104 protein-coding genes and 1 pseudogene (2 of these 105 only partly in view) are annotated in these 111,752 nt (G+C 69.1%); 52 read left to right on the top strand and 53 right to left on the bottom strand.

The window, feature by feature from the left end:
- The 3 genes in view from ACSFBM_RS27690 to hpaR are tightly spaced (each overlapping or abutting the next) and all read right to left on the bottom strand, a layout consistent with a single transcriptional unit that may run on beyond the window.
- Positions 1-93, bottom strand: partial view of a fumarylacetoacetate hydrolase family protein gene (locus tag ACSFBM_RS27690; protein ID WP_435487264.1) — the beginning only. Its footprint begins 690 nt before the window's first position; 93 of the gene's 783 nt are visible here — the first part of the coding sequence; the start codon lies at positions 91-93; the stop codon falls past the left edge of the window.
- Complete coding sequence (locus ACSFBM_RS27685; RefSeq protein WP_435487263.1) at positions 90-734, bottom strand: fumarylacetoacetate hydrolase family protein; 645 nt, start codon at positions 732-734, stop codon at positions 90-92. Before ACSFBM_RS27685 ends, ACSFBM_RS27690 begins: the two co-directional genes overlap by 4 nt.
- A complete protein-coding gene (hpaR, locus tag ACSFBM_RS27680; RefSeq protein WP_435438780.1) occupies positions 731-1,165 on the bottom strand; it encodes a homoprotocatechuate degradation operon regulator HpaR in 435 nt (144 codons plus the stop codon). Before hpaR ends, ACSFBM_RS27685 begins: the two co-directional genes overlap by 4 nt.
- Positions 1,166-1,276: 111 nt before the next feature.
- Here hpaR and radA point away from each other — a divergent pair, with 111 nt between their 5' ends.
- Positions 1,277-2,674 carry a DNA repair protein RadA gene (gene radA, locus ACSFBM_RS27675; RefSeq protein ID WP_435438781.1) on the top strand — a complete coding sequence of 466 codons (1,398 nt, stop codon included), beginning with the start codon at positions 1,277-1,279 and terminating at the stop codon, positions 2,672-2,674.
- 55 nt (positions 2,675-2,729) lie between these two features.
- On the opposite strand, the gene ACSFBM_RS27670 is transcribed toward radA, so the two are convergent.
- Positions 2,730-3,185: a hypothetical protein gene (locus tag ACSFBM_RS27670; protein WP_435438782.1), complete on the bottom strand. Its 456-nt coding sequence runs from the start codon at positions 3,183-3,185 to the stop codon at positions 2,730-2,732.
- A 159-nt stretch (positions 3,186-3,344) separates the two neighbouring features.
- On the opposite strand from ACSFBM_RS27670, the gene ACSFBM_RS27665 reads away from it, so the two are divergent.
- The gene (locus tag ACSFBM_RS27665; protein WP_435487262.1) at positions 3,345-3,779 is read left to right on the top strand and encodes a glycerate kinase; all 435 of its coding nucleotides are present in this window, start codon (positions 3,345-3,347) and stop codon (positions 3,777-3,779) included.
- On the opposite strand, the gene ACSFBM_RS27660 is transcribed toward ACSFBM_RS27665, so the two are convergent.
- Positions 3,780-4,724, bottom strand: coding sequence for a LysR family transcriptional regulator (locus tag ACSFBM_RS27660; protein WP_435438784.1), 945 nt, complete (start codon positions 4,722-4,724; stop codon positions 3,780-3,782).
- A 202-nt stretch (positions 4,725-4,926) separates the two neighbouring features.
- Between ACSFBM_RS27660 and ACSFBM_RS27655 the strand changes: the two genes are divergently transcribed.
- Positions 4,927-6,255 carry an MFS transporter gene (locus ACSFBM_RS27655; RefSeq protein ID WP_435487261.1) on the top strand — a complete coding sequence of 443 codons (1,329 nt, stop codon included), beginning with the start codon at positions 4,927-4,929 and terminating at the stop codon, positions 6,253-6,255.
- Positions 6,256-6,281: 26 nt separating this feature from the next.
- Positions 6,282-7,493, top strand: a complete 1,212-nt coding sequence (locus tag ACSFBM_RS27650) for a M20 aminoacylase family protein (RefSeq protein ID WP_435487260.1) — start codon at positions 6,282-6,284, stop codon at positions 7,491-7,493.
- An 18-nt stretch (positions 7,494-7,511) separates the two neighbouring features.
- On the opposite strand, the gene ACSFBM_RS27645 is transcribed toward ACSFBM_RS27650, so the two are convergent.
- Entirely contained in the window at positions 7,512-8,510 is a 999-nt protein-coding gene (locus ACSFBM_RS27645; RefSeq protein ID WP_435438787.1) for a recombination-associated protein RdgC, read from the bottom strand.
- 132 nt (positions 8,511-8,642) lie between these two features.
- Between ACSFBM_RS27645 and ACSFBM_RS27640 the strand changes: the two genes are divergently transcribed.
- Both ACSFBM_RS27640 and ACSFBM_RS27635 read left to right on the top strand, forming a co-directional pair.
- Positions 8,643-9,593: a branched-chain amino acid transaminase gene (locus ACSFBM_RS27640; protein ID WP_435438788.1), complete on the top strand. Its 951-nt coding sequence runs from the start codon at positions 8,643-8,645 to the stop codon at positions 9,591-9,593.
- Between the two features lie 5 nt (positions 9,594-9,598).
- Positions 9,599-9,808, top strand: coding sequence for a zinc-finger domain-containing protein (locus ACSFBM_RS27635; RefSeq protein ID WP_093127844.1), 210 nt, complete (start codon positions 9,599-9,601; stop codon positions 9,806-9,808).
- Between the two features lie 80 nt (positions 9,809-9,888).
- Here the strand turns inward: ACSFBM_RS27635 and ACSFBM_RS27630 are convergent, their stop codons facing one another.
- The 8 genes from ACSFBM_RS27630 to ACSFBM_RS27595 form a co-directional block, all read right to left on the bottom strand.
- Positions 9,889-10,947, bottom strand: a complete 1,059-nt coding sequence (locus ACSFBM_RS27630) for a hypothetical protein (RefSeq protein ID WP_435487259.1) — start codon at positions 10,945-10,947, stop codon at positions 9,889-9,891.
- On the bottom strand, positions 10,944-12,188 hold the full coding sequence (locus ACSFBM_RS27625; RefSeq protein WP_435487258.1) for an O-antigen ligase family protein: 1,245 nt from the start codon (positions 12,186-12,188) through the stop codon (positions 10,944-10,946). The genes ACSFBM_RS27630 and ACSFBM_RS27625 overlap by 4 nt, the downstream gene beginning before the upstream one ends.
- A 69-nt stretch (positions 12,189-12,257) precedes the next feature.
- Complete coding sequence (locus ACSFBM_RS27620) at positions 12,258-13,457, bottom strand: ATP-binding protein (RefSeq protein ID WP_435487257.1); 1,200 nt, start codon at positions 13,455-13,457, stop codon at positions 12,258-12,260.
- Between the two features lie 113 nt (positions 13,458-13,570).
- On the bottom strand, positions 13,571-14,293 hold the full coding sequence (locus ACSFBM_RS27615) for a response regulator (RefSeq protein ID WP_435438791.1): 723 nt from the start codon (positions 14,291-14,293) through the stop codon (positions 13,571-13,573).
- A gap of 53 nt (positions 14,294-14,346) precedes the next feature.
- On the bottom strand, positions 14,347-15,999 hold the full coding sequence (locus ACSFBM_RS27610; protein WP_435487256.1) for an NAD(P)/FAD-dependent oxidoreductase: 1,653 nt from the start codon (positions 15,997-15,999) through the stop codon (positions 14,347-14,349).
- A 42-nt stretch (positions 16,000-16,041) separates the two neighbouring features.
- The gene (locus ACSFBM_RS27605) at positions 16,042-16,890 is read right to left on the bottom strand and encodes a beta-ketoacyl synthase chain length factor (RefSeq protein ID WP_435487255.1); all 849 of its coding nucleotides are present in this window, start codon (positions 16,888-16,890) and stop codon (positions 16,042-16,044) included.
- A complete protein-coding gene (locus ACSFBM_RS27600) occupies positions 16,887-18,092 on the bottom strand; it encodes a beta-ketoacyl-[acyl-carrier-protein] synthase family protein (RefSeq protein WP_435487254.1) in 1,206 nt (401 codons plus the stop codon). Before ACSFBM_RS27600 ends, ACSFBM_RS27605 begins: the two co-directional genes overlap by 4 nt.
- A gap of 205 nt (positions 18,093-18,297) precedes the next feature.
- The gene (locus ACSFBM_RS27595) at positions 18,298-19,683 is read right to left on the bottom strand and encodes an AmpG family muropeptide MFS transporter (protein WP_435487253.1); all 1,386 of its coding nucleotides are present in this window, start codon (positions 19,681-19,683) and stop codon (positions 18,298-18,300) included.
- Positions 19,684-19,743: 60 nt separating this feature from the next.
- Here ACSFBM_RS27595 and ACSFBM_RS27590 point away from each other — a divergent pair, with 60 nt between their 5' ends.
- From ACSFBM_RS27590 to ACSFBM_RS27515, 16 genes are all read left to right on the top strand, one after another.
- On the top strand, positions 19,744-20,601 hold the full coding sequence (locus tag ACSFBM_RS27590) for a M48 family metallopeptidase (RefSeq protein WP_435487252.1): 858 nt from the start codon (positions 19,744-19,746) through the stop codon (positions 20,599-20,601).
- Between the two features lie 354 nt (positions 20,602-20,955).
- Positions 20,956-22,692 (top strand): allophanate hydrolase, encoded by a 1,737-nt coding sequence (gene atzF / locus ACSFBM_RS27585; protein ID WP_435487251.1) that lies wholly within the window; start codon positions 20,956-20,958, stop codon positions 22,690-22,692.
- A 19-nt stretch (positions 22,693-22,711) separates the two neighbouring features.
- Positions 22,712-23,716: an ABC transporter substrate-binding protein gene (locus tag ACSFBM_RS27580; RefSeq protein ID WP_435438798.1), complete on the top strand. Its 1,005-nt coding sequence runs from the start codon at positions 22,712-22,714 to the stop codon at positions 23,714-23,716.
- A 2-nt stretch (positions 23,717-23,718) separates the two neighbouring features.
- Positions 23,719-24,546: an ABC transporter permease gene (locus tag ACSFBM_RS27575; RefSeq protein WP_435487250.1), complete on the top strand. Its 828-nt coding sequence runs from the start codon at positions 23,719-23,721 to the stop codon at positions 24,544-24,546.
- Entirely contained in the window at positions 24,543-25,376 is an 834-nt protein-coding gene (locus ACSFBM_RS27570; protein WP_435487249.1) for an ABC transporter ATP-binding protein, read from the top strand. The genes ACSFBM_RS27575 and ACSFBM_RS27570 overlap by 4 nt, the downstream gene beginning before the upstream one ends.
- Before the next feature lie 13 nt (positions 25,377-25,389).
- A complete protein-coding gene (locus tag ACSFBM_RS27565; protein ID WP_435487248.1) occupies positions 25,390-25,596 on the top strand; it encodes an AtzG-like protein in 207 nt (68 codons plus the stop codon).
- Positions 25,593-27,068 carry an AtzE family amidohydrolase gene (locus ACSFBM_RS27560; protein WP_435487247.1) on the top strand — a complete coding sequence of 492 codons (1,476 nt, stop codon included), beginning with the start codon at positions 25,593-25,595 and terminating at the stop codon, positions 27,066-27,068. Before ACSFBM_RS27565 ends, ACSFBM_RS27560 begins: the two co-directional genes overlap by 4 nt.
- A complete protein-coding gene (gene hpxZ, locus ACSFBM_RS27555) occupies positions 27,065-27,448 on the top strand; it encodes an oxalurate catabolism protein HpxZ (protein ID WP_435438803.1) in 384 nt (127 codons plus the stop codon). Before ACSFBM_RS27560 ends, hpxZ begins: the two co-directional genes overlap by 4 nt.
- A 67-nt stretch (positions 27,449-27,515) precedes the next feature.
- Entirely contained in the window at positions 27,516-28,634 is a 1,119-nt protein-coding gene (locus tag ACSFBM_RS27550; protein ID WP_435487246.1) for a BMP family ABC transporter substrate-binding protein, read from the top strand.
- 18 nt (positions 28,635-28,652) lie between these two features.
- Positions 28,653-29,726: an ABC transporter permease gene (locus tag ACSFBM_RS27545; RefSeq protein ID WP_435487245.1), complete on the top strand. Its 1,074-nt coding sequence runs from the start codon at positions 28,653-28,655 to the stop codon at positions 29,724-29,726.
- A gap of 61 nt (positions 29,727-29,787) precedes the next feature.
- Positions 29,788-30,711, top strand: a complete 924-nt coding sequence (locus ACSFBM_RS27540) for an ABC transporter permease (RefSeq protein ID WP_093127795.1) — start codon at positions 29,788-29,790, stop codon at positions 30,709-30,711.
- A gap of 5 nt (positions 30,712-30,716) precedes the next feature.
- Positions 30,717-31,709, top strand: coding sequence for a formamidase (locus ACSFBM_RS27535; protein WP_435487244.1), 993 nt, complete (start codon positions 30,717-30,719; stop codon positions 31,707-31,709).
- 7 nt (positions 31,710-31,716) lie between these two features.
- Positions 31,717-32,427 (top strand): biuret amidohydrolase, encoded by a 711-nt coding sequence (gene biuH / locus ACSFBM_RS27530; protein ID WP_435487243.1) that lies wholly within the window; start codon positions 31,717-31,719, stop codon positions 32,425-32,427.
- Positions 32,428-32,820: 393 nt separating this feature from the next.
- Positions 32,821-34,407 (top strand): ABC transporter ATP-binding protein, encoded by a 1,587-nt coding sequence (locus ACSFBM_RS27525; protein ID WP_435487242.1) that lies wholly within the window; start codon positions 32,821-32,823, stop codon positions 34,405-34,407.
- A gap of 283 nt (positions 34,408-34,690) precedes the next feature.
- The gene (locus ACSFBM_RS27520) at positions 34,691-35,362 is read left to right on the top strand and encodes a cysteine hydrolase family protein (RefSeq protein WP_435487241.1); all 672 of its coding nucleotides are present in this window, start codon (positions 34,691-34,693) and stop codon (positions 35,360-35,362) included.
- A gap of 29 nt (positions 35,363-35,391) precedes the next feature.
- Complete coding sequence (locus ACSFBM_RS27515) at positions 35,392-36,138, top strand: GntR family transcriptional regulator (protein ID WP_435487240.1); 747 nt, start codon at positions 35,392-35,394, stop codon at positions 36,136-36,138.
- A 138-nt stretch (positions 36,139-36,276) separates the two neighbouring features.
- Here the strand turns inward: ACSFBM_RS27515 and ACSFBM_RS27510 are convergent, their stop codons facing one another.
- Entirely contained in the window at positions 36,277-37,242 is a 966-nt protein-coding gene (locus ACSFBM_RS27510; RefSeq protein WP_435487239.1) for a Bug family tripartite tricarboxylate transporter substrate binding protein, read from the bottom strand.
- 51 nt (positions 37,243-37,293) lie between these two features.
- Positions 37,294-38,541, bottom strand: a complete 1,248-nt coding sequence (locus ACSFBM_RS27505) for a flavin-dependent oxidoreductase (RefSeq protein WP_435487238.1) — start codon at positions 38,539-38,541, stop codon at positions 37,294-37,296.
- A gap of 111 nt (positions 38,542-38,652) precedes the next feature.
- Between ACSFBM_RS27505 and ACSFBM_RS27500 the strand changes: the two genes are divergently transcribed.
- Positions 38,653-39,558 carry a LysR family transcriptional regulator gene (locus ACSFBM_RS27500; RefSeq protein WP_435487237.1) on the top strand — a complete coding sequence of 302 codons (906 nt, stop codon included), beginning with the start codon at positions 38,653-38,655 and terminating at the stop codon, positions 39,556-39,558.
- Here ACSFBM_RS27500 and ACSFBM_RS27495 read toward each other — a convergent pair whose 3' ends face one another.
- Positions 39,559-40,449: a LysR family transcriptional regulator gene (locus tag ACSFBM_RS27495; RefSeq protein ID WP_435487236.1), complete on the bottom strand. Its 891-nt coding sequence runs from the start codon at positions 40,447-40,449 to the stop codon at positions 39,559-39,561.
- Positions 40,450-40,592: 143 nt separating this feature from the next.
- Between ACSFBM_RS27495 and ACSFBM_RS27490 the strand changes: the two genes are divergently transcribed.
- The 10 genes and pseudogenes from ACSFBM_RS27490 (at position 40,593) to ACSFBM_RS27445 (ending at position 50,611) form a co-directional block, all read left to right on the top strand.
- Positions 40,593-41,399 (top strand): cysteine hydrolase family protein, encoded by an 807-nt coding sequence (locus ACSFBM_RS27490; RefSeq protein WP_435487235.1) that lies wholly within the window; start codon positions 40,593-40,595, stop codon positions 41,397-41,399.
- An 11-nt stretch (positions 41,400-41,410) separates the two neighbouring features.
- Positions 41,411-42,475 (top strand): ABC transporter substrate-binding protein, encoded by a 1,065-nt coding sequence (locus tag ACSFBM_RS27485; protein ID WP_435487234.1) that lies wholly within the window; start codon positions 41,411-41,413, stop codon positions 42,473-42,475.
- A 20-nt stretch (positions 42,476-42,495) separates the two neighbouring features.
- On the top strand, positions 42,496-43,287 hold the full coding sequence (locus tag ACSFBM_RS27480) for an SDR family NAD(P)-dependent oxidoreductase (protein WP_435487233.1): 792 nt from the start codon (positions 42,496-42,498) through the stop codon (positions 43,285-43,287).
- Positions 43,288-43,297: 10 nt separating this feature from the next.
- Positions 43,298-44,767 (top strand): dihydroorotase, encoded by a 1,470-nt coding sequence (locus ACSFBM_RS27475; RefSeq protein WP_435487232.1) that lies wholly within the window; start codon positions 43,298-43,300, stop codon positions 44,765-44,767.
- Complete coding sequence (gene atzD / locus ACSFBM_RS27470) at positions 44,764-45,918, top strand: cyanuric acid amidohydrolase (protein ID WP_435487231.1); 1,155 nt, start codon at positions 44,764-44,766, stop codon at positions 45,916-45,918. The genes ACSFBM_RS27475 and atzD overlap by 4 nt, the downstream gene beginning before the upstream one ends.
- Positions 45,919-45,926: 8 nt before the next feature.
- A pseudogene (locus ACSFBM_RS27465) lies at positions 45,927-46,412 on the top strand (ATP-binding cassette domain-containing protein); the annotation flags it as partial.
- Positions 46,413-46,782: 370 nt separating this feature from the next.
- Positions 46,783-47,559, top strand: coding sequence for an ABC transporter permease (locus ACSFBM_RS27460; RefSeq protein ID WP_435487230.1), 777 nt, complete (start codon positions 46,783-46,785; stop codon positions 47,557-47,559).
- A 5-nt stretch (positions 47,560-47,564) separates the two neighbouring features.
- Positions 47,565-47,978, top strand: coding sequence for a DUF3830 family protein (locus tag ACSFBM_RS27455; RefSeq protein ID WP_435487314.1), 414 nt, complete (start codon positions 47,565-47,567; stop codon positions 47,976-47,978).
- Between the two features lie 20 nt (positions 47,979-47,998).
- Entirely contained in the window at positions 47,999-49,069 is a 1,071-nt protein-coding gene (locus ACSFBM_RS27450; protein ID WP_435487229.1) for an ABC transporter substrate-binding protein, read from the top strand.
- Positions 49,070-49,096: 27 nt separating this feature from the next.
- A complete protein-coding gene (locus ACSFBM_RS27445) occupies positions 49,097-50,611 on the top strand; it encodes an amidohydrolase family protein (protein WP_435487228.1) in 1,515 nt (504 codons plus the stop codon).
- A 9-nt stretch (positions 50,612-50,620) separates the two neighbouring features.
- On the opposite strand, the gene ACSFBM_RS27440 is transcribed toward ACSFBM_RS27445, so the two are convergent.
- Positions 50,621-51,424, bottom strand: a complete 804-nt coding sequence (locus ACSFBM_RS27440; RefSeq protein ID WP_435487227.1) for an exodeoxyribonuclease III — start codon at positions 51,422-51,424, stop codon at positions 50,621-50,623.
- A 12-nt stretch (positions 51,425-51,436) separates the two neighbouring features.
- Between ACSFBM_RS27440 and pyrE the strand changes: the two genes are divergently transcribed.
- The gene (gene pyrE / locus ACSFBM_RS27435) at positions 51,437-52,120 is read left to right on the top strand and encodes an orotate phosphoribosyltransferase (protein ID WP_435438815.1); all 684 of its coding nucleotides are present in this window, start codon (positions 51,437-51,439) and stop codon (positions 52,118-52,120) included.
- Positions 52,121-52,132: 12 nt separating this feature from the next.
- On the top strand, positions 52,133-52,816 hold the full coding sequence (locus ACSFBM_RS27430) for a DUF4124 domain-containing protein (RefSeq protein WP_435487226.1): 684 nt from the start codon (positions 52,133-52,135) through the stop codon (positions 52,814-52,816).
- A gap of 166 nt (positions 52,817-52,982) precedes the next feature.
- Here the strand turns inward: ACSFBM_RS27430 and gatB are convergent, their stop codons facing one another.
- The 3 genes from gatB to gatC are packed head-to-tail and all read right to left on the bottom strand — an operon-like array spanning position 52,983 to position 56,264.
- Positions 52,983-54,473, bottom strand: a complete 1,491-nt coding sequence (gene gatB, locus ACSFBM_RS27425; RefSeq protein ID WP_435438817.1) for an Asp-tRNA(Asn)/Glu-tRNA(Gln) amidotransferase subunit GatB — start codon at positions 54,471-54,473, stop codon at positions 52,983-52,985.
- A gap of 1 nt (position 54,474) precedes the next feature.
- Complete coding sequence (gene gatA / locus ACSFBM_RS27420) at positions 54,475-55,965, bottom strand: Asp-tRNA(Asn)/Glu-tRNA(Gln) amidotransferase subunit GatA (protein WP_435487225.1); 1,491 nt, start codon at positions 55,963-55,965, stop codon at positions 54,475-54,477.
- Positions 55,965-56,264, bottom strand: a complete 300-nt coding sequence (gene gatC / locus ACSFBM_RS27415) for an Asp-tRNA(Asn)/Glu-tRNA(Gln) amidotransferase subunit GatC (RefSeq protein WP_337296593.1) — start codon at positions 56,262-56,264, stop codon at positions 55,965-55,967. The genes gatA and gatC overlap by 1 nt, the downstream gene beginning before the upstream one ends.
- 213 nt (positions 56,265-56,477) lie before the next feature.
- Between gatC and ACSFBM_RS27410 the strand changes: the two genes are divergently transcribed.
- The 4 genes from ACSFBM_RS27410 (at position 56,478) to mrdA (ending at position 61,209) form a co-directional block, all read left to right on the top strand.
- Positions 56,478-57,521: a rod shape-determining protein gene (locus tag ACSFBM_RS27410; protein ID WP_013538761.1), complete on the top strand. Its 1,044-nt coding sequence runs from the start codon at positions 56,478-56,480 to the stop codon at positions 57,519-57,521.
- Between the two features lie 90 nt (positions 57,522-57,611).
- Positions 57,612-58,571: a rod shape-determining protein MreC gene (mreC, locus tag ACSFBM_RS27405; RefSeq protein WP_435438819.1), complete on the top strand. Its 960-nt coding sequence runs from the start codon at positions 57,612-57,614 to the stop codon at positions 58,569-58,571.
- Positions 58,568-59,089 (top strand): rod shape-determining protein MreD, encoded by a 522-nt coding sequence (mreD, locus tag ACSFBM_RS27400; protein WP_435487224.1) that lies wholly within the window; start codon positions 58,568-58,570, stop codon positions 59,087-59,089. The genes mreC and mreD overlap by 4 nt, the downstream gene beginning before the upstream one ends.
- Positions 59,090-59,238: 149 nt before the next feature.
- Positions 59,239-61,209 (top strand): penicillin-binding protein 2, encoded by a 1,971-nt coding sequence (gene mrdA / locus ACSFBM_RS27395; protein WP_435487223.1) that lies wholly within the window; start codon positions 59,239-59,241, stop codon positions 61,207-61,209.
- Positions 61,210-61,425: 216 nt separating this feature from the next.
- Here mrdA and fahA read toward each other — a convergent pair whose 3' ends face one another.
- The 6 genes from fahA to ACSFBM_RS27365 all read right to left on the bottom strand — a co-directional run bounded on the left by fahA (position 61,426) and on the right by ACSFBM_RS27365 (position 67,999).
- Positions 61,426-62,691 (bottom strand): fumarylacetoacetase, encoded by a 1,266-nt coding sequence (fahA, locus tag ACSFBM_RS27390; RefSeq protein ID WP_435487222.1) that lies wholly within the window; start codon positions 62,689-62,691, stop codon positions 61,426-61,428.
- 22 nt (positions 62,692-62,713) lie between these two features.
- Entirely contained in the window at positions 62,714-63,688 is a 975-nt protein-coding gene (locus tag ACSFBM_RS27385; protein WP_435487221.1) for a Bug family tripartite tricarboxylate transporter substrate binding protein, read from the bottom strand.
- A complete protein-coding gene (gene hmgA, locus ACSFBM_RS27380; protein ID WP_435487220.1) occupies positions 63,685-64,995 on the bottom strand; it encodes a homogentisate 1,2-dioxygenase in 1,311 nt (436 codons plus the stop codon). The genes ACSFBM_RS27385 and hmgA overlap by 4 nt, the downstream gene beginning before the upstream one ends.
- A gap of 58 nt (positions 64,996-65,053) precedes the next feature.
- Entirely contained in the window at positions 65,054-65,242 is a 189-nt protein-coding gene (locus ACSFBM_RS27375; protein WP_435438825.1) for a DUF2783 domain-containing protein, read from the bottom strand.
- A 5-nt stretch (positions 65,243-65,247) separates the two neighbouring features.
- Entirely contained in the window at positions 65,248-66,885 is a 1,638-nt protein-coding gene (locus ACSFBM_RS27370) for an FAD-dependent oxidoreductase (protein ID WP_435487219.1), read from the bottom strand.
- 145 nt (positions 66,886-67,030) lie between these two features.
- Positions 67,031-67,999, bottom strand: coding sequence for an MBL fold metallo-hydrolase (locus ACSFBM_RS27365; RefSeq protein ID WP_435438827.1), 969 nt, complete (start codon positions 67,997-67,999; stop codon positions 67,031-67,033).
- 137 nt (positions 68,000-68,136) lie between these two features.
- On the opposite strand from ACSFBM_RS27365, the gene ACSFBM_RS27360 reads away from it, so the two are divergent.
- Together ACSFBM_RS27360 and ACSFBM_RS27355 are read left to right on the top strand one after the other, a co-directional pair.
- The gene (locus ACSFBM_RS27360) at positions 68,137-69,000 is read left to right on the top strand and encodes an IclR family transcriptional regulator (RefSeq protein WP_435487218.1); all 864 of its coding nucleotides are present in this window, start codon (positions 68,137-68,139) and stop codon (positions 68,998-69,000) included.
- Positions 68,997-69,737 carry an SIR2 family NAD-dependent protein deacylase gene (locus ACSFBM_RS27355; RefSeq protein WP_435487217.1) on the top strand — a complete coding sequence of 247 codons (741 nt, stop codon included), beginning with the start codon at positions 68,997-68,999 and terminating at the stop codon, positions 69,735-69,737. The genes ACSFBM_RS27360 and ACSFBM_RS27355 overlap by 4 nt, the downstream gene beginning before the upstream one ends.
- Before the next feature lie 4 nt (positions 69,738-69,741).
- On the opposite strand, the gene ACSFBM_RS27350 is transcribed toward ACSFBM_RS27355, so the two are convergent.
- The 6 genes from ACSFBM_RS27350 to ACSFBM_RS27325 all read right to left on the bottom strand — a co-directional run bounded on the left by ACSFBM_RS27350 (position 69,742) and on the right by ACSFBM_RS27325 (position 74,795).
- A complete protein-coding gene (locus ACSFBM_RS27350) occupies positions 69,742-69,963 on the bottom strand; it encodes a hypothetical protein (RefSeq protein WP_435487216.1) in 222 nt (73 codons plus the stop codon).
- Positions 69,964-69,999: 36 nt separating this feature from the next.
- Positions 70,000-70,662 carry an ABC-type transport auxiliary lipoprotein family protein gene (locus tag ACSFBM_RS27345; RefSeq protein ID WP_435487215.1) on the bottom strand — a complete coding sequence of 221 codons (663 nt, stop codon included), beginning with the start codon at positions 70,660-70,662 and terminating at the stop codon, positions 70,000-70,002.
- Positions 70,663-70,700: 38 nt separating this feature from the next.
- Entirely contained in the window at positions 70,701-71,660 is a 960-nt protein-coding gene (locus ACSFBM_RS27340) for an MlaD family protein (protein WP_435487214.1), read from the bottom strand.
- 16 nt (positions 71,661-71,676) lie between these two features.
- Positions 71,677-72,519, bottom strand: a complete 843-nt coding sequence (locus tag ACSFBM_RS27335) for an ABC transporter ATP-binding protein (protein WP_435487213.1) — start codon at positions 72,517-72,519, stop codon at positions 71,677-71,679.
- A 4-nt stretch (positions 72,520-72,523) separates the two neighbouring features.
- Entirely contained in the window at positions 72,524-73,690 is a 1,167-nt protein-coding gene (locus ACSFBM_RS27330) for an MlaE family ABC transporter permease (protein WP_435487212.1), read from the bottom strand.
- 157 nt (positions 73,691-73,847) lie between these two features.
- On the bottom strand, positions 73,848-74,795 hold the full coding sequence (locus ACSFBM_RS27325) for a LysR family transcriptional regulator (RefSeq protein WP_435487211.1): 948 nt from the start codon (positions 74,793-74,795) through the stop codon (positions 73,848-73,850).
- Positions 74,796-74,902: 107 nt separating this feature from the next.
- Between ACSFBM_RS27325 and ACSFBM_RS27320 the strand changes: the two genes are divergently transcribed.
- The 3 genes from ACSFBM_RS27320 to ACSFBM_RS27310 all read left to right on the top strand — a co-directional run bounded on the left by ACSFBM_RS27320 (position 74,903) and on the right by ACSFBM_RS27310 (position 83,917).
- Complete coding sequence (locus ACSFBM_RS27320) at positions 74,903-76,411, top strand: CoA-acylating methylmalonate-semialdehyde dehydrogenase (protein WP_435487210.1); 1,509 nt, start codon at positions 74,903-74,905, stop codon at positions 76,409-76,411.
- Between the two features lie 158 nt (positions 76,412-76,569).
- Positions 76,570-82,272, top strand: a complete 5,703-nt coding sequence (locus ACSFBM_RS27315; protein ID WP_435487209.1) for an alpha-2-macroglobulin family protein — start codon at positions 76,570-76,572, stop codon at positions 82,270-82,272.
- Between the two features lie 7 nt (positions 82,273-82,279).
- A complete protein-coding gene (locus tag ACSFBM_RS27310; RefSeq protein ID WP_435487208.1) occupies positions 82,280-83,917 on the top strand; it encodes a GMC family oxidoreductase in 1,638 nt (545 codons plus the stop codon).
- A gap of 7 nt (positions 83,918-83,924) precedes the next feature.
- Here the strand turns inward: ACSFBM_RS27310 and tetR are convergent, their stop codons facing one another.
- The gene (tetR, locus tag ACSFBM_RS27305; RefSeq protein WP_435487207.1) at positions 83,925-84,614 is read right to left on the bottom strand and encodes a tetracycline resistance transcriptional repressor TetR; all 690 of its coding nucleotides are present in this window, start codon (positions 84,612-84,614) and stop codon (positions 83,925-83,927) included.
- 84 nt (positions 84,615-84,698) lie between these two features.
- Here tetR and tet point away from each other — a divergent pair, with 84 nt between their 5' ends.
- Complete coding sequence (tet, locus tag ACSFBM_RS27300; RefSeq protein ID WP_435487206.1) at positions 84,699-85,928, top strand: Tet(A)/Tet(B)/Tet(C) family tetracycline efflux MFS transporter; 1,230 nt, start codon at positions 84,699-84,701, stop codon at positions 85,926-85,928.
- Between the two features lie 4 nt (positions 85,929-85,932).
- On the opposite strand, the gene ACSFBM_RS27295 is transcribed toward tet, so the two are convergent.
- The 7 genes from ACSFBM_RS27295 to ACSFBM_RS27265 form a co-directional block, all read right to left on the bottom strand.
- The gene (locus tag ACSFBM_RS27295) at positions 85,933-86,991 is read right to left on the bottom strand and encodes an ABC transporter substrate-binding protein (protein ID WP_435487205.1); all 1,059 of its coding nucleotides are present in this window, start codon (positions 86,989-86,991) and stop codon (positions 85,933-85,935) included.
- Positions 86,992-87,036: 45 nt separating this feature from the next.
- Positions 87,037-88,194 (bottom strand): NAD(P)/FAD-dependent oxidoreductase, encoded by a 1,158-nt coding sequence (locus tag ACSFBM_RS27290; RefSeq protein ID WP_435487204.1) that lies wholly within the window; start codon positions 88,192-88,194, stop codon positions 87,037-87,039.
- Complete coding sequence (locus ACSFBM_RS27285; protein WP_435487203.1) at positions 88,191-89,618, bottom strand: FAD/NAD(P)-dependent oxidoreductase; 1,428 nt, start codon at positions 89,616-89,618, stop codon at positions 88,191-88,193. The genes ACSFBM_RS27290 and ACSFBM_RS27285 overlap by 4 nt, the downstream gene beginning before the upstream one ends.
- Positions 89,615-89,920 (bottom strand): (2Fe-2S)-binding protein, encoded by a 306-nt coding sequence (locus tag ACSFBM_RS27280; RefSeq protein ID WP_435487202.1) that lies wholly within the window; start codon positions 89,918-89,920, stop codon positions 89,615-89,617. The genes ACSFBM_RS27285 and ACSFBM_RS27280 overlap by 4 nt, the downstream gene beginning before the upstream one ends.
- Entirely contained in the window at positions 89,917-90,714 is a 798-nt protein-coding gene (locus ACSFBM_RS27275) for an ABC transporter permease (RefSeq protein WP_435487201.1), read from the bottom strand. Before ACSFBM_RS27275 ends, ACSFBM_RS27280 begins: the two co-directional genes overlap by 4 nt.
- Before the next feature lie 91 nt (positions 90,715-90,805).
- Positions 90,806-91,669 (bottom strand): ABC transporter permease, encoded by an 864-nt coding sequence (locus ACSFBM_RS27270; protein ID WP_435487200.1) that lies wholly within the window; start codon positions 91,667-91,669, stop codon positions 90,806-90,808.
- A complete protein-coding gene (locus ACSFBM_RS27265) occupies positions 91,666-92,736 on the bottom strand; it encodes an ABC transporter ATP-binding protein (protein WP_435487199.1) in 1,071 nt (356 codons plus the stop codon). The genes ACSFBM_RS27270 and ACSFBM_RS27265 overlap by 4 nt, the downstream gene beginning before the upstream one ends.
- 218 nt (positions 92,737-92,954) lie before the next feature.
- Between ACSFBM_RS27265 and ACSFBM_RS27260 the strand changes: the two genes are divergently transcribed.
- Positions 92,955-93,839, top strand: a complete 885-nt coding sequence (locus tag ACSFBM_RS27260; protein ID WP_435438847.1) for an IclR family transcriptional regulator — start codon at positions 92,955-92,957, stop codon at positions 93,837-93,839.
- A gap of 44 nt (positions 93,840-93,883) precedes the next feature.
- On the opposite strand, the gene ACSFBM_RS27255 is transcribed toward ACSFBM_RS27260, so the two are convergent.
- Entirely contained in the window at positions 93,884-94,324 is a 441-nt protein-coding gene (locus ACSFBM_RS27255) for a DUF4174 domain-containing protein (protein WP_435487198.1), read from the bottom strand.
- 2 nt (positions 94,325-94,326) lie between these two features.
- Positions 94,327-94,830: a hypothetical protein gene (locus tag ACSFBM_RS27250; RefSeq protein WP_435487197.1), complete on the bottom strand. Its 504-nt coding sequence runs from the start codon at positions 94,828-94,830 to the stop codon at positions 94,327-94,329.
- Positions 94,831-95,058: 228 nt separating this feature from the next.
- Between ACSFBM_RS27250 and amaB the strand changes: the two genes are divergently transcribed.
- The 4 genes from amaB (at position 95,059) to ACSFBM_RS27230 (ending at position 100,816) form a co-directional block, all read left to right on the top strand.
- The gene (gene amaB, locus ACSFBM_RS27245) at positions 95,059-96,606 is read left to right on the top strand and encodes an L-piperidine-6-carboxylate dehydrogenase (protein WP_435487196.1); all 1,548 of its coding nucleotides are present in this window, start codon (positions 95,059-95,061) and stop codon (positions 96,604-96,606) included.
- A 103-nt stretch (positions 96,607-96,709) separates the two neighbouring features.
- A complete protein-coding gene (locus tag ACSFBM_RS27240) occupies positions 96,710-97,618 on the top strand; it encodes an amino acid ABC transporter substrate-binding protein (protein ID WP_435487195.1) in 909 nt (302 codons plus the stop codon).
- Entirely contained in the window at positions 97,615-98,835 is a 1,221-nt protein-coding gene (locus ACSFBM_RS27235) for a pyridoxal phosphate-dependent aminotransferase (RefSeq protein WP_435487194.1), read from the top strand. The genes ACSFBM_RS27240 and ACSFBM_RS27235 overlap by 4 nt, the downstream gene beginning before the upstream one ends.
- Before the next feature lie 307 nt (positions 98,836-99,142).
- The gene (locus tag ACSFBM_RS27230; RefSeq protein WP_435487193.1) at positions 99,143-100,816 is read left to right on the top strand and encodes a thiamine pyrophosphate-binding protein; all 1,674 of its coding nucleotides are present in this window, start codon (positions 99,143-99,145) and stop codon (positions 100,814-100,816) included.
- Between the two features lie 33 nt (positions 100,817-100,849).
- Here the strand turns inward: ACSFBM_RS27230 and ACSFBM_RS27225 are convergent, their stop codons facing one another.
- Positions 100,850-101,152, bottom strand: coding sequence for a hypothetical protein (locus ACSFBM_RS27225; RefSeq protein WP_435438859.1), 303 nt, complete (start codon positions 101,150-101,152; stop codon positions 100,850-100,852).
- An 18-nt stretch (positions 101,153-101,170) separates the two neighbouring features.
- Entirely contained in the window at positions 101,171-102,406 is a 1,236-nt protein-coding gene (locus tag ACSFBM_RS27220; RefSeq protein ID WP_435487192.1) for an ammonium transporter, read from the bottom strand.
- 417 nt (positions 102,407-102,823) lie between these two features.
- Between ACSFBM_RS27220 and ACSFBM_RS27215 the strand changes: the two genes are divergently transcribed.
- On the top strand, positions 102,824-103,582 hold the full coding sequence (locus tag ACSFBM_RS27215; protein WP_435438861.1) for a TSUP family transporter: 759 nt from the start codon (positions 102,824-102,826) through the stop codon (positions 103,580-103,582).
- An 89-nt stretch (positions 103,583-103,671) separates the two neighbouring features.
- Here the strand turns inward: ACSFBM_RS27215 and ACSFBM_RS27210 are convergent, their stop codons facing one another.
- The 5 genes from ACSFBM_RS27210 to ACSFBM_RS27190 all read right to left on the bottom strand — a co-directional run bounded on the left by ACSFBM_RS27210 (position 103,672) and on the right by ACSFBM_RS27190 (position 107,105).
- A complete protein-coding gene (locus ACSFBM_RS27210; protein ID WP_093127645.1) occupies positions 103,672-105,183 on the bottom strand; it encodes a tripartite tricarboxylate transporter permease in 1,512 nt (503 codons plus the stop codon).
- Positions 105,184-105,195: 12 nt separating this feature from the next.
- Positions 105,196-105,684, bottom strand: a complete 489-nt coding sequence (locus ACSFBM_RS27205; protein WP_435487191.1) for a tripartite tricarboxylate transporter TctB family protein — start codon at positions 105,682-105,684, stop codon at positions 105,196-105,198.
- Positions 105,685-105,889: 205 nt separating this feature from the next.
- Positions 105,890-106,300, bottom strand: coding sequence for an RNA recognition motif domain-containing protein (locus tag ACSFBM_RS27200; RefSeq protein WP_435438863.1), 411 nt, complete (start codon positions 106,298-106,300; stop codon positions 105,890-105,892).
- Between the two features lie 180 nt (positions 106,301-106,480).
- The gene (locus tag ACSFBM_RS27195) at positions 106,481-106,717 is read right to left on the bottom strand and encodes a DUF3820 family protein (protein WP_435446788.1); all 237 of its coding nucleotides are present in this window, start codon (positions 106,715-106,717) and stop codon (positions 106,481-106,483) included.
- Between the two features lie 7 nt (positions 106,718-106,724).
- Entirely contained in the window at positions 106,725-107,105 is a 381-nt protein-coding gene (locus ACSFBM_RS27190; RefSeq protein WP_435438865.1) for a translation initiation factor Sui1, read from the bottom strand.
- A 47-nt stretch (positions 107,106-107,152) separates the two neighbouring features.
- On the opposite strand from ACSFBM_RS27190, the gene ACSFBM_RS27185 reads away from it, so the two are divergent.
- Positions 107,153-108,439, top strand: coding sequence for a DEAD/DEAH box helicase (locus ACSFBM_RS27185; RefSeq protein ID WP_435487190.1), 1,287 nt, complete (start codon positions 107,153-107,155; stop codon positions 108,437-108,439).
- Between the two features lie 12 nt (positions 108,440-108,451).
- Here the strand turns inward: ACSFBM_RS27185 and ACSFBM_RS27180 are convergent, their stop codons facing one another.
- The 3 genes in view from ACSFBM_RS27180 to ACSFBM_RS27170 are tightly spaced (at most 53 nt apart) and all read right to left on the bottom strand, a layout consistent with a single transcriptional unit that may run on beyond the window.
- Positions 108,452-109,855: a dipeptidase gene (locus ACSFBM_RS27180; RefSeq protein WP_435487189.1), complete on the bottom strand. Its 1,404-nt coding sequence runs from the start codon at positions 109,853-109,855 to the stop codon at positions 108,452-108,454.
- A gap of 25 nt (positions 109,856-109,880) precedes the next feature.
- Complete coding sequence (locus tag ACSFBM_RS27175) at positions 109,881-111,563, bottom strand: carboxylesterase/lipase family protein (RefSeq protein ID WP_435487188.1); 1,683 nt, start codon at positions 111,561-111,563, stop codon at positions 109,881-109,883.
- 53 nt (positions 111,564-111,616) lie between these two features.
- A protein-coding gene (locus ACSFBM_RS27170; RefSeq protein ID WP_435487187.1) for a Bug family tripartite tricarboxylate transporter substrate binding protein crosses the window boundary here: on the bottom strand, positions 111,617-111,752 show its final stretch. Its footprint extends 860 nt past the window's final position; the window shows 136 of its 996 coding nt (coding positions 861-996); its start codon lies off the right edge, out of view; the stop codon is at positions 111,617-111,619.

Here is a 111,752-nt window from a genome sequence, read left to right as displayed (position 1 = left end):
GTCCAGGCGCACGGCCGCATCGGCCTGGCCGTCGAATTCGTGGGCGGTGCCGGTGTGTTCGCGGCCTTCGTAGATGACGCGTGCGTGCTTCATGCGGCTTCCTTCACCAGCGTGTGGCTCAAGGTCTCGAACCCCGGCGCGGAAATGTCGATGCGGTCGCCGGCGCGTGCCAGCGGGCGGCCGGGGCCGCAGCCCAGCATCAGCACGTCGCCGTGCGCGAGCGTCATGAACTCGCCGACGTCGGCCAGCAGTTGCCGCGCGGGCCGCACGAGCTGCGAGAAGTCGATGGACTGCTTCAGTTCGCCGTTGATGCGCACCTCGACGCGGAAGGCCGCGGGGTCCGCGACGTCCTGTGCGTCGCGCAGCGCCGGCCCCACGCCCAGAAAGCCGTCGACGCACTTGAACTTCACCGGCGGACGGAAGAAGCTTGCGTGGGGAATCGACAGGTCGTCCAGCAGCACGAAGCCTTCGACGTCGCCCTCGGCGCCGACCACCATGCCGATGCTCGCGCCGACTTCCACCTGGGGCACGGCCGCGGGCACCGTGATGGCGCTGCCATGCGGGCTCCAGGTGTTCGCCGTCTTCACGTAGAGCACGGGCGCCTGGGGCGGGGCCTTGTAGGGCGGCTGCGTCATCTGCGGCGCGAGCGCTTCCACCTCGGCGCGAAAGTTCAGCAGCGTGCCGTACACGGTGCCGGCCGGAAGGTAGTGCGCAGGGTGCGGACTGTGGCTCATGAAGGTTGCTCCAGTGCGATGAGTTCGTCGAGCAGCCCGTACAGCTGCGTGAGCTTGGCCTTGCCCATCGACTGTTCCATCCAGTCGTAGTGCGCCTCGATGCTGCTGCCCAGGCGCTTGACCAGCTTCATGCCGTGCGGCGTGGCCGCGACCACGGTTCGGCGCTGGTCAGCCGGGTCGCGCCCGCGGGTGATGAGGTTGTCGCGCTCCATGCGCGCGAGCACCCCGGTGAGGCTGGGGCCGAGGATGAAGGCCTCGCGCGCCACCCGGCCGGTGTCGACCGCGCCGTGTTCGCCCAGCACGCGCAGCACGCGCCATTGCTGGTCGGACAGCGCGTGCTCGCGCAGGCTGGGCCGGGTGTGGGCCATCACGGCTTCGCGGGCCTGCAGCAGCAGGCGCGGCAAATTGCGGTGCGTGAATGTGGTGCTCAAGGGCTTGTCTCTTTCCGCGTTCTCTCGAAATTACTTAACATGTTAAATGATTGGCCCTTTCTTTCCAAGGCGCCGGGCATCAGGGTTTGTGCGGACACCTAAACTCGTCGCATGGCCAAGGACAAAACACTTTTCGTCTGCAGTGAATGCGGCGGCACCAGCCCCAAATGGCTCGGCAAATGCCCGAGTTGCGGCGCCTGGAACACCCTCGTCGAACAGGTGGCGGGCGCAGGCGCCGGCGGCGGTGCGGCCAACAACCGCTTCGGCACGCAGTTCGCGTCGCTCGCGGGCGCGTCGGAGCTGTCGACCCTTTCGGAAATCGAGGCGACCGACGTCGCGCGCACGCCCACCGGGCTCGACGAACTCGACCGCGTGCTCGGTGGCGGCATCGTGTCGGGCGGCGTGACGCTGATCGGCGGCGACCCGGGCATCGGCAAGTCGACGCTGCTGCTGCAGGCGGTCGACGCGCTGCAGCGCGCGGGGCAGAACGCGCTGTATGTCACGGGCGAGGAAAGCGGCGCGCAGGTGGCGCTGCGCTCCAAGCGGCTGGGCCTCGATCACTCGCAGGTGCAGGTGCTGGCCGAGATCCAGCTCGAGAAGATCATCGCCACGCTCGACGCCACGCGCCCGGCCATCGCGGTGATCGATTCCATCCAGACGGTGTACTCCGACCAGCTCACCTCGGCCCCGGGTTCGGTCGCGCAGGTGCGCGAATGCGCGGCGCACCTCACGCGCTTCGCCAAGACCAGCGGCACGGCCGTGGTGCTGGTGGGCCACGTCACCAAGGAGGGCGCGCTGGCCGGCCCGCGCGTGCTCGAGCACATGGTCGACACGGTGCTGTACTTCGAGGGCGAAACGCATTCGACCTTCCGCCTGGTGCGCGCCATCAAGAACCGCTTCGGCGCGGTCAACGAGATCGGCGTGTTCGCCATGACCGAGCGCGGCCTGAAGGGCGTGACCAACCCGAGCGCCATCTTCCTGAGCCAGCACGCCGAGCCGGTGCCCGGCAGCGTGGTGCTGGTCACGCTCGAAGGCACGCGGCCGATGCTGGTGGAAATCCAGGCCCTGGTCGACAACGGCGGGCCGAGCCCGCGCCGCCTGTCGGTGGGCCTGGACCGTGACCGCCTGGCGATGCTGCTGGCCGTGCTGCACCGCCATGCGGGCGTGGCCTGCATGGACCAGGACGTGTTCGTCAACGCGGTGGGCGGCGTGCGCATCAGCGAGCCTGCGGCCGACCTGGCCGTGATGCTGGCCATCACCTCGAGCCTGCGCGGCAAGCCGCTGCCCAAGGGCTTCATCGCGTTCGGTGAAGTCGGCTTGGCCGGCGAGGTGCGCCCGGCGCCGCGCGGGCAGGAGCGCCTGCGCGAGGCCGCCAAGCTGGGCTTCAGCGTGGCGGTGGTTCCCAAGGCCAACGCGCCCCGAAAGGGCGCGAAGGAAATCGAAGGCCTGACGATCCATGCCGTCGAGCGCATCGAAGAGGCGATGGACGTGGTCCGCCGCCTCGATTGATCGTGACGGGAAAAAAACGGCCCGGCGCGCCTCTGACGCGCCGGGCCTACCCTCCCTACCCCCCGATGTGCATCGTGAACGCCGGTCCGCTGTTGAGCACGCATTGGCCGCTGCCCAACGTGGCCGAGTTCATCGTGTACTGGCAACTCAGGTTGCCGCCGCGGCTGCCGGTGGCATTCGCCACGCCGGTGCCCCGCGAGCCTGCGACCCGGGTTGCCTCTCCCTGAAACTGTTCGCCGCCGATCTGTGCGTTGAAGTGGCCGCGGCCGTTCATGTCGTTGGTCACCGTGCCGGCGACGGCGCCGTAGCGCGCGGCCTCGGCGTTCGACGGGTACAGCCGCGCGTTGAAGGTCTGTGCGATCGGGCCCGGTGCGACGGCGTACGCCTGCGAAGGCGGTGCCGCGGGAGCGGGTTGTCCGAGCGGCACCACGTAGCAGCCGCTGAGTGCGGTGCCCGCGAGCGCGGCGACGAGGGTGAGGCGAACGAAGGTGACGGAACGCGGAATGGTCATACGCTTTTCAGTGGCCCGGGCTGATGCCCGTGAAGCGAAATGTGCCCGCTGGCGCTCCCTGGCCCTGCGCTTTTCGGCCCGGGTACCGCCCGGCGCCCCCGGCGGTAGTCAGCGCCGCTACTCCGGGGTGTCGATTCGCCCTGCGGTCGGGCGGCGACAATGCGCGCCATGAATTTCAAGAAATTTCTGGTGCCCGTGGGCGCCATCCTTCTCCTGGGGCTGGCCTGGCGCAGCGGCGGATGGGGCGGCGTGGCCCTGGCCGCCGGCGCAATCGTGATGTTTCTGCTGCTGCACTTCAACCGCGCGATGCAGGTGCTGAAGCGGGCGGCGGAGCGCCCGGTGGGCTACGTGGGCAGCGCCGTGATGCTCAATGCCAAGCTCAAGCCCGGTGTCACGCTCATGCACGTGGTCGCGATGACGCGCGCCCTGGGCGAGCTGCGTTCGCCCAAGGACGAACAGCCCGAGCTGTACCGCTGGACCGACGGCGGCAATTCGTACGTCGACACCGTGTTCAGCGGCGGCAAGCTGCAGAGCTGGACCATGACGCGGCCCGAAACCGCGCCCGAAGACGAAACCCAAAACCCCACGGCCTGATCAGCCCGCACCCGCCTTGCGTCCGGGCTGCCGCCAGGGCGGGTTCGCCTTGGCGTGGTGCCGCGCCTCTTTCGCGAATTCGGCGCATGCGTGCGTCATCAGGTCGGCCGAGCGGTAGACCAGGAACACGTCGAAGTCCGGCAACGCGTCGGTGATCGGCAATTTCTCCAGCAGGCCGGGCTGCAGCCGCAGCGGCCCCGCGCCGTGGAACACGAAGTCCGACCACATGCTGATCATGTCGGTCTGCGTGGCCAGCTGAAGGCCCAGCAGGTTCGACGCGCTCTGCACCATGCGCCGGGGCATCTCGAGCCCGTGCATCTGCATGGTGCTGACCAGCGGGCTGCCCGCGTCGTCGATCGGGTCGAGCACCAGCCAGTCGGCGTCCAGCAGCGGCTGCAGCTTGCGCACGCGCCGCAGCGGATGGCCCGCGCGCACCGAAAGGTGCATGGCCACCGAGAACAGCGGCTCCCATTGAAAGGCGTTGGTGCCCGGCCCGTTGCAGGTGGAGATCAGGCCCAGGTCGAGCCGCCCTTCGCGCAGGCCTTCGAAGATCTGCTGCGGCCGCAGTTCGAAGCCGCGCATCGCCACGTTGGGAAAGCGCTGGCGGAACGACGCCATCGCGTCGGGCAGCGGGCCGCTCGAGGCCACCGCGGTGAAGCCGATGTTGAGCTGCGCCTCGTCGTGCCCGCGGATCGCCTCGATGTCTTCCAGCGCATGCCGCAGCTCCTGCTCGACCAGGCTCGCGCGCTTGACCAGCGCCACGCCGTAGGCCGTGAGGCTCACGCCGCGCGTGGAGCGCGACATCAGTGTCACGCCGAGTTCGCGCTCCAGCTCCGAGATGGTCTTGGACAGCGCCGGCTGCGTGGTGTGCAGGCTGCGCGAGGCCTCGTGGATGCTGCCGTGCTGGGCCACGGCCAGCAAAACGCGCAACTGTTGCAGCTTCATCGTGGTGCCGTTTTTTCGAAAAAGGGGCGCAAAAACACCGCCTTGGTGGTTCTCCCGATGGCGCCACGGGCCTCTTTCTGTCGGGGATTCCGTTTGGTTATCGGCATGAAAATTTGTGATTCTTCGCTGCTGTGCTTTGCCTGAATACTCCGCCGCAAAGGGTCCTGCCGGTCCCCCGCAAACCTGTTCGTGGAGACATTAAATGAGCGAAGCCACCTTGCCTGCAAGCCCGATCCTGGGTTCTTCTTCCAGCGCCTCCAACGCTGCCGGTGCCGCCAAGGCGAAGGCACCGCAGAGCCAGTTCCGCCTGATCGCGGCCTGCTCGCTCGGCAATGCGCTGGAGATGTACGACTTCACCGTCTACAGCTTCTTCGCGCTGCTGATCGGCAAGCTGTTCTTTCCTTCGGACAGCGCCTACGGCTCGCTGCTGCTGGCCGTGGCCACCTTCGGCATCGGCTTCGTGATGCGTCCGCTGGGCGGCGTGATCATCGGCAACTACGCCGACCGCAAGGGCCGCAAGGCCGCCATGACGCTGACCATAGGACTCATGGTGCTGGGCACGCTGTGCATCGCCTTCGCGCCGACTTACGCATCGGCTGGCGTGTTCGGCTCGCTGATGATCGTGGCGGGTCGGCTGCTGCAGGGCTTCTCGCTCGGCGGCGAAGTGGGCGCGGCCACCTCGATGCTGATGGAGGCCGGCGGCGTGAAGGGCCGGGGCTTTCGCGTGAGCTGGCAGCTGGCGAGCCAGGGCATCTCGGCCTTGCTGGGTGCGCTCACGGGCGCCGCGCTGTACGCCGCCTTGCCGCAGGCTTCGCTGGAGAGTTGGGGCTGGCGCCTGCCGTTCCTGCTCGGCCTCCTGATCGCGCCGGTGGGCTTCTACATTCGCGCCCACCTCGACGAGACCCACGTTGCCGACAGCCATGCGTCCAGTCCCGTGGGCCGGCTCCTGCGCGAACACGGCGGTACGGTGCTCAAGGGCATCCTGGCGACCACGGCGGGCACCGCGACCATGTACCTGGTGGTGTTCTTCATGCCCACCTACATGATCCGCGTGCTGCACATGCCGCCGTCGCTGTCGCTGCTGTCGGGCTGCGTCACCGGTATCACGCTGTTCGTGGTGTCGCTGGTGGCGGGGCGCCTGGCCGACCGGCTGCCCAACCGCCGCCCGCTGGTGATCGGCTCGCTGCTGTTCAGCGTGGTCGCGGTGGTGCCGGTGTTCTGGCTCATCAGCCACTACCCGAGCGTGCCCTTGGTGCTCGCGCTGTCGGCGCTGCTCACCGCGAGCGTGAACATCGGCACCACGCCGATGTTCCTGATGCTGCTGGAGATGCTGCCGGCCGGCGTGCGCGCCAGCGGCATCTCGGTGATCTACAGCGTGGGCGTGACGATCTTCGGCGGCTCCTCGCAGTTCATCGTGACCTGGCTGCTCGCCAAGACCGGCAACCCGCTCTCGCCGGCTTTCTACATGGTGGTCTGCGGCGCGTTGAGCCTGGCCGCGCTGCTGAGCCTGCGCGAGCGCAAGGCGGCCTGACATCCCTTCGAAACGGACCTTTCTTCATGACCCGCGAACTCAGCCCCCAGACCACCAAGCTCCTGTCCCGCCTGCTGCCCCAGGCCGACGTCGACACGCAGGCCTTCGTCGACATCCGCCGGCAGATCCACGCCAACCCCGAACTCGGCTTCGAGGTGAGCGCCACCAGCGAGCTGGTCGCCAACCTGCTGCGCAGCTGGGGCTACGAGGTGCACACGGGCATCGGCAAGACCGGCATCGTGGCGCAGCTGAAGGTGGGCCACGGCACGCGCCGCCTGGGCATCCGCGCCGACATGGACGCGCTGCCCATCGTCGAGGCCACCGGCCTGCCGTACGCGAGCCGCACCCCCGGGCGCATGCACGCCTGCGGGCACGACGGCCACACGGCCATCCTGCTGGCGGCGGCCAAGGCACTGGCGAAGGCGCGCGACTTCGACGGCACGCTGAACCTGATCTTCCAGCCCGATGAAGAGAACCTCTGCGGCGCGCGCGCGATGATCGCCGACGGCCTGTTCGAGCGCTTTCCCTGCGATGCGGTGTACGCGCTGCACAACGCGCCCGGCGTGCCGGTGGGCACCATGCTGGCCGTGACCGGCCCGGTGACGCTGTCGTCCGACGTGGCCGACGTCACGATCAAGGGCGTGGGCGGGCACGGCGCCATGCCGCACCGTGCGCGCGATCCGGTCGCGGCGGCGGCCGCCATCGTGACGGCGCTGCAGACCGTGGTGGCGCGCAACGTGGCGCCTGACGACACGGCGGTGGTGTCCGTCGGCTTCATCCGCGGCGGCGCCACGCACAACGTGATTCCGCAATCGGTGACGCTGGGACTGAACGTGCGCGCGGCGCGGCCCGAGACGCGCGCGCTGGTCGAGCAGCGCATCCGCGAGATCGTGAGCTTCACCGCGCAGGCGCACGGCGTGGAGGCCGAGATCGACTACCGCCAATTGGTGCCGCCGGTGGTCAACACCGCGGCCGAGACGCAGCTGGCCGCGCAGGTCTGCGCCGAGCTGGTGGGCGAGGAGAACGTCGTCACGCAGGTGCCCAAGGGCTTCGCGGGCAGCGAGGACTTCGCCTGGATGCTCGCCGCGCTGCCGGGCTGCTACCTGATGCTGGGCAACGGGGAGGGCGAGTTCGGCGGCTGCATGGTGCACAACCCCGGGTATGACTTCAACGACCGGGTGCTGCCGCTGGGCGCGGCCTGCTGGGTGCGGCTGGCGCAGACCTACCTAGTCGCCTGAACCTTCATCGAAGGCGCGTCAGAACGGCGCGTCTTCTTCTTCCGGCGCATCGGCCGGCGTCGTGGTGGTCGGTGCCGCCGCGGCAGGCTTTGCGTTGTCGTCGGGCAAGGCCGCAGAGAACGCCGCCTCGCCGCCCAGTGCGTCGAGCAGTGCCGGCACCAGCTGGCCCAGTTCGCCCGTGGCAATGGCCACGTCGGCATCGAAGTTGTCTTCCTTCTTGCCGCCCGAGGCGCCGTCGCCCGTGCCTTCGAGGAAGGTGATCTTGCGGATCAGCATGCCGTGCGTGAGCTCGAAGGACACGCGGTCGTCCCAGGTGAGCGCCAGGCGCGTGGGGCGCTTGCCGTCGGTGATGTGCTTTTGCACTTCCTCGATGTCCAGCGGGTGCTTGGCGTAGCGCACCACGGCCTTGGAGTCGTCCGAGGCCTTGAGCTCGCATTCGCGGTCGATGGTGAACCCGGCCGGCGGCTCCTGCGTCAGCAGCCAGTTGGCCATGGCGGCGGCGGGCTCGATCTGCGTGTTCACCAGGGCCACCGCAAAACCGTCGAGCGACTTCACCAGGCTGGTGACCACTTCGTCGGCGCGCGAGGCGTTGCCGCTGTTGATCACCAGGCGGTTCTCGGCCTTGTCGATCCACACCGTCACGCGCGCGCTGCGCGTGAAGGCCATGGGCAGCAGCTCCAGCGTGATGTCTTCCTTGAGGTCCTTCTTTTCCTTCTTGCCGGGCTTGCGGCCGGTGGTGGCCTCGATGTTCGCGCAGCGCTCGTCGAGCTTGCGGCGCACCACGGAGCCGGGCACGGCCTTGCTTTCGATCATGTACTCGACCAGCCACTGGCCGTCGATGGATTCGACCAGCGGGCCGCCGGCCTCGCCGCGGGGCTCGACCCAGCCGGCGGACTTTTCCTGCGAGGGGCCGCAAGGCACGAAGCGCTGCTTGCCGAGCCCTTCTTCCGCCTCGGTCAGTGTCTGGGACCAGGCAGGTTCGATGCGATAGACGATGACGTTCTTGAATACGGACACGGAAACCCTTTTTCCACTGGTTTGCACAACCGACCATTGTCGGGCACCCGGTTCCGGGCGCCGCCGTAAAATCGAAAGCTTTTGCGACTTCCCCCCGGTCGCACCCCATACCGCTTCCAAAGGAATCAGGAAATGAGCTCGATCCCCCCCTCGCTGGACGACCGTGACGGCAAGATCTGGATGGACGGCGAACTCGTGGACTGGCGCGACGCCAAGATCCACGTGCTGAGTCACACGCTGCACTACGGGTGCGGCGCCTTCGAGGGCGTGCGCGCCTACAAGACGGCGGAGGGCACCGCCATCTTCCGCCTGGCCGAGCACACCGAGCGGCTGTTCAACAGCGCCAAGATCCTGCGCATGACGATTCCGTTCTCGCAGGAGCAACTCAACGAAGCGCAAAAGCAGGTGGTGCGCGAGAACAAGCTCGAAAGCTGCTACCTGCGCCCGCTGATCTGGATCGGCTCCGAAAAGCTCGGCGTGAGCCCCAGGGGCAACAAGATCCACGCCATGGTCGCGGCCTGGTCGTGGGGTGCGTACCTCGGCGAAGAAGGCATGCGCCGCGGCATCCGCGTGAAGACGTCGAGCTACACCCGCCACCACGTCAACATCACGATGACGCAGGCCAAGGCAGTGAGCAACTACACCAACTCGATCCTGGCCAACATGGAAGCGCTGGACGACGGCTACGACGAGGCGCTGCTGCTCGACGCGAGCGGCTTCGTGTCCGAAGGCGCGGGCGAGAACATCTTCGTGGTCAAGGGCGGCGTGGTCTACACGCCCGACCTGTCGGCCGGCGCGCTCAACGGCATCACGCGCAACACCATCCTGCACATCTGCAAGGACCTGGGCCTGGAGCTGGTGCAAAAGCGCATCACGCGCGACGAGGTCTACATCGCCGACGAGGCCTTCTTCACCGGCACCGCCGCCGAAGTGACGCCCATCCGCGAGCTCGACCGCATCGAGATCGGCAACCGGGGCGACGGCGGTTCGCGCGGCCCCATCACCGAAAAAATCCAGTCTGCCTTCTTCGACATCGTGAACGGCAAGAACCCCAAGTACGCCCACTGGCTCACGAAAGTCTGAACCCCATGTCTACCAATGCAGTCGTCGAACTCCTGGCCAAGGAGCTCAATCATCAAGGCGGCGTGTTCTGCCCCAGCCCCAAGGCCGACATGAAGCTCTGGAACAACCACCCGAAGGTCTACCTCGACGTGGCGCGCACCGGTGAAGCCAAGTGCCCGTACTGCGGCACGGTGTACCGGCTGAAGGCCGGCGAAACGGTGTCGTCGCGGCACTGACGCCGCCGCGCGCCGGCCTGCCGCTTCGCCGCGGCCGGCCTGGCGCCCGTGGCGCCTCTAGCGGCCCTCTGGCGGCTGAGTCAGGGCGCCAGCACCAGCGGCAGCGTCTTCTGCCCGCTGATCCACTCGCCGCGCAACCCCGTCCCTTCGGGCACCAGGCGCAGGCGGGTGTCCTTGGATTCTTCCAGCGCCAGCACCCCGTCGCGGTACGTGCCGAACACCGAAATCGGCTTGCGATAGCGGTCGTAGAAATAGGTGCCGCCGACCGAGCCGTCGCTGGCCAGCGGCTGCAGCCGCAAGGTGACCGGCAATCGTGCATCGATGCTGCCGCGCAGCACCTGGTCGAACGCCGAAGCCGGCGCGCTCGCCGTGCCTTCTCCCAGCAGCAACGCGCGGCCGTAGGCCGTGAGCCACGGCGCCAGTTGTGCCGGCGTGAAGCGGCTGCTGAAGTCACCGAGGTCGTCGAGCGCGCGCAACGCATGGTTGCTGCAGCGCCCCTGCGTGAACAGCACGCCCTTCGCATCGATCTCCATGCTGCGCAACGGGTCCATCTTCAGCCAGGACGGGTCCTGGCGCGACTGCAGGCATTCGGTGTAGAGCGCCGCCTTGTCCTCGCGGTCCTCTTCCTTGGCGCGCGCCTTGCCGCCCAGCGCGGCGATTTCCTTGCGCAGCCGGGCGACGTTGTCGGCCTGCACCTTGCGCGCCATTTCGGCGAGGCCGGCGGCCGTGAACAGGTCGGCCGGCGCGAGATGGCGTCCGGTCGCCGCGTCGAACGCATGCCCGACGGCGAAGCTTTCGCAGTACGCGCCGCAGCTTTCGCCTTCGATGCGCAGCGACAGCAGGCGGGCGTCGTTGCGCAGCACCTCGTAGCCGAGGTTCGGCAGGGTCTTCCACTGCTGCGCCTCCACGCCGCGCAGACCGTCCGCGGCACGTGCCGGCGCCATCGCCTCGAAAGTCTCGATGAAAAGAAACTGGTTGATGCGATCGGCCGCCTTGGCATCGTCGGCGCGCACCCATGGAAAGCGCTGCGCTTCCTGCCCTGTGCCGTGGACCAGACCCTGCACGACGGCCGGGGCCGCGTGCACGCTGAGAGCGCAGGCCACCAGCAGGGCGGCGAGGATGTGACGTTTGTTGTTCATGGAGTCTTGTTCGTCTGGAGCCGCCGGCGCGGCCACAGGTCGCGCCACGGATCCGGGTCTTGCCTTTCCTGTGCGAGCCGCAGGTAGATCATCGCGATCCACAGCAGCGCCAGGCCGATCTGCGCGTCGCGCAGCGCCGAGTTCACGCTCGACGCGATCAGCGCGATCAGCGTGGCTGCCAGCGCGTAGCGGCCCGCGATGTCGGGCCGTTTCCATGCCTGCCAGACGGCGCCGACCATGATGAACAGCAGGCTCAGCACGGCCGGCAGCCCGCCCTGCGAGCCGACCCACAGGAAGTCGTTGTGCGGCATGTTCGAGTCGGCGAACATCGCCGGCCCGCGCTTGTGCCACTGCTCGGTCCAGCCGCCGATGCCCCAGCCGGTGAGCGGCCGGTCGGCGATCATGCGGCCGGTGTCGCGGTACATGTAGTAGCGGATGACCCAGCTGCCCTTGAAGACGGCGCCGGCCTGCGCTTCCTCGAGTTCCTGCACGCCGGTCTCGACCTTGTGCTGGAGCTGCGGCAACTGGTAGAGCCCGGCCCCCAGCACCACGGTGCCCAGCACCAGCGCGCCCACCAGCATCTTCAGGTGATTGCGCCACTGGTGGATGCACACCATCGGCACCACCAGCAGCAGCGCAAGCACCGAGGTGCGCGAGGTGAGCGGCAGCGCCACCACCAGGCCCAGCCCGAGCATCAGCACGAAGGCCGGCACGGCCCGCAGCGGCCTGTGCGCGGCGATCTGCGCAATGCCCCACACGGCGGCCGTGGACGCCACCACGCTGAACAGCAGCGCATTGCTGATCGACTTGTTGCCCACCTCCATGACCACCGCGCGCAGCGGCGACCAGAGCGGAAAGCCGATGACGTAATAGGCCACGATCAGCAGAACGCCCAGCGCCGCCGCCAGCAGGAAGCCGCGCAGCGCCCAGATTGCCTCCTCGCGCGTGAGCGCCATCGCCATCAATACCGTGAGGCCGATGCGCAACCCGTGGAACAGGTTGGAGGGGGTTTCGGGGTAGTGCGGCCTAACGGCCAGCACCACGAGGGTCCAGGCCAGGTAGGCCATCACCGGCCACCACAGCGGGTTGGCACGCAGCCGCGCGATGCGCTCGCGGCCGTCGCCGGCCACCAGCAGGGTGAGCATCAGCAGGATGGCTGAAAGGTAGGTGACGCCGACCGGCATGAACACCACCAGCCCCCAGAACATGGCCGCGGGCCGAACGATGTGCGATCTCTGCATAGGGGCGGGATTTTAGGTGCGCCCCGAGGCACCAACCTGACCAGCCCCGCGGTGGCGAGGGTGGCGCGCTCAGTGCCCGCGCGCGGCGGCCGGAAGGCGAATGACGAAGCTCGCGCCGCCGCCCGGCCGGTCTTCGCAGCGCACCGTGCCGCCGTGCCGCTCGGCGATCGACTTCACCAGTGCCAGCCCCAGGCCGACGCCGCCGTTGCGTTCGCTGGCGCCGGGCAGCCGGTAGAAGGGCTCGAAGATGCGCTCGCGCAAGGCGGGCGGCACGCCTGGGCCGCGGTCGTTCACGCGCACCGTGGCATAGCCGTCGGCGCTGCCCAGCTCCACCGCGATTTCGCCGGCGCCGTAGCGGCGCGCGTTCTCCAGCAGGTTGCGAATGGCCCGGCGCAGCAGGCGCGACACGCCCGGCACGGTGAGGTTTGCGTTGTCGGTGCCTTCGGCCAGGTCGAGCTCCGCATTCACCTGCGCGCATTCCTCGGCCGCCAGGCCGGTCAGGTCGACCGCCTCGATGGTGCCCATGTCGGCCTCGCTGGCGTCCAGCCGGCTGGCCAGCAGGATCTCGTCGATGAGCTGGTCGAGCTCGCCGATGTTGCGCGAGATTTCTTCGCGCGCCGACTGGCTCGGGCGCTCGCCCATCAGCTCCAGGCCCATGCGGATGCGCGTGAGCGGCGAGCGCAGTTCGTGCGAGGCGTTGGCCAGCAGCGACTTGTGCGAGCGCACCAGCTTCTCGATGCGTTCGGCCGACGCGTTGAATCGTTTGGAGAGATCGGTCACTTCGTCCTGCCCTTCTTCGGCGACGCGCACCGAGAGATCGCCTTCGCCCCAGCGCTGCACGCCGCGCTGCAGCGACTCCAGCCGCTGCGTGATGCGCCGCACGATCGGGTAGACGCCCAGCGCCACCGCCACGCCCACCAGGGCGATCATCCAGCCCAGCCCGAAGGGCGTGCGCCACGGCGCGAAGCCGCCCGAGCCCGTGGGCCGCTCGCGCGGCGCCACGCGCAGCGTGATGGCCTTGCCGTCGCTGAGCGTCACGTCGAACTCCAGGCCCTGGCCCGGCACGCGCAGTGCGGTGCCTTCGCCTATATGTTTGTCCTGCGCGTCCAGCACGACCACGTTGCGCGGCACCGGGGCCAGCCGCTCGCGCTCGGCCTCCGCGGCTTCACGCACGATCCAGTTGGCCATCAGCGTGAGGATGACGACGCCGCCCACCACCGCGAGCCAGATGCGCACGTAGAGGTGCCGGGAGTAGAGACTGCGCAGCATCACCGGAAGAGGCGGCCGCCGCCGGGCCGTCCCAAGGCGAGCCGCGCCTCCCCCTCGGGGGGTGGCGAATTGCACGGAGCGCAGCGAGTGAAAAGCCGGGGGGTCGACATTTTCTAGTCTTGTTGCTTGGCGAAGACGTAGCCCACGCCGCGCACCGTGAGGATGCGCTTGGGGTTCTTCGCGTCGACCTCGATGGCCGCGCGGATGCGGCCCATGTGCACGTCGATGGAGCGGTCGAAGGCCTCCAGTTCACGCCCGCGCACGGCTTCCATGATCTGGTCGCGCGTGAGCACGCGGCCCGCGCGTTCGGCCATGGCCACCAGCAGGTCGAACTGGTAGGAGGTGAGGTCGGCCAGCGCACCGGCCACCGACACGGTGCGTGCGTTGCGGTCGATCTCCAGCGTGCCGAAGCGCATCACGGTGGAGGCCTCGCTCTCGGTGGCGTTCTCGCTGCGCCGGCGCAGCACGGCGCGAATGCGCGCCAGCAGCTCGCGCGGCTCGAAAGGCTTGGGCAGGTAGTCGTCGGCGCCGATCTCCAGGCCGATGATGCGGTCCATCGGGTCGCCCTTGGCCGTCAGCATCAGCACCGAGACCTTCGACATCGGACCCGGCAGCGCGCGGATGCGGCGGCAGACTTCGAGGCCGTCGGTGTCGGGCAGCATCAGGTCGAGGATCACCAGGTCGGGCGCGTGCTGTTGCAGCTGTTCGAGGCCGCTGGCGCCGTCACCGGCGTGGTTGAAGGCGAAGCCCGACTGCGTCAGGTACTCGCCCACCATCTGCGCCAGGCGGGCGTCGTCTTCGATCATCAGGAGTTGGGGGGTGCTCATGCGCTTCATGGTCGTCCACAGGGAGCAAGCAGGCTTGAACGCTCCGTAAAGTTGGGTAAACCTCAGGTGGCGATGTCAACCGGGTTCGCTGCGAAAAGCATAGCGCCCTGTCCAACGGCCACCGGAGGGAGGTCGAGATTCGCCGCAAGCAGCGCGGGCAGGTCGCCCGCGTCCACGTTCGCGTCGGCGGCACGTGCCCGCGCGAGGATTTCGCCGGCCAGCTGCCGCAGCTGCACGGTCGAGGCGCGGATGCGCGCGCGGAAGGCAGCGTCGTCCAGCGTGTCCTTCAGGCTGCGGTTGAGCTCCGCGAACCACGGCATTGCCGCCTGGTCGAGCATCACGGCCGGGTTGGCCCGGTCGCTCGCGGCCGACCAGTGGCGCAGCAGCGCCTGCACCGCGACGTTCAGGCGCTGGCAGTGCTGCAACTCGCCCTTCAGGCTGCCCAGCGCATGCAGGTCGGTCAGGCGCTGGTGGAAGAAGATCTGCGACAGCACGCCCCAGTAGTAGGCGTAGTCCCAGATCACCTTTACCGGCAGCACCTCGGGGTCGCCGAACAGCGGGTACTGGTCCTGGTAGAGCGCCAGCGTGCTTTCGTAGAACGAGTGGTAGAGCTGGTCGTACAGCTGTGCGCGCGCTTCCAGCGGGCGGCCGGCGCGGTCCTGCGCGACGAGGTCGGTGATGTAGGTGTTGCCGATGGCGATGAAGTCGCTGCCCGGCGAATAGAAGGGGTCGAGAAAGAGCCCTGCCTCGCCCGTCATGGCCCAGCGCTGGCGCCCCGAGAACACCTGCTTGCAGCCGTGCGAGAAGTGCTTGAGGAACGCGAAGTCCTGCAGCAGGTGGCGCTTGCCGTCCAGCGCCTCGTACAGGCGCGGCTGGTAGGTGGCGAACCACGCCATCGCCTTGTCGAAGGTGTCGATGGTGTCCAGCGGATGCAGCTTGGGGTCGGCCACGATGCCCACCGAATGCGAGCCCGAGGCCAGCGGAATCAGCCAGGCCCAGTAGCCCGCGCCCACCAGGTGGTTGGTCGACAGCCAGCGCGACTGCGGGTTGCAGCGCTCGCGCCATTCGGTGCTGTCGCTCCATTCATCGATGGCGATGCGCTCGCCGATGCGAAACCACACCGCGTTCACGTCGTGCGCGTTCGGCTCGGCCAGGCCCAGCTTGCGCTTGAGCATGCCGGCGCGCCCGCACGCATCGATGAGCCAGCGGGCCTGCGTGCGGTGGGTTTGTTCGCCGCGCGTCCATTCGATGTGGTGCGGCGTGGCGGCGTCCTCGGACAGGTCGATGCGGCGCACCAGCGCGCTGTCGACGAAGTGCACGCCCAGCCGCGCGGCCTCTTCGGCCAGGAAGTTCTCGAAGATGCCGCGGTCGATCTGGTAGCTGGGCACCGACAGGTAGCGGCTCGCCCCGATCTCGGTCACGCCTTCGATGTCGCTGCGGCCTTCGCTGAAGAAGAAGCGAAAGCCGAACTTGCGCAGCTGCTTCTCGTCCATGTGGGCCTTCAGGCCGAGCACGGTGTCGAAGTAGTGCGCGCCGATTTCCACCGACGACTCGCCCACCTTGTGTGCCGCGTGCGGCACCGGGTGGGCGCGGCGCTCCAGCACCAGCACGCGCAGGTCGGCGAAGCGCCGGCGCAGCTGCAGCGCCAGCGTGAGGCCGGCCAGGCCGCCGCCCATGATCACCGCGTCGAAGGAGTCAGTCGCAGTGTCTTTCATGGGGTCGGCTCCGGGTGGTGGTTCGGGAAACGGGTGGACGGGCTAGGACAGGGGCTGGAGTCGCAGCCGCAGGGACAGCGAAGGCGACAGCGGCAGATCGACGGGCGCCGCTGTGCCGGCATCGAGGTGCGCCAGCGCCTCGAACAGCCCCAGCGCGTCCGCCATCGGGTTCAGGCCGGCGAGCGACTTCGCAGCGTCCGAGCGCGGTGCCGTGGCGGTGGTGGCCGCTTCGGCATCGCTGGCCAGCGACCATTGCAGCGCTGCCACGGTGCGCTCGGTGGGCGCGGGGGCCAGCACCAATGCCACCGCGAGCAGGCCGCGGCTGTCGGTGACCGAGGTCAGCGCGCCCACCGTGGGCGTGTCGTAGCCCACCAGCAGCACCGGCTCCTGGTCGGCCGCACACTGCACCGCCGCTTCGAGCAGTCCCGAGGCAAAGCTGTGCTCAAAGGCCGACACGGCATTGCTGGCCGCCATGCAGCCGGTGCCGATGGTCCAGTAGCCCACGGCCGCGTTGTGCACCGAGTTGTGGAACTTGGTGGGCGACAGCATCTTCGGGTCGGAGGCGAGCGTGCTGCACATGTAGTCGTTGATCGACAGGTCGCCGTGCGCCGACGTGAACACGCAGGGCACCTCGGCGGCGTTGCGGCCCGAGGCGGCCATGGCGGCGGCTGCCACTTCGAGCGCCAGCGCCACGGTGTCGGGCGCGCGGCGGCGCTCGGCCGGGGCCAGCACCTGCGGCGCGGGGCGCTTGGCGGGCGGGTCGCTGAGCGGGCCTTCGCCGCGGAAGGCGGCGCGCGCGGCCTCCCAGCCGGGCAGGGTGGGGGTCCAGAAGGCGGGGCCTTCGATGTAGAGGGTCGGGGGCATCACGGGCTTGGCGTCGTTCGTGCTCATGCGGGGGCCTTGCCGAACACCAGCGAGCAGTTGTTGCCGCCGAAGCCGAAGGAATTGCTCAGCACGTAGCGCACCTCGCCGTGCACCGGCGCCAGCTGGATCTGCGGGCCGAAGCCTTCGTCCAGCGTGCGGGTGTTCACGGTGCCCGGCTTCAGGCCGCGCTCGATCGCCAGCAGGCTGATGACCGCCTCGACGATGCCCGCCGCGCCCAGCGTGTGGCCCATGAAGCCCTTGGTCGAGCTGGCGTGCGTGTGCGCGGGGAAGCGGCGTGCCACCAGCGCACCTTCGACTTCGTCGTTCTTCTGGCTGGAGGTGCCGTGCATGTTGATGTAGTCGATGTCGTCGGGGGCGAGGCCGGCGCGCGCCAGCGCCTCGTCGAGGGCACGTTCGGCGCCCAGGCCCTCGGGGTGCGGCGTGGACATGTGGTGGGCGTCGCTCGCCTCGCCGTAGCCCAGCAGAAGCAGCGAGGAGGCCGCGGCGCCGGTCTGCACGCGCTCGACCAGCGCAAAGCCGGCCGCCTCGCCCAGGCTGATGCCGTTGCGCTCGGCGTCGAAGGGGCGGCAGGGCTCGGTCGACACCAGCTCGAGCGAGTTGAAGCCGAACAGCACGCTGCCGCACAGCGTGTCGGCACCGCCCACCACGGCCGCGTCGGCCAGGCCCAGGCGGATCAGCCGCTCGGCCGAGGCGAACACCTTGGCGCTGGACGAGCAGGCGGTCGAAATGGTTTCGCTCGGGCCGCTGATGCCCAGCAGTTCCTGCGTGAACATGGCCAGCGAATGGGGCGTGTGCACTGCGGGGCGGCGCTGATTCGGGGGAAAGCTGCCTTCGGCGTCCAGCTGCGTGTAGGCCAGCTCGGTCTCGCCGATGCTCGCGGTGGAGGTGCCCAGGATCAGCGCGATGCGCGATGCGCCGTACTTCTCGCGTGCGGCGGCCACCGCCTCGATGAAACCGTCGGCCTGCAGGCCCATGAACGCCAGCCGGTTGTTGCGGCAGTCCCACTGGGCGAGCAGCTCGGGCAGGCGCACCTCCTCGATGCCGTCGACGCGGCCGATCCAGGTCGGCAGCGGCGCGTCGCCGAAGTCATTGGCGCGCAGGCCGCTGCGCGACTGCGCCAGCGCGTCGGCCAGCGCTTCCTTGCCGACGCCGACCGCGGAGGTCGCCGTGAAGGCGCTGATTTGGAGGGGGGGAATTCGGGACGGCACGATCTTGTAGGTGGGCTTGCTGACAACGGGGGCTCCAGAAGGGAGCGCAAGAAAAGGAAACAAAAAGGAGCAAAAGCGAATGTATACGCGAACAGCCTACCAGTTGCGGGCTGCGCGGGACGTCGGTCGTGTCCTATACGGCCGGGCGCCTGGAGGCCGTCCGGCGGGCGCTTGAACGCGGCTTCAGCGGGGCTTCAAAGCCGTCTCAAGGCCGGTCCGCAGGCCCGGCGACGGCGGTGAGCCGCGAGGCCAGCGCCACCAGCACCAGCACCGGCACGCCCAGCAGCGCGGTGGCGGTGAAGAAGGTGCTGTAGCCGTAGGCGTCGACGAAGACGCCCGAGTAGCCGGCAATGAACTTGGGCAGCAGCAGCATCAGCGAGCTGAACAGCGCGTACTGCGTGGCCGAGTAGCTGATGTTCGTCAGGCTCGACAGGTAGGCGATGAAGGCCGCCGAGGCGATGCCGCCGGCCAGGTTGTCGGCCGAGACCACCGCGATCAGCGCCGTCAGGTCGTGCCCGCGCGAGGCCAGCCAGGCGAACAGCAGGTTGCTGGCCGCGCTGAGCACCGCGCCCAGCATCAGCACGCGCATCACGCCCAGGCGCATCGACAGCACGCCCCCCACGAAGGCGCCCGCCAGCGTCATGACCACGCCGTAGATCTTGCTGACCGTGGCCACCTCGTCCTTGGTGAAGCCCATGTCCACGTAGAACGGGTTGGCCATGATGCCCATCACCACGTCGCTGATGCGGTAGATGGCAATGAGCGAGAGGATCAGCACCGCCTGCCACTTGTAGCGCCGGATGAAGTCGGCAAAGGGCTCGACCAGCACGTTGCGCAGCCACTCGGCCGCGTTCTTGGCCGGGGGCAGCACGCGCTGCACCGGCTCGGGCGACAGCAGCACGGTGACGACGCCGACCGACATGGAGGCCGCCATGACCAGGTAGGCCGTCTTCCAGGCGCCGTTCTGGTAAGCCGCCGCGCCGGTGGCCACCACGGCCGGTGCCACCTCGGCCCAGGCCGCGACCCACAGCACGCCCGCGCCGGCCCAGATCATCGCGAGCCGGTAGCCCGTTTGATAGGCGGCGGCCAGTGCGGCCTGCTTGCGCGTCTCGGCCGATTCGATGCGAAAGGCGTCCAGCGCGATGTCCTGCGTGGCCGAGCCGAAGGCCACCAGCAGCGCGCACCAGATCAGCGGCTTGAGCCCCAGGCGCGGGTCGTTCATGGCCATGCCGACCAGCCCCACGATCACCACGCCCTGCGCCAGCAGCAGCCAGCCGCGCCGGCGCCCGAGCAGGGTGGTCAGCGGCGGCAGCGGCAGGCGGTCGACCAGCGGCGCCCAGACCCACTTGAAGCCGTAGGCCAGCCCGACCCAGCTCAGGTAGCCGATGGTGGTGCGGTCGATGCCCGCCTCGCGCAGGCGAAAGCTCAGCGTGCCCAGCACCAGCAGCAGCGGCAGCCCGGCGGAGAAACCCAGCGCCAGCATGCGCAGCGTGGCGGGCTCGAGGTAGACCTTCAGCGCGTCGCGCCAGGGCGGTTTGGGGGCGGTCGAGGTTTCTGCGGAAGGTACGGGCATGAGCTTCGGATTGTCCATGAGCGCCCGGGGTCATCGCGGAGCGCGTTTGTCTTCATTTGTTCCTATGATCCCGCCCCTATGTGCACACGATGCGACCGCTCCGAATTTGCCGCGCCCGCCATGGCGTCGCCCTGGAACCCCCGGCGGGCCTTCCTGCTGGCTGCCGCCGGCGCGGCCCTGAGCGGCCCTGCCCTGGCGCAGGTCAACGTCGGCAACGCCTCGATGGCGCGCAACCTCGTGCCCGCCGACAAGATCGAGGCGGCCGGCGTGCAGCAGTACGGCCAGCTGCTCGAGCAGGCGCGCGCCAAGGGCGCACTCGCGGCCGACGGCAACCCGCAGCTGCAGCGCCTGCGCACCATCGCCAACCGCCTGATTCCCTTCGCCATGCCGTGGAACTCGCGCGCCCGCGAATGGAAGTGGGAGGTCAACCTGATCGGCAGCAAGCAGATCAACGCCTTCTGCATGCCCGGCGGCAAGATCGCCTTCTTCACCGGCATCCTCGACCAGCTCAAGCTCACCGACGACGAGGTCGCCATGGTCATGGGCCACGAGATGGCCCACGCGCTGCGCGAGCATGCGCGCGCCCGCATGGCCAAGAGCGCGGGCACCGGGGCGGCGCTCTCCATCGGTGCGCAGCTGCTCGGGCTGGGGCAGGTGGGCGACATGGCGGCGCGCGCGGGCACGCAGCTCATCACGCTCAAGTTCAGCCGCAGCGACGAAACCGAGGCCGACCTGGTGGGCCTGGAGCTCGCGGCCCGCGCGGGCTATGACCCGAAGGCGTCGGTGTCGCTGTGGCAGAAGATGGCCACGGCGTCGAAGAACCAGGGCGGGCTGAGCTTCCTGTCGACGCACCCGAGCGGGCCGGACCGCATCGCGAAGCTGGAGGCGAACCTGCCGAAGGTGGAAAAGCTCTACCGGGACGCGAAGAAGAGCTGACCCTCTGTCTTTCTCCCTCGCCCGCTGGGGGAGGGCAGGGGTGGGGCCACGACGGCCTCCGAAAAAGAGCGGCGCCTGATCGAAGGCCTGCCCCCATCCCAGCCTTCCCCCGGAAGGGGAAGGAGTAAATCCCTGCCTGCATTCCCGCCTTGCTCCCTCCCCTCCCGGGGGAGGGTTGGGGTGGGGGCACGACGGCCTCTGAAAAGGAGCGGCGCCTCATCGAAGGCCTGCCCCCATCCCAGCCTTCCCCCGGAAGGGGAAGGAGCAAATCCCCGCCTGATCTGATCCACGTCTCAGCACGTTCCCGCTGGCACGCCGCTTGCATCTCAACTTGTACACATGTTTGGATGCCTGATGATGGTGCACGAAGAAAACGGATCTCCCGCCGCCGCCTGGATCGCGAAATTCGCCTCCCCCGTCGTGGACGCACGGGCCGGCGACGCCCTCGGGTTCGCCCTGCCGCTCGCCGGCCTGCGCTTCGCGGTCAAGGACAACATCGATGTGGCCGGCGTGCCCACCACTGCCGCCTGCCCGGCCTTCGACCGCCTCCCCACCGTGCACGCGGCCGTGGTGCAGCGCCTGCTCGAAGCCGGTGCATCGCTGGACGGCAAGACCAACCTCGACCAGTTCGCCTGCGGGCTGAACGGCACGCGCTCGCCTTATGGCGAGGTGCCCAACGCCTTCGACGCGCGCTACGTGTCGGGCGGCTCCAGCTCGGGCTCGGCCTATCTGGTGGCCGCCGGCGAGGTCGACTTCGCGCTCGGCACCGACACCGCAGGCTCGGGCCGCGTGCCGGCCGGGCTCAACAACATCGTCGGCCTGAAGCCTTCGCGCGGCCTGCTGAGCACCTTCGGCGTGGTGCCGGCCGCGCAGAGCGCGGACTGCGTCTCCATCTTCGCGACCACCGTCGCCACCGCCGTCGACGTGCTGCTGGCCGCCGCCGGCCACGACGCGCGCGACCCGTACTCGCGCAACCTGCGCCTGGGCCGCAAGCCGCTGCCCGCGCGCTTCTCCTTCGGCGTGCCCGACACGCTGAACTTCTTTGGCGACACCGCCGCCGAGCAGGCCTTCAACGACGCCACCGCGCGGCTGCTGGCCATGGGCGGCTCGCCCGTCACCATTGCCTACGCGCCGCTCGCCGAGGCTGCCGCGCTGCTGTACGAAAGCGCGCTGGTCGCCGAGCGCTACGCCGCGGTGCGCGAATTCTTCGACGCGCACGGCGACGAGGTCATCGAGCCCGTGCGCGGCATCCTCGCCGCCGGCCGCGGCTACAACGCCGCCGACGTGTTCGACGCGCAGACGCGCCTGCGCGCCATCGCGCAGAAGGTCGAGCCGATGTGGCGCGGCATCGACCTGCTGGTGGTGCCCACCGCGCCCACCCACTACACCCGCGAACAGATGCGCGCCGACCCCGTGGCGCTCAACCGCAACCTGGGCGCGTACACCAACTTCGTCAACCTGCTCGACTACGCCGCGCTCTCGGTGCCCAGCAGCCTGCGCGACGACGGACTGCCGTTCGGCATCACGCTGATCGGGCCCTGCGGCAGCGACCTGGCATTGGCCGACCTGGGCCAGCGCTACCACCACGCCACCGGACTCGCGCAGGGCGCCACCGGCAAACCGCTGCCCGCGCCGCGCGCCATTCCGGGCCTCGCCGCGGCCGATGCCGACATGCTGTCCATCGCCGTGGTCGGTGCCCACCTGTCGGGCATGCCGCTCAACGGCCAGCTCACCGAGCGCGGTGCCACGCTGCTGCGCGCCACCACCACGTCGCCGGCCTACCGCCTGTACGCGCTGCCGGGCACGGTGCCGCCCAAGCCCGGCCTGCAGCGCGTGGCCGAAGGCGAGGCGGGTGCGGCCATCGCGCTGGAGGTGTGGTCGGTACCGCTCGCGCAGGTCGGCAGCTTCCTGGCGCTGATTCCGCCGCCCCTGGGCCTCGGCAGCGTCGAGCTGGCCGACGGCAGCTGGGTCAAGGGCTTCATCTGCGAAGGCCACGCGCTGGCCGCTGCGCAGGACGTGAGCTCCCACGGCGGCTGGCGTGCCTACGTCGCCAACCGCACCGGCACCGGCACCGCACCTTCTTCCCTTTGACTTTGATCCAGGAGTCCCGATGAGCACCCCCAACAAACCCTCCGCTTCGCGCCACCGCCGCCAGCTGCTGCAGGCCGGCGCCGCAGGCCTGGCCGTGCTGGCCGCGCCCGCCCTCGTGCGCGCGCAGGCCGCGCCCAAGCTGCGCATCGGCTTCTGGCCCGTGGCCGCGGGCCTGCCGTTCTTCGCGGCGGTCGACAAGGGCTACTTCAAGGAAGCCGGCCTCGACGTCGAGCCGCTCAAGTTCGCCGGCGCGCAGCAGGTCATGGAAGGCATGCTCGCAGGCCGCTGCGACGGCAGCGCCAACGGCACCGGCTCGGCCAACCTCGCCATCGGCGAGATCGCGCAGCCCGGCCTGTTCAAGATCTTCTGCACCAACCCGAGCAACGCCAAGTTCGTGCTCGACGAGTTCATCGTCGCGAAAGACAGCCCCGTCAAGACCATGGCCGAGCTGGCCGGCAAGCGGGTGGCTTCGGGGCCCGGCATCCAGAACGTCACGCTGTGCAAGACCATGCTGGAGCGCGCCGGCGCCAAGGGCGCGACCGTCACCGAACTGCCCATCGGCCAGCACGTGGCCGCGCTGGTGGCAGGCCAGGTCGACGCCTGCTACACGCTGGAACCCACCGGCACCGTGGGCCGCATGAACGGCACCACGCGCGTCATCGAAGCCGGCGTGGTGGCCAAGTACATCCTGGGCGACCCGATGGCGCCGTGGCATGGCGGCGCGGCCAGCCTGACCACCGAGTTCATCAAGAAGAACCCCGAGGTGGCGAAGAAGTACATCGCCGCCTACGCGCGCGGCGTGGAGCTGGTGCGCACAAAGCCCGACGAGGCGCGCCAGTTCATGAAGGGCTACACCGCCATCGAAGGCAAGCTCACGGCCGAAGTGCCGCTCGCGTCGTACATGCTCTACAACGAGTTCAAGCCCAGCGACGTCGCGTACTTCCAGAAGTTCTACGACCTGTTCACCGAGAAAGGCATCTTCGAGAAGAAGGTGCTGGTGGACGGCCTTCTCTACAAGGCATGACCATGGCCGACGCAAGCTCGACCACGGCCGCGCCGTGGACCCCGCCGGCCAGCCTCAACGCCGCCGCACCGAAGACGCCGCTGCGCGAGCGCCTGCTGCCTTTCATCGGCCCCGTGGTGCTGTTCATCGCATGGGACCTGGTGGTGCGCCTGGGCTTCATCAAGCCCATCCTGCTGCCCACGCCGGCCGACACCATCGCCGCGCTCGTCACCGGGCTGGCGGGCGGACCGCTGCTCACCGACTTCGCGATGACGGTGTGGCGCACGCTGCAGGCCTTCGTCATCGCGGCGGCCATCGGCGTGCCGCTGGGCGTGCTGCTTGGCAGCAACGAGAAGGCCTATCGCAGCGTGGAGTTCCTGATCGACTTCTTCCGCTCCACGCCCTCGTCCGCGCTGATTCCGCTGTTCCTGCTGATCTTCGGCGTGAGCGACGTCAACAAGGTGGCCATCGCGGCCTTCGGCGCGCTGCTCATCGTGGTGTTCAACAGCGCCTACGGCGTGATGAATGCGCGCAAGCAGCGCGTGATGGCCGCCAAGGTCATGGGTGCGTCGCGCTGGCAGGTCTTCAAGGACGTGCTGATCTGGGAAAGCCTGCAGCCCACCTTCGTCGGCCTGCGCTCGGCCGTGTCGATGGCGCTGGTGATCGTCATCGTGGCCGAGATGTTCATCGGCTCCGACACGGGGCTGGGCCACCGGATCATCGACGCGCAGCAGGTGCTCAACGTGAAGAGCATGTACGCGGCGATTCTTTCGGCCGGTGCGCTGGGCTACGCGCTCAACATCCTCTTCCTCATTGCCGAGCGCCGCATCGTGCACTGGAGCGGAAGATGAAAGTGACCTCCGACATCGTCCTGAACGGCCCGGTGTACGCCGACGTGCCCAAGCCCGCGTTCAAGCCCGGTCCCGCCGGCACGCACATCACCATCCGCGGGCTCACCAAGTACTTCGCCGGCTGGCCGCTGTACGAGAACTTCGACCTCGACATTCCCAAGCGGGCCATCGTCTCGGTGTTCGGGCCCAACGGCTGCGGCAAGTCCACGCTCATCAACATGATCGCGGGGCTGGTGCCCATCGACGCGGGCGAGATCCTGTTCGACGGCAAGCAGCGCAAGGACACCAAGATCGGCTACGTGTTCCAGAACTACCGCGAGGCGATGTTCCCGTGGATGCGCACCATCGACAACATCGCCTATCCGCTGAAGCTCGAAGGCCGCAGCAAGGCCGAGGTCGACCGGCGCATGGAAGAGCTGGTGGCGTCCTTCGACGTCAAGTTCGACCTGAAGCGCTTTCCCTACGAGCTCTCGGGCGGCCAGCAGCAGACGGCGTCGATCATGCGCGCGCTGGCGCCCAACCCCGAGGTGCTGTTTCTCGACGAGCCCTTCTCCGCGCTGGACTTCGAGATGACGCTCTTCATCCGCGAGAAGCTGCAGGAGGTGTTCATGCGGACCGGCACCACCATGCTGCTGGTGTCGCACGACCTCGAAGAAGCGGTGTACCTCGCCGACGAGGTGCTGCTGCTGACCAAGCGGCCCACCAAGGTGGCCGAGATCTTGCGTTACGGCGATGCGCGTCCGCGCACCGTGGAGACGCTGAGCACCGAGAGCTTCGTGGCCATGAAGAAGCTCAGCCTCGACATCTTCCAGCGCGAAGTGCGCCGATAGAAGGAGCGTTGCCATGACACCCGCACAGATCGAAAGCTACGTCGACGCCGCCGCCGCGGTGCTCGACCTGCGCCTGTCGCCCGAACACCGGCCCGGCGTGCTGCGCTACTTCGCGCTCGCGGCCGAGTTCGCCGCGGTGGTCGAGGCCGTGCCGCTCACGATGTCGGCCGAACCGGCGGTGCATTTCTCGCCGGTCGAGGCCGAGGAGAAAGCTGTATGACCGCCACGGAGCTGTTGGCGCGCGATGCGTCCGACATGGCCGAAGCCGTTCGCACCGGTACTGCGAGCGCCACCGCGCTGGTGCAGGCCAGCCTCGACCGCGTGGATGCCACCGACGGCAAGGTCAACGCCTTCACTTCCGTGCTGAGCGAACGCGCGCTGCGCCGCGCCGCGCAGGTCGATGCCTCGCTGGCCTCGGCGCACGGTGCGCGCACCCGCGAGCTGCCGCTGCTCGGCGTGCCCTTCGCGGTGAAGAACCTGTTCGACATTGCCGGCCTGCCCACGCTCGCGGGCTCGAAGATCGAACGCCAGACCGCGCCCGCGCGCGCCGACGCCGCGCTGGTGCGCCGCCTGGAGCGCGCCGGTGCGGTGCTGGTGGGCGCGCTCAACATGGACGAGTACGCCTACGGCTTCACCACCGAGAACAGCCACGAAGGTCCCACGCGCAACCCGCACGACCTCACCCGTATCGCGGGCGGTTCGTCGGGCGGCTCGGGCGCCGCGGTGGCCGCGGGGCAGGTGCCGCTCACGCTGGGCTCCGACACCAACGGGTCGATCCGCGTGCCCGCTTCGCTGTGCGGCGTGTTCGGCCTGAAGCCCACCTTCGGGCGGCTGCCGCGCACCGGGAGCTTTCCGTTCGTGTCCAGCCTGGACCATCTCGGCCCCTTCGCCCGTTCGGCGCGCGACCTGGCGCTGGTCTACGACGCGATGCAGGGGCCGGAAGAAGCCGGTCATGCGCACGACCCCGGCTGCGCGCAGCGCGCGGTCGAGCCCGTGTCGGGCGTGCTGGCGCACGGCACGCGCGGCCTGCGCATCGGCGTGCTCGGCGGCTACTTTCACCAGCGCGCCGGCGCCGAGGCGCTGGCTGCCGTCGATCTCGTGGCCGATGCGCTGGGCGCGGGCGTTGCGCAGGCCAGCGTCGAGCTGCCGATGGTCGAGGCGGGGCGCGCCGCGGCCTTCCTCATCACCAACGCGGAAGGCGCCGCGCTGCACCTGCAAGACCTGCGCCGCCGCGCGCACGACTTCGAGCCGCTCTCGCGCGACCGCTTCCTGGCCGGCGCGTTGCTGCCCGCCGCCTGGGTGTCGCGTGCGCAGCGCGTGCGCCGGCTCTATGCCGAAGCCGTGGCGCGCCTGTTCGGGCGCTACGACATCCTGCTGGCCCCGGCCACGCCCACCGCGGCCACGCCCGTGGGCGCGGAGACCTTCGAGGTGAACGGCCACAAGCTGCCGGTGCGGCCCAACATGGGCCTGCTGACCCAGCCCTTCTCGTGCATCGGCCTGCCGGTGTGCGCGGTGCCGGTGTGGGGCACCTGCGCCAGCCAGCCGAACCTGCCGGACTTGCCTATCGGCGTCCAGGTGATCGCCGCGCCCTGGCGCGAAGACCTCGTGCTGCGCGTGGCCGCCGCACTCGAAGCCGCGGGCGTGGCGCATGCGCCCGTCGCAGCACTGAATTCGGAGAAAACCCCCGCATGAACGCCACCGACATCAACCTGCCCGACGTGCTGGCCGAAGTGCAGGCCGCCTTTGCCCGCTACGAAGACGCGCTGGTCCACAACAAGGTCGAGGTGCTCGACGAGCTGTTCTGGAACAGCCCGACCACGCTGCGCTACGGCGCCACCGAGAACCTCTACGGCTACGACGAGATCCGGGCCTTTCGTGCATCGCGCCCCTCGCAGGGGCTGGCGCGCGAACTGCTGATCACCGTCATCACCACCTACGGGCGCGACTTCGCCACCGCCAACTGCGAGTTCCGCCGCGAAGGCGCCGAGCGCACCGGCCGCCAGAGCCAGACCTGGATGCGCACGCCCGAGGGCTGGCGCGTGGTCTCGGCGCACGTCAGCCTGCTCGGCTGAGGCAGCTCGCCGCACAACAGTTTTTTCTTCCAGTCCTTCAACTTTGTATCCAGCAACGGAGTACGTCATGACCAGCCCCCTCAATCGCCGCGATTCCATCAAGACCCTGGCCGCGCTGGGCGCCGCCGGCTCCCTCGGGGGCTGGAGCGCCCTCGCCAGCGCGCAGGCCAAGCCGCTCACGGTCGGCGTGATCTACGTCGGCGCGCGCGACGACTACGGCTACAACCAGGCCCACGCGCAGGCCGCCGCCGAGGTCAAGAAGATGCCCGGCATCAAGGTGGTCGAGGAAGAGAACGTGCCCGAGACCGCCGCCGTGCAGAAGACCATGGCCGGCATGATCTCGCAGGACGGCGCCAAGCTGCTGTTCCCCACCTCGTTCGGCTACTTCGATCCGCACATCCTCGCGGTGGCGCCGAAGAACCCCGACGTGCGCTTCTCGCACTGCGGCGGCCTGTGGACCGAAGGCAAGCACCCGAAGAACGTGGGCAGCTTCTTCGGCTACATCGACGAGTGCCAGTTCCTGAACGGCGTGATTGCCGCGCACATGACCAAGAGCAACAAGATCGCCTTCGTCGCCGCCAAGCCCATTCCGCAGGTGCTGCGCAACATCAACGCCTTCACGCTCGGTGCGCGCTCGGTCAAGCCGAACATCACCTGCAGCGTGATCTTCACGGGCGACTGGTCGATGGCGGTGAAGGAGGCCGAGGCCACCAACAGCCTGGCCGACCAGGGCTGCGACGTGTTCACCATGCACGTGGACGGCCCCAAGGTGGTGGTGGAGACCGCGGCCAAGCGCGGCAAGATGGTCTGCGGCTACCACGCGAGCCAGGCCAAGCTGGCGCCCAACGCCTACCTGACGGGGGCCGAGTGGAACTGGCTCACCGCGTACAAGACCATCATCGACGCCGCGCAGGCCGGCAAGCCCCACCCCAACTTCCTGCGCGGCGGCCTGAAGGAGGGCTACGTGAAGATGTCCGCCTACGGCCCCATGGTGCCGGACGCCGCGAAGAAGCAGGCCGACGACATCAAGGCGAAGATGATCGCGGGCAGCTTCGACATCTTCAAGGACGGCATCAAGGACAACAAGGGCGCGGTGGTGGTGCCGGCGGGCAAGGTGCTGAAGCAGACCGACCTGGAGCTGGAAAAGATGAACTACCTGGTCGAAGGCGTACTCGGCTCGGTCTGACCCCAGCGCACCGCCGTCATGCGCCACGCACTCAAGGAATTCTCTTTGCCGGTGTTCGCCATCGCGGCGGCGCTGCTGTTGTTCGGCCTGGTGGTGGCCTTCGCCGGGGTCGACCCGGTGGAGGTGTGGACCACGCTGTTCAAGGGCGCGTTCGGCGACTGGTTCTCCTGGCAGAACACGCTGCAGCGCGCCGCGCCGCTGATGCTCACCGCACTGTGCGTGGCATTGCCCGCGCGCGCCGGGCTGATCATCATCGGCGGCGAGGGTGCGCTGGTGCTGGGCGGGCTGGCCTGCGCGGCGCTTGCGCATGCGGTGCCGCTGCCCGGCAACGTCGTCGGCACGGTCGTCGTCTGCATCGCGGGCGCCATCGCCGGCGGGCTGTGGATCATGCTGGCGGGCTGGCTGCGGCAGTTTCGCGGCATCAACGAAACCATCAGCAGCCTGTTGCTGGCCTACATCGCCATCGGCATCTTCAAGCACCTGGTCGAAGGTCCGCTGCGCGACCCGGCGAGCCTGAACAAGCCCTCGACCTATGCGCTGAACGACGGGCTGCTCATCGGCGGCATCGGCGGCTCCGACATCCATTGGGGCCTGGCGATCGGCGTGGTGGCGTGCCTGGGGCTCGGCTGGTGGTTGCGCGCCACGGTGTCGGGCTTCTCGGTGCGCGTGGTGGGCGGCAATCCGCGCACCGCGCAGCTGGTGGGGCTGCCGGCCACGCGGCTCATTCTCTCGGCCTGCGGGCTGGGCGGCGCATGCGCGGGGCTCGCGGGCGCGGTCGAGGTGGCGGCGGTGCACACCAATGCCAACGCCTCGCTGATCGCGGGCTACGGCTACGCGGGCATCCTGGTGTCGTTCATCGCGCGGCACAACCCGGTGGCCATCGTGCCGGTGGCCATCTTGTTCGGCGGCTTCGGCGCGGCGGGCAGCCTGCTGCAGCGGCGGCTCGGCCTGCCCGATGCGTCGGTGCTGGTGCTGCAGGGCATCGCCTTCGTGCTGATCCTGGCGAGCGAGGGGCTGCGCACCGTGAACTGGAAGAAGTTCGGCGACCGCATGCTGCCCGAGGCCAAGACCTACGAAAGGAGCAATGCATGACCGCCGCGCCGGGCCGCCCCAAGCAAGGTCGCACCGCAGTGCGAAGCACGGAGGTATGCCAATGACCGCCGACCAATGGATCGCGCTCGTGGCCGGCATCGTCGGCGGCGCGTTGCGCGTGGGGGCTCCCTTCCTCTTCGTGAGCCTGGGCGAGTGCCTCACCGAGAAGTCGGGCCGCATCAATCTCGGGCTCGAAGGCGTGCTGGTGCTGTCGGCCATGGCGGCGTTCGGCGGCGCCTACCTCACCGATTCGGCGTGGCTGGGCGTGCTGATCGGCGCGGTGGCCGGTGCGCTGCTGGCGCTGCTGCACGGCCTGCTGTGCTCGCTCGACCGCGTGAACGACGTGGCCACCGGCATCGCGTTGATGCTGCTGGGCACCGGCCTGGCCTTCTATCTCGGCAAGCCGCTCATCCAGCCACAGGCGCCGCAGATCCCCGCCATTCCGCTGGGCTTCTGGAGCGACAACACGGTGGTGCGCTCCGCCCTGCAGCTCAATGCGCTGGTGCCCATCGGCGTGGCGCTCGCGGTGCTGCTGTGGTGGGGCTTCGCGCGCACGCGCGCCGGCCTGCTGGTGCGCATGGCGGGCGACTCGGCGCAGGCCACGCGCGCGCTCGGCTACTCGGTGTCGGGCCTGCGCATCGCGGCCACCACGGCGGGCGGCTTCATCGCCGGCCTCGGCGGTGCGTCGCTCACGCTGTTCTACCCGGGCAGCTGGAACGAAGGCATTTCCAGCGGGCAGGGCCTGATCGCCGTGGCGCTGGTGATCTTCGCGCGCTGGAGCCCGCTGCGCTGCGTGGGCGCGGCGCTGCTGTTCGGCGGCGCGGGCGCCATCGGCCCGGCGCTGCAGTCCATCGGCATCGGCTGGGGCTACCACCTGTTCAACACCGTGCCCTACGTGCTCACGCTGGTGATATTGGTGTTCACCTGCAAGCCGGGCAGCGCGGCCGTCGGCAGCCCCGGCGAACTTTCATCGACAAGGAGCTGAATGCCATGAGCGGTTTCGGAGGCCTCAACAAATCGGCGCACGGCGTGGTGGTCGGGCTGGTGCAGCTGCAACTGCCCAGCGTGAAGACGCCGGCCGACCTGGCCGCGCAGACGCGACGCATCTGCGACATGGTGGGCAAGGCCCGCCGCAACCAGGGCACGATGGACCTGGTGGTGTTCCCGGAGTACGCGCTGCACGGCCTGTCGATGGACACCAGCCCCGAGATCATGTGCACGCTCGACGGGCCCGAGGTCGCGGCCTTCAAGCAGGCCTGCGTCGAGCACAGGATCTGGGGCTGCTTCTCCATCATGGAAGCCAACCCCGGCGGCAACCCGTACAACAGCGGGCTGATCATCGACGACCACGGCGACATCAAGCTCTACTACCGCAAGCTGCACCCGTGGGTGCCGGTGGAGCCGTGGGAGCCGGGCAACCTCGGCATTCCGGTGTGCGACGGGCCCAACGGCAGCAAGCTCTCGCTCATCATCTGCCACGACGGCATGTTCCCCGAGATGGCGCGCGAGGCCGCATACAAGGGCGCGGACATCATCCTGCGCACGGCGGGCTACACCGCGCCCATCCGCCACGCCTGGAAGATCACCAACCAGGCCAACGCCTTCTGCAACCTGGCCTACACCGCGAGCGTGTGCCTGTGCGGCAGCGACGGCAGCTTCGACTCGATGGGCGAGGGCATGTTCTGCAATTTCGACGGCACGGTGATGGTCGAGGGCGGCGGCCGCGTCGACGAGATCATCACCGCCGAGCTGCGGCCCGACCTGGTGCGCGAGGCGCGCACCGGCTGGGGCGTGGAGAACAACATCTACCAGCTGTACCACCGCGGCTACGTGGCGGTGAAGGGCGGCGCACAGGACTGTCCCTACACCTACATGCACGACATGGCCGCCGGCACCTACAAGCTGCCATGGAGCGCCGACGTGAAGGTGACCGACGGCACGAGCTGCGGCTTCGCGCCGCCCGAACGCAACTACGGGGAATGACGCACCCATGACCACCACCATCGCCAACACCACCGAGCGCCACGTCGCCGCCGAGCCCTATGCCTGGCCCTACAACGGCGCGCTGCGGCCCGACAACACCGCGCTGATCGTGATCGACATGCAGACCGACTTCTGCGGCAAGGGCGGGTACGTCGACGTGATGGGCTACGACCTGTCGCTGGTGCAGGCGCCGATCCAGCCGATCGCGCGCACGCTGGCGGCGTTGCGTCCGCTGGGCTTTCACATCATCCACACGCGAGAGGGCCATCGGCCGGACCTGGCGGACCTGCCCGCCAACAAGCGCTGGCGCTCGCGGCAGATCGGTGCGAACGGCGTGGGCATCGGCGACGACGGGCCGTGCGGGCGCATCCTGGTGCGCGGCGAGCCGGGCTGGGACATCATTCCGGAGCTGGCGCCGTTGCCGGGCGAGGTGGTGATCGACAAGCCGGGCAAGGGCTCGTTCTATGCCACCGACCTGGAGTTGATCCTGCGCACGCGCGGCATCGAGAACCTGATCCTCGCGGGCATCACGACGGACGTGTGCGTGCACACGACGATGCGCGACGCGAACGACCGGGGGTTCGAGTGCCTGCTGTTGTCGGACTGCACGGCTGCGACGGACTACGGCAACCACTTGGCTGCGCTGAAGATGATCACGATGCAGGGCGGCGTGTTCGGGGCGCATGCCAGCTCGTCGGCTCTTTTGGCGGTGCTATGAGGAGCGGTTGTCTTGTTCGTCGCTGTCGGGGGCATTCGGGGCGCGCTCACGCCGACGGGGTACCTTGCTCCGCGAATGTCCCCCGGGGCTGCGCCCCTCCTCCTTTATTTCGCTGCGCAAGGCACCCCATCGACGTGAGCTTGTTCAAAGCGGTGGTTGATCGGCCGCACGCCAAGAGCGTGAGCATTGTCAAGAGCGGTAGTGATCGGGGCACACCAGCAGCGTGTCCAGTGCACAGGGCGTCGGGTGCTCGCCGCAGCGAAATAAAGGAGGAGCGAAGCGGGGGACATTCGCGGAGGGGAGTACCCGGCGGCCTGTGCACGCGCCCTGAACAACAGCGCCGCAAGCAAAGCGGGCAGAAGCAGGACCATACCCAAAAGGTGGAGAACTGACATGAGTGCCCCATCACCCCGCGCCATCGGTGGCCTGCCTGCGGGCAGCGGCGCGCTCGCGCTCGACACCTACCAACTGACCAAGCGCTTCGGCGCCTTCACCGCGATGGACAGCGTGACGATGCGCGTCGAGCCCGGCACGGTGCACGCGCTGCTCGGCGAGAACGGCGCGGGCAAGAGCACGCTGGTGAAGTGCGTGGCGGGCTTCCAGCGCGCGGAAGAAGGCAGCATCCTCATCGACGGGCGCGAGCAGGACATCGCCAACCCGATCGTGGCGCGCGCTTTGGGCATCGGCATGGTCTACCAGCACTTCACGCTGGCGCCGGGCATGACGGTGGCGGAGAACCTGTTGCTCGCCGGAGGCAAGACGCCGGCGCTGATCGACTGGAAGACCAAGCGCGCGGAGCTGAAGGCATTCCTGGCGACCACGCCGTTCAGCCTCGACCTCGATGTGCGGCCTTCGGAGCTCGCGGCCGGCGAGAAGCAGAAGCTCGAACTGTTGAAGCAGCTGTACCTGAAGCCGCGCCTGCTGATCCTCGACGAGCCGACCTCGGTGCTCACGCCGCAGGAGGCCGACGAGGTGCTGGGCCATGTGCGCGAGTTCGCGCGCAGCGGCATGTGCACGGTGCTCATCATCACGCACAAGTTCCGCGAGGTGATGGCGTATGCCGACAGCGTGACGGTGCTGCGCCGCGGCAAGGCGGTGCATCACTGCCGCGTGGCGGACACCAGCCCGGCGCAACTGGCGCAGGCCATGATGGGGGGCGAGCAGGCGGCGGCACAGGCGCCCTTCACCCGCAAGCCCATGCCCGCCCATGCGCCGATCGCACTGAAGGTCGAAGGGCTGAAGGCGCAGGGCGATCGCGGCACGCTGGCGTTGCATGACCTGAGCCTGTCGGTGCGTGCCGGAGAAATCCTCGGCGTGGCCGGTGTGTCGGGCAACGGGCAGCGCGAACTCGTCGAGGCGCTCGTGGGCCAGCGCCCGCGCCTTGCGGGCAAGGTCACGGTGATGGGCCAGCCCTACGGCGCGCACCGCGCGGAGAACCGCAACCTCAAGGTGCGCAGCCTGCCGGAGGAGCCGTTGCGCAATGCCTGCGTCGGCGACCTGAGCGTCGCGGAGAACATGGCGCTGCGCGACTTCGACCAGCCGCCTTTGTCTCGCGGTGGCGTGCTGAGCTTTCCGTACTGGCGCAGCCGCGCGCGTGAATGGATTGCGGAATACGGCGTGAAGACTCAAGGCGAAGGTGCGCCGATTCGCAGTCTCTCCGGTGGCAATGTGCAGCGCGCCGTGCTGGCGCGCGAGCTGGCCGGCGACATCAACGTGCTGATCGCCGCGAACCCCGTGTTCGGCCTCGACTTCGCCGCGGTCGCCGAGATCCACTCACGCATCGTGCAGGTGCGCGAGAAGGGCGGGGCGGTCCTGCTGATCAGCGAAGACCTCGACGAGCTGCTGGAGCTCGCGGACCGCATCGTCGTGATGAGCGAAGGGCAGATCGTGTTCGAAACGCCTGCTGCGGGGGCCGAGCGGCATGTGATCGGGGCGCACATGGGTGGCGGGCATCATGAGCCTTTGAAGGCGGTGGCATGAAGGCTCTGCTTTCTGTTGGGAGGCCGCCCGGTGTGCGGCACGGTGCGGTCGCCCCCACTGCGCCGGCCGCTTCGCGGCTCCCCTGCGGTGCTCGCGTTTCGCGGGGTCTCGCAGAACTCGCTGCGCTCAAACAGCTGCGAGCCCTGATCCGCGAAACGCTGCGCTCCTCGGCGGCGCAGAGGGCGCGCCCACCCCGCGCCACACACCGGGCTGCGAGGTGGCGTGCTCGCCGTCGATGCTGCCCATCGCCGCACCCCCGCACTCGGAATCAGCGAGAAAGAACATGCGCATAGAACAAGCCAACCCATTCGCCTACGAATTCGAAGTCGCAAACACGGCGCTCGTCCTCATCGACATGCAGCGCGACTTCATCGAACCCGGTGGCTTCGGCGAGACGCTGGGCAACGACGTGTCGCTGCTGGAAGCGATCGTTCCTGCCACCAGAAAGATCTTGGAGGCCTGGAGAGCAGCCGGTGGCCTGGTCGTGCACACCAGAGAGGCGCACATGGCCGACCTCTCCGACTGCCCGCCCGCCAAGCGCAACCGCGGCAACCCGACGCTGCGCATCGGCGACCAAGGCCCCATGGGCCGCATCCTCGTGGCGGGCGAGCCCGGCAACCAGATCATCGACGCGCTGGCGCCCGTCGACGGCGAGCTCGTCATCGACAAGCCCGGCAAGGGCGCGTTCTACGCGACCGGCCTGCACGAACTGCTGCAGCAACGCGGCATCACGCACCTGCTGTTCGGCGGCGTGACGACCGAGGTGTGCGTGCAGACCAGCATGCGCGAAGCCAACGACCGCGGCTACGACAGCCTGCTGCTCGAAGACTGCACCGAAAGCTACTTCCCCGCCTTCAAGACCGCGACGCTCGACATGGTGCGTGCGCAGGGCGGCATCGTCGGGTGGACCGCGCCGAGCGCCGCTTTGCTGGCCGCACTGAACCGCCCCTCGTGACGCCCGCGCCAGCGACTAACATTCCCCCCGTGTCTACCGTCCGACCCCGCCCCGAAGCTCCAGTCCTCGCCGCCCCGCCCGTCCAGGCGGCCGCGTTCCGTACGCGGGCCGACGAGGTGTATGCGCAGCTCAAGCGCGACGTGGCCGAGTTCATCCTCGTGCCCGGCGACCGCTTCACCGAGAACGAGATCAGCGACCGGCTTGGCGTGTCGCGCACGCCCGTGCGCCAGGCGCTGTTCCGGCTGCAGCAGGAAGGCTTCGTGGAGGTGCTGTTTCGCAGCGGCTGGCGCGTGCTGCCCTTCGACTTCGAGCAGTTCGAACAGCTCTACGACCTGCGCATGGTGCTGGAGACCACGGCCGTGCACCGGCTGTGCGAAACCGACCGCCACATCGACCACGACCTGCTCGACACGCTGGCCGACATCTGGCTGGCGCCCGTGGCGCAGCGCAGCAGCGACATGGCCCAGGTGGCGCAGTGGGACGAAGGCTTTCACTGTGCCCTGGTGGCGGCGGCCGGCAATGCCGAGATGGCGCGCGTGCACGGCGACGTGACCGACCGCATCCGCATCATTCGCCGGCTCGACTTCACCAAGCAGCCGCGCATCGACGCCACCTACGAGGAGCACGCCAAGATCCTGAAGGCCGTGCGCGCGAACCGCGGCGACCAGGCGGCGATGCTGCTGCGGGCGCACATCGAGACCAGCCAGGCGGAGGTGCGCAAGATCACGCTGCACCAGGTGCACCTGGCGCGGCATGCGGGAAAGACGCCGCGCTGAATTGCGGTGTTGCTCCTTCCCCCTCTGGGGGAAGGCTGGGATGGGGGCACGCGGCCTTCGCAAGAGCAGCGACCTGTTCAAAGGCCGCTTGCTCCCACCCCGACCCTCCCCCAGCGGGGGAGGGAGAAAAAACACAACTCAGTCCGCCGTGATGTTCCCGCGCTTGACCACGGACGCCCAGCGGTCCGCATCCTTCTTCATCAGCGCGCCGAACTCCGCCGGCGTCGAGCTCGCCGGCACCATGCCCTGCGACTCGAACGACTTCGCCACCTCGGGCTGCTTCAGCACCTTCGCGATCTCCGTGTTCAGCCGCGCCACCACCTCCGGCGGCGTGCCCTTGGGCGCGAGCACGCCGTACCACATGTCCACGTTGTCGGAGGTCACGCCGGCCTCGGCCAGCGTGGGCACGTCGGGCAGTTGCGCCAGGCGCTTGCTGCTGCCGGTGGCGATGGCCTTGAGCTTGCCGACCTGGATGTGCTGCAGCGCCACGTGCACCGGCAGGAACATGTAGTCGATGCGCCCGCCCAGCAGGTCGGTCACCGCGCCGGCCGTGCCCTTGTAGGGCACGTGCAGCATCTCGGTGCCGGTGCCCTGCATCAGCAGGGCCATCGACAGGTGGTGCGGCGTGCCCACGCCCGGCGTGGCGTAGGTCAGCTTGCCCGGCGCGGCCTTGGCGGCGCTCACCATCTGCTGCACCGAGGCCGCCTTCTGCACGTTCGGGTTGGTCACCAGCAGCAGCGTGCCCCACGAAGTGAGCGACACGGGCGCGAAGTCGGCCACCGGGTCGTAGCTCAGCGACTTGTACAGGCTGCGGTTCATCACCAGCGTGTTGACCTGCACCATCAGCGTGTAGCCGTCGGGCTTGGCGCGCGCCACCCGCTCGCTGCCGATGTTGCCGCTGGCGCCGGCAATGTTCTCCACGACCACCGGCTGGCCCAGCAGGGCCGGCAAGCGGGCCGAGAGCTGGCGTGCCACCAGGTCGATGCCGGTGCCGGGCGTGTAGGGCACCACCAGCGTGATGGGCTGGTCGGGCCAGGCGTGGGCGGCGGTGGCCATGCCGAGCGCGGCGAACAGGGCGGCGAAGGTCTTTGTCAGTGAACGCATGGTGTCGTGTCTCCGTAGTTCTTGTGTTGGATGCGCAGGTTCAAACCGGTCTCAGAGGAACGAAGGCCGGGCCTTCAACGCGACCGGGTCGTAGCCGGCCACGCGCTTGTAGTTGTCCGAGATGGCCTGCAGCTCGGCGGTGGGCACCACGTCGTCGATCTTGTCGAAGCGCTTGCCGCCCGAGCGCTCGAACACCTCGCGCAGGATGGCGTCGGGCGGGTTGCTGCGGTTGGTCAGCACCACCTCGGTGGTGGCCTTCACGCGCACGCGGTCGTAGTCTTCCAGCGCGGCGGTGCCCACGCCCAGGTCTTTCAATGCGCCGGCCAGGAAACGCGCGTCGATGATCGCCTGGCCCGCGCCGTTGGAGCCGCGCGGCACCATCGGGTGCGCGGCGTCGCCCAGCAGCGTGAGGCGCCCGTGCGTCCAGCGCGGCAGCGGGTCCTGGTCGACCATCGGGTACTCGAGGATGGTGTCCGACGCGCGGATCAGCGCGGGCACGTCGAGCCAGTCGAAATGCCAGTCGGCAAAGGCCGGCAGGAAGTCTTCGAGCCGGCCCGCGCGGCTCCAGTCGCGCAGCGCGGGCTGCGGCGCATGGATCTCGGCGACCCAGTTGACGAGCTGGTGGCCTTCGGCGTCGATGTCGTTGCGAATCGGGTAGATCACCATCTTGCCGACCGCGAGCCAGCCCGCGCGCACCATGCTGCCGCCCGAGAGAAACGGCTTCCAGCGCGTGGTGCCGCGCCACATGTTGATGCCCGAGTAGCGCGGCGCGCCTTCGTTCGGGTACAGCTGCTTGCGCAGCGCCGAGTGGATGCCGTCGCAACCGACCGCCACCGCGCCGCGCACTGCGGGCGCATCGGCGGTGTCGGCGAAATGCACAGTCACGCCTTCGGCGTCCTGCGTCGCGCCGGTGCAGCGGCGGTTGCACACCACGCTGTCGGGGCCCAGGCGTTTCAGCGTCTCCTCAAGCAGCAGCGTCTGCAGGTCGCCGCGGTGAATGGAGAACTGCGGCCAGTCGTAGCCCGCGTGTTGGCCGGCCGCCTCGCGGAAGATCAGCTGGCCGTGCTCGGTGAAGAACACGGCCTCCTGCGTGCGCACGCCCACCTTGTCGAGGGCCGGCAGCAGGCCGAGTTCGGTCAGTTCGCGCACCGCATGCGGCAGCAGGTTGATGCCCACGCCCAGCGGCTTCAGCTCGGGCACGGCCTCGTACACGCGGCAGGGGATGCCGGCCTGGTGCAGGCTCAGCGCCAGGGTCAGGCCGCCGATGCCGGCGCCCAGGATGATGACTTCGTTGCTCATGGTGATTGGCTTTTCGCTTTGCGCGCCCGGTTCGTTGTCTCCGGCTGCATTAGGAACGCACATCAACCATTTGGGAAATTTAGATGTGCTATGGATTTATCATGAATCCTTATGAACCTCTCCACCCGCCAGATGCGCGCCTTCCTGCAGGTGGCGCGCATCGGCAACTTCACGCGCGCGGCCGAGCAGGCGCACATCACGCAGGCGGGCCTGAGCATCCTCGTGCGCGAGATGGAAAAGCAGCTGGGCTGCCGCCTGTTCGAGCGCACCACGCGCGTGGTGAGCCTCACGCCCGAAGGCCGGCGGCTGCTGCCGGTGGTCGAGCGGCTGCTGACCGACCTGGACGACGTGGCGGCCGAGCTCGGCGCGGCGGGCGATGCGGCGCGCCGCACGCTGCGCATCGCGGCCACGCCGCTGGTGTCCTCGCACCTGCTGCCGCAGGTGTTCACCACCTTCCGCGCGGCGCACCCGCAGGTGAGCCTGCGCCTGTTCGATGCCGACCTGCGCGACGTGGAGGCGATGGTGGCGGCCGGCGACGCCGACATGGGCCTGGGCTTCTTCTTCAAGGCCGCGGCCGGGCTGGAGCGCACGCCGGTCGGGCGTTTTCACCTGATGCGGGTGTCGCCCTGTGCCGGCGCGGGTGAACCGCCGCCCATCGGCACCGCGCCCTGGTCGGCCCTGCGCGGCGCCGAACTGGTCGGCCTGCCGCCGGGCAACCCGATCCAGAAGGTGATCGACCAGCACCTGGCCGCCGCGGGTCGCGCCGACGCGCAACGGCCCGTGTTCAATTTCTTCGGCACGCTGATCTCGATGGTGGAGGCCGGCTTCGGCACCGCCGTGATGCCGACCTTCGCGCTCGCGGCCTGCCGGCGCCACCGCGTGCGCACCGACGTGCTGGTCAAGCCCAAGGTGGGCATGGACTTCTATCGCATCACCAAGCGCGGCGCGCACGAGACCGAGGCGATGCAGGCCTTCGTGGCGACGCTGGTGAAGGCGCTGCCGGCGTTGTCGCGCTAGTCAGGCCGGGGCAAGCCGCTTGCGCAGGAACTCCGCGAAGGCATAGGCAACCACCGGCAACTGCCGCCCGCGCAGGCTGGCCAGCACCAGTTCGCCGCGCGGAAAGCCGCGGTCCTCGATGTCCCGCGCCACGACGTCACGGTCTTCAGTCCGCGTGCCGATGGCCATCTGGAACGAGATCGACTGGCCGTCGTACAGGCAGCCTCGCAAGAACTCGAAGCTGTTGCTCTCCACCGTGGCCCTGATGCGGGTGGAGCTGCGCGCGAGAAAGCGCTCCAGCAATTGTCGCCCGCCGGTGTCGCGGTTCGGCAGCACCACCGGGTAGTCGGCGCAGTCGCTCAGGCGCAGGGTCTTCGCCTTCGCCAGCGGGTGGCGCTTGTGCATGATGGCCATGAGCCTCTGCTCGACCGCGCACACGCGCTCGATGTCGGACTCGGGCGCCAGGTTGAACACCAGCGCCAGGTCGGTCTCGAAGCTGCGCAGCGCATCGGCCGCCTGCACGTGGTCGCCGATTCGCGCATCGAAGCCCACCAGCGGATGCGTTGCACCGAACTCCCGCACCGCATCGGGCAAGAAGCGCGGTGCCAGCGCCTGGCTCGCCACCAGCCGCACCGACCCCCGGCGCAGGCCCTGCAGGTCCTCGATCTCGGAGCGCACCCGCTCCAACTCCGACGCGCGGCCCCGGATGTAGCGCACGAACAACTCGCCCGCCGCAGTGAGCCGCATGCCGCGCGGCAGCCGCTCGAAGAGAGGCGTGCCCAGTTCTTCCTCCAGGTCCTGGATGCGGCGGTTGACGGCAGAGGGTGCGACGTGGAGCCGCTCGGCCGCCTGGCGGATCGAGCCGGCGCGGGCGACCTCGTCTGCATAGCGCAGGAAGCGAAGGTGGTTCATGTCCGCAGCCGTTGCATGAAGCGCGCCAGACACGCCACCGCCACCGTTGCCGCAACGGCAACACAGAGCACGCGAATCGGTATGGATACGAAGCGCCTTCTGGCACGTCCGCTGCATGCCCGCCTCGCATGACACGCCGATCCATGTCCCCTCGCACCAATGCAGCGCAAGCGCCCGTCCGCTTCGGCCCGGCACCGCACAACGCCTGGACGCTGGCCGACGGCCGGGTGAGCCTGGTGCGTGCGCCGAAGCGGCCGCGGCCCTTGCAGGTGGCCGCCGAGCCGCAGCCGATCGCGTTCGACCTGGCGCGCAGCGCGCTCGTCGTGGTCGACATGCAGAACGACTTCTGCCACCCCGAGGGCTGGTTCGCGCAGAAGGGCATCGGCATCCGTGCGGCGCGCAAGCCGGTGGCCACCATCGCCCGGCTGCTGCCGGCGTGGCGTGCGGCCGGCGGTGCCGTGGTGTGGCTCAACTGGGGCATTCGCGCGGACCGCCTCAACCTGTCGCCCACGGTGCAGTTCAAGGGCAAGCGCAGCGCCAGCGGCGTCGGCTATGCGGAGCATTCGCCCATCGACCATGGCCCCTCGCTGGTGCAGGGCGAGTGGGGTGCGCAGGTCATCGACGAACTGGCGGTCGCGCCCGGCGACATCACGGTCCACAAGCACCGCCTCAGCGGCTTCTGGGACAACGAGCTCGACAGCATCCTGCGCCAGCAGGGCATCGCCACGCTGCTGTTCTCGGGCATCAACACCGACCGCTGTGTGTTCTCGACGCTGCAGGACGCGAACTTTCTCGGCTACGACTGCGTGCTGCTGAAGGATGCGTGCGGCACCTCGTCGCCGGCCTATGTCACGCGCGGCATTCATTTCATGGTGCAGCAACTGCACGGTTTTGTTGCGACCGCCGAGTCGCTGCTCGTTTCGCTTTCCTCACTTTCCAAGAAACGCTAGGAGTCTTTCGCATGCCGCTCTCGCTCAATTCGTTCCCGACGTCACGCCTCGGGCGCTTGCTCGCCTCGCTGGGCGTGGCTGCCGGCCTGGCCCTGGCGGCCGCGTCCGCCGCTGCGCAGGTGCCGGTCAAGGTGGTGCTCAACTGGAAGTACGAAGGCCCGCAGGCCTGGTTCTTCGTGGCGCAGGACAAGGGCTATTTCAAGGCCGAGGGCCTGGACGTCGAGATCGACCAGGGCGAGGGCTCCGCCGCCTCGATCCCCAAGGTCGCGGCCGGCGCCTACCAGGCCGGCTTCGGCGATCTCAACGCGCTGATCGACCTGGCCTCCAAGCGTCCGGCTGATGCGCCGGTGGCGGTCTACATGCTCTACAACACGCCGCCGTTCACGCTGGTGGTGAAGCAGGACAGCCCCATCCGTTCGCCCAGGGACCTCGAAGGCAAGACCCTCGGCGGCCCCGCCAACGACGGCGCGTTGAAGCTGTTTCCGGCCTTCGCCAAGCTCGCGAAGATCGATGCGTCCAAGGTGACCATCACCAACATGGCGCCCAACCTGCGAGAGCAGATGCTCACCCGTGGGCAGATCGACGCGGCCTTCGGCTACGTCACCACCGTGAGCTTCAGCGCCAAGGCCATGGGCCTGGATCCGGCGAAGGACCTGCGCTTCATTCGCTACGGCGACCACGGCATGGACCTGTACTCCAACGCCGTGTTCTTCTCGCGTGCCTTCGTGCGTGACAACCCCAAGGCGGTGCAGGGCTTCGTGAAGGCGCTCAACCGCGCGGTGAAGGAGGTCATTGCAGACCCCGACATGGGCATCGACCACGTCATGAAGCGCGAGGCACTGCTCAAGCGCGAGGTCGAGAAGGACAAGCTGCTCGCCACGCTGCGCAACGACATGAGCCACCCCGAGGTGGCCCGCATCGGCCTGGGCGACGTGGACGACGCGCGGCTGAAGAAGGCCATCGACATCGTGGTGGACGCCAACCAGCTGCCGCGCACGCCCGCACCGGCCGAGGTGTTCGACCGGGGCTTCCTGCCCGCGCGCGCCGAGCGCCCCTCAAGCACCTCAAGACCCTGAACCGAAAGCGAGAACAAGACATGGACCTGCAACTCAAAGACAAGGTGGCGCTCATCACCGGCCCAGCCAAGGGCATGGGGCGCGCCGTGACGCTGGCCTTCGCGCGCGAAGGCGCCAAGCTGGTGCTGGCCGGGCGCGACACCGGCGCCATCGAGCCCGTGGCCGCGGAGGCCCGCGCGCTCGGCGTGGAGGCGATCGTCGTGCCCTGCGACCTGACCGTGGGCGCGCAGACCGAGGCCCTGGCGGCCCGCGCGCTGGAAGCCTTCGGGCGCATCGACGTGCTGGTCAACGTGGCCGGCGGCTCGGGCCCCATCGGCAAGACCGGCTGGGAAACCACGAGCGAGGAGTTCGACGAGATCGTGCAGCTCAACATGACTGGCTGCTTCAACACCCTGCGCGCCGTGCTGCCCTCGATGATCGAACGCCGCAGCGGCAAGGTGGTGAACGTGGGCGGCACCTTCGGCATGCGCGGGCGCGCCGGCCGCATGGCCTACTCGGCATCGAAGTGGGGCCTGCGCGGCATCACCAAGAGCTTTGCGCTGGAAGCCGGCCCCTACGGCATCAACGTGAACTGCGTGGCACCGGGCATGGTCGACGGGCCGCGCTTTCGCGAGAAGGTGTGCGCCGACATGGCCGGCAAGCTGGGCATCACGCTGGAAGAAGCCATGACGCGCCATGCCGCCGACTATGCGCTGCGCCGCGTGTCCACCGATTCCGACATCGCCAACGCCTGCCTCTTCATGGCAAGCGAGGTGTCCCGCCAGATCACCGGCGTCGACCTGCCCGTCGACGGCGGCTGGGCGATGCTCTGAGGAGGCCGACATGAAAGAAGTCGACCTCGTCATTCGCGGCGCCCGCGTGGTGTCCGCCGAGCAGATCATCGAGGCCAGCGTGGCCATTGCCGGCGAGTGCATCGTGGCCGTCGGCCACGACGACACCATGCCGCCGGCGCGCGAGGAAATGCGCGCGGACGGCCTGTTCCTGCTGCCGGGCGCCATCGACAGCCACGTGCATTTCCGCGACCCGGGCTACCCGAACAAGGAAACCTGGAAGACCGGCTCGGCCGCCGCCGCCATGGGCGGCGTGACCACCGTGTTCGAGATGCCCAACACCAACCCGTCGACGGGCACCGTCGAGGCGCTGCGCATCAAGCAGAAGGCGGCCGAGTCGTCGTACTGCGACTTCGGCATCCACGGCCTGCTGGGCGACGACACGGTCGACCGGCTCGAGGAGCTGCTCGACGCCGGTGTCACCAGCTTCAAGGCCTTCGTCGGCAACACCTTCGGCAACCTGCCCGCGCCCACCGACGGTGCGCTGCTGGAGGGCTTCGAGAAGCTCGCGCCGCTGGGCATCCGCACGGTGGTGCATGCGGAGAACTCGTCGATCCTGCAGCGCCGCCAGAAGAGGATGCAGGCGGCCGGCCGCATCGACGCCATGGCCCACCTGGCCGCGCGCCCGGCCGTGGCCGAGATCGAGGCCATCGGCCGCGTGCTCACGCTGGCCGAATGGACCGGTGCGCGCGTGCACATCGCGCACCACAGCGCGGCCGATTCGCTCTTCCTGCTGCGCGAGGCCAAGCGCCGTGGCGTCGATGTGACGGCCGAGACCTGCCCGCAGTACCTGCTGCTCAACACCGGCCACATGCTCAAGCTCGGCGGCGTGATGCGGCTCAACCCGCCGATCCGCGAGGCGCGCCACAACCAGCCGCTGTGGGACGCGCTCATGGACGGCACGCTCGACATGATCGCCACCGACCACGCGCCGCACGCACCGGAAGAGAAGACGCGCGAGAGCATCTGGGACTGCGACTGCGGCTTCCCCGGCGTCGAGACGCAGATGCCGCTGATGCTCACCGAGGTGAACCGCGCGCGCGCCACCTTGATGGACTACGTGCGCTGGAGCGCGGTGAACCCGGCCAAGGCCTGGGGCCTGTACGGCACCAAGGGCGTGATCGCGCCGGGTGCCCATGCCGACATTGCCATCGTCGACATGCAGCGCGCGGGCACTTTGTCGCAGAACAAGCTGCAGAGCATCAGCAAGATCTCGCCGTGGAACGGCCGCGCGGTGCAGGGCTACCCGCTGCATACGCTGCTGCGCGGCCGCTTCGTGATGCGCGAAGGCAAGCTGGTGACCGATGCGGTCGGTTGGGGGCGTTCGGTGAAGGGCGTGCAGAAAATGCCCGTGCCCAAGCCGCGCAACACCGAGCACTACAGCAGCGCCATCCTGCGGACACCGGCCGGCGTGCCGGCCAACGCCGTGCCGGTGGGCGAAGTGGACTGGAGCGCCGAATGAGCGCGGCAAGGGTCCAGCAGGTGCAGGTCTGGCGCATTCCATGCAGCGGGCCGGGCGACCTGGATGGCGTGAAGGCGCTGATCGACGCGGGCGAACTCGTCGCGGCCGACATCGTGGCCGTGATGGGCAAGACCGAAGGCAACGGCTGCGTCAACGACTTCACACGCGAGTACGCCGCCACGGCGTGGTGCCACCTGCTGGCGCCAGCGCTCGGTTGCACGCCCGAGGCGGTGCACGCGCGCGTGGCGCTGGTGATGTCGGGCGGAACCGAGGGCGTGCTGTCGCCGCACTTCACGGTGTTCGCGCGGCGCTGGGTGGCCGAGGCTCCGGCCGGCCTGGGCAAGCGCCTGGTGGTCGGCGTCGCACACACGCGCGCGTTCCTGCCGGAGGAGATGGGCCGCACCGCGCAGGTCGACGCCACGGCCGAAGCCGTTGCCGCGGCCATGCGCGACGCCGGCATCCGGAGCGCCGACGACGTGCACTTCGTGCAGGTCAAGTGCCCGCTGCTCACCGCGGCCAAGGTCTCGGCCGCACTGGCACGCGGAGCCGCGCCCGTGACCCACGACAGCTACGAGTCGATGGGCTATTCGCGCGGCGCCTCGGCACTCGGCGTGGCGGTGGCACTCGGTGAAGTGGCGCGCGGCGCGGTCGGCGATGCCAGCGTGATGAGCGATTGGCGGCTGTTCTCGGCGCGCGCCTCGGCCTCGGCCGGCATCGAGCTGGAAGGCAACGTGGTGATCGTGCTGGGCGAGGCGCAAGGCAGCGCGTCGGCATTCCGCATCGCCCATGCGGTGATGCGCGATGCGATCGACGCCGCCAGCGTGCGCGCGCTGCTGCGCGATGCGTTCGGACTCGATGCGGAGCGCGATGCGCAGGCGCTGTCCGCACGGCTGGTGAACCTGCTGGCCAAGGCCGAGGCCAGCCCCGACGGCCGGGTGCGCGACGCGCGCCACACCATGCTGAACGACTCCGACATCCACTCGACGCGCCATGCGCGCGCCGTGGTGGGCGGCGTGCTGGCTTCGGTGGCCGGCCACGCGGCGCTGTACGTGTCGGGCGGCGCAGAGCACCAGGGGCCCGCGGGCGGGGGGCCGGTGGCCGCGATCCTGCGGATGGACGACACCGGCGCCACTTCTTCCAGCCTTTACTGAAGGACTTCATGGGCAACGCATTCATCCATCTGTCCGACGTGATGCTGCGCTATGGCGGCGGCACCATCGCGCTGGACCATACGACGCTGGACATCGACAAGGGCGACTTCGTCGCGCTCGTGGGGCCCAGCGGCTGCGGCAAGTCGACCATCCTGAAGCTGGTGGCGGGCCTGCTGCGGCCGAGCGCGGGCGCGGTGATCGCCGGCGGGCGCGAGGTGGGCGCGGCCGGCACCGTGGTGGCGGGCGCGCATGCGTCGCCCGCGCCGCGTCTGCGCGTCGGCCTGGCCTTCCAGAACCCGACCATGCTGCCGTGGCTCACGATCCGCGAGAACGTGATGATTCCGCTGAAGATCGTGGACCCCTTCCGGCAGCACTACCGCAGCAAGAAGCGCGGCGAGTACGCCGAGCGTGCCGATGCGCTGCTGGCGCAGGTGGGGCTGAAGGGCTTCGGCGACAAGCGGCCGTGGCAGCTGTCGGGGGGCATGCTGCAGCGCGCCTCGCTGTGCCGCGCGCTGGTGCACGAGCCCGAGCTGCTGCTGCTCGACGAGCCCTTCGGCGCGCTCGACCAGTTCACGCGCGAGGAGCTGTGGGACATCATGCAGACGCTGTGGATCGCCCGGCGCCCGACCGTGCTGCTGGTGACGCACGACCTGCGCGAGTCGGCCTACCTGGCCAACCGCATCTGCGTGATGAGCGCGCGGCCGGGCCGTATCCTGGAGACGCGCGAGGTCGGCTTTGCGCGGCCGCGCACGCTGGAGAGCAGCTACGCGCCCGAGTTCGCGGCGCTGGTGCAGCAGCTGCGCATGCGCATTGCGCAGGCGCGCCGCGAGAGCGACGCGAGCCGGCGAAAGAAGAGGTGCCCGCATGATCGCGCCGCTCACCCGCCAGCGCCTGCTGTCCGCAGGCGCGCTGGTCGGCTTCTTCGTGCTCTGGGAGGTGGGGTGCCTGGCCTTCGGCGTGTCCGACCTGATCCTGCCGCGCCCGAGCCAGATCGCGACGGTGCTGCTGCAGAAGATGCCACTGCTGTGGCCGCACACCGTGCAGACGCTCTACACCACGCTGGCCGGCTTTGCGCTGGGGGTGGGGGCGGGCATCGTCATCGGCGTGGTGATCGGCTCGTCGAAGCTGGCCTACGACGTGACCTATCCGCTGCTGGTGGGTTTCTCCAGCATCCCCAAGGTGGCGGTGGTGCCGTTGTTCGTGGTGTGGTTCGGCGCGGGCACGGTGCCGGCCATCCTGACCTCGATGGTGATCAGCATCTTCCCGGTGGTGGTGAACGTGGCCACCGGCCTCGCGAGCACCGAGCCCGAGCTGGAAGACGTGCTGCGCGTGCTGGGCGCGCGCAAGCGCGACATTCTCTGGAACGTGGGCCTGCCGCGCGCGCTGCCCTACCTGTTCGCGTCGCTGAAGATCGCGATCACTCTGGCCTTCGTGGGCACGGTGCTGAGCGAGACGGTGGCTGCCAACAAGGGCATCGGCACGGTGATGATGATCGCCAGCGGCAATTTCGACGTGCCGATGGTGTTCGCCGGGCTTTTCCTGCTCGCGGCGATGGGGGTGGCGCTGTATGCCGTGTCCTCGCTGGTCGAGCGGCGCATGACGGGCTGGGCCCAGCGCAAGACAGACATGGCCATGGGATGAACGACATGAACGACCGCATTCGCATCACCGCCGGCGGACTGCGCTTCCTGGCGCAGGCGCACCCCGACGCGCCGCTCACCGTGGCGGCGTTCCGCAAGTTGCTGCCCTACCGGCAGAAGCTGATTCATGTGCGCTGGAGCGGCGAAGGCTGCTGGGTGCCGATGGGCGACTTCCAGCTGGGCGTGGGCTTCGAGAACCACACCAGCCATCCGTCGGTGGGCGACATCCTGTTCTACCCCGGCGGCTACAGCGAGACCGAGATCATCCTGGCCTACGGCGCCTGCAGCTTCGCCAGCAAGATGGGCTCGCTCGCGGGAAACCACTTTCTCACCATCGTCGAAGGGCGGAAGCAACTGCGCACGCTCGGCACCCGGGTGCTGTGGGAAGGCGCGCAGGACGTTCTGTTCGAAGCCCTGTGACTTATTCCAAGGAGCATTGCGTGGCCCATTCCTTTTCGCGTTCTCTTTCACATTCCGTCTCGCGCCGCACGGCGGTCGTGGCGCTGTCCGCCGCATTCGGCGCGGCGCTGCCGGTGCGCGGCGCACGCGCCCAGTCGATCACGCCCATCAGGTTCGTACTCGACTGGAAGTTGCAGGGCATTCATGCCTGGTACTACCTGGCCGAAGACAGGGGCTACTTCGCGACCGAGAAGCTCGCGGTGACGATCGACCAGGGCGACGGCTCCGCCGCGGCCGTGACCAAGGTGATGGCCGGGGCCTACGACGCGGGCTTCGGCGACGTCAACGCGGTCATCCAGAATGCGGCCGCCAAACCCGGCGCCGCGCCCGTGATGGTCTACATGGTCTACAACCGCGCACCCTTCGCACTCATCGTGAAATCCAGCAGTCCGATAAGGACCCTGAAGGACCTGGAAGGCCGCACGCTGGGCTCGCCGGCCGGCGGTGCCGCGCAGCGCATGTTCCCGTTGATGGCGGAAAAAAACGGCGTGGACGCAAGCAAGGTCAAGTGGACGAACATGGCGCCCAACCTGCAGGAGCAGATGATGCTCAAGGACCATGTCGAAGGCTCGGCCGTGTTCTCGGTCACGAGCTACATGAACCTGGTGGCGCAGGGCGTGGACCCGGACAAGGACATCCGCTGGTTCCACTACGGCGACCACGGCGTCGACCTGTACGGCAACGGCGTGGTGGTGTCGCGCCAGTTGCTCAAGGACAAGCCGCAGGCCGTGGCCGGTCTGGTGCGTGCCATCAACAGGGCATTGCGCGACACGGTGGCCGACCCCGACGCGGCCATCGCCGCGCTGATGAAGCGCGAGCCGCTGCTCAACGCAGCGCTGGAGAAACGGCGCCTGCTGTACACCCTTCGCACCGTGATGCTGACGCCGGAGGTCGCGACCGGAGGCGTGGGCGACGTGAACGATGCACGCATGACGCGCGCGATCGGGCAGGTCAAGGACGGGTTCGAACTGGCGAATGCGCCCGCGGCCGGCGAGGTCTTCGAGCGGCGCTTCCTGCCGCCGCTGGCGGAGCGCAAAATCGCCGCGCCGTAGACACCACCCGACGACGAAAGAAACGCCATGTCCGCTCGCATGCATGAAGGCCCGCTCGACTGCGCATGGCTGCTGGCCGAGCCCGGTGTGCAGCCTGCGCAAGCCGATGTGCGCATCGCCCTGTCGGCTGGCCGGATCCAGTCGATCGTGCCGCTGGCGGGCAACGCCAGTGCCGGCGCGCCGCGCCTGCTCGCGCTGCCGGCGCTGGCCAACGCGCACGACCACGCGCGCACCTTTCGCAGCGCCACGTTGGGCGCCTTCGGCCAGCCGCTGGAAAGCTGGCTGCCGTTTCTTGGCGTGGTGCCGGGCATGGACCCGTACCTCTGCGCTGCGACCTCGTTCGCGCGTTCGGCGCGCCACGGCGTGGCGAACCTGATGGTCCACTACACGCGCGTGCAGGGCGGCATGGCCTACGTCGATGAAGCCGCGGCTGTGGCGCGTGCGGCACGCGACGTCGGCGTGCGCACAGGTTTCGCCATTGCCATGCGCGACCGCCACGGCATTGCCTACTGCGACGACGCGAGCGTGCTGGCCGCGCTGCGTCCGGGCATCCGCGACGCGGTGGCGGGGCGGCTCGCGGTCAAGCCGGTGACGCCCGCGCAGCAGCTCGCGCTGGTCGACGAGGTCGCTCGCATGGTGGAAGAGGGCGGCCACGGCGAGCACATGACCGTGCAGTACGGGCCGACTGCCGTGCAGTGGTGCAGCACGCCCCTGCTCGAGGCGATCGCGCAGGCTTCGGCAGACACGGGCCGCCCGGTCCACATGCACCTGCTCGAAACGCGCTACCAGCGCGACTGGGCCGATGCCAACCACCCCGGCGGCATCGTGCGTTTTCTCGACGACATCGGCCTGCTGGGCCCACGCCTCACGCTCGCGCACTGCGCGTGGGCCCGGCCGGAAGAGCTGGCGCTGATCGCCGAGCGCGGCGCGACCATCGCGGTCAACACCAGCTCCAACCTGGGGCTGAAGTCGGGCATAGCGCCGGTGCCCGAGATGCTGAAGCACGGGTGCCGCGTGGCCATGGGCCTGGACGGCATGGCCTTCGACGAAGACGACGACGCGCTGCGCGAAATGCGGCTGGCGTATTCGCTGCACCGCGGCTGGGGCTACGACACCACGATGACCCGCGCGCAGCTCTGGGCCTTCGCTTCGGGCAATGGCCCGCGCAGCGTGCGGGGTGGTACTGCATGCGGAGGCCGCATCGAGCCCGGTGCGCCGGCCGACCTGGTGCTGCTGGACTGGGACGCGCTCGACGACGACGCGCTCTTCGCAGAGACCGATCCGCTCGACTTGCTGCTGGCGCGCGCCAACGGCAGCCACATTGCCCGGGTGCTGGTCGGCGGGAGGGTGGTGGTCGATGCGGGTCGCGTTCTGGGCATCGACGAGCCCGCGTTGCGCGCCGAACTGCTGGCGCGCATGCGCGGCGCATTGGCGGGCGACCCTGCCGGCGCCCTGTCGTGGCGCGAGACCGTCAAGGCGCTGGCCGACGACTTGGGGCCGTTCTACCGGCGTGGGCAGATGAGGGACGGCTGCTGCGGCTAGGCCGCGCCGCTACAGCGTGAAGTCGTACTCCACCGTGATCGGTGCGTGGTCGCTGAACTTGACGGTCTTGTAGATCTGCTCGGTGCGGGCCAGCGCGCCGATGGCCGGCGTGGCCAGGTGGTAGTCCAGCCGCCACCCCACGTTGTTGGCATAGGCCTGGCCGCGGTTGCTCCACCAGGTGTAGGCCTCGTCGGTGGTGTCGGGCTTGAGCATGCGGTACACGTCCACCAGGCCCGCGCCGCCGGTCCCGGCGTCGAGCAGCTTCGTCATCCAGGCGCGCTCCTCGGGCAGGAAGCCGCTGTTCTTGCGGTTGCCGCGCCAGTTCTTCAGGTCGATTTCCTTGTGCGCGATGTTGATGTCGCCGCAGAGCACGAAGTCGCGCTCCTTCTTCAGCGCGATCAGATACGGAAAGAAGCCCTTCAGAAAGCGGAACTTGGCCTCCTGCCGTTCCTCGCCCGAGCTGCCGCTCGGAAAGTAGCAGCTGATGACAGAGAACTTGCGGCTGGGCGTGTCGAAGCGCAGTTCGAGGTAGCGGCCCTCGGCGTCGAACTCGGCGTCGCCCCAGCCCACCACCACCTGGCTCGGTGCGTGCTTGGTGTAGATGGCGGTGCCGGCGTAGCCTTTCTTCTCGGCAAAGTGAAAGTGGCCCTTCAGGCCGGCCATCTCCTCGAAGCGGCCTTCGATGTCGCTGGCCTGGACCCGGATCTCCTGCATGCAAATACAATCCGGCGCAAGTTCGGCCACCCAGTCGGCCACGCCTTTGGTAGCGGCCGAACGCAGGCCATTGAGATTGAGACTGGTCAGTTTGAACACAAGGAATTTCCGATGGCTGTAGATGGTGAGAAAAGCAGCGCGGTCGCACAGGACTTCGTCCAGTTCGCGTTGGATGCCGGCGTGCTGCGCTTCGGCGAATTCAAGACCAAAGCCGGCCGAATGAGTCCTTATTTCTTCAATTCGGGGCTCTTCGACGACGGCGGCAAGATCGCCCGTCTGGCCGGATTCTATGCAGACCGGCTGATCGAAAGCGGGCTCGAATTCGACATGATCTTCGGCCCCGCCTACAAGGGCATTCCGCTGGGCGCCACGGTGGCCGCGGAGCTCGCGCGGCGCGGCCGCAACTACCCCTTTGCCTACAACCGCAAGGAAGCCAAGGCGCACGGCGAGGGCGGCAACCTGGTGGGCGCGCCGCTCAAGGGCCGCGTGCTGATCGTGGACGACGTCATGTCGGCCGGCACGGCGGTGCGTGAGTCGATTGCCGCGATCCAGGCCGCGGGCGCCACGCCGCATGCCGTGGCCATCGCGCTCGACCGGCAGGAAAAAGCCACCGAGAACGGTGTCGACGTGAACCACAGCGCCGTGCAGTACGTGCGCAACCAGCTCGGCCTGTCGGTGATCGCCATCGCCACGCTGGACGACCTGCTGAGCTACCTCTCGGGCACTGCCGCCGCCGACCTGGGCGCGCACCACGAGCGCGTGCTGGCCTACCGCACGCGCTACGGCGCCAGCTGAGGCAAGGCCCGCATGCACGCCCGCGATCACGGCCAGCCGACTCGCCTGCGCGCGGCGGCATTTTTCTTCGTCCTGGCTTCATCTTTCTGCGGCGCGTTGCATGCGCAGCCGCAGAAGCTTGAAGGCGCCGGGCCCGGCATCTTCACCTGCACCGACGCCCGCGGTCGCACGCTCACGGCCGACCGGCCGATTGCCGAGTGCAGCGACCGCGAGCAGCGCGAGCTGAACCCGAGCGGCTCGGTGCGCCGCAAGGTCGAGCCGACCTACACGGCGCGCGAGCTGCAGGAGCGCGAAGACCGCGCCCGCGAAGCCGCCATCCAGGCGGCGCGCATCACCGACGAGCGCCGCCGCGAGCGTGCGTTGCTGGTGCGCTATCCGAACGCCGCCACGCACGACCGCGAGCGCACCGAGGCGCTGGCGCAGGTCGATGCGGTGACCCAGGCGGCGCGCAAGCGCATTGCCGAGCTGGCCGAAGACCGCAAGAAGATCGACGAGGAGATGGAGTTCTACAAGCTGGACCCGAGCAAGGCGCCCGGCTCGGTGCGCCGCAAGATCGAGGACAACACGCAGAGCGTGGCGGTGCAGAACCGCTTCATCGCGGAGCAGGAAGACGAGAAGAAGCGGGTGAATGCGCGCTTCGACGAAGAGCGCGTGCGCCTGAAGGCGCTCTGGTCGCCGCAGAACGGCGGAAGGTAGTTGCTCGCCCCCGGCCGGGGGCAACACCTGCGGCCCGGCGAAGCCGGTTCCGCAGGTAGTTGCTTGCCCCCAGGCTGCGCGCACTTCGTGTCGCTTCTCCTTCCCCCGGCCGGGGGCAACACCTGCGGCCCGGCGAAGCCGGTTCCGCGGTGTTCCCGCAAGGGTGTCAGCCGAGCTTGGCCTTGAGCAGCTCGGTGACCTGCGCAGGGTTCGCCTTGCCTCCGCTGGCCTTCATGACCTGACCCACGAGGGCGTTGAGCGCCTTCTCCTTGCCGCCGCGGTACTCCTCGACGTTCTTCGCGTTCTTCGCGATCACCTCGTCGAGGATCTTGTCGAGCGCACCGGTGTCGGCCATGGGCTTGAGGTCTTTCGCCTCGATGATCGCGTCCACATCGCTGCCTTCACCGGTCCACAGCGCGTCGAACACCTGGCGCGCCGCGTTGTTCGCCAGCGTGCCTTCGGCGATGCGCTTGACCAGCTGTGCCAGTTGTTGCGCCTTCACGGGCGCGGCCTCGATGCCGATTTCCGCGGCGTTCAGGCGGCGCGCCATCTCGCCGGTGATCCAGTTGCTCGCCAGCTTGGGCGTGGCGCCCGCGTTCACGGCATCGTCGAAGTAGCCGGCCAGCGCCGCGCTCTGCGTGAGCTGCGCGGCGTCGTACTCCGACAGGCCGTGGTCGCGGACGTAGCGCTCGGCGGTGGCGCGTGGCAGCTCGGGCATGGTGGCCCTCACGCGCTCGATCCACTCGGGCGCGATGCTCAGCGGCGGCAGGTCGGGGTCTGGAAAGTAGCGGTAGTCGGCCGCGTCTTCCTTGGTGCGCATGGTGCGCGTCTCGCCGGTGGCGGGGTCGAACAGCACGGTGGCCTGCTCGATGGCGCGGCCGTCTTCGAGCTCGTCGATCTGCGAGTTGATCTCGTAGTCGATCGCCTGCTGCATGAACTTGAAGCTGTTCAGGTTCTTGATCTCGCGGCGCGTGCCGAGCTTGTCGCCGGGCTTGCGCACCGACACGTTGGCGTCGCAGCGAAAGCTCCCCTCTTGCATGTTGCCGTCGCAGATGCCGATCCACGTCACGATCTTGTGCAGCTCGCGCGCATAGGCCACGGCCTCGGCGGTGGAGCGCATGTCGGGCTCGGTCACGATCTCGAGCAGCGGCGTGCCGGCGCGGTTCAGGTCGATGCCGCTCTGGCCGATGAAGTCCTCGTGCAGCGACTTGCCCGCGTCTTCCTCGAGGTGGGCGCGCACCAGGCGCACGGTCTTCTTTTCTTCGCCGAGAAAGAACGACACCGCGCCGCCTTGCACCACCGGGATCTCGAACTGGCTGATCTGGTAGCCCTTGGGCAGGTCGGGGTAGAAGTAGTTCTTGCGCGCGAACACGCTGCGCGGCGCGATGTGCGAGCCCAGCGCCAGGCCGAGCTTGATGGCGCGTTCGACCGCGCCCTTGTTCATCACGGGCAGCGTGCCGGGCAGCGCCAGGTCGACCGCGCAGGCCTGCGTGTTGGGCTCGGCGCCGAAGGCGGTGGAGGCGCGGCTGAAGATCTTGCTGGCGGTCGACAGCTGGGCGTGCGTCTCGAAGCCGATGATGACTTCATAGCCGCGCACCAGCGGGCCGGTCGGGCGGCCTTGTTGCTGTGCTTCGAATGTGTTCACGGTTTCGCTCATTTCAGAAGCCCTCCGGCGTGCGTGCGTGCCAGTCGGTGGCTTGCTGGAAACGATGGCCTGCGTTGAGCAGCCTGGCTTCGCCGAAGTAGTTGCCGATGAGCTGCAGGCCCACGGGCAGGCCGGCGTCGAAGCCCGCCGGCACGCTCATGCCCGGCAGGCCGGCCAGCGAGGCGGGCAGGGTGAAGATGTCGGCCAGGTAGTCGGCCACGGGGTCGTCGCCGTGCTCGCCGAGCTTCCACGCGGTGGTCGGCGCGGCGGGGCCGGCGATCACGTCGCACTGTTCGAAGGCCTGCTGGAAGTCGTCGGCGATCATGCGGCGCACCTTCTGCGCCTGCAGGTAGTACGCGTCGTAGTAGCCGTGCGAGAGCACGTAGGTGCCGATCATGATGCGGCGCTTGACCTCGTCCCCGAAGCCTTCGGCGCGCGTGCGCTCGTACATCTCGGCCAGGTCCTTGTACTGCCTGGCGCGGTGGCCGAACTTCACGCCGTCGAAGCGGCTCAGGTTGCTCGAGGCCTCGGCCGCGGCCAGGATGTAGTACACGGGAATCGACAGCTCGGTGCGCGGCAGCGAGACCTCGACGCGCCTGGCGCCGAGCTTCTCGTACTCTGCCAGCGCCGCGTCGATCGCCGCGCGCACGCCCGGTGCCACGCCTTCGCCGAAGAACTCCTTGGGCACGCCGATGCGCAGGCCTTCGAGCGAGTCGTTCAGCGAGCGGCCGAAGTCTTCGGCGGGCTTGTCGAGCGAGGTGGAGTCGCGGTCGAGGTCGGGGCCGCAGAAGGCCGACAGCAGCAGCGCGCAGTCTTCGGCCGAGCGCGCCATCGGGCCGGCCTGGTCGAGGCTGGAGGCGAAGGCCACCATGCCGTAGCGCGAGGCGCGCCCGTAGGTCGGCTTGATGCCGGTCACGCCGCAGAACGAGGCGGGCTGGCGGATCGAGCCGCCGGTGTCGGTGCCGGTGGCCGCGGGGGCCAGGCGGGCCGCCACGGCCGCCGCGCTGGCACCGGACGAGCCGCCCGGAATGTGTGCGCGGTTCCAGGGGTTGCGCACGGGCACGGGCTGGTCGTGGCCCACGGCGGGCACGGCGACGTTCTCGTTGGCCGAGCCCATCGCGAACTCGTCGCAGCTCAGCTTGCCCAGCGTGACCGCGCCGGCCTCGGCCAGGCGGCGCACCACGGTGGCGTCGAAGGGCGAGCGGTAGCCCGCGAGCATCTTCGAGCCGGCGGTGGTGGCGAAATCGGTGGTGACGAAGATGTCCTTGTGCGCGATCGGCACGCCGGCCAGCGCCGGGGCATTGCCTTTGGCGATCAGGGCGTCGGCCGCGCGGGCCTGGGCCAGCGTGACTTCCTCATTCACGGCGACGAAGGTGCCGAGCGACTCGTGGGCCTTCATGCGGCCCAGGAAAACCTGCGAGGCCTCGACGGCCGAAACCTTGCGGTCGGCCAGCGCTTTGGCCAGCGCGACCACACTCATCTGGTGCAATTCACCGCTGCTCATCATTCGATCACCTTGGGCACGAGGAACAGGCCGGCTTCGACGGCCGGGGCGCTCTTCTGGTTGGCTTCGCGGTTGTTCGGCTCGCTCACCACGTCGTCGCGCAGGCGCAGCGTGATGTCTTCAATGGCGGCCACGGGATGGGCCAGCGGCTCGACGCCGGTGGTGTCCACGGAACGCATGCGCTCGACCAGGTCGAAAAAGCCATTGATCTGGCTGAGCATGCGCTCGCTTTCGTCGGAGGCCAGCTGCAGCCTTGCCAGTGAGGCAATGCGCGCGATATCGGAAGCGGAAAGTGACATAGGGGCTAAACGCCAAAAAGCGAAGGTAATCGCACCGCGAGGCCGGTGCTAATACAGGAATCAGAGGGGATTCGGGTATTATCCCGCCTTTGCCGCAACCCCCGCGAACGCGCCGGCTTTTGCGCCAAAAACGATCAATTCACCCCGTCAAACGACCCAAAAAATAGAGCGACGACCTGTCGATGCGCAGGCCGTGCTCAGAGGATTCCGCACATGTTTGGAGCTTTCCGTCGGTATTTTTCCACCGACCTTGCGATCGACCTCGGCACCGCCAACACCCTGATATTTGCCCGCAACAAGGGCATCGTGCTGGACGAGCCTTCCGTGGTGGCCATCCGCCATGAAGGCGGTCCCCACGGCAAGAAGGTGATCCAGGCCGTCGGCCGCGAGGCCAAGGCCATGCTGGGCAAGGTGCCCGGCAACATCGAGGCGATCCGCCCGATGAAGGACGGCGTCATTGCCGACTTCGTGATCACCGAGCAGATGATCAAGCAGTTCATCAAGATGGTGCATCCGCGCACGCTGCTCACGCCGAGCCCGCGCATCATCATCTGCGTGCCCTGCGGCTCGACCCAGGTCGAGCGCCGCGCCATCAAGGACGCGGCCGAAGCCGCCGGCGCCACGTCGGTCTACCTCATCGAGGAACCCATGGCCGCGGCCATCGGCGCCGGCCTGCCCGTCAGCGAAGCCTCCGGCTCGATGGTGGTGGACATCGGCGGCGGCACCACCGAAGTGGGCGTCATCAGCCTGGGCGGCATGGTCTACAAGGGTTCGGTCCGCGTGGGCGGCGACCGCTTCGACGAAGCCATCATCAACTACATCCGCCGCAACTACGGCATGCTGATCGGCGAGCCGACGGCCGAAGTCATCAAGAAGACCATCGGCTCGGCCTTCCCAGGCTCCGAGGTCAAGGAAATGGAAGTCAAGGGCCGCAACCTGTCCGAAGGCGTGCCGCGCAGCTTCACCATCAGCAGCAACGAAGTGCTGGAAGCCCTGACCGATCCGCTCAACAACATCGTCTCGGCCGTGAAGAACGCGCTGGAACAGACACCGCCCGAACTGGGCGCCGACATTGCCGACCGCGGCATGATGCTCACCGGCGGTGGCGCGCTGCTGCGTGACCTCGACCGCCTGCTGGCCGAGGAAACCGGCCTGCCGGTGCTGGTGGCCGAAGACCCGCTGACCTGCGTGGTGCGCGGCTGCGGCATCGCTCTCGAGCGAATGGACCGTCTGGGAAGCATCTTCACGAGCGAGTGAAGGCGCACCAGCCCTCATCGGCCGGCCTCTGCTTGCGCAGGCCGGCCTTTTGTTATTTGATGCAGCAGCACTACCGCCAGGTCTGAACCCATGCCTCTGGGCACGCTCGATCGCACAGCGCCCCCCCTGTTCAACCAGGGGCAGTCGGCGCTCAGCAAGCTGATCTTCTTCGGCGCACTCGCCCTGTTCCTCATGGTGGCCGATGCACGCTTTCACATCGTGCAGCCGGTTCGCGCGGCCATCGGCGCGGTGCTCTATCCGGTGCAATGGGTGGCGCTGAAGCCGGTGCAGGCCGTGATGGGCGGCGGGCGCTACCTCGAAGACCTGCAGACCGCGCAGCGCAACGAGGACGAAGCGCGCAAGGCGCTGATGATGCAGGCCGAGCGCGCCGCCCAGGCCGACACGCTGGCGCAGGACAACGTCCGCCTGCGCGAACTGCTCGAACTGCGCCAGACCACGCAGACCCCCGGCCGCGCGGCCGAGGTGCTCTACGACGCGGCCGACCCCTACACCCGCAAGATCGTCATCGACCAGGGCATGACCCAGGGCGTGGCGCCCGGCTCGCCGGTGATCGATTCGCGCGGCGTGCTGGGCCAGGTCACGCAGGTGCTGCCCTTCACGAGCGAGGTCACGCTGGTGATCGACCGCGACCTCTCCATTCCCGTGCAGAACACCCGCACCGGCGTGCGCAGCGTGGCCTTCGGCGACGCCTCGGCGCACGGCGGCGGGCTGGAGCTGCGCTTCATGGCCGCCAATGCCGACCTGCAGGAAGGCGACCTGCTGTCCACCAGCGGCGTCGACGGCATCTACCCCGCCGGCCTGCCGGTGGCGAAGATCGAGCGCATCGAGCGGCGCGCCGACTCGGCCTTCGCCCGCATCTACTGCGTGCCGCTGTCCCACGTGACGGCCGCGCGCTATGTGCTGGTGCTGGCGCCCACCGGCACGCCGTCCGCGCCGCCGGCGGCCGCGCCCGCCCCCACGCAGCGCAAGCGCCCCGACGGCAAGCCCGGCGCGGGCAAGAACGAGAAGAAGCAGGGGGAGCGCCGATGATCAAGCGTCCCGGCCAACAGCAGCTGCTGCTGCCCGTCAGCCCGGTGTTCATGTGGACCAGCCTCATCGTGGCGGCGCTGGTCAACATGATCCCGATCGGTCGCGCCGTCTGGATGCCCGACCTGCTGGCGCTGGTGATCGTGTTCTGGGGCGTGCACCAGCCCATGCGCGTGGGCATCGGCGCGGCCTTCGTGTTCGGGCTGTTCATGGACGTGCACCAGTCGTCGATGTTGGGCCAGCATGCGCTGTCCTACACCACGCTGGGCTTCTTCGCGATCACCATCCACCGGCGCCTGCTGTGGTACCCGGTGCTGTCGCAGGCGCTGCAGGTGCTGCCGCTGTTTGCGCTGTCGCAGCTGATCGAGGTGGTCACGCGCCTGATCGGCGGCGGCGTGTTCCCGGGCTGGACGGTGCTGATCTCTCCCGGCATCGAGGCCGCGCTGTGGCCGCTGGCCTCGGCCCTGCTGCTCGCCCCCCAGCGCCGCACCCCCGACCGGGACGAGAACCGCCCGCTTTAGCCATGGCGCCCCCCGGCTCTTCACTTCGCTTCGCTGCGTGCAACTCCACCTCCCGAGGGGTGGGCGCGGCCCGCCTCGGGGCGGCCCAGCGGCGGCCGCACGCCCCCGCATTTGCCATCGCTCCTGCACGCGCCTAAGCTCGCACCGCCATGACCGAAATCCGCAACGTTGCCGTCGACCTCGCGCGCTTCAAGCGCCGTGTGATCGTCATCGGCATGGCAGTGCTGTTCGCGTTCGGCCTGCTGTGCGCGCGGCTGATCTACCTGCAGGTCACGCGGCACGAAGACCTGGCCGAGCAGGCCGAGAGCAACCGCACGGCGGTGGTGCCGGTGGTGCCCAACCGGGGCCTCATCCTCGACCGCAACGGCATCGTGCTGGCCTCGAACTACTCGGCCTACACGCTGGAGATCACGCCCTCGAAGGTGGGCGACGTCGACGAAACCATCGACAGCCTCACGCAGGTGCTCGAGGTCTCGCCGCGCGACCGCCGCCGCTTCAAGCGCCTGCGCGAGGACTCGCGCAGCTTCGACTCCATTCCGATCCGCACCCGCCTGAGCGACGAAGAGGTGGCGCGCTTCGCCGCGCAGCGCTACCGCTTTCCGGGCGTGGAGATCAAGGCGCGCCTGTTCCGCAACTATCCGCAGGGCGAGCTGGCCGCGCACGTGCTCGGCTACATCGGGCGCATCAACCAGCGCGAGAAGGTCGCGATGGAAGACTGGGCCGAGGAAGACCAGGCCAACTACAAGGGCACCGACTACATCGGCAAGCTGGGCATCGAGCAGAGCTACGAGAAGACGCTGCACGGCCAGACCGGCGTCGAGCAGATGGAAACCTCGGCCGGCGGGCGCGCCGTGCGACGCCTGGCCAGCCACCCGGCCACGCCCGGCAACACCGTGATGCTGTCGCTGGACATCAAGCTGCAGAAGCTGGTGGAAGACATGTTCGGCGAGCGGCGCGGCGCGGTGGTGGCCATCGACCCCAAGACCGGCGAGGTGCTGGCCTTCGTGAGCAAGCCCACCTTCGACCCCAACCTGTTCGTCGAGGGCATCGACAACGAAAGCTGGGCGGCGCTGACCGAGTCGCTCGACAAGCCCTTGCTCAACCGCGCCCTGCGCGGCACCTACCCGCCCGGCTCCACCTACAAGCCCTTCATGGCGCTGGCCGCGCTGCAGACCGGCAAGCGCGGCCCCAGCGTGGTGGTGAACGACCCCGGCTACTTCAACTTCGGCGGCCACCGCTTCGGCAGCCCCGAAGGCAACCTGGGCGGCGTGGACATGCGCCGCGCGATCCAGCTGTCGAGCAACATCTATTTCTATTCGCTGGCCAACGAGATGGGCGTGGACATGATCCACGACGCCATGAAGCCCCTGGGCTTCGGCCAGATCACCGGCATCGACCTGGGCGGCGAGGTGCGCGGCGTGCTGCCGAGCACCGAGTGGAAGCGCAACACCTACAAGCGTCCCGAGCAGAAGAAGTGGTACGCGGGCGAGACCATTTCGCTGGGCATCGGCCAGGGCTACAACGCCTTCACCATGCTGCAGCTGGCGCAGGCCACCTCCATCGTGGCCGACGGCGGCATCAAGCACAAGCCGCACCTCGTGCTGGCCACGCGCAACACCGTGAGCGGGCAGGTGGTGCCGCTGCCGCAGATGCCGGCGGAAAACCTCGGCTACACGCCGGCGGCGATTTCGGTGATCCGCGAAGGCCTGACCAGCGTGGTCACCAGCGGCACGGCGCGCGGCGTGTTCGCGGGGGCGCTCTACCAGGCGGCCGGCAAGACCGGCACCGCGCAGGCCGTGACGCAGGCGCAGAACACCAAGTACAACGCCCGCGCGCTCGAGGAGCACCAGCGCGACCACGCCCTGTTCATGGGCTTCGCGCCGGTGAACGACCCGAAGATCGCCATTGCGGTGATCGTGGAAAACGCCGGCTGGGGCGCGGGTGCCGCGGCGCCCATTGCGCGCCGCGTGTTCGACTACTGGCTCGCGAACCAGTACCCGAGCGAGGCCGACATGGCCGCCGTGAAGATCGGCAAGGCGACCGCGCCGGTGGGCAAGCCGCGCGTGGCGAGCGAAGTGGCGTGGCCAGCGCCTGTGGCAACGCCTGCAACGGCGCCCTGATGCCTTGCTCCCTCTCCCGCTGGGGGAGGGTTGGGGGCAAGCGGCGTATCGCAGACCGACGGCTTTTCGCAGGCCGCGTGCCCCCATCCCAGCCTTCCCCCGGGAGGGGAAGGAGCAAGGCAACGCACCGACTTCGAATGCTCCGGGGTCTTTCTCCCTCCCCTTCCGGGGGAGGGTCGGGGTGGGGGCTCGCGGCAATCAAGTCCGCGCGATGCTTCAGACCACCGTGCCGCTGACCTCGCCCAACCCGATACGCACCGCACCCGCGCGCTCGCAGTAGCCGCGGATCACCAGCGTGTCGCCGTCTTCCAGGAAGGTGCGCTTCTCGCCGTTCGGCAGCGTGATCGGCTGCTTGCCGCCCAGCGTCAGCTCGATCAGCGAGCCCGCCTCGCCGGGCCCGGGGCCTGACAGCGTGCCCGAGCCCAGCAGGTCGCCCGGCTGCAGGTTGCAGCCGTTCACCGTGTGGTGCGTGATGAGCTGCGCGGCCGTCCAGTAGGCGGCTTCGGTGGTGTTGCTGCGCGTGAGACGCACGGGCGCAACGCCTTCCGCGCGCATCTTCGCGGTCTGCAGCAGCACTTCCAGCGTGATGTCGAGCGCACCGCTTTCGCGGTTGGCGGGCGAGTCGAGGTAGGGCAGCGGCTGCGGGTCTCCGGCGGGCCGCTCGAACTTCGCGCGGAATGGCGCCAGCGCCTCGGTCGTCACGATCCACGGCGACAGCGTGCTCGCGAAATTCTTCGACAGGAACGGGCCGAGCGGCTGGTATTCCCAGGCCTGAATGTCACGCGCCGACCAGTCGTTGAGCAGCGTCACGCCGAACAGATGGTCTTCCGCCTCGCCGATGGCAATCGGCTCGCCCTGCGCGTTGCCCTGGCCGACCAGGAAGCCCAGCTCCAGCTCGTAGTCGAGCCGCTTGCAAGGGCCGAAGCTGGGCGTCTCCGCATCCGGGGCCTTGGTCTGGCCCTGCGGGCGCTTGAAGCTCTGGCCGCTGATGCCGATGGACGAGGCACGGCCGTGGTAGCCGATGGGCACCCACTTGTAGTTGGGCATCAGCGGCTGGTCGGGGCGGAACAGCTTGCCGATGGTCGTCGCGTGATGGATGCCGGTGTAGAAGTCGGTGTAGTCGCCGATGCGGCAGGGCACGGTCATCTCGGCCTTGGCCTGCGGCAGCAGCGCCTTGGCCCAGGCGGACTGCTTGTCGCTGCCTTCGGCCAGGCCCGCGGAGATCGCGGCGCGCAGGGCCTGGCGGTCCTTCACGGGGGCGTTCATCAGCACGTTCATGTCGTCGGTGTCGACCAGGCCGGCGGCCTTCAGGTCGAGCACCTGGTCGCCGATGGCCACGCCGATGCGAAAGGCCTCTGCGCTGCCCGCGGTGCGAAAGCGGCCGAAAGGCAGGTTCTGCACCGGGAAGTCGGTGCCGGCTGCGTTGGCCGAGGCGACCCAGCTGCGCAGCTTCGGGTCATGGGTGGCGTTGAGTGCGGTCATGGATGTCTTTCTGTGTGTCTGATCAGTCTGCGGTCATGCCGGCTTTGCGAGCCACATCGCCCAGGCGCTTGTATTCGGTGTCGGTCAGCGTGGTCAGCTCCTGCGTCGTCGAGCCGCGCGGCGAGAAGCCGGCCTGCTGCAGCTTGGCCTTCACGTCCGGCATGGCCAGCGCTTCGACAAAGGCTTCGTTCAGCGCCTTCACGATCGGCGCCGGCAGCTTCGCCGGGCCGTACACGCCGAACCACGGGTCCAGCGCATAGCCCTTCAGGCCGGCCTCGGCCATCGTCGGCACGTCGGGCAGCGAGGGCGAGCGCGTGGGGCCCGCCACGGCCAGCGCGCGCAGCTTGCCGGCCTGGATGTGAGGCAGCGACGCGGGCAGGTTGTCGAACATCACGCCGATGTTGTTGCCCAGCATGTCGGTGATGGCCGGGCCGCTGCCCTTGTAGGCCACGTGCACGAGCTCGGTGCCGGTCATCTGCGCGAACATCACGCCGGCCAGGTTCATCGAGGTGCCGGCGCCCGCGGTGGCGTAGGGCATGCCGGGGTTCTTCTTGGCGGCGGCGATCAGCTCGGGCACCGACTTGATCGGCGAGACCGCGGGCACTTCGAGCACGATGGTCGAGGTGCCCAGCAGGCTGATGGCGGTGAAGTCCTTGCGCGGATCGAAGGCCATCGACTTGTAGATGTGCGGGTTCAGCGCATTGGTCGAGATGGCGCCGAAGCCGATGGTGTAGCCGTCGGGCGCGGCCTTGGCCACGGCGTCCATGCCGATGTTGCCGCCCGCGCCGCCGCGGTTGTCGATCAGCACCGGCTGGCCCAGCTTCTCCGACACCTTCTGGCCCACCGTGCGCGCCACCAGGTCGGTGGTGCCGCCGGGCGAGTAGGGCACGACGAAGCGGATGGGCTTGGTCGGAAAGTCGGCCGCGTGCGCGAGGAAGGGCGCGGCCAGCAGGGCGACGGCCGCTGCACGGCGGGTCAGGGTGAATGTTCTCTTCATGCTTTGAATTGATCCTTGAGGCCGGCCCAGCAGTCGGCGTAGTCGGTGTCGAGTGCGCTGCTTTTCAGCGCAAAGTTGGTGGGAATGAAGCGGTAGCGGCTCTCGAACATGAAGGCCAGCGTGTTGTCCAGCTTGTGCGGCTTCAGGTCGGCGTTCGTCGCCTTGTCGAAGGCTTCCTCGTCCGGCCCGTGCGGCACCATGCAGTTGTGCAGGCTCGCGCCGCCGGGCTTGAAGCCGCCCGGCTTGGCGTCGTACTCGCCCAGCACCAGGCCCATGAACTCGCTCATCAGGTTGCGGTGGAACCATGGCGGGCGGAAGGTGTTTTCCATCACCATCCAGCGCGGCGGGAAGATCACGAAGTCGCAGTTGGCGGTGCCCGGCGTGTCGCTGGGCGCGGTCAGCACGGTGAAGATCGACGGGTCGGGGTGGTCGAAGCTGATCGAGCCGATCACCATGAAATGCGCCGTGTCGTACTTCACGGGCGCCAGGTTGCCGTGCCAGGCGACCACGTTGAAGGGCGACTGCTTCATTGGCGCCTGCCAGAAGCGGCCACCGAATTTCTTGACGATGTCGTAGGCGCCTTCTTCCGATTCGAAAGCCGCCACCGGCGCCTGGAAGTCGCGCGCATTGGCCAGGCCGTTCGAGCCGATCGGGCCCAGCTCGGGCAGGCGGAAATGCGCGCCGTAGTTCTCGCAGACGTAGCCGCGCGAAAGACCGTCGGGCAATGCCACCTTGAAGGCCATGCCGCGCGGCAGCAGCGCGATTTCTCCGGGCTTCACGTCGAGCACGCCGAGCTCGGTGGTGATGACCAGGCGGCCCTGCTGCGGCACCACCAGCATCTCGCCGTCGGCGTTGACGAAGGCGCGGCGCTCCATCGAGCGACCGGCCAGGTACATCAGCGAGCCGATGCCGACCTGCGACTCGGCATCGCCGTTGGCCGCGATGGTGTGCATGCCGTCGATGAAGTCGACCTCGCCCGCGCCGTCCAGCGGCTGCGGGTGCCAGCGCAGGGGCTCGGGCGGCAGCGCGATCTCGCGGTCGGCGCCGGTGGTCCAGTGCGCCTGCGCATAGGGCTGGTAGCGGCCCGACACCACCGAGGGCTGGCGGCGGTACAGCCAGGTGCGGCGGTTCTCGTGGCGCGGCGCGGTGAAGGCGGTGCCCGAGATCAGCTCGGTGTACAGGTCGAGCGGCCCGCGCTGCGGGTTGTTGCGGCCCTGGGGCAGGGCGCCGGGCACGGCCTCCGAGGCGTACTCGTTGCCGAAGCCGCTCTGGTAGCGCCGCTCGGAGGCGGAGGGTGCTTGGGTCATGTGCTTTCTCTTTCGAAAATCGCGATGAGGTTGGAATCTGAAGAATCTGCGGATGGGCTCAGCCGGCGCGCGCCGCGTCGAAGGCCTCGCGCAGCACGGCCAGCGAGCCGACATGGTTGGCCAGCACCAGCACGAGGCGCGCGTTGAAAGCGTGGCTCTCGTCGGTGGAAAGGCCCTGGTGCGCCTCGATGAGCGCCTCGTAGAAATCGTCGGGCGCGTCGAGGTGGGGCGTGGTGATCAGTTGCATCGTGTTCATGCCTTGGCCAGTGCGCGGGCCAGCGCCGCGCGGATGTCCGCTGCCGTGGGTTGACGCCAGCGCGCGCACACGTGCTGGTCGGGCCGCAGCAGGTAGACGGTACCGGGTTGCGCGTCGTAGCGCTGCGTGGCGAGTTCCGCGCCGGTGCCGTCGCCTTCCACGCGCACGATGTGCAGCGGCAAGTCGGCGGCCTTCAGCGCCTGCAGGCTGCGCTCGGCGGCTTCGCCCTGGCCGAAGACGAGCGCGGTGAAGCGTTCGACATGGCACTCGCGCAGCAGCCAGCCGGTGCCGCCGTCGGCACGCACCACGGGCGCGTCGGCCGCTGCGGCGCCCGGCACCATCGCACCCGCGAAGCTGTCGGCATCGGCCGTGTTCAGCGGCGAGTCGCGCAGCACCGTGGCCACCGACAGCCGCCCGCTGTTGACCAGCGTGCGCGCAAAGGCGTGGCGCTTGGTCAGCTCCAGCACCGCGTCGCGGAACAGGCGGCTCACCTCGCTCTTGGGCGTGATGAAGTCGGTTGCGCGGGTGGAGTTGCGGATGTTCTCGTCAGCCGCGAATTCGCGCTCGCTCGCATAGCTGTCGAGCAGGGCGTCGGGCGCCTGGCCCTGCACCACCGCCGCGAGCTTCCAGGCGAGGTTGTCCGCGTCCTGCACGCCCGAGTTCGCGCCGCGCGCGCCGAACGGCGACACGCCGTGCGCCGAGTCGCCCGCGAACAGCACGCGGCCGTGGCGAAAGCGCTCCATGCGCTGGCAGGCGAAGGTGTAGACGCTGGCCCAGCCGATCTGGAACTGCACGTCGGCAAAGCCGATGCTGTCGAGCAGCGCGCGCACGCGCGGCGTGATGTTCTCGGGCTTGCGCTCTTCCGCCGGGTCGGCGTCCCAGCCGAGCTGGAAGTCGATGCGCCACATGCCGTCGGCCTGCTTGTGCAGCAGCACGCTCTGGCCGGGGTGGAACGACGGGTCGAACCAGAAGCGGCGCTCGGTCGGCAACTGCGCGTCCATGGCGATGTCGGCGATCAGGAAGCGGTCGCGAAAGGTGCGGCCCTTGGCCTCCTGCCCCAGCAGCTGGCGCAGGTTGGAGCGCGAGCCGTCGCAGGCGGCCACGTAGCCGGCCTGCAGCCTGTGGCTGCCGTCGGGCGTCTCGATCGTGAGCACGGCGCCGTCGTCGCGTGGCTCGATGCCCGTCACCTTGTGGTTCCAGCGCAGGTCGATCAGCGGCAGCGCCGCGGCGCGCTCGACGAGATAGCCCTCGACGTAGTACTGCTGCAGGTTGATGAAGGCCGGGCGCTCGTGGCCGGGCTCGGGCAGCAGGTCGAAGCGGTAGACCTGCTCGTCGTGGAAGAACACCTTGCCCACGTTCCACGACACGCCCTTGTCGACCATGCGGTCGCCGCAGCCGAGGCGGTCGAACACCTCCAGCGTGCGCTTGGCGAAGCAGATGGCGCGCGAGCCGCTGGACAGCGTGTTGTCGTTGTCCAGCAGCACGACCGGGACCTGGCGCAGCGCGAGGTCGATGGCCAGCGTGAGGCCCACAGGGCCGGCGCCGACGATCACGACGGGGTGGTGCGCCGGTGCCGCCGCGTCCTGATCGGCGTGGCGTTTGTAGTCGAAGCGCAGGCTCTGATAGTCGATCACGTACTTGTCTCCGTGTCTTATGTCTTTGTCTTGCTCCTTCCCCCTTTGGGGGAAGGTCGGGATGGGGGCTCGACGGCGCTCGAAACCGGCGCTCTGCCTGCCCCCACCCCAGCCCTCCCCCAGCGGGGGAGGGAGCCATGCAGGATCAGCCCTCGAGGGCCTTCCACATGTCGATGTCGCGCTGCGCCGTCCACACGCGCGGGTCCGCATGGCCCGAGGCCTCGTCGTACGCGCGGCTCACGTCGAAGGGCATGCAGTGGTCGAAGATCACCCACTGGCTGTACTTGGGCTTGAGCTTCTCGTAGGTGTCCTTGTAGACCGCGTTCAGGTCGCGCCCGGCTTTCACGCCCTCTTGCACGCTGGCATACACGTCGGAGATGAAGTTGCGCGTGCCCGTCAGGCCCTCGGCCACGGCTTCGGGGGTGGTGAGCGCGGCGCCGCGGCCCGGCACCAGCGCGGCGGGCTTCAGCGCGGCGATGTTGTCCAGCGTCTGCGGCCAGTCCTTGAAGTAGGCGTCGCCGGCGTACGGCGTGGCGCCGAACTCGACCAGGTCGCCCGACAGCAGCGTGCGCTCCTGCGGCAGCCACACCACGGTGTCGCCCTTGGTATGGCCGCGGCCCAGCTGGATGAGCTGCACTTCGAGCTTGCCCAGCCACAGCGTCATCTTGCCGGTGAACGTCATGGTGGGCCAGGTCAGGCCCGGGGGCACCGTTTCGACGTTCTGGAACAGGCGCGGGAAGCGGCCGATTTCGCTGGCCTTGTCTTCCTCGCCACGCTCCACGATCAGGTCGCGCGTGTCCTGGCTGGCCAGGATGTGGCCGGCGCCCTTCTCGAAGTAGCCGGCCGCGCCCAGCACGCGCACCGCGTGGTAGTGCGTGAGCACCACGTACTTGATGGGCTTGTCGGTCACTTCGCGGATGCGGCGCACCACGTCGGCGGCCATGGCGGGCGTGGCCTGGGTGTCGGCCACCAGCACGCAGTCGTCGCCGATGACGATGCCGGTGTTGGGGTCGCCCTCGGCGGTGTAGGCCCAGGCGTGCTCCGAGATCTGGCTGAAGGTGATCTTCTTCTCTTCCATGTCGGCCTGGCTGGCGAACTTCTTGGCTTGGCTCATCGGGTTGTCTCCGTCGGTGGGGTGGATCTTGAAATTCGTTTAAGGCGAACGAATTTGCTGTGAACTAATTTTGTCAGTGTAAGCGTCGGATCAGTTAATGTCTAATCCCTTCTTCATGAACGAACGATCGGCGGGCCATGGCAGCCAATGACACCGACCGCGCCCAGCGCGGCATCCAGAGCATCGAAGTCGGCGGACAGCTGCTGCGCGCGCTGGTGCACCACGGCCGGCCGATGGCGCTGAAAGACCTGGCGCGCGAGGCCGACATGACGCCCGCCAAGGCGCATCCGTACATGGTCAGCTTCGGGCGGCTGGGCCTGATCGAGCAGGACCGCGCCAGCGGCCACTATCTGCTTGGCCCGCTCGCCTTGCAACTGGGGCTCATCAGCCTGCAGCAGGCCGACCCGGTGCACATCGCCACCCCGCTGATCGCCCAGCTGGCCCAGCAGCTCGGCCACACCGTGGCGCTGGCCGTGTGGGGCGCGCGCGGCGCGACCATCGTGCGCACGGCCGAGTCGCCTTCTCCGGTGCATGTGAACATGCGCCACGGCACGGTGTTCTCGCTGACCCACACCGCCTCGGGCCGCGTGTTCGCCACCTACCTCGACGCTGTGGTGGTGCGCCAGCTGCTCGACGACGAGCGCCAGCGCCAGAAGCAGCGCAAGGGCGCCGAGCCGCCCCCGCCGGCCGGCATGCCGGCGGTGCAGCCCTTGCCCTCGTGGAGCGACTTCGAGCGCCAGCTGCAAGAGGTGCGCGAGCACGGCATCAGCCGCTCCGACGGCGAGGTCATCGAGGGCGTGAGCGCCATGGCCGCGCCCGTGTTCGACCACACCGGCGCCATCGTGCTGGCCGTGACCGCCATCGGCCCGGCCGGCATCTTCAACACCGCGTGGGACGGCGAGATTGCCCGCGCGCTCAAGGCCTGCGCGGACACCGTGTCGCAACGCCTGGGCGCCAGCGTCGCGCCGCCCGCAGCGAATTCCCCCAGACCCGAGCGATGACGCCTGCCGCACCCGATATCTCTTCTTCTGTCCACGCCGCCGCCGAACTGCTGGCCAACGCCCGGCGCATCGTCGTCTTCTCCGGCGCCGGCCTGTCCCGGGCCTCGGGCATTCCGACCTACCGCGATGCCGACGGCCTGTGGAAGAGCCAGAGCGCCCTGCAGTTTTCCCATGCCGAAGACCTGGCGCGCGACCCGTCGGGCTTCACCAGGTTCTGGGCACAGCGCCTGTCGTTGATCGAGTCGGCGCCGCCCAACCCTGGCCACGCCGCGCTGGCGCAACTGCAGCGGCTGCGCCCGGCCACGCGGCTGGTCACGCAGAACGTCGACGGCCTGCTCACGCTGGCGGGCGGGCAGGACGTGCTCGAACTGCACGGCTCGCTGCGCCGCTGGCGCTGCGACCACTGCGGCAATCGCAGCGGGCCGTGGCCCTTCCACCGCTGCCTGCGTTGCGGCTCCCACGCGCGGCCCGACGTGGTGATGTTCGGCGAGATGCTGAATGCGGGCGTGCTGCTCGACGCCCAGGTGGCGGCGCAGGAGTGCGATCTGTTCATGGTGGTCGGCAGCACGACCATCGTCTACCCGGCCGCCGAGCTGCCGCAGACCGCGCTGGCGCACGGTGCGCGGCTGGTCACGCTCAACCTGGAGCCGTTGCCGCACCTGGACGAGGCGGCCACGGTGGTGCTGCGCGGCCCGGCCGAAGCGTTGTTGCCGCAGCTGCTGGCCGGCCTGGGCTGAAGGCTCAGCCCTTCCTGCCGCCCAGCAGGAGCAGCGCCCCGCCCACCACGATCGCGGCCACGCCGGCCCAGGCGGGGATGTTGACGGTCTGCTGCTCCTTCACCGAGAACTCCAGCGGGCCCAGCTTGGCCTGGTGGGTTTCCTTGGTGAAGCTGAAGCTGCCCAGGCCGATGGCCGCGATGCCGGCCACGATCAACAGGATGCCGACGATGCGTGTCGCGTTCATGGGAGCGGTCCTTCGTGCGGGGTAGGGGCCGCCAGCTTACTGCCGTGGCGTCTGCTGCTGCAGCTCGCCCACCCACTGCACCAGCTCGGCCGAAGCCTTGTCGCTGGCCGCGATCAGCGCCTTCACGCCGCCGGGCGCGTCGGCGCTGGGCGCGGGGCTGCGCACGGTGAAGGTGCGCTGGCCCAGCACGCGGTCGCCGCCGGCGGTGCCGCGGATCAGCGTGGCGCGCAGGCGCACCAGGCCCACGCTGGCGCTGGCCGAATCGAAGTAGTGGCTGAACTCGTCCAGCGAGATGCGCAGCGTGTCGGGCACTTCGCCCTTGCCGCGCGCGATGGTCGCGCTTTCTTCCGGGCCGAGCACCATGCGGCGCGCGGCCAGCGCGTCGCGCAGGCGCTGGCGCAGCAGTTGCGCGGGCGGCTGGCTCCAGCGCGACTGGCCGTAGGGGCGCAGCTCGTTGGCGTCCGCGTAGCCCAGGCGGTACAGGATCTGCGTGCCGTCGAGCCGGGAGTTGCTCTCGAACTCGGCCAGCGCCAGCGTGGGCAGGCTGGCCACTGCAGGCGCGGCGGCCGGGGCCGTCATGCCGGGGCCGAAGTCGTAGAGCGTGGCGCGCGCCGGCTTGTCGGGCAGCGCACCGCAGCCGGCGGCCAGCAGCACGAGGCCGAGGGCCAGCGGGGTGGTCAGGGATCGGATGGTGTTCATGGTCGGTGCTCCTGTGCGCCTGTTCGCGCGACCTGTCATCAAGGACGCGTCGCGGCCGGCGCGCTGAAACCCGGCTCGCCCGGGCCCGCGGCCGCACCGCCGTTGCCGAACAGCAGCGATTGCGGGTTGTCGTTGATGCTGTCCGCCGCGCGACCCAGCCGGCGCACGGCGTGCGAGGTGTCGTCGGCCACGCGGTTCACGCGCGGCAGCGTGGCCGCGTTGAACGAATCGACCGCCTGCGCCAGCGCCTTGGTGCCGTCGCTCAGGCGTTCGACCGGACCGTCGGGTGCGTTCAGCCGGCCGACGGTGGTGTTGAAGTTGTTGGCCACGCGCGAGACGTCGCCGGCCGCCTTCTTCACCGAGGCCATGGTGTCGGGCAGCTTGACCAGGGCCGGGTTCAGGCCGGTCTTGACCGTGTTGTCCAGCGTCTTGAGCAGCGTGTTGGCGCTCGCCGAGGCAGCGGCGATGTTCTCCAGCGCATCGGCCGCGCGCTTCTGGTTGGGGTCGCTCAGCAGCTTGTTGGCGCGCTGGGTCACCTCTTCGACCTGGTTGATGATGGCTTCGCCGCGGTCCTGCAGCTGCGCCAGCATCGAGGGCTTGAGCGGAATGCGCGGCGGGTCGTCGTCGTTGGGCTTGAGCACCACGTTGGAGCCGACCTTGTCGTCCAGCGCGATGAAGGCCAGGCCGGTCACGCCCTGGTAGCTCAGCGTGGCATAGCTCGAGGTGGTGAGCGGCACGCGCTCGTCGACCGTGATGCGCACGCGCACATTGCCCTTCACCTTGGGGTCGAAGTCGATCGACGTCACCTTGCCCACCGCGATGCCGCGGTAGCGCACCATGGCCTGCGGCTGCAGGCCGCTGACGGCCTCGCGCGTGGACAGTTCGTAGATGTTGCGCACGGTGTTGTCGCGCGTGAACCAGATCACCAGCGCGACGAGCGCGGCAATGAGGCCGAGCACGAAGGCGCCGGCGGCGAGGGCATGGGCCTTGTTTTCCATGGGGGCTACCTACCTTTCAGCGGCCCGCCTGCGCGGCGGGCTGCGATGGGGATGCTTCGGCGGGTTTGTCATGCAGGGCTTCCAGGGCACGCTGGCCGCGCCCGCCGAGAAAGTATTCGTGGATGAAGGGATGCGGGTACGCAATGACGTCGCGCGCCGCGCCGGTGACGATCACCTTCTGGTCGGCCAGCACCGCGATGCGGGTGCTCAGGTCGAACAGCGTGTCCAGGTCGTGCGTGACCATCACCACCGTGAGGCCCAGCTCGCGGTGCAGGCCGCGCAGCAGGTTGCAGAAGCTGTCCGACGCCTCGGGGTCCAGGCCGGCCGTGGGCTCGTCCAGCAGCAGCAGCGGCGGGTCCATGATGAGGGCGCGCGCCAGCGCCACGCGCTTGATCATGCCGCCCGACAGGTCCGACGGGCTCTTGTTGGCGTGCTGCGGCTCCAGTCCCACCATCTGCAGCTTCACCAGCGCCGCGTGGCGGATCAGCTCGTCGGGCAGCAGCTTCAGCTCGCGCAGCGGAAACGCGATGTTCTCCAGCACGCTGAAGGCCGAGAACAGCGCGCCGTGCTGGAACAGCATGCCCACGTTGGCCGCGCCCGAGGCGCTGAGCTCGCCGGGCTCCTGCCCCAGCACCTCGACCGTGCCGCGCGTGGGCTTCTCCAGCCCCAGGATCTGGCGCAGCAGCACCGTCTTGCCGGTGCCCGAGCCGCCGACCAGGGAGAGCACCTCGCCGCGGTCGATGTGCAGTTGCAGGTCGCGGTGCACCACCTGGTCGCCGTCGGTGTTCTCGAACACCGTCCACAGGTTGCGGATGTCCACCACGGTGGTGTCGGTGTCGGGGCGCACGGGCATGCTCATCGCGTCATCCCCGGAACCCGATGCCCTTGAAGAGCACGGCGAACAGCGCGTCCACCAGGATCACCGCGGTGATGGAAGTCACCACCGACGAGGTGGTGCCGCGCCCCAGGCTCTCGGTGTTGGGCTTGACCTTCATGCCGAAGTAGCAGCCGATCAGCGCAATCAGCACGCCGAACACCGCCGACTTGGCCATGGCCAGCCACAGGTTCGAAATGGGCACCGCGCGCGGCAGCGCCGACAGGAAGTACGCCGGCGAAATGTCGAGCGCCGCGTCGGCCGCCAGCATGCCGCCGGCCAGCGCCGCCATCGAGGTCCACAGGCTGATCAGCGGCATCGCGATGGCCAGCGCCAGCACCCGCGGCATCACCAGCCGGAAGCCGTGCGCAATGCCCATGACGCGCATCGCGTCGAGTTCTTCCGTGACGCGCATCACGCCGATCTGCGCCGTGATGGCCGAGCCCGAGCGGCCTGCGATGAGCACCGCCGCCAGCACCGGCCCGAGCTCGCGCACCAGCGACAGCCCGAGGATGTTGACCACGAAGCTCTCGGCGCCGTACTGGCGCAGCTGCTGAGAAATGAGGTACGCCAGCACCACGCCGATCAGCAGCCCCACCAGCGCCGTGATGTGCAGCGCCGTGGCGCCGAACTGGTACAGGTGTCCCGAGAAGTCGCGCCACGGCCCGCGGTGCGGCGCGCGAATCAGGCGCCCCACGTCGATCGCGAGCTGGCCGATCAGCCCGGTGAAGTCGCGCATCACGACCATGGCGCGCGGCCCGTTGTGCGCGAACGCACGGATGCGGTCGGTCAGCGTGGGCGGGGGCTCCTCGGGCGTGGCGACGGTGTAGCGCGCCACCTGGTCGAGTACCGCCTTGTGCTGCGGCGCCATCTCGAGCGTGGCGGGCCATTCGTGGCGCCAGTGGTCCCACAGCAGTTGCGCGCCGATGTGGTCGAGCTGCTGGACGGGGCGCAGGTCCCAGGCGCGGTCGTCGGCGGGCGGGGCGGCCTCCAGGCTCTTGGACAGGCCCAGCCAGGCCGGCTTGGACGACATGCCCAGCGCGGTCCAGCGGCCGCTGGCCACCGTCCACTGACGCCCCTCCTGCGCCTGCTGCGCTACGCGGGGCCACGCGCTGTCGGCGGCTGAAGCGTCGGCAGGCGAAGTGGCAGGGGACATAGGGCGAATGAGAGGGAAAGTAGACAAAAAGCAGGGGAAGGGCGCATCGTAACCGCGTGCATCCGTGTGCCGTATGTCACAGACCCTTCGTTTGCGTAGGGCACGACGCCGTTTGTTCAGGTTTTCTTCAGGTTCGGTTACGCCGTTCAGGGCGCGCTCACGCCGAAAACCCTTGCGCCAACGCAGCCCGCAGCCAGCCCACGAACGCCGTCACCGCCTGCGGCACATGCGTGGCGTAAGGCCGTATCGCATACAGCCGCTCGCCGAAGGCGCCCACCGAACGCCACTGCGGCAGCACCTCCACCAGCTTGCCCGCCTGCAGCGCCGACTGCGCGCTGAAGTCCGGCACCAGCGCAATGCCCAGCCCGGTCAGTGCCGCGTCGCGCAAGGCTTCGCTGTTGTTCGCGACCAGCGGCCCCGAGACCGGCACCGTGATGCGCGGCGCCGCGGCCTTGCCCTTGGGCTGCTTTCGGGCCTCGAAATGCCAGGTCGGCGTGTCCTGCGCGCGCGGGTAGTGCAGGCAGTCGTGGCCGGCCAGCGCCTGCGGTTCGCGCGGCGTGCCGCGGCGGCGCAGGTAGGCGCGGCTGGCCACCAGCAGCGAGCGGGTTTCGCACAGCGTCCAGGCCACGTGCGTGTCGGGCGGCGCGGCCGTGTGGCGAATGGCCAGGTCGAAGCCTTCCATCGCCAGCGAACTGAGCCGGTCCGACAGGTCCAGCTCGATGCGCACCTCCGGCTGCGCGCGCAGGAACTCGGCCAGCCGCGGCACCAGCTGCTGGCGCGCAAAGGCCACCGGCGCCGTCACGCGCACCAGCCCGCGCGGCACGCCGGCCAGGTCGCGCACGCCCGCGAAGCTGTGCGCAATCTGCTCGAAGGGCCCGCGCATGTCCTCCACCAGCCGCTGGCCCGCCTCCGTGAGCCGCACGCTGCGCGTGGTGCGCTGCACCAGGGGGGCGCCGGCCGCGCGCTCCAGCTCGGCGATGCGCTGGCTCATGGCCGCCTTGCTCACGCCCAGGCGCAGCGCCGCGGCCGTGAAGCTGCCCTGTTGCGCCAGCACCGTGAGCCAATGCAGGTGCGTCCAGAGCGCCTCGATATTTTGGGGTTTCATGGATGCATTGTTCAGCAGAGTGAACAATAAGTTCAAGCCTCATGGCTAGGCGCGGAACACGGCGCTGCCTAAACTGCCTGCATCCTCCCGACAGCAAAGCCTTCTCCATGACCACCTCCCTCGACCACTACATCGCCGGCAAGCCCGCCGCCAACACCTCCGACCGCACGCAGGACGTGACCAACCCCGCCACCGGCGCCGTCACCGGCAAGGTCGGCCTGGCCGACACGGCCCAGGTCGCGGCGGCCGTGGCCGCCGCGCAGGCCGCCTTCCCGGCCTGGGCCGACACCCCGCCCATTCGCCGCGCGCGCGTCATGTTCAAGTTCCTGCAGCTGCTCAACGAGCACAAGGACGAGCTGGCCCACCTCATCACCGCCGAGCACGGCAAGGTCTTCACCGACGCGCAGGGCGAAGTCAGCCGCGGCATCGACATCGTCGAGTTCGCCTGCGGCATTCCGCAGCTGCTCAAGGGCGACTTCACCGACCAGGTGAGCACCGGCATCGACAACTGGACCCTGCGCCAGCCCCTGGGCGTGGTCGCGGGCATCACGCCCTTCAACTTCCCGGTGATGGTGCCGATGTGGATGTTCCCGGTGGCCATCGCCGCGGGCAACACCTTCGTGCTCAAGCCCAGCCCGACCGACCCGAGCGCCTCGCTGCGCATGGCCGAGCTGCTCAAGGAAGCCGGCCTGCCCGACGGCGTGTTCAACGTGGTGCAGGGCGACAAGGTCGCCGTCGACGCGCTGCTCGAGCACCCCGACGTCAAGGCCATCAGCTTCGTGGGCTCCACGCCCATCGCCAACTACATCTACGAAACCGGCGCGCACCACGGCAAGCGCGTGCAAGCGCTGGGCGGCGCCAAGAACCACATGGTGGTCATGCCCGATGCCGACATCGACCAGACGGTGGATGCGCTCATTGGCGCGGGCTACGGCTCGGCCGGCGAACGCTGCATGGCCATCAGCGTGGCGGTGCTGGTGGGCGACGTGGCCGACAAGATCATTCCCAAGCTCATCGAGCGCACCAAGACCCTGCAGGTGCTCAACGGCACCAACCTCGCCGCCGAGATGGGCCCGATCGTCACGCGTGCCGCGCACGAGCGCATCACCGGCTACATCGACCTGGGCGAGAAGGAAGGCGCCAAGCTGCTGGTCGACGGCCGCGGCTTCGACGGCAGCAAGGCCGGCGACGGCTGCGGCGACGGCTTCTGGATGGGCGGCACGCTGTTCGACCACGTCACGCCCGAGATGCGCATCTACAAGGAAGAGATCTTCGGCCCGGTGCTCAGCTGCGTGCGCGTGGCCAACTTCAAGGACGCGGTCGACCTCGTCAACGCGCACGAATTCGGCAACGGCGTGAGCTGCTTCACCCGCGACGGCAACGTGGCGCGCGAATTCAGCCGCCGCATCCAGGTGGGCATGGTCGGCATCAACGTGCCCATTCCCGTGCCCATGGCCTGGCACGGCTTCGGCGGCTGGAAGCGCTCGCTGTTCGGCGACATGCATGCCTACGGCGAAGAGGGCGTGCGCTTCTACACCAAGCAGAAGTCGGTCATGCAGCGCTGGCCGGAAAGCATCGGCAAGGGCGCCGAGTTCGTGATGCCCACGGCCAAGTAACGCGCACGCGCAGCCCCGGCCCGGAGCTTTCCGGGGCCGGGTTTCCTCCCTCCTCCGGTTCTGAATTTTTTCTTTCGTAGAGTTCGCAATGAACAGTTAGAAAGCTGGACGCCTTTCACGTCCGATTCCAGAACACCCAGAGAGGAGCGAGGAGACACATGGCCGAGAACCACCCCAAGAGGATCATTCCCCTGCCAGCGGGCAGCGCATGGCTGCGCCTGCTGGCATTGGCCGTGGTGTTCGCGGCGGCGCCGTCGCTTCATGCGGCGGGTGTCCTCGGCGTCAGCCCCCAGGGCGAGGCACGCGATGTGCGGCAGGTGTCGGTGCGCTTCGATGCCGACATGGTGCCGCTGGGGCAGAGCGACGGCGCCGAGCCTGCCACCGTTCAATGTTCTGCGCAGACACCCGAAGGCCGCGCACGCTGGATCGGCCCGCGCGTCTGGGCCTTCGAGTTCGCGGCGGACGTGCGCGGCGGCACGCGCTGCAATGTCGTGTTCAAGCCAGGGCTCAAGACTTTGGCGGGCGAGGCGGTGGTCACGCCGCCTGCCCCGGGCTTCGTCGCCGGCCCCTACGGTTTCTTCGACTCCTATCCGGCCGAGGGCGGGGAAGTTGCACCCGACCAGGTCTTCCTGCTTCGCCACCACGCCCCGCAGCCGACCGACGACCCTCGGGTGCTGGCGGCCGGTTTCACCTGCGAGCAACGTGTGGGCGACAAGGTGCTGAGCCAGCCAGCGGTGCCGGTGACCGGTGCGGCCCTGGCCGCTGCCGTGAACTCCGCATCTCCAGGGCCGTACGCGCTCGCCTTGCGCTGCGCGCAGCCTGTGCCGGAGGGCGCGCAACTGAGCCTGAGCCAGGCAGGCGCGGGCAACGCGGCGGCAAGGCGCTTCAACTACACCGTCCGTCCGGCGTTCAAGGCCGAACTCTCGTGCACGGTGCTCGACTACCCGCAGGGCCAGAAGGCATGCGACCCGCGCCGGGCGCTCTTCCTGCGTTTTTCGGGCTACATCGACCCTGCGGTTGCGGGCGCGCTGCGTGTCGTCGACGCGGCTGGCACGGCGTTGTCGTTCGATCCCGTCGAACCTCGGCGCCGCGAGAACATCCGCGAACTTAGGATGTCGCCGCCGAACGGCAGCTTCGGTGAAGGCACGCGCTACACCGTGCGCCTGCCCGACGAACTTCGGGACGTGTTCGCCCGGCCGCTCGTCAACGCCGCCGAGTTCCCGAAGACCGTCGAATTCGCGCGCCTTCCGCCCTACCTCGGCGCGGCCAACCCGTTGGCCGTGATGCCGTGGCAGGCGGGCCAGTCCGACGCGGTGGCGGCCTTCGCGGTGCGCCGCGTCGAGAAGTCGGTGCCGCTGCGGCAATGGCGCCTCGGCGGCGAGATGGGCGAGGGCATCGAGGCCTACGCCATCGAGTTGCTGCAGGCGCAGCAGTCGGGCCAGTGGCCCGCCGAGCTGTTGAACGCCAAGGCGGGAACGTCGCGCACGTCGACGTTGGCAACGCAGGGCGAGGGCATGGAGTTCGTCGGCGTGCCGCTTTCCGCGCCCGGCCTGCATGTGGTGCGCGCCGACAGCGCGGCTTTCACGCAGTACATCGACACCCGCCCGCTCGGCCCCAACGAAACCCGCGACGCCACGCCGCGCCAGCGCTATGCGGTGGTGCAGGCCACCAACCTCAACCCCGGCGCGAGCTTCAGCGACAGTGGCGCCTCGGTGATCTGGGTCACCGCGTTCGACAGCGCTCGGCCGGTGGCCGGCGCCGACGTGGCCGTGTATTCGTGCAACCGCGAACTGCTCTGGCGCGGCAAGACCGACGCGCAAGGCCTGGCCCGGCCGGACGAAGCCCTGCGCGGCAAGCTGGCATGCAGCGCCAGCGGCGCGAACCCCATGGCGCGGCGCTACGGCTACGGCGGCAGCGCCTGGGTGGTCGTGCGCGCCGGCAACGACATGGCGCTGCTGCAGGCTTCGGCGGGCTGGAGCGGTTACAACGCGGGTCGCGCCGCGCAGAACCTGCGCGCCCACACCGTGCTCGACCGCACCCTGTTCAAGGCCGGCGAAACCGTCAGCCTGCAGCACGTGGTGCGGGTGCTCGAAAGCCGCGGCTTCGCGCTGCCGCCGGCGGGCACGCTGGACGTGGAAATCCGCTCCGGCTGGAGCGACAAGGTGCATGCGGCCAGCGTGCCGCTCGGCGCCGACGGCAGCGCCTCCCACCAGTGGACGATTCCGCTCGGCGCCAAGCTCGGCGTCTACACCGTGCAGGTATCGCAGGGCGGCCGGCAGCTCGCCAGCGCGCGGTTCCAGGTCGAGGAGTTCCGCACGCCCGTGTTCGACAGCGAACTGCGCGCCAGGGCGCTGTGGGAGCGCGACGCGCAACTGGCCGTGGTCGACGCGCGGCTGAGCTACTTCGCCGGTGGTGCCGCGGCCGGCCTGCCGGTGAGCGTGCAGCAGGGCTGGACGCGCGACGTGCAGGCGCCGCGTGCCGGCTACGCGTTCTACGAGGAGGCCCTCGACACCGGCCTGGCCATGCCGCCGCCCATGGCGCCGAAGGACGCGAAGCTCGACGCCGCCGGCAAGACGCAGGTGCGGCTCAAGGCGCCGCCGCTGGAGCGACCCATGCTGTTGCAGACCGAGCTCGGGTTCCAGGACCCGAACGGCGAGACGCAGACCGCCGGCACCAGCACCATGCTGTGGCCCGACCGCATGAAGCTCGGCCTGCGCGTGCGCGCGAAGGACCGCGACCGCCCGCAGGCCATCGAAGGCATCGCGCTCGACGCCAACGACCAGCCCGTGGCCGACGAGCCCGTGAAGGTGCGCGTCAAGCCGGTGAAGCAGGACTGGAACAACAACCGCGCCCGCTTCACCGACCTCGGCCCCGAGACTGAGGTGTGCAGCACCCGCACCGACGCGCAGGGTCAGTGGTCGTGCGAATGGCAACTGCCCGCCGCCGTGCCGGGCCAGGGGCAGATCCCCGAGCAGTGGCTGTTCGATGCCAGCGCCGCCAGCCTGAAGCACAGCCGCGCCGTGGTGCGCACGGCCATGCTGCAGCAGCGCTGGCACCTGGGCTGGCAGGAGGCCGCGGCCCGCTCCGCGCTGCAGCTGGAAAACGGCCCGTCCTTCGGGCCCGGCGACAAGGTCGTCGTCGTCGCGCGGCCGGAGCGCCTGCCCGCCCACCTGCTGCTCACCACCGAGCGCGAGGGCGTCATGTCCGCCAGCGTGCATGCGCTCGGCGCCATGGCGCAGCGCATCGAAGTACCGCTCGTGCCGCAGCACGCACCCAACGTGTACCTGACCGCGCGCTACGTGTATCCGCTGCAGGGTGCAGACAAGGCCGAACCGCTGGCCAGCACCCAGCGCGCTGACGTGCCGGTACGCCCCGACGCATGGACCCTGTCCGTCGGCGTGCGGCCCGCCGGAACCAGCGCGCGGCCGCGCACGCAGGTGCCGATGGAGGTCGCGGTGCGCGACGCCGCCGGCCAGCCCGTCGGCGATGCACGTGTCACGCTGGTCGCGGTCGACCAGGCCCTGCTGGCGCTCAAGCCCAACGACACCTGGGGGCTGGCCCATGCGATGTTCGCGGCGCGCGGCAACGCGGTGACCGCCACGGCACTCGACGCCCGCCTGCTGCGTCGTTTCGAGACCGGCCCTCAACCGCACTACCGGCCCAGTGACGAGGCCGACCGCGGCGCGCCAGGCGGCGTGCCGATGCCTGCGCCGGCGGTGGCGGCCATGGCGATGGGGAGGAGGCCAGGCGAGGCAGGCGGCGCTCAGTCGCCGCCGCCGCGCAGCGACCTTTCCTCGCTGATCGCCTGGCGCACCGACCTGCGCACCGACGCCCAGGGCATCGCCCGCGTCACCGTGCCGCTCAACGATGCGCTCACGCAGTTCCGCATCGTCGCCATCGCCAGCGCGGGCGAGGCGCAATTCGGCCAGGGCGAAACCACGATCACGAGCACGCAGCCGCTGCAGATCTTCAGCGGCCTGCCCGAGCTGCTGCGCGCGGACGATGCCATCGTGCAGAAGCTCAGCCTGCGCAACACCGGCACGTCGCCACTGGCCGTGCTGCTCAGGGCCGAGGCCAGCGTCGAGCCGAACGGCGACTGGCCCGGCGCACGCGACGTGGTGCCCGCCGATGCGCTGGCCGCACGCGGCCTGAAGATCGAACGCCGCGTGCAGCTCGCCGCCGGCCAGACGCAGGAGGTGCTGTGGCCCGTGGCCGTGCCCGCCGGCGCCGGCACGCTGCGTTGGCGCATCAGCGCGCAAGGGGGCGAAGAACGCGACGCATTGGAAGTCGCCCAGCGCGTGGTGCCCGCCTTGCCCGTCACCGTGCGCCAGTCGACGCTGCTCTCGGTGGCCGACGCCGGCGCCGTGCCCGTCGCGCAGCCGCGCGATGCCGTGCCGCTCACCGGCGGCGTGCGCGTCGCGCTGCAGTCCAGCCTGGTCGACGCGGCGCTGGCCGAGTCGATGCGCTGGATGGCCCAGTACCCGTACATGTGCCTGGAGCAGCAGAGCTCGCGCTTCGTCTCGCTCGACGACCGCGCGGGCTGGGACCGGCTCATGGCCGGGTTGCCGAAATACATCGACGACAAGGGCCTGGCGCGCTTCTTTCCCGAAGCCACGCTGGCCGGCAGCGAGATGCTCACGGTGCAACTGCTCGACCTGGCCCACGCCAAGGGCTGGCCGGTGCCCGAGGCGCAGCGCAGCCGCATGCTCGATGCGCTCGAGGCCTTGCTGCAAGGACGCCTGGCTGCGCAGGACTGGGCACCGCGCAACCATCTGGAGCCGCAGCAGCTCGCCGCGCAGGCCACGCTGGTGGAGCACGGCCGCGCGAAGCTCGTGCTGCGCCCCAAGGCGCTCGATGCACTGTCGGCCCAGTCGCTGGTCGACTGGTCGCGCACGCTGATGGCGCTGCCTTCGGACGCCGAACGCGACGCCGCGTTGACGGCGGCCGGCGCGCAGCTGCGCAGCCGCTTCGACGTGCAGGGCACGCGCCTGCGCTGGCGCGACGAGTCGGCGCAGCACTGGTGGTGGTTCATGTGGAGCGGCGACAGCACCGCCGCGCGCATGGCGCTGCTCGCGCAGCAGTGGGCGCAGACCGATGCGGCGTGGAAGGCCGATGCGCCGCTCATCACGCAGGGGCTGGTCGGCCGCCAGGACGCGGGCCGCTGGAGCACCACCACGGGCAACGCCTGGAGCACGGTCGCGCTGCGCCGCTTCCAGCAGCAGTTCGAGGCCGGCCCGGTCGACGGCGTGACGCATGCCACGCTGGGGCGCACCACGCGCGACGCCGCATGGGCCGATGCCAAGGCCCCGGGCGTGCTGCTGCCCTGGCCCGCGCAAGGTGCGCAGGGCACGCTGCAACTGCGCCACGAAGGCAACGGCAAGCCCTGGGCCACCGTCAGCACGCTGGCCTCGGTACGTAACGCGCAGCCCGTGGCCAACGGCCTCGTGGTGCGCCGCACGGTCACGCCGGTGGAGCGCAAGCGCAAGGGCCAGTGGTCGGTCGGCGACGTCTACCGCGTGCGGCTCGACCTCGAATCGACCGCCGAGCAGACCTGGGTGGTGGTGCGCGACGCCGTGCCTTCGGGCGCCAGCCAGCTCGGCCGAGGCCTGGGCCGCGAAAGCAATCTCGCGCAGCGCGGCGAGAGCGACGCCGGCTGGACCTGGCCCAGCCACATCGAGCGCGCGACGGACAGCTACCGGGCCTATTTCCGCTACGTGCCGCGCGGCAACTGGCGCGTGGAGTACACCGTACGCCTGAACAACGCGGGCGAGTTCAAGCTGCCGCCGGTGCGCGCCGAGGCCATGTACGCACCCGAAGTTTTCGGCGAGGGCACAGCCCAGACCATGACCGTCAAACCCTGAGAAAAAAATGCGAGACAACGACCACACCTTCGACTACATCATCATCGGCGCGGGCACCGCGGGCTCGCTCATGGCCAACCGGCTGAGCGCCGACAAGCGCAAGCGCGTGCTGCTCATCGAGGCCGGCCGCAAGGACGACTACCACTGGATCCACATTCCGGTGGGCTACCTTTACTGCATCGGCAACCCGCGCACCGACTGGCTCTACAGCACCGAGCCCGACGCCGGCCTCAACGGCCGCGTGCTGCGCTACCCGCGCGGCAAGACGCTGGGCGGCAGCTCCAGCATCAACGGCATGATCTACATGCGCGGCCAGTCGCGCGACTACGAGCACTGGGCCGACCTCACCGGCGACGACGGCTGGCGCTGGCAGAACGTGCTGCCGGCCTTCAAGAAGCACGAAGACCACTACCTGGGCGCCGACGAGATGCACGGCGCGGGCGGCGAATGGCGCGTGGAAAAGCAGCGCCTGCGCTGGGACATCCTCGACGCCTTCGCGGCCGCCGCCGAGCAGGCCGGCGTGCCGCACTCCACCGACTTCAACCGCGGCAGCAACGAAGGCGTGGGCTACTTCCAGGTCAACCAGAAGAACGGCTGGCGCTGGAACACCGCCAAGGCCTTCCTGCGCCCCACCTGCTACGGCCGGCCCAACTTCGAGCTGTGGACCGGCGCGCAGGTCTCGCGCCTGCTGTTCGAAACGCAGCCCGACGGCACGCGCCGCTGCTCCGGCGCCGAGGTGTGGAACGGCACCGAGATGACCACTGCGTACGCCGAGCGCGAGGTGGTGCTGAGCGCGGGCGCCATCGGCTCGCCGCAGATCCTGCAGCTCTCGGGCATCGGCCCGGCCGACCTGCTGCGCCAGCACGGCATCGACGTGGTGCTCGACGCGCCCGGCGTCGGCGCCAACCTGCAGGACCACCTGCAGATTCGCGCGGTCTACAAGATCGACGGTGCGCCCACGCTCAACGTGATGGCTTCCTCGATGGTCGGCAAGGCCAAGATCGGGCTCGAATACCTGATGAAACGCAGCGGCCCCATGAGCATGGCGCCGTCGCAGCTCGGCGCCTTCACGCGCAGTTCGCCCGAGCGCGAATGGCCCAACCTGCAGTACCACGTGCAGCCGCTGTCGCTGGACGCCTTCGGCGATCCGCTGCACAGCTTTCCGGCCTTCACCGCGAGCGTGTGCAACCTCAATCCGACGAGCCGGGGCTCGGTGCGCATCAAGAGCAAGCGCTTCGAGGACGCGCCGGCCATTGCGCCCAACTACCTGAGCACCGACGAAGACCGCCAGGTGGCGGCCGAGTCGCTGCGCGTGACGCGCCGCATTGCCCAGCAGCCCGCGCTGGCCAAGTACAAGCCGCAGGAGTGGAAGCCCGGCGTGCAGTACCAGACCGACGAAGACCTGGCGCGGCTGGCCGGCGACATCGCCACCACCATCTTCCACCCCGTGGGCACCACGAAGATGGGCGCCGACGGCGACCCGATGGCCGTGCTCGATGCGCGCCTGCGCGTGCGCGGCGTGCAGGGCCTGCGCGTGGTCGATGCGGGCGCGATGCCCACCATCACCAGCGGCAACACCAACAGCCCGACCTTGATGATGGCCGAGAAGGCGGCGGGCTGGATCCTGGAAGACGCCGCGCGCTGAGCCGGCTTCAGCGGCGCGGCGCGCGGCCGCCGCGCTTTGCGGCCGGGCCGGGGGCGGCGGTGTTCGCGAGGTCCGCGGGCGGGCCGCCCGCCAGGCGCGCCTTCGCGCCTTCGAGCATCAGGTCCACGCCGATCTCGAACAGCGCGTCGGGGCCGGCCCGGCGGTAGGTGGCGAAGGCATCGGCCAGCAGCGGACGCGAGGCCGCGGCGGCGTCCAGCGCCTGCTGCTGCGCCGCCGCGTCGGGCGGGGTGGCCTGCTGCTCGAGCACGCAGCCCACGGTGTAGCGGCCCAGCGCGATCAGCAGCGTCATTGCCTGCGCCACCGGCACGCCCAGGCCGACCACGGCCGCGAGCTGGGCCTCGACCATGTCGAGGTCGCCCGGATCGGGCTCGGAGCCGGCATGCAGGCGTGCGCCGTCGCGCCGCGCCAGCAGCGCGCGCCGGAAGCTGTGCGCGTTCTCGCGCAGGAACGCGTCCCAGGTCTCGCCGGGCAGCGGCAGCTTGCGCTCGTGCGTGCTGTGCAGGATCTGGCCGTTCATTGCGTCCAGCAGCGCGCGCTTGTTCTTGAAATGCCAATACAGCGCGGGCTGCTGCACGCCGAGCCGCTCGGCCAGCAGCCGGGTGCTGAGCTTGTCCATGCCGACCTCGTCGAGCAGCGCGAGCGCGGCCTCGAGGATCGCTTCGCGGTCCAGTTTCATGTCGATGGGTGCCGATGTAGATGTGAATGTCGTTGCGCGCGGGGACTTCACGGCCAGGAATTTATCGCTGATAATTCCTTATCGATGATAAATTCCATCCATTCCCCACATGCTCCAGCGAGCGCTCACCACGCGCGCGCCGTGATCCTCGCCATTGTCACGCTCGACGCCGTCGGCATCAGCCTGGTCATGCCCATCGTGCCGAGCTTGCTGCGCGAGGTCGGCCACACCGGCGACCTCGGCTGGCGCTTCGGCGCCTTTCTCTCGCTCTACGCGCTGATGCAGTTCCTCTGCGCACCCGTGCTCGGCGCGCTCAGCGACCGCTTCGGCCGCCGGCCGGTGCTGCTCATCTCGGTGGCGGGCGCAGCCATCGACGCGCTCTTCATGGCCTTCGCGCCCTCGCTGTGGATGCTCTTCGTGGGCCGCGCGATCGCGGGCATGACGGGCGCGAGCACCGCCGTGGCCTCCGCCGCCATTGCCGACCTCACGCCCGAGCACCAGCGCGCGCGCTGGTTCGGCCGCATGGGCGCCTGTTTCGGGCTGGGCTTCATTGCCGGGCCAGCCATCGGCGGCGTGCTCGGCGACCACGGCGTGCGGCTGCCGTTCATCGCGGCTGCGGTGCTCAACGGCGTGACCTTCCTCGTCGGCCTGCTGGTGTTGCGCGAGTCGCGCCCGCCGGCGCTCGCCACGAAACCCTTCGATCGCGGCGTGCTGCATCCGCTCGCGCCGCTGCGCTGGGCCAACAGCTTTCCGGCGCTGCTGCCCTTGCTCGGCGTGTTCCTGCTGCTGGTGCTGGTGGGCGAGGTCGCTGGCACGACCTGGGTGATCTACGGCCAGGACCGCTACGCCTGGAACGGCACCATGGTCGGCCTCTCGCTCGCGGTCTTTGGCCTTCTGCATGCGCTGGTGCAGGGCTTCGTCGCCGGCCCGGTGGTCGAGCGCTGGGGCGAACGCGCGGCCATCGCCATCGGCACCATCGCCGACGGCACGGGCTATGCGCTGATTGCCTTCGCCACGCAGGGCTGGATGGCCATCGCGATGCTGCCGCTCCTGTGCATGGGCGGCGTCTGCGCCCCGGCGCTGCAGGCGACGCTCTCGGCGCGCGTGGGCGAGGCGCAGCAGGGGCGGCTGCAGGGCGTGCTCGCGAGCATCACCAGCCTGGCGGCGGTGTTCGGCCCGCTGCTCATCAGCCCGCTCTACTTCGCGTTCCGAACGCGCTTTCCGGGCATCGTGTGGCTGGCGGGTGCGTCGCTCTATCTGCTGTGCCTGCCGGTGCTGCTGCGCAAAACCGTAAGAACCGGCGCGCAGGGCTGACGGATCACTTCTCTATGGTCTTGTTCCAGCGCGCGTTCCATGCGGGCCGGTTCGCGTTGATGCTTTCCCAGTCGATGGTGACGGCCGTCTTCATCCACTTGTTGATGTCCGCCACCTGCGCCGCGCCTTCGCCCTCGGCCGGCGCCTTGGGGTTGGTCGGAATCTGCGCGCCGTACTGCAGCACGTTGGCCTGTGCCAACGGGCTCAGCAAGAACTCGGCGAGCTTTTGCGACAGCTCGGGCTCGCTGTTGTTGGCGATCACGCACTGGCCCACCATGAGCACCACCGCGCCTTCCTTGGGCGGCGCGTACTCCACCGGAATGCCCTTGGTCTTGAGCGCGGCCACGGCCGTGGGCGTCAGCGGGAAGATGGCCGCTTCATTGGTCTGCACCATCTCCGACAGCTTGGCCGAACTCGGGATGTACTCCAGCACGTTCGGCCCGACGGTGGTGGGCCAGGCCTTGAAGCCGGGCTCCACGTTCTTGTCGTTGCCGCCCTGGATGCGGTTGAACATCAGGAAGCCGTGCAGCCCGAACGAGGACGACGACATCGACTGGAACACCACCTTGCCCTTGAACTTGGGGTCGGCCAGGTCCATCCACGAGGTGGGCGGCGCCCAGCCCTTTTCCTTGAACATCTTCGCGTTGTAGGCCAGGCCCGTCATGCCCAGGCTCACGCCGCTGGCCATGTCGTCCTTGAAGCGCGCGGCGGGGTAGATCTCTGCCAGCGAGGGGTTGGGCTTCTGCTTCTGGCACAGCCCCATGCCGATGGCGCGCACCATGATGCCGTCGTCGAGGAACATCACATGCATCTGCGGCCTGTCCTTGTTGGCCTGCGCCTTGGCCAGGATGTCGGAGGAGGTGCCGGGCACCACCACCACCTTGGCGCCGTAGGCCTTCTCGAAGGCGGGGAACACGTACTGCGTGTACGCCTTCTCCATGGTGCCGCCGTTCATGCCGATGTAGATCGTCTTGTTCTGCGCGCTGGCGGTGCCGGCGGCGGCGAGCAGCGCCGCGAAGGCGACGGCACAAAGGAGGGAAGGGGACTTGGCGGTGCGGGACATGGTGTGCTCTCCAATCAAGTTCAGGGTGGGAATTCAGCCAGGGGGTCAGGCGTGGGAAACGGAAACTGAAACGGGTTCTTCGTCGAAGCGCCCGATGGCGAAGGCGTCGATGGGTGTGTCGGTGCGCCCGTCGCGCGCCAGTTCGGCGAGCACCTCGCCGGCGGCCGGGCCGATCTGGAAGCCCGCGCCCGAGAAGCCGAAGCCGTGGAACAGGCCGGGCGTGGTGCGGCTCGGGCCGAGCACCGGTTCACGGTCGGGCAGGTAGCCCTCGGTGCCGCCCCAGGTGCGGATGAAATGGGTGTGGCGCAACGCGGGCAGCAGCTCGACGGCCTGCATCGCGAGCATGGCGATGGCGTCGTGGTCCGCGCGCGCGCGGTCGGCACTGAGCGTGATGCCGGTGCCGCCGCCCATCACGAGGTTGCCGCGCGCGACCTGCCGGCAGTAGATGCCGCCGCCTTCCACGCCCAGGCTCCATGTCATGAAGTGCGGCACCGGTTCGGTCACCGCCATCACGGGGCTGCGTGCGCGCAGGGGCGGCGTCTCGCCGAACTGGGCGGCAATGGCGCCGGCCCAGGCGCCGGCGCAGTTCAGCAGCACCGGGGCCTGCACTTCGCGCGTGCCTTCGGCATGCGTCGCGCGCACCATGAACAGGGCGCCGTCGTGCGCCACCTCGTCGACCTTGTGGCGCTCCAGCACCTGCGCGCCCGCGCGCCGCGCCGCCAGCGCGAAGGCCGGCGACACCAGGCGCGGGTTGGCCTGCCCGTCTTCCGGGCACAGCGACCCGCCCATGGCGCGCGTGCCGAGCCAGGGGCATTGCGTGCGCAGGCGCGCGGCGGAGATCAGCTCCAGGCCCAGGTCGAAGTCGCTGCTCATGGCGCGGTAGCGCTCCAGCGAGGCCATGTCGGCCTCGCTGCGCGCGATCTTGAAATGGCCCGAGCGGATGTATTCGCCGTCGGTGCCCAGCAGGGCGGGCAGCTGGCCCCAGATGCGGTGCGCGCGCTGCGTCAGCGGCAGCTGGCTGAGCGGGCGGCCCTGGCGGCGTACGCCGCCGAAGTTCACGCCGCTCGAACGCGAGCCGCACAGGTCGCGCTCCAGCAGCACCACGCCCAGGCCCATGCGGCGCAAGGCGAGCGCGGCCGAAGCACCGACGATGCCGCCGCCGACGATGGCGACGTCGGTCTTCAGGGGGGTGATGCCGCTCATTCGCCGGTTCCTTCGTCGGTCGTTTCGGCGATCGCGTCGGCGGGCACGAGCCGCAGCGGAATCGGCTTGATCGGCGCCTGCCCGCGCAGCCGCCCGACCTGCTGCAGCGGTTGCTGCGTTGCGTGCGCCAGGATTTCTGCCGCGGCCACGCCGCACATGCGGCCCTGGCAGCGGCCCATGCCGACGCGCGACAGGGCCTTCAGGCGGTTCATTTCGTCGGCGCCGTTGATCGCGACGGTCTGGCGCAACGTGCCGGCCGTGATGTTCTCGCAGCGGCAGACCACCAGGTCGTCGCTGGCGTGCGCGGCCCAGTCCTGCGGCACGGGGAAGGCGCGCTCCAGGCCCCGGCGAAAGCCCATGAGCTTGCCCAGCTTGCGTTCCAGCGCCGATGCACGCGCCGTGTCGACGGCCAAGCCGTGGTCCGCCAGCAGCGCCAGCGCCGTGCGCTCGCCGGCCCACTCGGCCGCATCCGCACCCATGATGCCGGCGCCGTCGCCCGCGAGGTACACGCCCTGCACGCTGGAGCGGCCCGCCGCGTCGCACACCGGCAGGTGCGCGCGGTGCATGGGCACGTAGTCGAAGCGGCAGCCCAGCAGGTCGGGCAACTGCGTCTCGGAGCGCAGCGCGTAGCCGAAGCCCACCGCGTCGCAGGCCAGCGTGCGTTCCTCGTGGCCGTCCTGCCAGGTGACACCGGTCACGCGGCCTTGCGTGTCGTCGCCGAGCACGCGCAGCGGGCGCACGCCGCTGTGCAGCGCCACGCCGTGCGCGCGCAGCCAGCCGACGTAATACACGCCCTTGGCGAACACCGCAGGCTGGGTGAGCATGGCGGGGGTGGCGGCCAGCTGGTCGGCCAGGCGCGCGGTGTCCAGCACCGCGGCCACCTTCACGCCGGCCTTCGCATATTGGTACGCCACCAGGTACAGCAGCGGTCCGGTGCCCATGAACACCACGCGCTGCCCGATGGCGCAGCCCTGGAACTTGAGCGCCACCTGGGCGCCGCCCAGCGTGTACACGCCCGGCAGCGTCCAGCCCGGCACCGGCAGCACGCGGTCGGTGGCGCCCGTGGCCACGATCAGGTGGCTGTAGGGCACGCGGTGGTTGGTGTGCGTGGGGCCGTGCATCACGTCGAGCAGCCGGTCCTGCGCGTTCCACACCAGGCTGTCGCGCCGGTGCTCGATGCGGCCCTGCAGCGCGTCGAAGGAGGCGTGCACGCCCTCGGCGCGCTTCGACTCCAGGCCGTAGAGCGTTTGCGTGCTGCGCTGCGCTAGGCTGGCAGGCGGGCGGCGGTAGATCTGGCCGCCGGCGCGCGAGGCCTCGTCGATCACCACGGGCCGCAGGCCGTAGGCCACCAGCGTCTGCGCCGCGCGCACGCCGGCCGGGCCGGCGCCGACGATCACGGGGCGGATGTCGCCTGAGCTCGTCATGTGCCGTTCTTTCCCGTGACCAGCGCCATGCCGGGCGCGATGAAGGTCGAGCACGCGCGCAGCCGCTCGCCTTCGCCGGTGGCGATCCAGCAGTCCTGGCAGGCGCCCATCATGCAGAAGCCCGCGCGCGGCAGGCCACTGAACTCGTTGCGCCGCAGCTGGGCGCCTTGCGTGAGCACGGCGGTCAGCACGGTGTCGCCGGCGAGTGCGCTCGCGGGCACGCCGTCGAGCGTGAAGGCCACGGCCTCGCGGTCGGTGGTCTCGGCCACGCGGTGCAGCAATGCATGAGAAGTGGTCGTCATTTGCTGCGCCCCACCAGCACGCGGTCCAGCCCGTAGATGCGGTCCAGCAGCACCATCGCGAAGGCCGTGACGGCCACCATCAGCGCCGACACCGCCGCCATCAGCGGGTCGATCGACTCGGTGGCGTACATGTACATGCGCACCGGCAGCGTCACCGTGCTGGGCGAGGTGACGAAGATGGACATCGTCACTTCGTCGAAGCTGTTGATGAACGACAGCATCCAGCCGCCCGTGACGCCCGGCAGGATCATCGGCAGCGTGATGCGACGGAACACCGTGGCCTGGCTCGCGCCCAGCGACAGCGCGGCCTGCTCGGCGCTGCGGTCGAAGCCCACCAGCGCCGCCACCACCAGGCGCAGCGTGTAGGGCGTGACGATGAGCGCATGCGCCATCACCAGCCAGGCGAAGCTGCCCGAGCCGCCCACCAGCGAGAACAGCCGCAGCAGCGCCACGCCCAGCACCAGGTGCGGCACGATCAGCGGCGACAGGAACAGGCCGTTGAGGAAGTTGCGCCCCGGAAACGCGTAGCGCGTGATCGCCATGCCGGCCGGCACCGCCAGCAGCGTGGCGATGGTGGCCGAGCTCAGCGCGAGCCACAGGCTGTTCCAGAACGACTGCATGAAGTCGGGGTGCGCGAACACCGCGCGGAACCAGCGCAGCGAGAAGTGCGTGGTCGGAATGGTCAGCGTGTTCTCGGGCGTGAACGCCACGATGCACACCACCACCAGCGGCGCAAGCATGAAGGTGATGACGAGCGCGTTGAACGCGAGGGCGATGGGGCCGTTCTTGTTCATGGCTCAGGCCTCCCGCCGGGCCGCCCCAAGGGAGGCCTGCGCCCCCTCGGGGGGCAGCGAATACACGAAGTGATGGAGCGTGGGGGTCATGTCAGCCCAGCGCTTTCTTGTAGCGGCCTTCTACGAGGCGGTTGTAGCTGAGCATGACGACCAGATTCGCGACAAGCAGAACCAGCGCCACGGCAGCGCCCAGTGGCCAGTTCAGCTCGCTGAGGTACTCGTCGTAGACGATGGTCGCGACCATCTTCAGGCGCCGCCCGCCCAGCAGACCCGGAATGGCGAACGAACTCGCGGCCAGGCCGAACACGATCAGGCTGCCCGACAGAATGCCCGGCATCACCTGCGGCAGCACGATGCGCCGCAGCGTGGTGAAGGGCGTGGCGTTGAGCGACAGGGCCGCGTTCTCCACGCCCGGGTCCAGCTTCTGCAGCGAGGTCCACACCGGGATCACCATGAACGGCAGCATCACGTGCACCAGCGCAATGACCACGGCGGTGCTGGTGTACAGGATCTTCACCGGGCCGATGCCCAGCAGCCCCAGCAGGCCGTTGACCGCGCCCTCGGGCCCGAGCAGCATGCTCCAGCCGAAGGCGCGCACCACCACCGAGACCAGCAGCGGCGCCAGCACCACCAGCAGAAGAATCGAGCGCCACGGGTTGCGCATGCGGCTGAGCACATAGGCCTCGGGCGCGCCGATGACCACGCAGATCAGCGTGACCAGCCCCGACACCCAGAAGGTGCGCCAGAAGATGCCCAGGTAGTAGGAGTCGGAGAACACCAGCGCGTAGTGCGCGAACGTGAACTCGCCCGCCTTGGGACCGGTGGCCGGGTCGTACACGTTGAACGACAGCACGGCCGTGAGCGCCAGCGGCACCAGCAGCAGCGCGGTGAACAGCAGCAGCGCGGGGGCGCTGAGCCACCACGGGGTGGCCTTGTGCTTCAGCGCGGTGCTCATGCGGCGACCGCTTTCTCCGCCGGCAGCAGCCGCATGCAGTGCGCCGGCCAGTCGAGGCCGGTGCGGGCGCCTTCCTCGAGCGCCTCGCGCCCGTCGTTGGGGCTGAGCACCGTGAGGTCGCCCACGGCCGTGGCCACGCGGTAGAGCCACTGGCTGCCGAGGAAGAAGCGCTCCTGCACTTCGCCGTCGAGCCGGCCCTGCCCCGGCGGCACCAGCTGCAGCTTTTCGGGCCGCACGCTCAGCAGCGCCGCGGTGTTGACGCTGAAGCCCGTGTCGTCCACGTCGAGCGAGAGCGCGCCGACTTCCACGCAGGTGCGCGTGGCGCCGCTGTTGGAGACGCGGCAGTCCAGCAGGTTGGCCTTGCCCACGAAGGTGGAGATGAAGCGCGTGCTCGGATGCTCGTACACGCGCTGCGGATGGTCGATCTGCGTGGCGCAGCCGCCTTCCATCACCACCACGCGGTCGCTGATGGACATGGCCTCGCTCTGGTCGTGCGTGACCATCACCGTGGTGGTGCCCACCTTGCGCTGGATCTGGCGCAGCTCGAACTGCATCTCCTCGCGCAGCTTGGCGTCCAGGTTGGAGAGCGGCTCGTCCAGCAGCAGCACCGGCGGCTCGATGACGAGCGCGCGGGCCAGCGCCACGCGCTGCCGCTGGCCGCCCGAGAGCTCGCGCGGATAGCGCGTGGCGTGCGCTTCGAGGTGCACCAGCGCCAGCGCCTGCTTCACGCGCTCGCTGCGCTCGGCCTGGGGCATCTTGCGCATCTCGAGGCCGAAGCTCACGTTGTCGGCCACCGTCATGTGCGGGAACAGCGCGTAGGTCTGGAACACGATGCCCAGCCCGCGCGTGTTGGCCTTGGCGTGCGTGATGTCCTTGCCCGCGAGCTCGATGCGCCCGCTGCTCACGGCCTCGAAGCCCGCAATCATCTGCAGCGTGGTGGTCTTGCCGCAGCCCGAGGGGCCGAGCAGCGAGACGAACTCGCCTTTTTCCACCGTGAGGTTCATGGCCGACACCGCGCGGGTGGCGCCATAGAACTTGGTCACGTCGGTGAGCTGGAGGAATGACATGGGAGAGTGCCTTTCTGCGGGAGCGAAAAGATGGCTCCGGGCACCTTGGTTCATCTTGGTGCGGGCCATGGACAGCTTGCTGCGTTCAATTCACTCTATTGCAACGATTGCGCCAGATCGCCTCGGGTATTCCATTAATCAGAATCTTTCTTCAATTTATTCCGTTCAATGGAATATAATGGCCGAAAGCAATCAGCACGATTCCACAGGAGCAAGGTATGGAAAGCACTTCGGACGCCGCACCGGCCACCGCACCGTCCAGCGGCGGCGTGCCGCGCGTGTTTTCGGTGATCCGGGCGCTCGGCGCGGTGCAGGCCGAGGGCGGGCGCGTGACGCAGATCGCACGTTCCGTGGGCCTCACGCAGGCCACCACGCACCGTTTGCTGCAGTCGCTCATGGCCGAAGGCATGGTCGAGCAGGACGAGCGCACCAAGCTCTACCGCCTGGGCATCGACTTCTTCGCGCTCGCGGCCAGCGCGGGCAACCCCGGCGACCTGCGCTCCATCTGCCGGCCGGTGCTGCTGCGGCTGTGCGCGAGCCTGGGGGACAGCATCTTCCTGCTGGCGCGCAGCGGCTTCGACGCCGTCTGCCTGGACCGCAGCGAAGGGCCGTTTCCCATCCGATCGTTCACCGGCGACATCGGCGGGCGCATTGCGCTGGGCGTGGGGCAAGGGGCGCTGGCCATCCTGGCGTTCTTGCCGGAGGCGGAGCGCGAAGAGGTGATCCGCTTCAACCTGTCGCGCGTGCGCGAGTACGGCGTGTACGACGAGGTGTACCTGCGCACCGAGATCGAGCGCGTGCGCCAGCAGGGCTATGCGGGGCGCAACACCGGGCTGCTCGAGGGCATGGCGGGCGTGGCGGTGCCGATCCTCGACCGCGAAGGGCGCGCGGTGGCCGCGCTGAGCGTGGGCACCATCGCCGACCGGCTCAATGCCGACCGCATGCCGACCGTGGTGGAACTGCTCAAGCGCGAGGCCGCGGCCATCGGGCCGAAGATCAACCCGTTCGACGCCACGCTGCGGCGGCCGGCGCAGAGCCTGGCGAGTTCGCCGGCGGGGCAGAAGATCGAGCTGCCGGAGGCGCCCGGGCCGGGGAAGGCCTGAGCCTCCGGGGCATCAACAACGCCGGCGTGTCAGCACCGCCAGCTTCAACGCCGGCGCATCGGCATCCTGTCGATCTCCGCGAACACCGCCTGCAGGTCGACGTCGGGGCCTTCGGTCATCTTCACGCCGCCGTCCTTGCCGACCAGCACGAAGATGGGCGGGCCCGCCGCATCGAGTTTCAGCGCGGCCAGCAGCGCGCGGGTCTGCGCCACGTCGAGCGGCTGCGCGTTGCGGCGGCCCTGGCCCGCGACCACCGTGTAGAGCACCATCTCGCGGTCGATGAAGGCCTCGCGCGTGGCCGTCTGGCGCAGGGCGGACTCGACCTTGCGCAGCATCGCGTCACCCTCCGCCGGCACCACCACGACCACCGGGCGCGTCTTCCAGCGCTCGGTCACGAGCGGGTTGCGTTCCGCGGCGGCGGCCGCGAGCGGCAGGGCCACGCTCAGCGCGGCCAGGGTGGGCTTGAGAAGGCTCGAAAAAGGCATGCTCACTCCTTCAGCTTGATGTCTTCGCTCTTGGCTTCCTGCATCGCTTCGGGCTCCAGCTCTTCGGCGTAGCGGTTGAGGCGAATGAACACGCCCCAGCCCGCCATCAGCAGGCCCACCGCGCTCAGCAGGGCGGCGCCGTACAGCATGAGCTCGGGCATCTCGCGGGCCTTGAAGATCGCGACCAGGCCCTCGACCGCCACGGCCACCACGATCACCACCATGAACCGCGACAGGAACCGGCGCACCCGCGTCGGCGCGCCGATGTGGGCGTCGCGCACCACTTCTTCTTCGAGCACGGTCTGCGAGATCTGCAGCGCCACGACCGCGGCCGCCAGCAGGCCGACCGCCTCGATCACCGCTTCGGCCGTCGCGATGTCGATGCCCTGCATGACGGCGACAAAGCCCGCGTGCCCCGCGACCGCGATCAGCACCACGGCCGCTGCGGCGAACGCGAACGCCGTCAGCGCGTGGAGCGCGGCGTAGAGGGAGAGGATCGTCTTCATGGCGCATCGGGCAAGTGGGGGTGGCGCATCTTGGATGCGGCCTGGCGCCTTGTGCGTAGGCGCGCAGCCCGTCGGATGCGCGGCGCACGCCATCATCCTTCCTCAAACGCATCAGGTCCTTCCATTTTTTCACTAGCCAATCGCGCGCAGTTCGCTGATATTGGCCGGGTTCCACCCCCGTACCGCCTTCCTGCCTTCCTTCTTCCTCCTCCTTCCCGGAGCGCGTCCATGTCCGAAGACCACACCCCCCTTTCCCCGGCGTCCGTCGCCACCGAAGTCGAACAACTGCTGCAGCGCCTGGGCGTGCCGCGCGAAGCCCACACCGGCGGCGAACTGACGGTGCGCTCGCCGGTGTCCGGCGAGGTGGTCGCACAGGTGCGGCAGACCACGCCGGCCGAGGCCACCGCCGCCATCGGCCGCGCGCACGAGGCCTTCAAGGCCTGGCGCAACGTGCCGGCCCCGCGCCGCGGCGAACTGGTGCGCCTGCTGGGCGAAGAGCTGCGCGTCGCCAAGCGCGACCTGGGCCGCCTGGTCACGCTGGAGGCCGGCAAGATTCCGTCCGAAGGCGCGGGCGAGGTGCAGGAAATGATCGACATCTGCGACTTCGCGGTCGGCCTGTCGCGCCAGCTCTACGGCCTGACGCTGGCCACCGAGCGCGCCGAGCACCGCATGATGGAAACCTGGCATCCGCTGGGCGTGTGCGGCGTGATCTCCGCCTTCAACTTTCCCGTGGCCGTGTGGTCGTGGAACGCGGCGCTGGCGCTGGTGTGCGGCGACTCGGTGGTGTGGAAACCGTCCGAGAAAACACCGCTGACCGCGCTGGCCGTGCATGCCATCGCGCAGCGCGCCATCGAGCGCTTCGGCGACGCGCCCGAAGGCCTGCTGGGCCTGCTGCTGGGCCTGCGCGACATCGGCGAGGTGCTGGTGGACGACCACCGCGTGCCGATTCTGTCGGCCACCGGTTCCACCGCCATGGGCCGCCAGGTGGGGCCGAAGCTGGCTGCCCGCTTTGCCCGCGCCATCCTGGAGCTGGGCGGCAACAACGCCGCCATCGTCACGCCCTCGGCCGACCTCGACCTCACGCTGCGCGGTATCGCCTTCGCGGCCATGGGCACGGCCGGCCAGCGCTGCACCACGCTGCGTCGCCTGTTCGTGCACGACAGCGTGTACGACGCGCTGGTGCCCAAGCTTGCCAAGGTCTACGGCAACGTGCAGGTGGGCGATCCGCGCGAGGCCGGCACGCTGGTGGGGCCGCTGATCGACCGCGCCGCTTTCGACGGCATGCAGAAGGCCCTGAACGAAAGCCGCGAGATCGGTGCCACCGTGCATGGCGGCAGCCGCGTCTATGGCATCGGCACGCAGGACGCCTACTACGTGCGCCCCGCGCTGGTGGAGCTCAAGTCGCACGCCGGCCCGGTGCTGCGCGAGACCTTCGCGCCCATCCTGTACGTGGTGCGCTACAGCACGCTCGACGAGGCCATCGAATGGCACAACGAAGTGGGCGCGGGCCTGTCGTCGTCGATCTTCACGCTCAACGTACGCGAGGCCGAGCGCTTCATGTCGAGCGCGGGCTCGGACTGCGGCATTGCCAACGTCAACATCGGCCCGAGCGGCGCGGAGATCGGCGGCGCCTTCGGCGGCGAGAAGGAAACCGGCGGCGGGCGCGAGGCGGGCTCGGACAGCTGGAAGGCGTACATGCGCCGCGCCACGAACACCATCAACTACTCGACCGCGTTGCCCCTTGCACAAGGCGTGACCTTCGACATCGGCGACTGACCGCCTTCCCGGTTCGTTCGAACCTGCCGCGCAGCAGCCCTGCTGCGGCGGCCGGCGGGCGGCCGCATGCATTCACCACAACCATAAGCAGGAGACAGAGACCATGAACATTCCCTTCAAGACCGCCACGACCACCGCCATCGCAGCCACGATGCTCGCGCTCGCGTTCGGCGCCGCCGCGCAGACCACCCCCGGCACGCTCGACAAGATCAAGGGCAGCGGCAAGGTGGTGCTGGGTGTGCGCGAAGCCTCGCCGCCCATGGCCTACATGCTGGGCGCGGGCGAGAAGTACGTGGGCTATCACGTGGAGCTGTGTGAGCGCGTGCTGAAGGACATCGCGCCGCAGGCCAGGCTGGAGTACATGGCCGTGACGGCGCAGAACACCATTCCGCTGGTGCAGAACGGCACGCTGGACATCGGCTGCGGCCCCACCACCAACAACACCGCCCGCCAGCAGCAGGTGGCCTTCGCGCTCACCACGTACGTGAGCGAAGTGCGCATGGCGACCAAGGTCGACTCGGGCATCGCCACGCTCGACCAGCTGGCGGGGCGCAACGTGTCGGCCTCCACCGGCACCACCGCCGTGCAGCTGCTGCGCAAGCGCGAGCGCGCACAGAACGTCTCTTACAACACCATGCTGGGCAAGGACCACCTCGAGAGCTTCCTGCTGCTGGAGTCGGGCCGCGCCGATGCCTTCGTGCTCGACGACAACCTGCTGGCCGGCATCATCGCGAACTCGAAGAGCCCCGCGTCGTACCGCATCGTCGGCGAGGCGCTGGGCTCCGAGCCGATCGCGCTGCTGTTCCGCAAGGACGACCCGGCCTTCAAGGCGGCGGTGGACGACTCGCTGCGCCGCATGATGAAGAGCGGCGACCTCGAGAAGATCTACACCAAGTGGTTCGTGGCCGCCATTCCGCCGAAGAACACCAGCCTGAACCTGCCCATGAGCCCGGCGCTCAAGCAGCTGATGGCCGAGCCCAACGACAAGCCGCTGGAGGCCTACGCCAAGTGAACCTGGACACCGTTGCTTTCCTGCCGGCGCAGCGCGTGCGCGCCATCGGCGTCTCGGAAATCCTGCGCATCACCGACCACGCCAACGCGCTCAAGCGCGCGGGCCGGCCGGTGATCGTGCTGGGTGCGGGCGAGCCCGATTTCGACACGCCGCCGAACGTGCGCGACGCCGCGGTGCGCGCCATCGAACGCGGCGAGACGCGCTACACGGTGCTCGACGGCAGCCCGGCGATGAAGGCCGCGGTGCAGCTGAAGTTCAGGCGTGACAACGCGCTGGACTTCGCGCCCGACGAGATCAGCGTGAGCGCGGGCGCCAAGCAGGTCATCTTCAACGCGCTGATGGCCAGCCTGGACCCGGGCGACGAGGTGATCCTGCCCGCGCCGTACTGGACCTCGTACGCGGACATCGTGCGGATCTGCGGCGGCGTGCCGGTGGTGGTGGCCTGCTCCGAAGCCGACGGCTTCCGGCTCGATGCGGCGCAACTCGACGCGGCCATCACGCCGCGCACACGCTGGCTGTTCCTCAACTCGCCGTCGAACCCGAGCGGCGCGGCCTACAGCGCGGCGCAGCTCAAGCCGCTGTGCGAGGTGCTGCTGCGGCATCCGCAGGTGTGGGTGCTGGCGGACGACATCTACGAACACATCCTCTACGACGGGCTCGCCTTTGCGACGCCGGTGGCGGTCGAGCCGCGGCTGCGCGAACGCACGCTGACCGTCAACGGCGTGTCGAAGGCCTACGCCATGACCGGCTGGCGCGTGGGCTACGGCGCGGGGCCGCGCGCGCTCATCGCGGCCATGGCCGTGGTGCAGAGCCAGACGACCTCGTGCCCGTCGTCCATCAGCCAGGCCGCGGCCATCGAGGCGCTGACCGGGCCGCAGGGCATCGTGGCCGAGCGCTGCGCCGACTTCCAGGCGCGCCGCGACTTCGTGGTCGCCGCGCTGAACCGCGCGCCCGGCCTGCACTGCCGCGTGCCCGAAGGCGCGTTCTATACCTTCGCGAGTTGCGCGGGCGTGCTCGGCAAGCGCACACCCGGCGGCACCTTGCTGCAGAGCGACAGCGACTTCTGCGGCTACCTGCTGCAGGACTTCGAGGTGGCGGTGGTGCCAGGCAGCGTGTTCGGGCTGGCGCCGTATTTCCGGATTTCGTATGCGACGGCGATGTCGCAGCTGGAAGAGGCGTGCAAGCGCATCGTGGCCGCGTGCGAAGCCCTCGAATGACTTTGACTTTCTCCCTCCCCCGCTGGGGGAGGGCAGGGGTGGGGGCTCGCGGCATGTCAGTTGCTGTCGGCTCATCCAGCGCCGCTTGCCCCCATCCCAGCCTTCCCCCAAAGGGGGAAGGAGCAATACCCTGCGTCTTCGTTTCGTCGAGCCCGCATTTCTCCCTCCCCCGCTGGGGGAGGGTAGGGGTGGGGGCTTGCGGCATGTCAGTTGCTGTCGGCCTGACCAACGCCGCTTGCCCCCATCCCAGCCTTCCCCCAGAGGGGGAAGGAGCAACACCCCATACCTTCAGCCCTTTGGAACAAGCATGACCTCACCCCGCACCGGCGGCCAGATCCTGGTCGACCAGCTCATCACCCATGGCGTGCAGCAACTCTTCTGCGTGCCCGGCGAAAGCTTTCTTGCCGTGCTCGACGCGCTGCATGACGCATCGATCGACGTGACCGTGTGCCGCCAGGAAGGCGGCGCGGCCATGATGGCCGAGGCGCAGGGCAAGCTCACGGGCAAGCCCGGCATCTGCTTCGTCACGCGCGGCCCGGGCGCCACCAACGCGGCGGCCGGCGTGCACATCGCGCACCAGGACTCGACGCCGCTGCTGCTCTTCGTGGGCCAGGTCGCGCGCGAGGCACTGGGCCGTGAGGCCTTCCAGGAACTCGACTACAGCGCCGTGTTCGGCACCATGGCCAAGTGGGTCGTGCAGATCGACGATCCGGCGCGCGTGCCCGAACTGGTGTCGCGCGCCTTCCATGTCGCCACCTCGGGCCGGCCCGGCCCGGTGGTGATCGCGCTGCCGGAAGACATGCTGACCGAGGCCGCGACGGTGGCCGACGCGCAGCCTTACGCGGTGACCGAAACCCATCCCGGTGCGTCGCAGGTCGCCGAGCTGCAGCAGCGCCTGGCGCAGGCGCAGCGCCCGGTCGTCATCCTGGGCGGCAGCCGCTGGTCCGAAAAGGCCGCGCTGCAGTTCGCGGATTTCGCGACGGCGTTCTCGCTGCCCGTGTACTGCTCGTTCCGCCGCCAGATGCTGATGTCCGCCGAGCACCCTTGCTATGCGGGCGACCTGGGCCTGGGCGCCAACCCGCGCATGCTGGAGCGCATCCGCCATGCCGACCTGGTGCTGCTGGTCGGTGGCCGCCTGTCGGAAGTGCCGTCGCAGGGCTACGAGCTGCTGGCGATTCCGCAGCCGAAGCAGGCATTGGTGCACGTGCACGCCGATGCGGACGAACTCGGCAAGCTCTACCGCCCGGCGCAGGGCATCCACGCCACGCCGCAGGCTTTTGCCGAAGCGGTGACCGCGCTGCGCCCCGCATCCACACCCGCGTGGCAGGCCGAGACCAAGATCGCGCGCGAAGACTTCCTGCGCTGGAGCGACCCGGCGCCCATCCGCATTCCGGGTCCGCTGCAGATGGGCGAGGTCATGCAGCACCTGCGCGAGGTGCTGCCGGCCGACACCATCTTCTGCAACGGTGCGGGCAACTTCGCCACCTGGGTGCACCGCTTCTGGCCGTTCCGCGCGTTCGCCAGCCAGCTGGCGCCCACCAGCGGCTCGATGGGCTACGGCCTGCCGGCCGGTGTCGGCGCCAAGCGCCTGTGGCCGCAGCGCGAGGTGGTGGTGTTTGCCGGCGATGGCGATTTCATGATGCACGGCCAGGAGTTCGCCACCGCCGTGCAGTACGGCCTGCCGATCCTCGTGGTGCTGCTGGACAACGCCATGTACGGCACCATCCGCATGCACCAGGAAAAGCACTATCCCGGCCGCATCAGCGCCACGCAGTTGAAGAACCCCGACTTCCGCGGCTATGCCGAGGTGTTCGGCGGCCACGGCGAGCGCGTGACGAACACCGAAGAGTTCGGCCCCGCACTGGCCCGCGCGCGAGCCAGCGGCAAGCCGGCGATCCTGCATTGCCTGCTGGACCCGGAGGCCATCACGCCGGGGAGCACGCTGCAGTCGATTCGCAAGGCGGCGTTGGCTGCGGGCTGAGTTCGGGAATCGGCATCGGGGGGCGCGGTTCGTTCAGCGCAACCCGCCCACGTACCGCGGCGGCGGCGTCGGCGGCTGCCCGTCGGGTTGCCGCGCCGCCAGGCGGGCAGCGCGTGCCAGCGGCTCCATCGCCTGCTCCAGCCGCGTGGCCAGCTGGTCGAGCTCCTCGTCCTTGGTTTCGGCGGCGTGCACGCGCGTCATGCGCACGATCTCGGCGGCGTACTCCGCGTTGGTTGCCATCCACTCGGTGTCGGTCACGCGCCCGTGCTTTCGCCGCAGCGCCACATGAAGGCGGGCGGCGAGGGCGATGCGTTCGCTTTCGGACATGGATGGCATGGTTCCTCCGACGGTGGATCAACTCCCCAGGTGTTCCTTGTGCTGTGCAAGATCGAGGCCCAGCAGCTCGCTGTCGGCGTCGACGCGCAAGCCCACCAGCACATGCACCAGCCAAAGCACCACCGCCGTCCCCGTCGCGCTGTAGATGGCCACGCTCCCCACCGCGATGGCCTGCGTCAGCACGTTGCCCGTGACGCCCGAAATGCGCGCATCGGCGAACACGCCCGTGAGCAGCGCACCCACGATGCCACCGATGCCGTGCACGCCGAACACGTCCAGCGAGTCGTCCGCCCCCAGCAGGTGCTTCAGCCCGGTGGCGCCCCAGTAGCACGCCAGCCCCGCGATGGCGCCGATGGCCAGCGCCGCCAGCGGCGTGACGAAACCGGCCGCCGGCGTGATCGCCACCAGCCCGGCCACCAGGCCCGAGCACAGGCCCAGCAGCGAGGGGCTGCGCCGCACGATCCACTCGCCGATCATCCAGCTCATGGCGCCGGCCGCCGCCGCGATGTGCGTCACCAGCATCGCCAGGCCCGCGCGCCCGTCGGCTGCCACGGCTGAACCTGCATTGAAGCCGAACCAGCCGACCCACAGCAGGCCGGCGCCCATCATGGTCATCGCCAGGCTGTAGGGCTCGAAGGCCTCGCGTCCGTAGCCTTTGCGCGGGCCCAGCGCATAGGCGCAGACCAGCCCCGCGATGCCCGCGTTGACGTGAACCACCGAGCCGCCGGCGAAGTCGAGCGCGCCCATCTGCGCGAGCCAGCCGCCCGGCTCCCACACCCAGTGCGCCACCGGCGCGTACACCAGCACGCTCCACAGCAGCGCGAACCACAGGATGGCCGAGAAGCGCATGCGTTCGACGAAGGCGCCCAGCACCAGGGCGGTGGTGATGATCGCGAAGGTCAGCTGGAACATCGCGTAGACCGACTCGGGCACGTTGGGCGCGACATGGCTCACCGCCACCTGGCCCGCTTCCTTCAGGTACTCGAAGCCCGAGAAGCCCCACCGCCCGAGCCCGCCCAGCCAGGGCCAGCCGGGCGTGAAGGCCAGCGAGTAGCCCAGCGCGAACCAGGTCAGCGAGACCACCGCGGCAATCGCCACCACGGCCGCCATGGTGGCCAGCACGTTCTTGCGGCGCACCATGCCTGCGTAGAAGAGCGCGATGCCGGGCAGCGTCATCAGCAGCACCAGTGCGGTCGAAGTCATCATCCAGGCGGTGTCTGCCGCGTTGATGGAGGCGTGCGTTGCCAAGGCCATGGCCGTTGTCTTCTTCGAGTTGTGGACTGTTGCCTTACGTGCACAAGTCGTGCCACCTTGTTAACTCCTCGACACACTTTGGTTCGCAAATCGTGTTTCAGACGTAAGTCAAAGCGGGTAATTCCTAATGCACTGACGCGGTGCACGCTCTAAAGTCTGCCCACTCGCGAACGGGCCCTGCTCGTACTGCCGAGGGTCCGAGGAGACAACTTCCCGATCAACAAGAAAAATCTTCAAAGGCTCCGTACGAGATGCCTGTTTCGAACTTGAAAGACGCCGCTGGTCGGCGTCTTTTTTTTGCCTGTTCGAAGGGCGCGGCCCGGCCTTTTTTCTCAAGCTGAATGCACCCCATACGCTTGTCATACCTGCGTGTGACGCTACTTTTTTAATAGCATTCCGGGTGAGACAATCGCCGCCATGGAAATGCTGGTGGTCACGGGTGCCTCGCTGCTTGCGGGTTTTGTCGATTCGATCGTGGGCGGAGGCGGGCTGGTCCTGGTGCCGGCGCTGTTCGCCGTGTTTCCGAGCGCACCACCGGCGACCCTGCTGGGCACCAACAAAAGCGCGTCCATTTGGGGCACGGCCGCCGCGGCGGCCCAGTTCAGCCAGCGGGTGCAGATGCGCTGGGGGGCCCTCTGGCCGGCCGCATTGCTCGGCTTCGCCGGCGCGATGCTGGGCGCCTGGGGTGTCACGATGTTTCCCGGCGACTTCCTGCGCCGGGCGCTGCCTGTCATCCTGCTGGGCGTGCTTCTGTACACGCTGGCGCGCAAGGACATGGGCCGGCTGCACGCGCCGCGTTTCACCGGCCGCGCCGAAACGCTGGCGGCCTGCACCATCGGCCTGTCGATCGGGTTCTACGACGGGTTCTTCGGGCCGGGCGCGGGCAGCTTCCTGGTGTTCCTGTTCGTGCGCTGGATGGGCTACGACTTCCTCAACGCCTCGGCCTCCGCCAAGATCATCAACACCCTGACCAACGGCGCCGCGCTGATCCTGCTGGCGGCCAAGGGCCACGTGTGGTGGCACTACGGGCTGGTGATGGCGGTGGCCAACGTCGCCGGCAGCCTGCTGGGCACGCGCGTGGCGCTCAAGCACGGTGCGGGGTTCGTGCGGGGGGTGTTCATCGTGGTGGTGAGCGCGCTGATCCTGAAGACGGCGTACGACGCGTTCCTGAAATGAAAAAGCCCCAGGCGCCAAGCCAGGGGCTTCTTCCAGAAACACCGAGGAACCGGCTTTGCCGGGCCTCAGGTGTTGCCCCGGTGGCGGGCCTATTCTTCGACGAAGGCTTCCTCGCGCTTCGCCTTGATCGCCGGCAGCAGCACGATGCCCAGCAGCATCACCGCGGCCACCAGCAGCCCCGCCGACAGCGGCCGCGTGACGAACACGCTCCATGCACCACGCGACAGCAGCAGGGCGCGCCGCAGGTTCTCTTCCATCATCGGCCCGAGGATGAAGCCCAGCAGCAGCGGTGCGGGTTCCGTCCTGAGCTTGATGAACAGGTAGCCGATGAAGCCGAAGGCCGCCACCATCCACACATCGAAGGTGTTGTTGTTGGTCGAGTACACGCCGATGGCGCAGAACAGCACGATCGCCGGGAACAGGAACTTGTAGGGCACCGTCAGCAGCTTGATCCACATGCCGATCAGCGGCAGGTTCAGGATGATCAGCATCGCGTTGCCGATCCACATCGAGGCGATCAGGCCCCAGAACAGCTCGGGGTTGCTGGTCATCACCTGCGGGCCGGGCTGGATGTTGTGGATCGTCATGGCGCCCACCATCAGCGCCATCACCGCGTTGGGCGGAATGCCCAGCGTGAGCAGCGGAATGAAGGAAGTCTGCGCGCCGGCGTTGTTGGCCGACTCGGGCGACGCCACGCCGCGGATGTTGCCCTTGCCGAACGGGACTTCGCCAGGGCGCATCTTGATCTTCTTCTCCAGGGCATACGAGGCGAACGAGGCCAGCAGCGCGCCGCCGCCGGGCAGGATGCCCAGGGCCGAACCCAGCGCCGTGCCGCGCAGCACCGCGGGCGTCATGCGCTTGAAGTCTTCCTTGGTGGGCCACAGGCCCTTCACCTTGTGCGTGAACACCTCGCGCTCGTCGTCGGGCTGCGAGAGGTTGCCGATGATTTCGCCGTAGCCGAACACGCCCATGGCGATCACCACGAAGCCGATGCCGTCGGTCAGTTCAGGAATGTCGAAGCTGTAGCGCGCCACGCCCGAGTTGACGTCGGTGCCCACGATGCCCAGCAGCAGGCCCAGCACGATCATGGCCACCGCCTTGATCAGCGAACCCGACGCCAGCACCACCGCGCCGATCAGGCCCAGCGTCATCAGCGAGAAGTACTCGGCCGGGCCGAACTTGAAGGCCAGCTCGGTCAGCGGCGGTGCGAAGGCCGCCAGGATCAGCGTGCCCACGCAGCCCGCGAAGAACGAGCCCAGGCCGGCCGCGGCCAGCGCGGGGCCCGCGCGGCCCTGCCTTGCCATCTGGTAGCCGTCGATGCAGGTGACCACCGAGGACGACTCCCCGGGCAGGTTCACCAGAATGGCCGTCGTGGAGCCGCCGTACTGCGCGCCGTAATAGATGCCGGCCAGCATGATGAGCGCCGACACGGGCGGCAGCGCATAGGTAGCAGGCAGCAGCATCGCGATGGTCGCGACCGGCCCGATGCCGGGCAGCACGCCGATCAGCGTGCCCAGAATGCAGCCCAGCAGGCAATACAGCAGGTTGGTGAAGGTGAAGGCAACGCCGAAACCGATGGAAAGGTTGTGGATCAGGTCCATGGTGCGTGCTCCTCAGCCCGAAATGAAAGTGGGCCAGACCTGGATCTGGAGCTTGAGCGCCCAGATGAAGGCCACGTAGCTGCCGGCGGCCAGGATGGTCGACAGGATCAGCACGTCGCGCAGCTTGAAGTGCTCGCCCGCCATGCTCGAGATGATCGTGAGGGCGTAGATCGCGATGATCATCCCCATGGCCGGCAGCCCGATGCTGGGCAGCCCGCCCAGCAGCACGCCGAAGGCGAGGTTGGCGCCGAGCACGAAGGCCAGGGGCTTCCAGGCCCACTTGCCGATCGGGTCGCCGTCGGTGGTTTCGACCACCAGCGCCTGGAACATGATGATGGCGCCCAGAAAGGCCAGCAGGATGCCCAGCATCAGCGGGAAGTACCCCGGCCCCATGCGGGCGCCGTCGCCGATGGTGTAGGTCGTGGCGCCTATCGCGAAGGCCCCTCCCACGCTGGTGAACATGACTCCTGAAAAGAAGTCCGCCTGACTCTTGATGCGCATGTCTCGCCCCTCTTGTTTTGAAGGAGTGAGCGTCGTTCTGCGCGGCTGACCGTTGGCTGACCGCGAGGGTACGGACAAATGCTTACCGGGTTTCTATGAGGGCGACCTGACCGCGGGCACGGAAGGGCGCGGTAGAAACGAAAAAAGCTCCCGAAGGAGCTTTTTTCATTCAGAGAGCCGGAGCTCTCGGACGTGCAGGGAGGGCTTAGTAGCCGCCGCGGCCACCGCCGCCGCCGCCGTAACCGCCGCCACCACCGCTGCGGCCACCGCCGCCGCCGCCGTAACCGCCGCCACCACCACCGCCGTAGCCGCCACCGCCGCCACCACCGCCGTAGCCGCCGCCACCACCGGTGCGGGGGGGACGAGCTTCCATCGGACGGGCTTCGTTCACCGTCAGGGCACGGCCCTGGAGCGAATGGCCGTTCATGGCTTCAACAGCTGCGAGTGCTTCAGCATCCGTGCCCATTTCGACAAAGCCGAAGCCCTTCGAACGACCGGTGTCGCGTTCCATCATGACCTTGGCGCTGACGATCGAGCCGAACTCGCCGAAAGCCTGTTCCAGGTCGTTGTCACGCACGGAGTAGGCGAGGTTGCCTACGTAGAGTTTCTTGCCCATTGAGGGACTCCTAATTCAAACCAACAAAACAAAGCGATGGAGTCCCAGAATCACAACAAACAAGTGCGCTGTGGCGCGAAACTGACCGATCACCGAATTACGTGCACGGGAGACAAGTCTCACAGACACGTAAGCCGGATTATCCAGCGTGAATTGCAAAAAGAGTGGGAAATTCGTGTGTTATTGCGAAACAGTCCGACCCGGCGGGCGATTTCGCAACGGTTTCAGGAGGTCCGAAAGCCCGTTATGGTCGATCTCATGCATCAGGGCGAGCAAACGGCCGATGTCGCCCGAGGGAAAACCCTCACGTGCAAACCAATTCAGGTAATTTCCAGGCAAATCGGCGATCAGCGTGCCCTTGTGCTTGCCGAAAGGCATCGGGAGGCTCACCAGGCGTTGCAGGTCTTCGGGCTTCATCGGGTGCTCAGCCTCCCGCGCGCTTGACGGTGTGGCCCTGCTTCACGAGGGCGGCGATCACCGTCTCGCGGTGGTCGCCCTGGATTTCGATCACGCCGTCCTTCACCGTGCCGCCCGAGCCGCAGGCCGTCTTGAGCTGCTTGCCGAGCGCCGCGAGGCCTTCGGCGTCCAGCGCCACGCCCTTGACGACGGTCACGCCCTTGCCTTTGCGCCCCTTGGTCTCGTGCGATACACGCACAATGCCGTCGGTGGCCGGCGCGCGCGCGTTGAGTTCCTTGCAGCGGCACCGGGCCACGGGCTCGCCGCAGTCGGGGCACATGCGCCCGCCCGCCTCGGTGGAGTACACCAGGGCGCTGCCGGTCTGATTGCGCTGTTTCATCGTCGACATTCGCTACGTCTCTCTTCTCTCTCGGGTTTTTCTCTCTGTCTGTTCACATGCCATTCGTTTCACTGGGCCTGGCCCCCGCGCTCGTTCAGGCTGCCGCCGAAAGCGGTTATGCCGCGCCGACCGCCATCCAGGCCGCGGCCATCCCCGCGATTCTGCAGGGCCGCGACGTGCGGGGCTCGGCGCAGACCGGCTCCGGCAAGACCGCCGCATTTTCCCTGCCCTTGCTGCAGCGCCTGAGTGCGCAGCGCGTGGACGGCCCGCGCCGCGTGCGCGCCCTGGTGCTCGTGCCCACGCGCGAACTCGCGGCCCAGGTCGGCGAGACCATGCGCAGCCTGGCGCAGCACCTGCCCGAACGGCTGAAGATCGTCGTCGCCTTCGGCGGCGTGTCGATCAACCCGCAGATGATGGGCCTGCGCGGCGGCGCCGACATCGTCATCGCCACTCCGGGCCGGCTGCTCGACCTGGTCGAGCACAACGCGCTCAAGCTGAATGCCGTGTCGACGCTGGTGCTCGACGAGGCCGACCGCCTGTTCGACCTCGGCTTTGCCGAGGAGCTCGGCCGAATCCTCGCGCTGCTGCCCGCGCAGCGCCAGAACCTGCTGTTCTCCGCCACCTTCCCGGCCGCCATCCAGACGCTGGCCGACGGCATGCTGCGCGAGCCCGCCGTCATCGACGTACAGGGCGAACCGGGCACCGAGCCCAATATCGTGCAGCGCGTGATCGAGGTCGACGCCATCCGCCGCACGCAGTTGCTGCGCCACCTGCTCAAGCAGCACGAAGGCGAATGGGACCGCGTGCTGGTCTTCGTCGCCACGCAGCACGCGGCGCAGATCGTGGCTGAGAAGCTCTACAAGAACGGCATCTACGCGGTGCCATTCCACGGCGACATCGCGCAAGGCACGCGCACCGACATCCTGTCGCAGTTCAAGGAGAGCCGCTGGGACGTGGTGATCGCCACCGACCTCGCGGCGCGCGGCATCGACATCGCGCAGCTGCCCGTGGTCATCAACTACGACCTGCCGCGTTCGCCCACCGACTACATCCACCGCATCGGCCGCACCGGGCGCGCGGGAGAGAGCGGGCTGGCGATCAGCTTCGTGAGCGCGTCGACCGAGGCGCACTTCCGCCTGATCGAGAAGCGCCAGGGCCTGAGCCTGCCGCGCGAGCGCGTCGAAGGCTTCGAGCCGACCGAAGCGGCCCTGCCGGTGACCGATGCGTCGGGCACGGGCGGCGTGAAGGGGGCGCGGCCGAGCAAGAAGGACAAGCTGCGGGCGGCGGCGAAGGCCGCGCAGGGTGGTAACGACAACGACGGCGGAAACGACGCCGGGCACTGAGCCTGACGCGCATCAGTCCTGCGCTGCGTGGAACGACGCCGGCGCATGCTTCGCCAGCTCCGCCAGCAGCAGCGTCCACCCGCGCGTGCCTTCGCCGATGGACTTCAACCTGAAGAACTCGTTCGGCGCGTGCACGTCTTCGTCTGGCAGGTTGAAGCCGAACATCAACGTGTCGATGCCCAGCATCTCTTTGAAGATCGCCGTCACCGGTACGCTCGCGCCCAGGCGCACGTGAATGGGCCGGCGTCCGGTCTCGCATTCGAGCACCGCCTCGGCCGCGCGCACCAGCGGATGGCCCGCGGCGAGCGTCGATGCGGGCGACCCATCGTTCATCGCCACCACGTCGAGCGTGCAGCCCGCGGGGCAATGCCGTTGCAGGTGGTGCAGCACCGCGCGGATCATGCCGGCCGGGTCCTGCCCCACGACCACGCGCGTCGTCAGCTTGGCCTGCGCCTCGCAGGGCACGATGGTCTTGCCGCCGTCGCCGGTGTAACCGCCCCACAGGCCGTTGATGTCCAGCGCAGGCCGCAGCGTGACGCGTTCACGCGCCGTGTAGCCCGGCTCGCCATGCGAGCTGCCGCCGACGTCCGAGAAGAACGCCGCCTCGTCGTACGGAAACGCCGCGGTGTCGGCGCGCTGGCGCTCGGTCGGCGGCAAGGCGCCGTCGTGGAAGCCATCGACCGCCACGCTGCCGTCCGCATGGTGCAGCGAGGCGACCAGCCGCGCCATCTCATGCAGCGCGTTGCGCACGCTGCCGCCATAGCGGCCCGAGTGCAGGTCCTTGTGCGCGGTGCGCAGCCGCACCTCGAGTTGCGCATTGCCGCGTGCGCCTGTGTTGATGGTGGGCACCTCGGCGCTCGCGCGCCCGCCGTCCGCCGACAGCACCGCGTCAGCTTGCAGCAACTGCCGATGCCGCTCGATGAGGGGCCGAAGCGACGGGCTGCCTGTCTCTTCCTCGCCCTCCAGGAACACCTTGATGTTCACCGGGCATGCGCCCTGCACCGCGAGGAACGCGGCGATCACTTCCAGCGCGATGGTGGTCGAGCCCTTCACGTCGGACGTGCCGCGCCCGTAGAGCCGGCCGTCCACCTCCGTCGGCTCGAAGGGCGACGTGCGCCACTGTTCGATGGGGTCGACGGGCTGCACGTCGTAGTGGCCGTAGACCATCAGCGTGGGCTTGCCCGGCGCGCCGTTCCATTCGCCATACACGGCGGGTTCGCCGCCGCCGTCGAGCAGCCGCACGTTGGCCAGGCCGATGTTTTCCAGCCGCTCGACGAGAAAGCGCCGCGCGTCGTGCATGCCCTGCGCGAAGGCCGGGTCGGCGCTCACGCTCGGAATGCGCAGGAAGGCTTTGAGCCAGTCCACGATCTTGGGTTGCCGGGCGTGGAGGTAGTCGATGACGTGCTGCTCGTTCATGAAGAAATCTGTTCGGGTTCGTGGGTCAGTACAGCGGCGGGAACACGGCGGGTCCCCACAGCGTGTCGCACTTGTGCGTGTGCTCGAAGGCGTTGCTCGAGGTCTTGACGGCGGGGTAGCTGAAGTCGATCAGCGCGCGGTCCGACGGCCCCGTGAAGCGCGGCCAGCGCGAGGCGACGTTGCGCCCGTCGCCGTTCGGGTCGCCGTTCTTCGCGAAGTTGAGCAGGTACGCAACCATCTGCGCCGACAACGCCTTGCGCTGCGCCGTGGTGGCCGCGTCGGGCGTGGCGCTGCCGGGGTCGAAGTACGGGTAGCTGGGCAGCGCATCGACCGTGCCGGTGAAGTAGTAGCTGTCCATGCCGTGCGCGGTGCCGTAGTAGAAGCGCTTGGGGCTTGGCGGAAACGAGAGCTGCGGGTCGTTCAGTTCCCAGCCGTACACCGGCACCCAGGCCGACAGCGCATCGCGCCGGGCGCTGTTGCCGCACGCGTACAGCGCGTCGCCCATGGCCCGCGCGAAGCCCTGCGCGGGCACCGCGTAGTTGCCAACCGGGTACGCGGCCTCGATGGCCGTGGTGTCGTAGCCTGCCGGTGCAAGGCCGCGCAGGTACAGCGGGTAGTTGTCGGTGCTCAGCTGCGTGTCGACGAACAGCGTGCCCTCGTCGTACACGCCGCCGATCATCACGGGCACCTGGTTGAAGTTGCCGCTCTGGAAGGCGCGCGCGGGCACCTGCGTGATGATTTGTGCGTCCACCGTGGGCCGCCACTTGAGCCCGCCCTGGCCTAGCAGCGCCGACACGGGCAGCGCGCGCAGGCAAGCGACCACGTCGGTTGCGGTGCTGCAGCCGAGGTTCTTCACCGCCGTGTCGCCGACGGCCAGCGAGGTGTCCATGCTCGGGTTCGAGTACTCGGCCGAGCCGCCGCTCTGCATCACCGCGCGCTGGAACAGCCCCCTGGCCTTGGGCGACTGCAGCAGCGAGAAGCTCTGCGTCGCGCCCGCCGAGGTGCCCCACAGCGTGACGTTGCCCGCGTCGCCGCCGAAGGCCGCGATGTTCTTCTGCACCCAGCCGAGCGCGGCCAGTTGGTCCATCACCGCGAAGTTGCCGAGACTGCCGTCCTTGTTGGCCGCGCGCAGTGCCTGGTTGGCGAGGTAGCCGAGCGCGCCCAGTCGGTAGTTCAGGCTGACAACGATCACGCCGCGGCTGGCCAGCGGGCTCGGGCCCATCTCGCCCGAGCCCAGCGTGAAGGCGCCACCGTGGATGTAGAAGAGCACCGGCAGCTTGTCGTTGGGCTTGGTGCCCGCGGGCTTCCACACGTTCAGGTAGAGGCAGTCTTCGGCAATCGGCGACGACACCGCGCCTGACGCCTGCGGGCAGGCGTTGCCGAAGGTCTTGGCGAGCAGCGTGTCGGCATGCGCGGCCGGCGGCCGCGGTGGCGCCCAGCGCAACGCGCCCACCGGTGCCTGCGCGTAGGGAATGCCGAGGAAGGACACCGCATCGGCGCCGGCCGTGCCCGCGACCTGGCCTTCGGTGGTCATGGCGAGCGTGAGGTCCTGCGCGGGTGGTGGCGCCGCTGCCGGGGCGGGCGCCGGTGCCGCGGGTGGCGGCAGCGCAAGGCCGCCGAACCCCGTGGTGCCCCCGCCTCCACCGCCGCAAGCGGAGAGCGACAGCGCGAGCGCGAGCGCCATGCCATGGATGTGTCCAGTCTTCATGAATGCGTCTCCTCGAACGGAATCGAATGGAAATGGAAGGAAGCGAACCGGCGTCAGGGCGACTCGTAGCCGATGGTCTTGACCAGCTCGCGGTAGCGCGCGGCCTCGTTCGCGTAGAACTTTTCGCCCACCTCCAGGCTCATCGGCTCGAAGACCGTCTTGGCCTGCGACTCCAGCTGCGCGCGCGCA

The organism is Variovorax pasteuri, from assembly GCF_051216435.1.
GTDB lineage: Bacteria > Pseudomonadota > Gammaproteobacteria > Burkholderiales > Burkholderiaceae_C > Variovorax.
The sequence above is the reverse complement of the archived record's forward strand: the minus strand, read 5'-3'. Positions and strand labels throughout refer to the sequence as shown.

Coding starts and splice junctions, on each gene's coding strand:
- tet (WP_435487206.1), top strand. CDS start 84,699: ATGATAAATTCCATCCATTCCCCACATGCTCCAGCGAGCGCTCACCAC.
- ACSFBM_RS27625 (WP_435487258.1), bottom strand. CDS start 12,188: ATGCAGAGATCGCACATCGTTCGGCCCGCGGCCATGTTCTGGGGGCTG.
- ACSFBM_RS27580 (WP_435438798.1), top strand. CDS start 22,712: ATGAGCACCCCCAACAAACCCTCCGCTTCGCGCCACCGCCGCCAGCTG.
- hpxZ (WP_435438803.1), top strand. CDS start 27,065: ATGAACGCCACCGACATCAACCTGCCCGACGTGCTGGCCGAAGTGCAG.
- mreD (WP_435487224.1), top strand. CDS start 58,568: ATGATCAAGCGTCCCGGCCAACAGCAGCTGCTGCTGCCCGTCAGCCCG.
- ACSFBM_RS27325 (WP_435487211.1), bottom strand. CDS start 74,795: ATGAAACCCCAAAATATCGAGGCGCTCTGGACGCACCTGCATTGGCTC.
- ACSFBM_RS27490 (WP_435487235.1), top strand. CDS start 40,593: ATGTCCCCTCGCACCAATGCAGCGCAAGCGCCCGTCCGCTTCGGCCCG.
- ACSFBM_RS27260 (WP_435438847.1), top strand. CDS start 92,955: ATGGAAAGCACTTCGGACGCCGCACCGGCCACCGCACCGTCCAGCGGC.
- ACSFBM_RS27565 (WP_435487248.1), top strand. CDS start 25,390: ATGACACCCGCACAGATCGAAAGCTACGTCGACGCCGCCGCCGCGGTG.
- ACSFBM_RS27275 (WP_435487201.1), bottom strand. CDS start 90,714: ATGAACAAGAACGGCCCCATCGCCCTCGCGTTCAACGCGCTCGTCATC.
- biuH (WP_435487243.1), top strand. CDS start 31,717: ATGACCACCACCATCGCCAACACCACCGAGCGCCACGTCGCCGCCGAG.
- ACSFBM_RS27340 (WP_435487214.1), bottom strand. CDS start 71,660: ATGGAAAACAAGGCCCATGCCCTCGCCGCCGGCGCCTTCGTGCTCGGC.
- ACSFBM_RS27285 (WP_435487203.1), bottom strand. CDS start 89,618: ATGACGAGCTCAGGCGACATCCGCCCCGTGATCGTCGGCGCCGGCCCG.
- ACSFBM_RS27500 (WP_435487237.1), top strand. CDS start 38,653: ATGAACCTCTCCACCCGCCAGATGCGCGCCTTCCTGCAGGTGGCGCGC.
- ACSFBM_RS27510 (WP_435487239.1), bottom strand. CDS start 37,242: ATGCGTTCACTGACAAAGACCTTCGCCGCCCTGTTCGCCGCGCTCGGC.
- ACSFBM_RS27520 (WP_435487241.1), top strand. CDS start 34,691: ATGCGCATAGAACAAGCCAACCCATTCGCCTACGAATTCGAAGTCGCA.
- ACSFBM_RS27590 (WP_435487252.1), top strand. CDS start 19,744: ATGTGCACACGATGCGACCGCTCCGAATTTGCCGCGCCCGCCATGGCG.
- ACSFBM_RS27650 (WP_435487260.1), top strand. CDS start 6,282: ATGACCCGCGAACTCAGCCCCCAGACCACCAAGCTCCTGTCCCGCCTG.
- ACSFBM_RS27595 (WP_435487253.1), bottom strand. CDS start 19,683: ATGGACAATCCGAAGCTCATGCCCGTACCTTCCGCAGAAACCTCGACC.
- mrdA (WP_435487223.1), top strand. CDS start 59,239: ATGACCGAAATCCGCAACGTTGCCGTCGACCTCGCGCGCTTCAAGCGC.
- ACSFBM_RS27250 (WP_435487197.1), bottom strand. CDS start 94,830: ATGAAGACGATCCTCTCCCTCTACGCCGCGCTCCACGCGCTGACGGCG.
- ACSFBM_RS27190 (WP_435438865.1), bottom strand. CDS start 107,105: ATGTCGACGATGAAACAGCGCAATCAGACCGGCAGCGCCCTGGTGTAC.
- ACSFBM_RS27525 (WP_435487242.1), top strand. CDS start 32,821: ATGAGTGCCCCATCACCCCGCGCCATCGGTGGCCTGCCTGCGGGCAGC.
- ACSFBM_RS27295 (WP_435487205.1), bottom strand. CDS start 86,991: ATGTCCCGCACCGCCAAGTCCCCTTCCCTCCTTTGTGCCGTCGCCTTC.
- ACSFBM_RS27610 (WP_435487256.1), bottom strand. CDS start 15,999: ATGAAAGACACTGCGACTGACTCCTTCGACGCGGTGATCATGGGCGGC.
- hmgA (WP_435487220.1), bottom strand. CDS start 64,995: ATGACCCAAGCACCCTCCGCCTCCGAGCGGCGCTACCAGAGCGGCTTC.
- atzD (WP_435487231.1), top strand. CDS start 44,764: ATGAGCGCGGCAAGGGTCCAGCAGGTGCAGGTCTGGCGCATTCCATGC.
- ACSFBM_RS27455 (WP_435487314.1), top strand. CDS start 47,565: ATGAACGACCGCATTCGCATCACCGCCGGCGGACTGCGCTTCCTGGCG.
- amaB (WP_435487196.1), top strand. CDS start 95,059: ATGTCCGAAGACCACACCCCCCTTTCCCCGGCGTCCGTCGCCACCGAA.
- ACSFBM_RS27290 (WP_435487204.1), bottom strand. CDS start 88,194: ATGAGCGGCATCACCCCCCTGAAGACCGACGTCGCCATCGTCGGCGGC.
- ACSFBM_RS27575 (WP_435487250.1), top strand. CDS start 23,719: ATGGCCGACGCAAGCTCGACCACGGCCGCGCCGTGGACCCCGCCGGCC.
- ACSFBM_RS27665 (WP_435487262.1), top strand. CDS start 3,345: ATGCGCGCCATGAATTTCAAGAAATTTCTGGTGCCCGTGGGCGCCATC.
- gatA (WP_435487225.1), bottom strand. CDS start 55,965: ATGAGCAGCGGTGAATTGCACCAGATGAGTGTGGTCGCGCTGGCCAAA.
- ACSFBM_RS27560 (WP_435487247.1), top strand. CDS start 25,593: ATGACCGCCACGGAGCTGTTGGCGCGCGATGCGTCCGACATGGCCGAA.
- ACSFBM_RS27255 (WP_435487198.1), bottom strand. CDS start 94,324: ATGCCTTTTTCGAGCCTTCTCAAGCCCACCCTGGCCGCGCTGAGCGTG.
- ACSFBM_RS27185 (WP_435487190.1), top strand. CDS start 107,153: ATGCCATTCGTTTCACTGGGCCTGGCCCCCGCGCTCGTTCAGGCTGCC.
- ACSFBM_RS27485 (WP_435487234.1), top strand. CDS start 41,411: ATGCCGCTCTCGCTCAATTCGTTCCCGACGTCACGCCTCGGGCGCTTG.
- fahA (WP_435487222.1), bottom strand. CDS start 62,691: ATGACCGCACTCAACGCCACCCATGACCCGAAGCTGCGCAGCTGGGTC.
- ACSFBM_RS27570 (WP_435487249.1), top strand. CDS start 24,543: ATGAAAGTGACCTCCGACATCGTCCTGAACGGCCCGGTGTACGCCGAC.
- ACSFBM_RS27180 (WP_435487189.1), bottom strand. CDS start 109,855: ATGAACGAGCAGCACGTCATCGACTACCTCCACGCCCGGCAACCCAAG.
- ACSFBM_RS27630 (WP_435487259.1), bottom strand. CDS start 10,947: ATGAACAACAAACGTCACATCCTCGCCGCCCTGCTGGTGGCCTGCGCT.
- ACSFBM_RS27330 (WP_435487212.1), bottom strand. CDS start 73,690: ATGTCCCCTGCCACTTCGCCTGCCGACGCTTCAGCCGCCGACAGCGCG.
- ACSFBM_RS27540 (WP_093127795.1), top strand. CDS start 29,788: ATGACCGCCGACCAATGGATCGCGCTCGTGGCCGGCATCGTCGGCGGC.
- gatC (WP_337296593.1), bottom strand. CDS start 56,264: ATGTCACTTTCCGCTTCCGATATCGCGCGCATTGCCTCACTGGCAAGG.
- radA (WP_435438781.1), top strand. CDS start 1,277: ATGGCCAAGGACAAAACACTTTTCGTCTGCAGTGAATGCGGCGGCACC.
- ACSFBM_RS27345 (WP_435487215.1), bottom strand. CDS start 70,662: ATGAACACCATCCGATCCCTGACCACCCCGCTGGCCCTCGGCCTCGTG.
- atzF (WP_435487251.1), top strand. CDS start 20,956: ATGATGGTGCACGAAGAAAACGGATCTCCCGCCGCCGCCTGGATCGCG.
- ACSFBM_RS27365 (WP_435438827.1), bottom strand. CDS start 67,999: ATGAGCCAAGCCAAGAAGTTCGCCAGCCAGGCCGACATGGAAGAGAAG.
- mreC (WP_435438819.1), top strand. CDS start 57,612: ATGCCTCTGGGCACGCTCGATCGCACAGCGCCCCCCCTGTTCAACCAG.
- ACSFBM_RS27505 (WP_435487238.1), bottom strand. CDS start 38,541: ATGAGCAACGAAGTCATCATCCTGGGCGCCGGCATCGGCGGCCTGACC.
- ACSFBM_RS27460 (WP_435487230.1), top strand. CDS start 46,783: ATGATCGCGCCGCTCACCCGCCAGCGCCTGCTGTCCGCAGGCGCGCTG.
- tetR (WP_435487207.1), bottom strand. CDS start 84,614: ATGAAACTGGACCGCGAAGCGATCCTCGAGGCCGCGCTCGCGCTGCTC.
- ACSFBM_RS27240 (WP_435487195.1), top strand. CDS start 96,710: ATGAACATTCCCTTCAAGACCGCCACGACCACCGCCATCGCAGCCACG.
- ACSFBM_RS27385 (WP_435487221.1), bottom strand. CDS start 63,688: ATGAAGAGAACATTCACCCTGACCCGCCGTGCAGCGGCCGTCGCCCTG.
- ACSFBM_RS27230 (WP_435487193.1), top strand. CDS start 99,143: ATGACCTCACCCCGCACCGGCGGCCAGATCCTGGTCGACCAGCTCATC.
- ACSFBM_RS27535 (WP_435487244.1), top strand. CDS start 30,717: ATGAGCGGTTTCGGAGGCCTCAACAAATCGGCGCACGGCGTGGTGGTC.
- ACSFBM_RS27195 (WP_435446788.1), bottom strand. CDS start 106,717: ATGAAGCCCGAAGACCTGCAACGCCTGGTGAGCCTCCCGATGCCTTTC.
- ACSFBM_RS27640 (WP_435438788.1), top strand. CDS start 8,643: ATGAGCTCGATCCCCCCCTCGCTGGACGACCGTGACGGCAAGATCTGG.
- ACSFBM_RS27205 (WP_435487191.1), bottom strand. CDS start 105,684: ATGCGCATCAAGAGTCAGGCGGACTTCTTTTCAGGAGTCATGTTCACC.
- ACSFBM_RS27545 (WP_435487245.1), top strand. CDS start 28,653: ATGCGCCACGCACTCAAGGAATTCTCTTTGCCGGTGTTCGCCATCGCG.
- ACSFBM_RS27270 (WP_435487200.1), bottom strand. CDS start 91,669: ATGAGCACCGCGCTGAAGCACAAGGCCACCCCGTGGTGGCTCAGCGCC.
- ACSFBM_RS27635 (WP_093127844.1), top strand. CDS start 9,599: ATGTCTACCAATGCAGTCGTCGAACTCCTGGCCAAGGAGCTCAATCAT.
- ACSFBM_RS27550 (WP_435487246.1), top strand. CDS start 27,516: ATGACCAGCCCCCTCAATCGCCGCGATTCCATCAAGACCCTGGCCGCG.
- ACSFBM_RS27220 (WP_435487192.1), bottom strand. CDS start 102,406: ATGGCCTTGGCAACGCACGCCTCCATCAACGCGGCAGACACCGCCTGG.
- ACSFBM_RS27175 (WP_435487188.1), bottom strand. CDS start 111,563: ATGAAGACTGGACACATCCATGGCATGGCGCTCGCGCTCGCGCTGTCG.
- ACSFBM_RS27335 (WP_435487213.1), bottom strand. CDS start 72,519: ATGAGCATGCCCGTGCGCCCCGACACCGACACCACCGTGGTGGACATC.
- ACSFBM_RS27280 (WP_435487202.1), bottom strand. CDS start 89,920: ATGACGACCACTTCTCATGCATTGCTGCACCGCGTGGCCGAGACCACC.
- ACSFBM_RS27375 (WP_435438825.1), bottom strand. CDS start 65,242: ATGCAACTGATCACCACGCCCCACCTCGACGCGCCCGACGATTTCTAC.
- ACSFBM_RS27210 (WP_093127645.1), bottom strand. CDS start 105,183: ATGGACCTGATCCACAACCTTTCCATCGGTTTCGGCGTTGCCTTCACC.
- ACSFBM_RS27495 (WP_435487236.1), bottom strand. CDS start 40,449: ATGAACCACCTTCGCTTCCTGCGCTATGCAGACGAGGTCGCCCGCGCC.
- ACSFBM_RS27670 (WP_435438782.1), bottom strand. CDS start 3,185: ATGACCATTCCGCGTTCCGTCACCTTCGTTCGCCTCACCCTCGTCGCC.
- ACSFBM_RS27660 (WP_435438784.1), bottom strand. CDS start 4,724: ATGAAGCTGCAACAGTTGCGCGTTTTGCTGGCCGTGGCCCAGCACGGC.
- ACSFBM_RS27225 (WP_435438859.1), bottom strand. CDS start 101,152: ATGCCATCCATGTCCGAAAGCGAACGCATCGCCCTCGCCGCCCGCCTT.
- ACSFBM_RS27620 (WP_435487257.1), bottom strand. CDS start 13,457: ATGCTGCGCAGTCTCTACTCCCGGCACCTCTACGTGCGCATCTGGCTC.
- ACSFBM_RS27605 (WP_435487255.1), bottom strand. CDS start 16,890: ATGAGCACGAACGACGCCAAGCCCGTGATGCCCCCGACCCTCTACATC.
- ACSFBM_RS27480 (WP_435487233.1), top strand. CDS start 42,496: ATGGACCTGCAACTCAAAGACAAGGTGGCGCTCATCACCGGCCCAGCC.
- ACSFBM_RS27475 (WP_435487232.1), top strand. CDS start 43,298: ATGAAAGAAGTCGACCTCGTCATTCGCGGCGCCCGCGTGGTGTCCGCC.
- ACSFBM_RS27655 (WP_435487261.1), top strand. CDS start 4,927: ATGAGCGAAGCCACCTTGCCTGCAAGCCCGATCCTGGGTTCTTCTTCC.
- gatB (WP_435438817.1), bottom strand. CDS start 54,473: ATGAGCGAAACCGTGAACACATTCGAAGCACAGCAACAAGGCCGCCCG.
- ACSFBM_RS27265 (WP_435487199.1), bottom strand. CDS start 92,736: ATGTCATTCCTCCAGCTCACCGACGTGACCAAGTTCTATGGCGCCACC.
- ACSFBM_RS27320 (WP_435487210.1), top strand. CDS start 74,903: ATGACCACCTCCCTCGACCACTACATCGCCGGCAAGCCCGCCGCCAAC.
- ACSFBM_RS27350 (WP_435487216.1), bottom strand. CDS start 69,963: ATGAACGCGACACGCATCGTCGGCATCCTGTTGATCGTGGCCGGCATC.
- ACSFBM_RS27685 (WP_435487263.1), bottom strand. CDS start 734: ATGAGCCACAGTCCGCACCCTGCGCACTACCTTCCGGCCGGCACCGTG.
- ACSFBM_RS27445 (WP_435487228.1), top strand. CDS start 49,097: ATGTCCGCTCGCATGCATGAAGGCCCGCTCGACTGCGCATGGCTGCTG.
- ACSFBM_RS27310 (WP_435487208.1), top strand. CDS start 82,280: ATGCGAGACAACGACCACACCTTCGACTACATCATCATCGGCGCGGGC.
- ACSFBM_RS27360 (WP_435487218.1), top strand. CDS start 68,137: ATGGCAGCCAATGACACCGACCGCGCCCAGCGCGGCATCCAGAGCATC.
- ACSFBM_RS27315 (WP_435487209.1), top strand. CDS start 76,570: ATGGCCGAGAACCACCCCAAGAGGATCATTCCCCTGCCAGCGGGCAGC.
- ACSFBM_RS27615 (WP_435438791.1), bottom strand. CDS start 14,293: ATGAAGCGCATGAGCACCCCCCAACTCCTGATGATCGAAGACGACGCC.
- ACSFBM_RS27410 (WP_013538761.1), top strand. CDS start 56,478: ATGTTTGGAGCTTTCCGTCGGTATTTTTCCACCGACCTTGCGATCGAC.
- ACSFBM_RS27215 (WP_435438861.1), top strand. CDS start 102,824: ATGGAAATGCTGGTGGTCACGGGTGCCTCGCTGCTTGCGGGTTTTGTC.
- ACSFBM_RS27355 (WP_435487217.1), top strand. CDS start 68,997: ATGACGCCTGCCGCACCCGATATCTCTTCTTCTGTCCACGCCGCCGCC.
- ACSFBM_RS27200 (WP_435438863.1), bottom strand. CDS start 106,300: ATGGGCAAGAAACTCTACGTAGGCAACCTCGCCTACTCCGTGCGTGAC.
- ACSFBM_RS27430 (WP_435487226.1), top strand. CDS start 52,133: ATGCACGCCCGCGATCACGGCCAGCCGACTCGCCTGCGCGCGGCGGCA.
- pyrE (WP_435438815.1), top strand. CDS start 51,437: ATGGCTGTAGATGGTGAGAAAAGCAGCGCGGTCGCACAGGACTTCGTC.